The sequence below is a fragment of the Algoriphagus sp. 10J20-15 genome (assembly GCF_055809615.1).
On record NZ_JBVVUG010000048.1, the window covers coordinates 1 to 114,233 of the forward strand.

A 114,233-nucleotide genomic window follows, 5' to 3' on the forward strand; every position below is an offset into this window, starting at 1 on the left:
GCACCTATACCCGAGTGAGTAACCTGCTTTCTTCTTTTACCTGTGGCAAAAAACAGTACATCACCAGGCTTGATCTCATTAGTCCGGATACTCTTACCCATTTTACTTTGATCCGTTGAGATTCTCGGCATCGTAATTCCCACAGAATAAAACGAATGATAAACCAAGGCTGAACAATCTATTCCAGCACGAGTGGTTCCTCCATAACGATAAGGTGTTCCTGTATAACTTCTAGCAGTCTGAATGACAGTATTGAATGGCTCGCTGGCAACTTTCTTTTTGGATGCGCGAGAAGTACCGAGCATCAATCCCAAAACGAGAAAAAAAGCGGTAAAACGGAATTGTTTGAGCAGCATAGTGGTTTTTGTTCTCTCAAGTATAAGACGAAGCCAATCAGGAATCAACCTTTTTTGATCAAAAAGGAATTCATTTTAGTAACTTAACGAGTGCAATTGAAGATTATGAGTAAAGAAGAATTCACCAACCTCCCTTTCCACAAAAAAATAAATACCCTCTACACCGAGGGTACATTTGTGGTCGGTATACGCTATTACAAGCATAAGGTGAATCTTTATCTTCTCGAAAACGAATACATCGAAGTTTTCTATAATCACAAACAGGATAAAATTGATAAAATTGACTTTTTGCCACGAGATCATACTCGAATGAAGTTCTATTTGGATCAGATAAAGTTAGCATGATATTTCCCGCAGATTAAAACCAATTTGCATAGAATAATTTCCCGCAGATTGACGCAGAAAAAACACGCTGAGTTGCGCAAATTTTTGATGTTGTACTATAGATTATCTCGGATTGAATTTGAGGTTATTTTCGGGAAAACAAACTGCATCAAATAAGCCTCTCGATGATTTACAGAGCTTTTTTAGGAGCAGAGATTCTTTTGATAGTTCAAGATCCTCGACAATCTGCGTTAATTATCTGCGTAGATCTGCGGGAAATATCAACAATCATCTCCGGGAAATATGAACTAAATTCGACTGATATTCAGTAAATTAGACACACTTTTTAAATCAGACAAAATGACTGAAAACGATATTTCTTATAGAATACGAGGATGTATTTTTAAAGTATACAACCGCCTAGGGCCAGGATTAATGGAATCTGCTTATGAACTCGCTTTAACTCATGAATTAGAAAAAGACGGGCTAAATGTAAGACGTCAAGTAGGTCTTCCGTTAGTTTATGATACGATTAAGTTAGATGTTGGCTATAGGATTGACTTAATAGTTGAAAATAAGGTCATAGTCGAAATTAAATCAATTGAAAACCTTTTGGAGGTACACCATAAGCAAATCATTACTTATCTAAGACTATCAGGATTAAAACTCGGACTATTGGTTAATTTCAATGTGGAAGATATTACTGAAGGAATTATCAGGAAAGTCAATAACCTTTAGGTTTCCCGCAAATCTACGCAGAAAAAAACGCTGAGTTGCGCAGATTTTTGATTGACATAATTGTTTTTTGTTTTAAAGATCCGCGACAATCTGCGTTAGTTATCTGCGAACATCTGCGGGAAATAGCCCCGAAAGTTAGTAGGATAGGAAGTAGCTTTGCGGGAAATTCCCAAAAATTCGAGTAATTCGTATCATTAATTTTTATACCCATGAAGAGAAAAATTGCCCTGGTTACAGGTGGATATACCGGAGAATCTGTCATTTCTTTAAAAAGTGCTGCTGTGGTAGAAAAAACCATTGACCGCAATCTTTACGACGTTTACAAAATCCTGATTTATCCTGGAGATTGGCATTTTCTGTCTGCCTCAGGAGAAAAAATTCCAGTGGACTTAAACGACTTCAGTATAAGAATCGGTGATGACAAAATCACCTTTGACGGAGTGTTCAACATTCTTCATGGCTCTCCGGGAGAAGATGGAAAGCTTGCGGGCTATTTCGACATGATCGGTATTCCATACACTACTTGTGATCAGCTGAGCTCTGCCATTACAATGAACAAGGGCTATACAAAAGCAATTGTAGACGACATCGAGGAGCTGCACATTGCCAAATCACTTCAGCTTTTTGAAAACTCAGCTAAAAACCTAAAGCGGGTACAAGATGAGCTGACTTTGCCTCTTTTTATCAAACCAAATAATGGAGGAAGCTCTATCGGTATGAGTAAGGTAAAAGCGCTGGGAAGAATTGCCTGAGGCTTTGGATAAGGCTTTTGCGGAAGATAAACAGGTGCTGGTAGAAGAGTTTGTCTCAGGGCGGGAATTTTCTATTGGCTGCTATAAAGGTAAAGGAGAAATCACCGTGCTTCCCGCCACGGAGATCGTGAGCAGCAAAGAATTCTTCGATTATGAAGGCCAAATACGTGGCAGGAGTGACAGAAGAAATCACCCCAGGAAGAATGTCTGATGAAGAAGTTGCCAGTGTAAATCGGATTATTGCAAAGATCTATGAAAAGTTAAACTGCAAAGGCGCGATCCGAGTAGATTACTTCCTTCAACACGAAACAGGCAAATTTTACTTCATCGAAGTAAATACAGTTCCTGGCCAAACTGAAACCAGTTTGATTTCCCAGCAAGTGAAAGCCATCGGCATGGAGGTGAGGGATTTTTATACTGAGTTGATTGAGGAGATGTTTATTATTTAAGACATAAGTATTTAGACATAAGTAGCTAGATTGACACTTCCTCCCATCTCAGAATCTTGTATTGAGAATTCTAAAAAACTTGCTACTAAAAATAAAGGCTTCCGATTTATAACCGGAAGCCTTTATTTTTATAGTCCAAATGCAGATTTAATCTTATCCACGTAATCAAGCTTTTCCCAAGTGAATAACTCCACATCGAGCTTGATCTCATCTCTATATGGAGATACAAACACCTTGGTTACCACTTCATTTTTTCTACCCATGTGGCCATAAGCAGCCGTTTCTTCATAGATAGGATTTCTCAGTTTCAATCGTTGCTCGATAGCATACGGACGCATATCGAAGATTTCTTCAATTTTCTTCGCGATAGCCCCGTCATTCAGATCAACTTTGGCAGTGCCATATGTATTGATATAAATACCCATAGGCTTGGCAACTCCAATCGCATAAGAAACCTGCACCAACACCTCATCAGCAAGACCAGCAGCAACCATGTTTTTTGCAATATGCCTAGTAGCATAAGCTGCAGAACGGTCAACTTTTGAAGGATCCTTGCCAGAGAAAGCCCCTCCACCGTGTGCACCTTTGCCTCCATAAGTATCTACGATGATTTTTCTACCTGTCAAACCTGTGTCACCATGCGGTCCACCTATTACAAACTTACCGGTAGGATTGATGTGATATTTTATTTCTGAAGTGAAAAGCTTTTGTATTTCCGGTTTTAGCTTAGCAATTACTCTTGGTATCAAAATATTGATGATATCGGATTTGATCTTAGCGAGCATTTTCCCTTCCTCATCAAAATCATCATGCTGAGTAGAAACCACTATTGCTTCTATACGCTGAGGCACATTGTCGTCAGAATATTCTATAGTTACCTGAGCTTTGGAGTCAGGGCGGATATAGGTGATATCTTTATTCTCTCTTCTCAAATCTGCCAATTCGCGAAGGATCATGTGTGATAGATCCAAAGCCAAAGGCATGTAGTTTTCAGTTTCATTGGTGGCATAACCAAACATCATTCCCTGATCACCTGCACCTTGCTCTTCCGGACTCTGACGAACTACACCTTGATTTATCTCTGAAGATTGCTCATGAATTGCTGAAAGCACTCCACAAGAGTTTCCTTCAAACATGTACTCACTCTTTGTGTAACCGATTCTGTTAATCACGTCACGGGCTATTTTCTGAACGTCAAGGTAAATGTCAGAATTCACCTCACCAGCTAGGAACACCTGACCTGTCGTCACAAGAGTTTCACAGGCTACTTTGGAATTTGGGTCGAAGGCTAAAAAATTGTCAATTAACGCGTCAGAGATTTGATCTGCGATTTTATCTGGATGCCCCTCAGAAACAGACTCTGAGGTAAATAGATATGCCATAAATATAAGTTGGTAATGCGTATTTTAAAGGAAGCCCAAAAATACAGTAACTGGAGGAAATAAAAAACTTAGGGTTCTAGGGATTAATGAATATTGTTTTCGATGGTTTAGCTCTTCTTTACAAACCCCTCAGTAATCTGATTCATCGCTTTGACTTTGTATTCAAAGTCTCCTTTGAGAGTTTCACGGTAAGCATTTAAATTATTAAGTAAATCATCCAATTCCTCTGGAAGTACATCTTCCAATAATTGGCGAAGTCGCTTTGCTGCCGTTGGGGATTTACCATTGGTGCTAATGGCTATTTTCAAGTTTCCTTTAGTGACAATTCCGCCCAAGTAGAAATCACATAATTCCGGAGTATCAGCTACATTCACCAACAAAAAGCGTTCTTTCGCTTCGTTACGAATCTGTCGATTTACAGATTTATCATCAGTGGCAGCAATCACAATATGCTTTCCGCCAAGATATTTCTCATGATAAACATCCTCTATCAAAGTCACAGAATCGGTAGTCGAAGCTAGATCAAGAAAGGGTTGCGAAAATTCCCTAGAAACAGCAGTCACCTGAGCATTGGGACTAGATTTCAATAAGAACTCCAACTTTTCCGTACCCACATTTCCTCCTCCGATCAGGAGCACGTTGAGTTCGTGAACTTTGAGAAATATGGGGTATAATTGGTTCATGTGATTTAGGATAACCTTTGAGGTGTCATTTCGAGCGAGGGACGAGTGAGAAATCTCCTCGAAGGTTTAATACCTTTAAGACACCGTACACTATTTTATTAACAAAACCTTCGAGGTTTTAAAAACCTCAAAGGTTATACTTCACCGCTTCTCGGTATACTTCAGCTAATTTAATGCTTTCTCGCACTACTTCTCCGATGATAATAATCGCAGGAGCTTCTACTTTGTTTTCAAAAGCTTTTTCCTCTATATCATGAATAAAACCAGCAGTGATTTTTTCATCTATGGTTGTGCCGCTTTGGATGATTGCTATTGGCAAATCTCGTTGGCCAAACTCCCGATAAACCGATACGATGTCAGCCAATTTCTTGGTTCCCATCAGCACCACAACAGTTGCTGTAGATTGCGCTGCGAGTGCCAAATCTTTGGAAAGTTCTCCCGCTGAAGTTGTGCCAGTTACTACCCAGAAGCTTTCTGAAACTCCTCGTTTGGTCACTGGAATTCCCGCCGAAGCTGGAACAGCAATAGCCGAGGTAATCCCGGGAATCATTTCAGTTGGGACGCCAAATGCTTCTATGTATTCAATTTCTTCTGATCCGCGTCCGAAAACAAATGGATCTCCACCTTTCAGACGAACTACATGTCCATGCTTTTTGGCTAAACTGACACATAGTTGATTGGTATCTTGTTGTGGGAAAGAATGTTTCCCAACTCTTTTTCCCACAAATACCTTTAATGCGGAATCAGGTGCATGATCAAGTAATACTGGATCTATCAATGCATCATATAACACCACATCAGCCTTATTCAGTGCCAAAACAGCCTTTAGCGTGATCAATTCAGGATCTCCAGGACCAGCTCCGACCAGCGTTACTTTCGGTTGAATTACGGTGTTCATGCAGTCACCTCTTCCTCACGGTAGCTTTTCAGCAATCCGTAAATTTCCAATGCCTGAGCAGCATAAGCATTTGCAAACTCTTCAGTTGGCTCATTCTGATTGATCTGGTAAACTTTTTCAGAGAATGATCCTCCCAAATCAATTTTACCAGATTCTACAAATACCTCATCAAATTGCTTGATGATATTCGCATAGGAATTAGTACTTACACTTTCGCTGAGCAAGATCGCCTTTGCAGCATTGATCAAGCCTGCGTAATGATGGTAAATACTATCAGACCAGCGTCCTTCTTCCAGGCATTTTTGAGCGATATCGATTTTTTCTTTCGCTTCCAAAAGCAGAGTAGCAACCAAGTCAAGTACCACTCCGGCACATTCACCCACACCCACTGCAATTTTATATTCTTCAGTATTTCCCCAGTCCACATAATCGGCTGGAGTCACCGTAGATGCATCACCTAGTTCCTTCAATAATTCATAGAAATAGATCTGACCTTTCTCGTCATAGTAGCTCAGGAAATCCAGACCATTTGCATTTGCTTCGAAATCATCCAGTAAGATTCTCAATGCCTGAGGACCTCTTTTACTTGGAATTTTCGTCACTTTATCTGCAAAGCGTCCATTTCCATCACCCATATTTCCACCTCCAAGCAGTACTTGAAGCGCAGGAATTACAACTTTTCCGGATTTCATGGACATACCCTGAAAACCAATATGAGCCATATTATGCTGGCCACAGGCATTCATACAGCCTGAGATCTTAATCACTAAATCTTGATTTTTCAGATATTGAGGATATTCAGCAAGTATTACTTTTTCCAATTCTGCTGCAATACCAGTTGAGCTAGCGATGCCAAGGTTACAAGTATCTGTACCTGGGCAAGCGGTAATATCTCCCAAAGAATTATATCCAGCAGATGCCAAACCAATTTCCTTCAACTCTTTGTAGAAATATGGAACCAAATCCTCACGAACATCACGGATCAGGAAGTTTTGACGAAGAGTAAATCGTACCTCAGCACTTGCGTATTTCTCTACCAAATCAGCCAGTTTTCTTGCCTGATCTGTATAGAAATCTCCAAGAGGAACTCTAACGCCGACAGATACAAAGCCTTTTTGCTTTTGCGGCAAAATATTCGTGAGCTTGAAATGCTCAAAGTCCAACCCAAGCTCCTCTTCTACAGTTGCAGAAGGGGCATCAGGAAGAATTTGGGCAGCATCATATGCTTCAAAAGCTATAGGATATGACTTAAATGGAAGTGCTTTTTTCTCATTTTCAACCAGTTCCAAAAATGCTTCCAACCCAATATCCTTGATCAGGAATTTCATTCTGGCTTTCATTCTTTTTGCCCGCTCACCATGGCGATCAAAGATTCTGATCACAGCTTCTGCAAACGGAATAATCTGATCTGCTTCCACAAACTCAGAGAATACATCCGCATGACGAGGCTGAGATCCAAGACCTCCACCGAGCATCACTTTGAACCCTCGAACTTCTTTGCCGTCAATCTCTTTCACTTTTGGGATAAAGCCCAAATCGTGCAGGTAACTCAATCCAGTATCTTCATCAGAAGAGGAAAAAGAAATTTTGAATTTCCTTCCCATTTCCTGAGAAATTGGGTTTCTTAAAAAGTATTTGAAAGTCGCATCAGCATAAGGCGTTACATCAAATGGCTCATTTGGATCGATTCCGGCTGTTTCCGAAGCAGTGACATTTCTGACCGTGTTTCCACATGCCTCACGAATAGTCACATCATCCCGCTCCAATTCAGCCCAAAGCTCAGGAGTCCTATCCAAGCTCACGTAGTGAATCTGGATATCTTGTCGAGTGGTGATGTGTAAACGTCCAGTAGAATATTCATCGGATACTTTGCAGATTCTGCGTAACTGATCGGAAGAAACACGACCATAAGGCAGTTTGATCCGGATCATCTGCACACCTGGCTGTCGCTGGCCGTAGATGCCTCGCGCCAGACGAAGGCTACGGAATTTTTCCTCGTCTATATTACCACCATTGAAAAGCGCAATTTTCTTTTCTAAATCGATGATATCTTGTTCTACTATATTGTTTTCAAGTTCTGTTCTGAAACTCTGCATGGCTTAATAGGTTTTTGAGGTTTGGAGTTGAAAAGTGGTAAGGTTAGAAAGTTGATCAGCTTAATGGCCTACTATCCAAATTTTCATTTTTCAGTCTATTCAATGAATCCAACCGAAACAGTATCGTATTCTGCTTCATCAATCAGAATAAAGCTTCCATTTGATTTATTTGACTTATAGGTATCAAAATGGATCGGCTTATTTAAGCGGAAATGAACCCGCCCGATGTCATTCAACTTAAGCGAATGCGCATCTTCTCCCCCAGAAAAATCCGTGTGAATTCTGGATTCTATCTGATCGACTTTCGCCATCACACGATTCACTCCGTGTTGCAAAATGTATTTTTTACCTACTGTTAGGGCCTTACTATTTACTTGGCAAATCGTAGCTGTAATTTGCTTTTCGCTACGTGGAACTGCTGAGCTTTTCACCAACATATCTCCTCGGCTCAAATCAACTTCATCTTCCAATGTTACTGCAATAGAGCTACCTGGAGCTGCTTCTTGGATTTCCTGATCGAAGTAGTGAATACTTTTGATTTTGGAAGTATTCAATGAAGGCAAAAGCGTTACTTCATCACCTACTTTCAGATTTCCTCCGTAAAGCATTCCTGAGAAACCTCTGAAGTCATGCCAAGCCTCAGTTTTTGGACGGATCACATACTGAACAGGAAATCTAGCTACGGTACTTTCTTCGAGATCTTTGGTCTCCAGCACTTCCAAATGATCTAATAAAGTGTTTCCTACATACCATGGCATTTCTGAAGATTTCCTGGCAATATTCTCTCCTTTCAAAGCAGATACAGGGATGAAGTTAATTTGATCTTCACTGAAATCTGACTTTGCTACCAACACATCAAAATCCGCCTTGATCTTCAAAAACACTTCCTCATCATAATCCACCAGATCCATTTTATTAACCGCTACCACCACATGGCTGATGCGTAATAAATTGGCTATGAAAAAGTGGCGATAAGTCTGCTCAATCACACCTTTTCTTGCATCGATCAAGATGATCGCTACCTGAGAAGTGGAAGCTCCCGTCACCATGTTTCTGGTGTATTCCACGTGGCCTGGAGTATCTGCTACGATAAAGTTGGTCTTAGCTGTATTGAAATAAATATGAGCTACATCAATCGTAATGCCCTGCTCCCGCTCAGCGACCAATCCGTCGGTAGCCAAAGAGAAATCAAGGTAATCGTATCCTCGCTGCTTAGAGCTGCGCTCGATTGCTTCGATTTTATCTGTAGTCAATGATTTAGTATCGTATAGTAATCGTCCGATCAGCGTGCTCTTGCCATCATCCACAGAACCTGCAGTAGCGATTTTTATAAGTTTTCTATTTTCAGACATGTTGTTCAGTTTTTTATTTTGCTGTTGTCCTGCTTCTCCAGAAGCTGGACTCGATTTTAATGCTGCTTTTGGAAAAGTAGCATAACGTGTGAGCCGAGTCTACTTGGTACTTTGTACTTGAGACCTTGTACTTTTTCTAAAAGTATCCGACTTTCTTCCTCGTCTCCATAGCTGCTTCGGATCGCTTATCATCGATTCTGGCACCCCGCTCGGAGATGGAAGAATCTCTGATTTCACCGACAACATCATCCAGCGACACAGCTTCTGAAAGAACTGCGGCAGTACAGGTCATGTCACCTACAGTTCTGAATCGCACCATTTTCACCATCACTTCTTCGTGGTCCTCACGAAACACATGCTCATTGGCAGTCCAGATCAACCCATCACGAAGGAATACCTCACGCTCATGTGCAAAGTAGATCGATGGAATCTCAATATTTTCAGTTTTGATATATTCCCAAACGTCCAGTTCCGTCCAGTTGGAAATCGGGAAACAACGCACGTTCTGCCCATTATGGATTTTACCATTTAGCATGTCAAAAAGCTCTGGACGTTGATTTTTCTCATCCCACTGACCAAAGTCATCTCTTACCGAGAATACTCTTTCTTTTGCCCTGGCTTTTTCCTCATCTCTTCTCGCTCCACCGATACAAGCATCGAATTTGAATTCTTCGATGGCATCCAAAAGCGTGGTAGTCTGAAGGGAATTTCTACTGGAATATCTTCCTCTTTCCTCACGAACTTTCCCCTGATCGATTGCGTCCTGTACATTTCGTACGATAAGCTCCAATCCTAATTCTTCCACTAGCCTATCCCGGAATTCTATAGTCTCAGGAAAATTATGCCCCGTATCTACGTGCAACAAAGGGAAAGGAATTTTAGCTGGATAAAAGGCTTTTTGGGCCAGTCTCACTAGTGTAATAGAGTCCTTTCCTCCGGAAAAAAGCAAAACCGGACGCTCAAATTGCGCTGCCACTTCACGGATGATGTGGATCGATTCTGCTTCTTTCGGATTAGGTATTAATAGGTTGTTCATGATATTTATGATTTATGAATTACGATTTACGAGGTGAAATCGTACCTCAAACTATATCTTCTATTTAGCTTTTCTATTTAATTGTCTTCGACTTCGCTAAGACTGACTACCTCTGCCTAAGTCTTGAATCTTATATCTAAAATCTTGAGTTTTACTTAGCATGCAAGCCACACTCTTTTTTCGAATCTTCCCACCACCAGCGGCCTGCTCGGGCATCTTCACCTTCCATAATCGCGCGAGTACATGGCGCGCAACCTATGCTGATGAAACCTTTGTCGTGCAGCGGATTATAAGGGATATTCTTTTCGCTGATGTAGGCAATCATATCATCAAAAGTCCAATCCAAAAGCGGGTTGAATTTTAGGATTTGGTTTACCTCATCCCACTCGACGCGCTTCATGTCTGATCTATTGGCTGATTGCTCAGCGCGAAGCCCGGTCACCCACACTTCATTTCCAGCAAGAGCTCTTCTTAGTGGCTCCACTTTGCGCACAAAGCAGCAGGATTTTCTATTTTCAACAGAGTCATAAAACCCGTTTATTCCAATCTCACTTACCAAGTTCTCCACAGAGGAAGTAGTTGGATAGTAAACTTTTATATTCTGCTTGTATTTAGCTTCTGTTCTGGAAAGTAGGTCTAGGGTTTCTGGAAAAAGCCTACCAGTATCCAAAGAAAAGATAGAAATAGGCAAATGAGCATCAGCAATCAATTGAGTGATTACCTGATCCTCCTGACCTAGGGAAGTGGAAAAAGTCACTTTACCCGGAAAAAGATCAGCTATCAAAGCCAATCCTTCCTGCGCGCTCAACTGAGACAGCTGAGCTTCCAGTTCATGCATATTTTTTTTCAGTGTCATTCGCTTGTGCTTTTGGAGTGCTTTCCCATGCTCTCTCGTGGAAATAATACAGGATGATCTTGGAGAAGACTTCTACCGAACCGATAGAAATGGCCATTACTAATTCGCCTGTGACGAAATAGGATATGATCATGGTATCAATGGTCCCGACAATTCTCCAAGAAATAGACTTAAGCAAGCTCTTGGCGTTGCTGTCCCTTCCGGACTTGCTAGTGAATAGCTTTTTGAGTGGCTGGTCTAAAATCATACAGGTTTATTACGAGCGTAAAGCACAAAAGTATATAAACCCTATAAAATATATAGGGTTTATGGTAAAAAAATTTTACTCCTCGTTCAAAATATCCTCTAAGGTTTTGTTCTCCAGTATTTTAAGAGTCTCGTCTCTCACTTGAATCATCACCCGATTTATCCCACAAACTGCCTCATTTTTGCACTCATCGCATGGTTCGTAGTAGTTTAAACTCACACAAGGAAGTAAAGCAATTGGGCCATCCAATAAGCGGATCACCCGCGAAAGCGGAATATCTTTGGGTTCCTTGATTAAGTAATAGCCTCCGCCTTTTCCTTTTTTACTTCCGAGCATTCCTGCTTTTTTGAGTTCCAAAAGGATATTCTCCAAAAACTTATGGGAAATCCCATGCTCTTCGGCAATCTCCTGAATAAGAACTGTCTTCTCATCTTTGTGTCTTCCAAGATAAGTCAGGGCATGTAGGGCGTATTTGGTCTTTTTAGAAAGCATAGATCAAAAATACTCTTTTTCGTGGAATACCCTAGTACCGTACTAGGCTTTAATAAATATGGCAAAAAAAACGGGTATGAAACCATACCCGTTTTAATATTTATAAATAATAGCTTGTTCTTAAAGCAATTCCACACTTCTCTTTACAAAAGCAGTAACCATTTTATAAAAATCTCCCTAGGATCAAAGCTAAGAATAAGATAACTAGAGAAATGGAAAGAAATGAAACCTTCTTTTTTTCCTTTTTTCTTTCATACAGCTGAATTGACGAAAGAATCAATCCAATTATAAAAAGTATCAACTTAAAATTTTCCCAATTCATATACTCAATCATAACCAACCCATACAGTCTGAAAAGTCATATACAGCCAAGGTAGTTCCAATAACCCCCAGACTCCTATCAACCACCTTCCGGATTGCCTTTCTGATTGCTGCCTTTTTCATTTTTTTGTTTGCTCCACCTTCCAGAACAGCGAAAACAGCGGATATGCCTACTGCATCAGCTAAGCAACCTCCAATTGTATCTGATTGAGCAAGTGCAGAACTTATTCCAAATAAACTGGAATAGTATATATCAGATTCATCTAAAAAATAAATCAACCTATTTTGAGCCAATTCTTCTTCCAGAAGAACAATTACTTGTGCTGTCAATGAAATATCAGGTGAATCGAGGCTACCAAATTCTTCAATGATCTCTTGGTCAGAAAATCCGTAATAGTACAAAATATTAGTTGCCACAGGTCTGATTTCTCCTTCTAATACCATAGCAAGCTCTTCTTGATTCAAACGGGAAACATTACTTACATTATTTGACGCCATAATTTCATTGTGTGCTACACTAATGCTTCTTTTAAAAGTATCAAACAATTCTAACCTTTTTCTTTCATCCATTGACGACTCAAATTCTACTTCTTCTGAGATCGAACAAGATTGAATAAAAGAAAATGATAGAATGAAGGTCACGTAAATTCCACAAATAACAAATGTTTTTCTTAGTTCGTTTAACATAGACTCATTGATTAAAAATTACAAAGATTGATTAAAAAGTCCTCAGCGCCTTAAACCTGAACTAAACATACCCCCCCATTTATAAAACCAAATTTTAGTTTAAAAATATTTTAGAGTTTTAGTTAACCAGCTGATAATCAGCAATTTTATTTTTAGTTCACAGTATAATGATATTCATAACCTATTATAGTTCAATTAATTAACAAAAACACAAAACCGGTTTTAAACTGCATAGTTTTAAGTTTGAAAAATCAATACAACAAAAAATCCCCGAGCTTCTCGGGGATTTTTAGATAATCAAACTCTCCAAGGGTTCAAAACCTTTGGAGATTTGCCGGTATCTATTATAACAATTCCACACTTCTCTTTACAAAGGCAGTCAGGTCTTTACCTGTAAGCAAGCCTTGGGAAAGCAATGCCAGATCAAATGACTGTTTAGCAATCTTGATCTTTTCTTCTTCGGTTTCTGCTTTCAGGACTTTGTCCACTGCAGGGTGATTTCCGTTGATGGCTACTTTGTAGGCATCAGGAAGGGAACCGTAGAAGCCCATTCCTCCGCCTCCAGTTGCAGCCATGTCTTTCATTCTGCGCATGAATTCTTCCATGGTGATCGTCACTGGAAGTTCCTCAGGACTCAAGCCTTCCACTTCTACTGTATAGGTCTTGTTGTTGATTGCTTTGTCAAAGATTTCCTTCACTTCCTTGCTCTGATCTTCAGTTAGCAAGTTGGCGTAAGTTTCATCCTTCTGGATCAGCTTCTCAGCCACATCAGCATCCACACGCTTGAGTTGCGTTTTCTCCAGTTTGGATTCTAAGTTTTGGATAAAGTGACTGTCAATCGGTGAATCCATCACCAAGACATCGTAGTCTTTCTTATTGGCAGATTGGATAAATCCATCCTGCTTTTCCAAATCAGTTGCATACAAAATGACCGTTTGCTCATTCTTGTCTGTTTGATTTGGCTTTATTTTAGACTGGTATTCTTCGATAGTGAAGAATTCGCCATTTGTATTTTTAAGTAATGCGAAGTCTTTCCCTTTCTCGTAAAATTTCTCCTCAGAGATCATTCCGTATTTCACGAAAAGTCCGATATCCCCCCATTTTTGCTCGTAAGCCGTTCTGTCTTTTTTATAAAGCTCAGCAAGCTTATCCGCTACTTTCTTCGTGATGTACGAGTTGATTTTTTTCACGTTGCTATCCGCCTGCAAGAAGCTTCGGGATACGTTCAGTGGAATATCCGGAGAGTCAATCACCCCATGAAGCAACATCAGGAACTCAGGAACGATGTCTTTCACTTCGTCTGTGATAAACACTTGACGGCTGAATAATTTGATCTTGTTTCGCTGAAGTTCGAATTCGTTTTTCACTTTCGGGAAATACAACACCCCCGTCAAGTTGAATGGATAATCCACATTCAGGTGAATCCAGAAAAGTGGATCCTCGGACATTGGATACAGCTCCTTGTAAAATTTAAGGTAATCCTCATCAGTCAGATCACTTGGAGACTTAGTCCAGATCGGAGCAGTAGTATTAATAAAGTTGTCAACTTCTACTGACTTCCATTTCTTCTCGCCTTTGTCATCCACTCCATCTTCTACAGATTCGGTTTTAGTACCAAATTTGATCGGAACAGGAAGGAACTTCGCGTACTTGTCCAAAATTCCCTGAAGCTTCCATTTGTCCAGGAATTCCTCAGAATCTTTATTGATATGAAGGATAATAGTCGTCCCGCGCTCTTTTCTCTTTCCTTTGGAAATTTCGAAAGAGGTAGAACCATCACAAGTCCACTTAGCAGCTTCTGCTCCTTCTTGGTATGAAAGTGTATCAATTTCTACAGTATCAGCGACCATAAATGCCGAATAGAAACCTAAACCAAACTTACCGATGATCTCATTGGCATCTTTAGCGTCTTTGAATTTCTCGACAAATTCCTCTGCTCCGGAGAATGCCACCTGGTTGATATACTTTTTAATCTCCTCAGCAGTCATCCCAAGACCATGGTCAGAGATGGTAATGGTTTTCTTTTTCTCATCGAAACTTACTTCCACCGTAGTGTCACCAAGTTCGCCTGTGTACTGACCTAATGTCGCTAAACGCTTAATTTTTTGAGTCGCATCGACAGCGTTAGAAACGAGTTCTCTTAGAAAAATCTCGTTATCAGAATAGAGAAACTTCTTGATAATCGGGAAAATGTTCTCGGTATGGATCGAGATCGTGCCTTTTTCCTGCATGGCTATAAATTAGTTTAGTTAAACACAATGTTTGTCGGGCTCAGAATTGCAACTGTTGTTCCAAAGGAGAATTGATGTCAATTTGGCAGAAACGAAAGTCAGAAATCAAAAGTGAAAAATCTGAAATTTCACGATTTTAGATTTCTCACTTCATACTTCTGACTTACCTTTGGGCGATGTGGAAAGAAATCTCAGTTCTGATTAGCAAGGAAGTCACCTTAGAGTGGCGACAGAAATTCGCGCTGAATGGGATTTTGCTTTATGTGGTTTCGGCAGTTTTTATCACGTATTTAAGTGTAGGAGCTAGAGAGGGGAATATTTCAGAACCCACTTGGAATGCCTTGTATTGGATCATTATTCTGTTTTCTGCTGTGAATGCAGTTGCCAAAAGCTTTGTCCAGGAGCATCAAGGTCGCCAACTCTATTACTATATGATTGCTTCTCCTGAATCAATCATCCTTTCTAAAATAATCTATAATACCGGTCTAACTCTCATACTAGCACTTCTGGGCTATGGAGTTTTTTCAGTGATCTTGGGAAATCCAGTTCAGGACCAAGGCTTATTTATCCTGAATTTAGTTTTGGGTGCTTTAGGCTTTTCAGCAAGTTTGACGATGGTTAGTGGAATTGCTTCCAAAGCAGGGAATAATGCAACGCTAATGGCGATTCTTAGTTTTCCAGTAATTATCCCGATTTTGCTTATGGCCATCCGCATTTCCAAAAATGCGATGGACGGATTAGATTGGAGTGTAAGTATGGATTATCTTTTTACACTTTTAGCGATCAATGCGATAGTTGCCGTGACAGGATATATTCTGTTTCCTTATTTGTGGAGATCGTAGTCTTCGCTATTGGAAATTCATCATTCATTATTTAAAATTTCAAAAAATCGACTTCAACCCAAGATAAGCCACAAAAGGCTCAAAGTCTTTGTCGTTGTGTAAGAGTTCAATTTCAGATTTGATGCAAAAGCAGCAATGACAGAATCGATTGTTTTGCGGATTGTAACTCCTCTTTTCCTCAATAGCCTAAAATTCTCAGCGCTTGCAATCGCTATATCTTTTCCTCCTAAATTGAAGAAATGTAAATCTTCAAAAAAGGCTTTTGCTTCCCTAAAGTTTTGTCAGCGGAGAAACCCTGAAGGACTTCCATCATAATCAAATCACCTGTACAGATAATTTCCGTCCCAAGTGACTTATGCAAAAAATCAGTTTGTGCATTCTCTTGCCCGTTGAAGTAATCTATCCAAACAGAAGAATCCACCAAAATCATGAATCGATTCTCATTTTATCCAAATCACCTTCCCACTTCATTTTTCCGCGAAACTCTTTGATTCGTTTCTGCTTTTTCAACCTAAGAATTAACCGCAAACCTTCTTCTACAGTGGCCTTTTTTGTAGTCAAACCAGAAGCCTTCATGGCCTCATCCATTAACTTTTCATCTATTTCAATATTCGTTCTCATAATGTGTACGATTTCACTAAATATACACATAAAAATAATTTTACTGTCAAGCATTAATTCTTTCCAGAGAAAGTCTGAGATAAATAAGAATGCTTGAAGTTCTGTAGATCTCGTAAATCGTAAATCTAATATCCTAAATCCCCTCAAAAGACTTCACAAAAAGCACCGTTTTCAGGAACTTATGACTTATTTTTGCGCTTGAATTAGCAAAAATGCCCTATGCGCCAATCCTGGTGGAAAATTCTTGCAATCGCCCTGCTGCTGTACACGCTAATCGCAGGCTTGCTGATGGAAGCACCTCGACTTCCTATCCTCAACGAAACAATCCGTGCTCTTCACTTCCACGTGACCATGTGGTTTGGAATGATCCTGATGCTGGTGATCTCAGTGTACTACAGCATCAAGTATCTCCGAACTAATGACATTAGAAATGATGATTTGGCTGTAGAATTCACCAACTCAGCAATTCTTTTTGGAGTTTTGGGAATAGTAACCGGAATGCTCTGGGCAAAATTTACCTGGGGAGATTACTGGAGTAGCGATCCCAAGCAAAATGCTGCGGCCATTGGGATACTAATGTATTTCGCATATTTAGTGTTAAGAAATTCTCTTTCTGATTCTCAGCAGAGAGCTAGAATCGGAGCCATCTATAACATTTTCGCATTCGCTGCTTTTATTCCCCTTATCTTCGTATTGCCAAGACTAACAGACAGTTTGCACCCAGGAAATGGTGGAAACCCCGGCTTCAATGCGTATGATTTGGATTCCAAACTTCGTGTAGTGTTTTATCCGGCGATTATTGGTTGGACACTTTTAGGTAGCTGGATCGCAACTGTACGCGTCAGAATGCGTAGGGTGGAAAGGACAATTGAAGACAGAATGATTAATTCCTGATTGATGAAATCGAGCATGATGGCAACAACACAAGAAGGAATGTTAATAAACCATGCGAGATTCCATGTGGCCAATTCAAATCAATAATAAACACATGAAAAAATTATTAACTATAGCTCTTTTGGTTTTCAGTCTTTCTGCTTTGGCACAAGAGAAAATTCCTGTCACAGAAGCTGACTACTCAAATAATTCAGTGGAAATGGCAGACGTCATGCGCTCCAACGGCAAAATTTATGTTCTTGTGGGTGTGATAGTGATCATCTTCGCAGGAATCACTGTTTATCTAATCAGCACTGACCGCAAGATCAGTAAGCTTGAAAAAAATCTTCATTCCTAAAATTCAATAAAGATGAAAACAGGACATATAATAGGATTAGGAATTATTGCAGTTGCCATTGTAATCATCATGACTTCTATAGGTGATGCAAGTAGCTACGAAAGCTTCACCACTGCCAAAGAAATGAAGCAGGACGGAAACGACAAAGCTATCCATGTCGTAGGTCAGCTGAAAAAAGACGCGAGTGGAGAAGTCACTGGATTAAATGTAAGAGAAGACAAGGTTTCTTTCACTTTCATGTTGGTTGACAACGAAGGAGTGGAGCAGGAAGTGTTTTACAATGAGCCAGTACCTGCGGATTTTACCCGTTCAGAATCTGTGGTAGTAATTGGTTCTTATAAGAATGATGAAATCTTTATTGCCGATAAGATCCTAATGAAATGCCCTTCCAAATACCAAGAAACTGAAGTTCAGTCGGCAGGAATGTGAGTTAAGCTCAGTTAGAATAACAAATCCATGATCAATACCTTTATCGGTAATCTTGGCCACTTCATGACCATAGTGGCCTTTGTCAGTGCACTGACTACCGCATACGCTTACATTCAGTATTTCCAAGCTAACGAACTAGAGAAAGCCAGTTGGAGAAGATTCAGCAGAATCAGCTTTGGAGTTCACGGCATCTCTGCTGTGATGATTGCTTTTTCACTTTTTGAGATCATCTACAATCACCGATTTGAGTATTTTTATGCGTATTCCCACAGTTCTGAAGCGCTCCCAGTTCACTACATGATTTCCAGCTTCTGGGAGGGTCAAGAGGGTGCTTTTATTCTTTGGATCTTTTGGAATGTAGTCTTAGGAACCATCCTTATTTTCACTAATAAATTCTGGGAAGCTCCTGTAATGGTGGTTTTTGCACTAGTTCAGGCATTCTTGGTTTCCATGATTTTAGGTGTGGTGATTGGTGATTTGAAAATCGGTAGTTCTCCTTTCATTCTCTTGAGAGATGCTACTCAGGCGCCGATTTTCCAGATGAATCCTGATTTCGTACCAGAAGATGGAACAGGCTTAAATCCGCTTTTACAAAATATCTGGATGGTGATTCACCCGCCAACCTTATTCTTAGGATATGCTTCTACTTTGGTTCCCTTCGCCTTTTTGATGGGTGGATTGGTGACCAAAAAATACTCTGAATGGATTCGTCCAGCGTTGCCTTGGGCGATTTTCTCTGCTATGATCCTTGGTATGGGTATCATCATGGGCGCTTACTGGGCCTATGTGACGCTAAACTTTGGAGGATATTGGAATTGGGATCCTGTAGAAAATGCCGTGTATGTACCATGGCTAATCTTAGTGGCATCCATTCACACGATGATCACCTATAAGAAAAGCGCAACTGCGCTGAAGACTTCCATTGTCTTGGTGATCATGACTTTCATTTTGGTACTTTATGCCACTTTCCTAGTGAGATCAGGTGTATTGGGAGATGCTTCAGTTCACTCATTCACCGACCTTGGGCTTTCTGGTCAGTTACTAATTTATATGCTATTTTTCCTTGTGGTAGCAGTGGTTCTTTGCGTGATTCATTGGAAAAATATTCCTACTTCAGAAAAAGAAGCCTCTGTTTACTCCCGTGAATTCTGGGTGTTTATCGGTGCTACTACTCTGTCCTTGATGGCATTCCAAGTGATCCTTCCTACCTCTATTCCAGCTTGGAATGCGATGGTTGAAAGCTTTGGAGGCATATCCAATATGGCTCCTCCAGCCGATCAGATTGAGTTTTATACCAAATTCCAACTTTGGTTTGCCGTGGCTCTAGCTATGCTTACCGCTGTTGGTCAGTTTTTCTGGTGGCAAAAAATGGATAAAAAAGCACTAAAAGACGCGCTTTTGACTCCTTACATCATTTCGGTTTTACTTTCGGCAGCGATTATAGTCTTGGCGAAAGTTTTTGATTGGCAATACATGATCATCGTACTTGCCGGTACATTTACGATCACCGCCAATTCGGTGATTTTAGCCAAAATCCTAAAGAAATCAACTTTCAAACTAGCAGGTGGTTCTTTGGCACATATTGGTTTGGGTATGATTCTAATAGGTATCATGTTTAGCTCTGGGTATTCAGATACCATTTCCATCAATATGTCCGGCCTCACTTATAGCAATAGCTGGGAAGACGAACTGAACAAGGAGCATGTGTTGCTTTGGATCAATAAACCAACTCAGATGAAGGACTATACGGTGATTTACCGTGGTCGTCAGAAGAAGGTAAAAGGTATCTCAGAATATGTTCCTGCCAAGATTTTGGAACCAACAGGTAAAGTAAATGAAGCCCTCGCTTTGGAGGATTATAAAGATTACTTCAAGAAAGGCGATAAAGTAGATATCGTCTTGGAAGAAAATGACTACTTCCAGATCGAATATTATCAAAACGAAGTACTGAAGTTTTCGCTTAGCCCAATGTCTCAGTTCAATGAAGGCATGGGGGGATTGATTTCTTCTCCAGCGTCTTAGGATCTTTATAGACAAGGATCTTTATACGTATGTGGCTGCCATGAATGATTCTGAGGATCCGGATTGGAAAGAAGATGAGATTTATGAAGTCGCTCCAGGCGAGCAGTTCCACATCGCAGATTATGTTACCTACTTTGACGGAGCTGATGTCCTGAAGGAATTGGATGGCTATGTGCTGCAAGAAGGCGACGTAGCAGTACGAGCGAATCTTCGAATTCTTGATTACGACGTAGAGAAATCGATTCAGCCAACATTCATTATCAGAAACAACCAAGTTGGGAAGCTACCAGTAGTGGATAATGAGCTTGGGATCAAAGTAAGTCTTGAAAACATCTTGCCTGAGGAAAATAAGTTTGTCTTCAAGGTCAATCAATATCAAAAAGACTATGTGGTAATGAAGGCTATAGTGAAGCCTTATATCAATATCCTTTGGATAGGAACAATCATTATGCTTGCTGGATTCACCGTAGCTATCTTCAGAAGATTTGATGAGTTTAAAAAGATGCGGGATAAAGGAATGGAAGTTTAAAGGCTGAAACCATAAAAAAACGAAGCCCGGCGAGATTAATCGTCGGGCTTCGTTGTTCTAGGCTAACTAGAAAAGTACTACTGTGCTTCTGCGCTTTGAATCATTTCCAAAAGCTCGTCAAGGTATTCTCTGGAATTAGACAATCTAGGCACTTTATGTTGACCTCCGAGTTTACCTCGTTTCCGCATCCACTTCTCAAATAAGCCATGTGGAGCATGATGGATGATTGGTTCTATCAATGCCAGGCCTTTATGGCGCTTGGCATCGTAGTCAGAATTTATTTCTCGTAAATGCTCATCTACTAATCTGTTAAACTCATTTGGATCAGCAGGTTCTTTTTGAAATTCCACAACCCATTCATGAGCCCCCTTTGATCCAGAACCATCAAAATAAACTGGAGCAGCTGTGAAATTAGAAATCATAGCATCTGTATGCTCAGCGGCGAATTGGATCGCTTTTTCGGCATTTTCCACAATCACTTCCTCGCCAAATGCATTAATGAAATGACGTGTCCGTCCTGAAATTCTAAATCGATAAGGTGAGGTGGAAGTGAATTTCACCGTATCACCAATTTTATATCGCCAAAGTCCACCGTTAGTAGTTATCACTAAAGCATAATTCTTACCAACTTCTACTTGAGACAAAGGAATCACTTCTGGATTTTCATTATCCCACTCTTCCATGGAAATAAATTCATAGAAAATCCCATAATCCAACAACAGTAATAACTCATCAGAATCTTTCTGATCCTGAATCCCAAAAAAACCTTCCGAAGCATTATAGGTTTCCATATAACGCATCTTTTCTGAAGGAATAAGCTCCTTGAAAAGACTTCTATATGGCCCAAAAGCAACCGCACCGTGGAAGAAAATCTCAAGATTTGGCCAAACTTCTGTAATGTTCTTGGCTTTCTTGAGCTCCAAGACTTTTTGCAAAAGAACAATAGTCCAAGTAGGAACTCCAGCCATGCACGTCACATCTTCATCCATGGTTTCGCGAGCCATTTTTTCAATCTTGGCTTCCCATTCTCCCATCAAAGCAGTTTCCTTGGATGGAGTTCGGACAAAATACGACCAAAATGGTAGGTTCTCCATGATCACCGCAGAGATGTCTCCAGCTCTTGCAGTTCCTTGAGGATTCAGTGGGTTGTTATCAAGAGTTCCACCTATGGTTAATGTCTTTCCGGCAAACATTCTGGAGTCAGGGTAATTGGCCATGTAAAGCGCCACCATGTCCTTTCCTCCTTTATAATGACATTCTTCAGGCTTTCATGTGTCACTGGAATGTACTTGCTACGACTTGCAGTTGTTCCCGAGGACTTAGCAAACCATTCTATTTCCCGATTCCATATCACATTATCCTTTCCTTCCATCGTCTTATCGATGAATGGCTTGAAGCTATCGTAGTTTCTTATAGGTACTCTGCGTGCAAAATCTGCATAGGACTTTATCTCCGAAAATCGATGCTCAACTCCAAAATCTGTATTTTTTCCAGCTTCCAAAAGCTCCTTAAAAATTGCCTCCTGAACAGCAATTGGATTGTGCTTGAAATTTTCGATTTGACCAAGACGACTCCTAAAAATCCAGGTCATAAAGGAATTCAGAACCGCCATTAATTAAAAACTTTTCGTTTCAACTCGAAATTAGATCCTAAATACACTTTTCTCACTTGCTCATCGGCGGCAAGTTCTTCCGCCGTTCCAGCCTTTAGCAACTTACCTTCAAACATTAAGTATGCTCTATCAGTGATGGACAAAGTCTCATTCACATTGTGATCAGTGATCAAAATACCAATATTTTTGGTTTTTAGCTTTGCAACGATAGTCTGGATTTCCTCCACAGCAATGGGATCCACACCTGCAAAAGGCTCATCCAACAGCACAAATTTCGGGTCAACAGCCAATGCTCTCGCAATTTCAGTTCTTCGTCTTTCACCGCCCGAAAGTACCATTCCCAAATTTTTGCGAACGTGTGTTAAGCTGAATTCCTCCAGAAGGCTCTCTACTTTTTCTTTGCGTTGTTGCTTTGGCATTTTGGTCATTTCCAAGACAGCCATGATATTTTCTTCTACCGAAAGTTTACGAAAAACCGATGCTTCCTGAGCCAAATATCCTATTCCCTGCTTTGCTCTGCGGTACATAGGAAGACTGGTGATATCATCATTTTCGAGAAAAATTTTGCCTTCATTCGGCTGAATCAAGCCTACAATCATGTAAAATGAAGTAGTTTTTCCAGCACCATTAGGTCCTAAAAGTCCTACAATTTCACCTTGACTAACTTCCACAGAAATGTCATTCACCACCCGGCGACCTTTATATATTTTTACTAAATGTTCGGCACGAAGAATCATATCAATCAAATTTGATGTCTTTCACGTAGAGTTGCAAACTGCTCTTATCGCGAAATACATTTTCTCTCATTTCAGCAACTATATCAAATCGCATTTTTCCGCGAAGCATATTTACGGTGGTCAAGTCAGGATCTTTGGTCCGATCTGCCATTCCAAATCCCAGACAAACCGGTGTAGTCACCTGCCCATCCTGTACTATTTTGAACCTCAGATGCTTATCCTTTAAGACTGTCACATCTTCCGCGTAAACATTTGAGATTCGGAAAATTGGCTCTGTATTTCCTGGACCAAATGGCGCCATTTGCTTCAAGATATTATAAAACTTGTAATTAATCTGATCTAAAAGCAATTCATCGTCAACTTCTATCACTGGCTTGCGATGAACTTCCTCGATTCTACTCTTCACCACCGCCTCAAATTTCTCCTGAAATGCTGGTACATTTTCCACCGGAAGTGTCAATCCTGCCGCATACATATGCCCTCCAAATTGGTCAAGCAAATCAGCACATTCTTCTATTGCTTCGTAAATATTAAAGTCCACAACCGATCTGGCGCTTCCTGTAGCTTTGCCATTTGACTCCGTCAAAATAATAGTAGGTCGATAATACTTTTCAATACAACGACTAGCTACTATTCCAATTACGCCTTTGTGCCAATCATCTTTGAAGAGTACGGTAGAATTCCATTCTACCAATTCCTCCCGGGAAGCAATCATTTCAAAAGCTTCCTTAGTAATATTTTCGTCAAAATTCCTTCGGGTTGCATTCACTTCATCCACGACTTTGGCTCGCTCCATGGCGCCTTCTAAGTCTGAAGAAATGAGTAATTCCACCGAAGCTTTTGCGTGCTCGAGTCGTCCGGAAGCGTTAATTCTCGGACCGATTTTGAAAACCACATCAGAAATCCCAATGTCCTTTTCCAAATTACTACTAAGCATTAATGCCTTCAATCCTGGACGTGGGGTATTATTCAATCGATCCAGGCCGTAATAGGCAAGAATTCTGTTTTCTCCTGTAATAGGAACGATATCGGCAGCGATACTCACCGCAACCAAATCCAAATAGGCGTCCAACTGGGAACTTTCCATACCACGCTTCATGGCAATAGCTTGAATCAGTTTGAAACCAACGCCTGCACCACTCAATTCCTTATATGGGTAATCACAATCCTTACGCTTGGCATCCAAAACTGCCACTGCCGCGGGAAGCTCCTCGCCAGGCGTATGGTGATCACAAATGATAAAATCAACACCTAATTTAGTAGCCAAAGCCACCTTTTCAATTGCCTTGATCCCGCAATCGAGCGCGATAATCAACTTAATATCATTATCTGCAGCGAAACGAACGCCCTTCTCAGAAATACCGTAACCCTCTTTGTAACGATCTGGAATATAAAATACCACATCAGGGTAGAAGGTTTTCAAAAATCCATACATCAGCGCAACTGCAGTCGTGCCATCTACATCATAGTCACCATAGACCATGATCTTTTGCTCCTTAGCAATAGCTTCCTGAATTCTATCCACAGCCTCCCTCATATCCTTCATCAGAAAAGGATCGTGAAGCATCACTAAGGAAGGGCGGAAGTAACTCTTCGCCTGCTCAAAACTCTCCACCCCTCGGTTTATCAGCATATTGGCCAATGTCGGATTGACATTGATCTCCTTGCTCAGCTGATCTATTGCTGGTTGTGAGGTTTTGGGCTTTTGTTTCCAGAGGTACTCCATGAAGCTAATTTAGTAAACTAAGTTTCTTGTGATTTTATAATTAAAAGTACTGGTTCTATAATCGGCTATGGCAGCCTAAAAGTTTACTTGAAAGCAAAAAATACTAGCTTTTTGCTTTTTTATATTTTCCCCAAAAATATACCGGGAAAATAAGTGCTTTAAGCTTCCAGTCGTTTTTCTCAGTCAAAGTTAAGCTGGAATCCGCATGCACAGCACGATACATTTTTCCTGCAAAAAGACAATGTCCAATTAGCAAGACAAAAACGACGGCGTAAATAATCAGTTCGGTCATTTGGGGAAAAGGGTTGTAAAGTTTTAAAGTGGTAAAGTGTGTCAAATACTAAGGTTAATTAAGACTTTTACCCTTTATTTAAGATTTTAGATTTACGATTTACGGCGGCAAAGAAGAGTTGAAGAATGGGATAATCTAAACCATACAACTCACAAATGTTACAACTTACTTTTTTTACTTCCCACGTCGGTCTGCTGTCTTCAAGCGTTCTTCTGTAAAATCAACGCGGCCCAGTTATCCTTGCTTTGCTGTGAAATTACCTCCAAGCCAAGTGGCTTTGCGCAAGCATCCAAATCATCAATATCCTCTGTGTAAAACCCACTGAGTAACAAAAACCCTTCTGGCTTCAACAAACCAGCATAAATCCCCATTTCATCAAGTAATACATTCTTATTGATGTTAGCTAGAACTATGTCGAATTCACCCTGCGGATTTACTTCTCTGATCGTCCCCAACTCCATTCGGGTGGTTAATCCATTCAAGTCAAAATTCTCATTTCCATTATCCACACACCAATCATCGATATCAAAAGCTTCGATTTCACTAGCTCCGAGTAAATGCGCCATTACGGCAAGGATTCCTGTACCGGAACCTACATCCAATACACGCTTTCCTTGGTGGTCTATCTGACCTTGATGACGAAGCATCTGGAAAGTAGTCGCATGATGACCTGTCCCAAAAGACATTTTGGGATTGATTACAATCTCGTGTTTGAACTCAGGCTTGCTTGGGTGAAAAGACGCTCTCACGTAAACCAGATCATCAACGGCAATGGGATCGTAATTCTTTTCCCATTCCTCATTCCAGTTGACCTTCGGCATCACTCCTTCTTCCAAAGTGATTTCAGCATCCACTTTATATTGGGCGATCACTTCATCGAAAGCTGTCCGATCAAAATCTGACTCTAGTGTATAAGCATCGATTCCCTCCTCAGTTTCGAGGAAGGAATCAAAGCCTATCATGGATAGTTCGGCGATAAGGATTTCCCGGAATTGCTCCAGGCACTTGATTTTAAACTCCAGGTAATCCATTTTTTCTTAGAATGATTTGATAATATCTACGAAGTCACGGGACTTCAACGATGCTCCACCGATCAATCCTCCATCTACATCAGGCTTTGCGAAAAGCTCCTGTGCATTCTTTGGATTACAGCTACCTCCATAAAGGATGGAAGTGTTTTCAGCGATGTCTTTTCCGTATTTAGAAGCGATGTGTCTTCTCAAGGCCGCATGCATGTCCTGAGCTTCCTCAGAGCTTGCTGTTTTGCCCGTACCAATTGCCCAGATCGGCTCATACGCAATAACGATCTTGGAGAAATCCTCAGGGCTCAAGTCAAAAAGACCTTCTGTCAATTGGAATTTCACATTTGGCTCATGGGTACCTGCAGTTCTGATTTCAAGAGATTCCCCACAGCAAAAGATTGGAGTCAAGCCATTGGCAAGCGCAAGCTTTACCTTGGTAGCAAGCATTTCATTGCTTTCTTTGAAATATTCACGGCGCTCGCTATGACCAATGATCACATATTGTGCTCCAAAAGAAGCTAGGATCTTTGCAGAAACTTCACCTGTGAATGCTCCAGCTTCCTTATCAGAACAGTTCTGAGCTCCGATGAAAACACCTTTTGCTTGGCCTATAAGTTTTTTGACTGGGAAAATCTGTGGAAAAGGAGGGTTAAGCACAGCGATAGCTTCGCCGGAATGCTCGTCCTTCATCATGTTTAATATTTCGGAAGTAAGGGTCTGACCTTCTTCGAAAGTCATGTTCATTTTCCAGTTGCCGGCTACGATTTTCTTACGCATAATGAGTTTTGAAAATTTAATAAGGTTTGATAAAAAAGGGATTCGCTATAATTTGGTTTAAAATTACGGAAAATGTCCAGTTGGGGAAAATATAAGCCAAATGAGTCAGGAAAAAACTTCCTGGTCGCAGGAAGAAGCTTTTGAAAAGCTAACAACTTTCTGTGCCTATCAGGAGCGTTGTCCATGGGAGGTTCGGCGGAAACTTGATGAAAAAGGTATCAAAGATGAACCTGCGGAGAAAATAATTGCGGATTTGATAGCAGAAGAATTTGTGAATGAGGAGCGTTATGCGAGATCTTTTGCACGTGGCAAATTCAGGCTGAAAATAATGGGGCAGGAACCGAATTCGTATGGAGTTGAAAATGCGCGAAATCTCAGAAGACCTTATCCGAAAAGGCATGACTGAAATCGATCCTGAAGAGTATTATGACACACTTTTATCCCAGACAGAAAAAAAGTGGGAAACCACACGAGAACCTGAGACTTACAAGAAGAAATTTAAAGTCACCCAGTATTTGATGAGCAAGGGCTTTGAGATGGATTTGGTGAAGGAAGCGATTGAGAGTTTGATTAGTGATCAGTCGCAGTGATCAGTCGCAGTTTTGTTGTCCGCAGGTTTGGCGCAAGTCTATATACCTGCCTGCAGGCAGGCAGGCTTGCGCCTATTTCATTGCAGTCTTCAGACTGCCGCTGATTATCTAAACTGATAGAAGTCTGAAGACTTCATTATTTTAGGTCCAAGTCATGAGACTTGAACCATTGTGAGATTGCCACGTCGTCATACATCCTCCTCGCAATGAAGTAAAAACTATTTACTTCCCCCTGTTCTGTGACTGAGACTGAAAACTGCCTACTACTCTTCTATCATCTCACTGATAATCTTCGCAGAAAGCAAGCAAAGTGGAATACCTCCGCCCGGATGCACAGATCCTCCGCAGAAGTATAAATTTTTTATCGAAGAAGAATAATTCGCATGGCGAAGGAAAGCCGCAAACTTGTTATTGGAGCTATTACCATAAAGTGCACCTTGAGCTGAGGATGTTTTCGATTCAATTGTCCTTGGATCAAGGATTTCCTCCACTTCGAATCAGCGATCTCCACATCAGTTCTCAGGAGTACGATTAAGTTTGTGCAGAATGTTTCTTTTGGCCTCTTCAATCATTTTTTATCCCAATCCTGACCTTGGTTATTAGGAACATTGATCATGGTAAACCAATTCGATGCATCCCGCTGGAGCATCGTCGGTATTATATGCGTAGAAGTGATATTCACATAGATCGTGGGATCGTCGTAGATCGTACCGCGTTTGAAAATATGCTCGAATTCCAAGGAGTAATTATCCGTAAAGAAAATATTATGCAGATCCAACTCAGGAAAATCCCGCTTTATTCCCCAATAGAAAATAAGAGCAGAACTAGATTTTGGTTGCTTGAGTAAAAGCTTAGGTTGCTTCTCTTCTTTCAGAATGGTCTTATAGGCATTGACCATATCCATATTATTCACCACCAGATCCGCGAACTCATCCTTCCCTTTTACCCTAATACCTTTTTGCCTCGCCATTTTCTACCCAGATCTTTTCCACTTTATGGCCAAAATGATATTTCACTCCAAGTTCTAATGAAAGCTTATAAAGACTTTGCGTGATATCATGCATGCCTTTTTTTGGGAAAAATGCCCCAATATTACATTCCAAGTGAGGAATAATATTCAGCGTCGCCGGTGTCTCAAAAGGATTTGACCCGTTATAAGTAGCATATCGATTGAATAGCTGCACCAATTTCGGATGAGAAAATTGCTTTCTATTCGCCTCATTCATAGTAAGAAAATCCCCAACTTTCCCATCTTCATATAGGATTTCAATGCTTGGGGATTAGTCCAGGTATCCAATTTATGAAGCGAGCGGTTCATAAATAGTGGAGCTAAACTGTCGTAAATAAAGGCTGATTGTCTGAGTGAATCACGAATGCTTGATGCTGGCTCTCCAAGCTTGGTTTGCACTTCCTCAGCAAATTGTTCCAGATCAGCATAAGCTTTCAAGCTTGTTCCGTCTTCCCAAAAGTATTGGCAGGTTACATCCAATTTTTCATATGCAAAGTAATCTTCAGGCCGCCTGCCTGCCAACAGAAAGAGCTCATCCACTTGCTCAGGAAGTGTAAAAAGTGAAGGCCCAGCATCGAATCTATAGCCCTCTATTTCAATTTCAGAAAGCTTTCCGCCAGGATACGAGTTAGCTTCAAACACTTCAACGTGGTAGCCTTTTATCGCTAATCTTATTGAAGCTGCAATACCAGCTATTCCCGAACCTATGATGAGTGCTTTCTTAGTCATGAAACTCTATTCAAACCCTAAACTAGGAATTTTTAAAAAAGTTAGGCCGATTGTAGCGGGCGAGCTATCAGTTCCGTATGAATAATATACCTAACTGCTTTTTTATGAAAAACTTACTACTGCTTTCTCTTTTAGGATTAATTTTCTTTTCCTGTGAAAAAATAGACGAGCCGGAGATCTTAGGAACCTATACCTACATTCCTGAAGGATGTAATCCAGCCGATAATCCTGAATTAGGTTGCGCGAGCACCCTGACACTTTCTCCTGATGGAATTGCAGATATCCTTCCAAGTGGGGACATTATCTTTAGAACCACTTTTAAAATAAAGAGGAGAAAAAATCATTGTAGCCAAAGCCGATGAGGTGATAGACCAATTCGTATTTCGATATATAGATAACTCCACACTTAAAAATGAGCGGGATGGTGCTTTGTGGGTAAAGCGAAATATATAAGTTCACCACTCTGCAATTTTCGGAATTTGAATCTCCTTAAAAACGAAGTATAAATCACATTATTAAATTATATTACATCTTTCACTTGTATTTATTGATTTCTGCTCTTATATTTGTTCATAAATTAAAATGGAATGGAAAACAATAAGCCATTACGGATATTTGAAGTATCAAGCAGAATCGGTATTCTAATTCAGGATTTAATTAAGGCTCTTAGAGAATCCGGAGTTGAAGCTTATAATTCGCCAAACTTTATCCTAGATAGTTCACATATCGACATAATATCTGATTTTTATGTAAGATCAGTCAAAGATTCATTTAGCTACACCAAAAAAAATAGACATACCTTCTCCCCTAACCGAGAGGATCTTCATAAAAAATTCTATTCGCGATTCATACCCGAATTCTCACCTTTTAGTCATTTTGACAATGGCTTTGATTATGAGAGTTGGGATAAAGTTATTAATGAAATTACCCTTGAAAGGGTTTTAGAATTTGAATTAGATGAAACTCTAATTAGAAGCCATTTTTATATATCCGTTTATCAGGAATATTCTCCAGTGTATAAGAAATATTTTAATACGAGTAAACTTTTAAGATTAAGACTAAGGTTAAAATCAATAGGCAAAATATTTGATTTGAATAAAAGAGATCAAATTTCTGCATTAATCAACTTTGGAAATTACCACACTTTTTCTTCGGAAGAAGACCATAAACATGAAGCTTTCCCTTTTAACAGCTTCTCATTTATGGTAAAATCTATACGAGAAGCTAAAATTATTTCTGCAATAAATTTTAGTTTCAATTATGAAAAAACATCAAAAATTAATACGAAAAATACAATCCTGTAATTTATCTAAAGAAGATAAAAAACAATTACTAGATATACTTAATGACGAAAATTCAAATTATGACGACTTTTTGAAAGTATTTATATCAATTCTCAAATTAGGACACGAATTCTCAAAATTTCTAGATTTCGGTCCGTAAATCTTAAATATATGAACATCGGGGCTGCTATAAAGCAAGTTAGAAAGGAAAAAGGTCTTGGTCAAAAGGATGTTGCTGAAAAATGTAATATCTCTGTAAACGCCTTAAGTCAGATAGAAACAAATCTATCTTTCCCTCAAAAAGGGACACTTCAGAAAATCAGTGATGTACTTAATGTTCCAGTTTCTTATCTTCTTTTCCTTTCAATAAGTGATGAAGACGTACCAGAGTCTAAAAGAGAGGCTTTTAATTATTTAAATTCTGCAGTAAAATCTATCCTCTTAGACTCACTTGAAGAAAAAGTTTAAAATATAAAAAACCTCTGAGATTACTCTCAGAGGTTTTTTTATGCCTTTTCGATTTTTATAACTTTTCGAATACTCTTCTAAAGCTAGTTGCCTCAGCAATTCTGCCATGAAGCTCAGAAATAGGAACTCGTTCCTGCTCAGTAGTATCTCGGTGACGAATAGTAACCGTATTGTCTTCTAAAGTCTGATGATCCACAGCGATACAGAATGGTGTACCTATCAAATCCTGACGCGCATAGCGCTTACCGATAGAAGCAGCATCTTCATAGATGATATTGAAATCGTATTTCAATAGTTCTACGATTTCTTTTCCTTTTTCTGGCAAGCCGTCTTTCTTCGTAATTGGAAGTACAGCCGCCTTCACTGGTGCGATAGCTGGATGAAGCTTTAAATAAGTTCTGCTTTTCTCTTCTTTATTTTCCTCCGTATAGGCATTACAAAGTGTCAATAAGAATAATCTGTCTGCTCCTATAGAAGTCTCGATCACATAAGGAATGTAATTCTGATTCACCTCAGGATCAAAGTATTGCTGCTTCTTTCTGGAGAACTCCTGGTGTGATTTCAAATCAAAATCAGTTCTGGAGTGAATACCTTCCACTTCTTTGAATCCAAATGGGAAATCAAACTCGATATCCATCGCTGCATTAGCATAGTGAGCCAACTTCTCGTGATCATGCTTTCTCAACTTTTCGGTAGGAGTTCCAAGTGCCAAATGCCACTTCATACGCATATCAGCCCATTTTTGGTACCATTCCAACTCAGTGCCAGGACGGACGAAGAATTGCATCTCCATCTGCTCAAACTCACGCATACGGAAGATAAACTGGCGGGCTACGATTTCATTTCTGAAAGCTTTTCCGATCTGAGCAATTCCAAAAGGAACCTTCATCCTTGCCGTTTTCTGCACATTCAGGAAGTTCACAAAAATACCTTGAGCCGTCTCAGGTCTTAGATAAATCGTAGTAGAATCTTCAGCAACGGAACCAACCTGCGTAGAGAACATCAGGTTGAACTGACGAACATCTGTCCAGTTGGAAGTACCGCTGATGGGGCATTTGATGCCTTCATTGATGATAAGATCTCTTACTCCATCTAAATCCTCAGCCTCAAGTAATCTTGCCAATGCGCCTGTTAATGCATTTGCTTTTTCTATATCGCCAGCTCTTTCGAAAACTGCAGCATGCTCTTCCACCAAAACATCCGCACGGTAGCGCTTCTTGGAGTCCTTGTTGTCAATCATAGGATCGTTGAATGAATCTACGTGACCGGAAGCTTTCCAAGTGGTAGGGTGCATAAAAATCGCTGCATCGATCCCTACGATATTATCCTGAACTCTTGTCATGGTTTCCCACCACAGCCTCTTCAGGTTATTTTTTAATTCAACCCCATAAGCACCATAATCATAAACAGCCTGAAGGCCGTCGTAGATTTCAGAACTAGGGTAAACAAATCCATACTCTTTGGCATGGGAAATAATATCTTTCAATTGCGCGTTTTCCGCAGGAGTTTCTGTTTTTGCCATAGGCGCAAAAATAGGGAAAATGAATGAATTCACGTAGAAAAATGAAAGTCTTGAGGGTTTGGAAGAATATGCTGTAACTAAAAAACTATAGATATCGTGTAACTCTGAAACCTAAACTAAATCCTTTACCAATGAAAAGATTCTTACTTGGCTTACTCGTATTTCAACTCTTCACTTTTGCAGCTAATGCCCAGATCCAAAAAGGAAGTATTATGCTGGGAGGAAGCATGAATTATAGTAGCGGCAATACAGAAGATTATTATTATCAAACTCAAAATACAAATAACAGGAGGTATAAGGAATTTAGAATTGAACCTAAAATAGGTTACTCAATTGCTGAAAACTGGATAGTTGGGGTATCATTTTTGGCAAATACTTATAAGTCAAAAATCGAGATCAATAACTCAAACCCTCTAAGGAGTAGTGAAACTATTAATTATATTTTTGGAGGTTCTGTTTTTGCAAAGAAGTATCTCTCTCTATCGGATAAATTTTCTGCTTTCGGTGGAATTGATTTTGGTCCAAATTGGTCTAAGAATGAGAATTCTCAGACTGATGGTAATTCAGAGCCTACATCTATTACTAATACACAATTTCGTTTTACTGGTAGTCTATCTACTGGTTTAGCATTTTTCCCAAAAAACTGGCTAGCAATTGAGCTATCAACAAATTTCTTTGCATATACTCATATTAGTGCTCTTGAAACAGAGGATTATTCCACTTCAGGACCGACAAATTCTTGGAGATTTAATCTTGATGCAACCACTCTAAACCTTGGCATCTCTTTTTTCCTAAACAATAAGTAATATCCCTTAAAAACTTAAAAAAGGTCAACCCTTCTCGGGCCGACTCTTTTTTTGGTTGGTTGGTGGTTATGTGTGTTATCTAAAGGTATATTTTACTCCTACTCCTCCTCTTAGATAAGTATCGTTATGGTTTGCTATAACCGGAGCTGCTTCTATCAAAAAGCCTAGGTTTTTGGTATTAAACGGTTTGATCAATACGCCTACAGGGATAGCAACATAGATATCATTGTGATCGTCATGATGCTTGTGGTGATGGTCTCCCGGCAATGCACGGCCTGCCCCTACATAGGCATTGACTCCGCTTTTTCGAACGAAGTCATAGCCGCCCATCAATTCCAGTCCGATATCATGGCCGATTCCAAGTCTAGCTTCTTCCGAAGAATTCTTTATCTGGATCGGTACCAACTGTAATAAATGTATCTGAAGTCTGAAAATTAAGACCTACTGAAACTTGGGCTTGTGAAATCGAGATAAATGCAAAAACTGTGAATACTAATAAGAATACTTTTTTCATGGTGTATTAGATTATTTCTATTCCCCTACCCCATAAAAGAGCCAAACTTAATTCCTTACCAATTCCCTTCTTCCTTTGTAATTGTACGTTTATCTCTTTGAGCTTAAAAAAGAGGCCTCAATTATCTTCAAAACGCTGATAGCCTGAGGTATTTTGATAAATAAATCAGAACCTTTCAGAATAGCATCAGCTACATTTTGGTAAAGAATTCTATAATCTCCCGGAATTGTTTCGTAAAGTTTAATTTCCTCACTGAGGAATAATTTCCCCCACTTCTCCTCAGTTTCCACACCCCAGTCAGGCCCTTCCGGTTTTTTACCTAGCTTAAATTCTGCCTCTTGCACGTCCAAACCGAACTTTTGATAGGAACCATTTTTCCCTAAAAGTAAAAACTTAGGAGTCGGCGCATTCACCAAAGCTCCAGCAGTTACTCTCGCTTTGAGCGAACCATAATCCATCGTAATATCAAAGTAATCGTCAGCAACGGCACCTTTTCTTTGCTTTCTTATATCAGCCTGAATCCAGTTTGGCAAACCAAAAAGCAATACAACTTGATCGATCAAATGCGCACCTAAATCATAGGTTATTCCATTTTCAGGAACTTCTTTCTCTCTCCAATTTTCCGAAACATCAGGGCGAAAACGATCAAAATGTGATTCCAAATAGACTAAATCCCCAAGATCTCCTTCTCGAACTAACTTCTGCAAGGTCATGAAGTCTCCATCGTAGCGACGGTTATGAAAGACTGAGCAAATCAACCCTTTTTCGTCTGCCTTCTTATTTAAAGCCTCGGCTTCGTGGGAATAGATTGTCACGGGTTTATCCACCACCACATGCTTTCCAGCATCCAAACATTGCATGGCCATTGGAAAATGAAACTCATTCGGAGTAGTAATCACAGTTAAATCCGCGACGTCAGCATCAAGCAATTCCTCAAGACTTCTATACGTAGTCACACCTGAATACAATTCCTCACATCGATTGGTGCGTCGCTCAACTGATGCTACGAGATCAAGGTCTGGGCACACATCAATAAGTGGTGCATGCATTTTTTCAGCTACAGAGCCGAAGCCAACGATAGCTGTCCTTATAGAATTACTCATAATTAAATATTCATTTCATGTGCCTTATTCACCAGCTCGATTCTCGAGCTAACCTGCAGCTTCAAGTGGATGTTTTTGCGATGGGTCTCTATAGTTTGCTTGCTCAAATTGAGCATTTGAGCAATTTCTTTATTTTGAATACCATCTTTGATCAGATGAATTATTTCTGTTTCGCGACGCGAAAGTTTATAGCGGGAGCGGAATGCATCAAAATATGCACCTTGTAGAGCCTGTTTTTTTACTCGGTCAAAATTCAATACATGGCGACCTTCATAAACTTCACGAATAGTAAAAATTAACTCATCCGGATCAGCATCTTTTAGTATAAAGGCATCAGCCCTCTGATCGATGCATTTTTTGTAAATCTTCTCCTCATCGTACATCGAAAGGACAATCACCTTTAGATGGGGTAAGTTTTCTTTGCAATATTCCAAAACTCCAAAGCCATCCATGATTGGCATATTCAGATCGGTAAGAACCACATCTACCTCATTATCTTGCAGATAATTGCATAGCTCCTTGCCATTGGGGAATATATCGGTAACTAAAAGATCATCCTCTTCTTCGAGAATTCCTTCAATTCCTTTTGCAAATAATTTGTGGTCATCAGCCAGGGCAATCCTGATCATTGGTAGGGGAGATTAGTACTTCAGGGTAATTCAACTTCAAATTATATCCTAAAATCTAATTTGGCAAGGTTAAAGTGATTTCTGTTCCTTTCCCAATAACAGAATTCAGTTCAAATTGCCCCCCAATAGTCTCCATTCTTTTCCTGAGATTGAACATTCCACTGCCCTGCGAGTCTCGGGAAGTATCAAAGCCTTTTCCATCGTCTTTGATTAAGATATGCTTACTATTCCCATTTTCATAGATGCTAACGTGAATTTTATCAGGAGATGCATGTTTGATCGCATTATTGAGAGATTCTTGGATTACTCGAATTAACACAAGTTTGTGGTCTTTGGGTAAATCCAATAGTTCCAAATCAGCCTCTAGAGACGCTTCACAGAAGCCTGTATTTTGAATCCTCTCCAATTGCTGGGCTATGAATTCATTGATACTAAGCGTTTCTACCCAATCAAGATTCAGTTGTTTGGATAATCCACGCACTTCTTGAATAGCCTGACTAAGGATTTCTTTCCCTTCTTCCCGTTTGTTTTCTTTGAGAGAACCAAAGTTCAGCTTAGCAAGAGAAAGTAATTGACCTATGTTGTCATGCAGCTCTCTACCTATATATGTTAAAGTTTCCTGTTGGATTTCATTTTCAATATTTAATAAGGTTTTTTCATGCTCAGATTTGATTTGATCCATTTTTTGACGGTTTTGTACCTGCCGCTGTCTGTGGATAAAAACCATGGAAATAACGAAAGTGGACATGATCCCACCCAGAAATAAGGTGGCAAAAATGATAACGTAAATCTGGTCTTCAGTTGGATTCATAAGATGGTTCTTTTTCAAATTGTATTGGCAAAAAAGGAGAGGCAATAGTCAGTGTCAAAACTCCCAGATTCATTAAGGTCATAAAATTGCCAATATTCTGGAGGAATTTACCTAACACAGGGTTGACAAAATATAGGTATAACAAAGTAACGGAGGAGATATATGACAAAGAAAATGTGAACATAATAAATGTCATCTGGCAAAAGGAGATCAGTTTCAATGGATTGCTTTCCAAATATTGCTCTTGGGTGATAATTCCAATGAAATAAAGGCCACATCCAATTAAAATCATATTTGCACCTAAAGCAAATATGATGGGTTGATGTAGATACAGCAATTCCATGCCTGTAAGCTGAAGAAATAAGGCAACGGCTAAGAAGGCATACATCATCCAGGTAATATATCTCTTTTGGGAAGGAGCCAACCTTATCCTGATCAGTCCTAAAAAAAGCAATGCACCAATCTGCCTTTCTGTAACATTATAAAGCCATAGATTAAACCGTGGAAATTCAATGTTTCCTAAAAAGGCATTAACTGATTTTTTAAACTCAAAGTTATAGTTTGTATAAGCACCTAGGTTCTCATAAAAAACTGTAAACGCCAAAATAATAAATGGAAACCAAAACTTAATGTTGGTTTTCTGACTCTTGGGTAGCTTGATAAAAAAAATCAATCCCACCATCACTAATAGGTTTGAGGAGATGGTGAACCAGTGGTTAAATGCCTCCAACAATCTACTGTCCATAAGTCAATGCTGGATTAAATGGTCTTAAATTTTTGCCAAATACCACTTAAAACAACTCAAGTTTCAACCCTAAAATAATCATGAAATTAAATCGGATTTTCGACTAGGCACATAGAATGGTTCTCTGTCAAATACCTTATTAAGAAATGGAGAAATAATTATCAACAAGAGCATTGCTCTAACAGAAATCCCTAAAACTCTATCAATATTTGCCATGTTAATTGCTAACTCTCTGCTAATGCCAAAAATATAGATCCGAGCCACGGAGTTTATATATATCAAGGAATAAGTGAATAAGAGTATGGTAGTTTGCCAAAAAGAGATTAATCTAAGCGGATGGGAATCTAAATAGTGATCATTGGTGATCATTCCTATAAAATATAATCCACAGCTAACCAAAACTATATTAGCAGCCAAAGCTGCAATAAAAGGCTGATCTAAATACAATGGTTCGACGCCTGTCAGTTGAAAAACTACAGCTGTGATCAAAAATATAGAAATCATCCAATTGATGTATTTTTTCTTGGAAGGTTCAATCCATATTTTAATTAAAAACAGGAACAGAACTGTAGTGATTTGTTTATTGGAAATGTTGTATAACCAAATATTATACATGGGATTTTCGGTGTTTCCTAAGAATTCATTTACAGCTTTTTTAAACTCGAAATTGGAATTGACATATCCTCCTAAGGCCTCATAAATAACAGAAAAGCCCAAAATCACTAAAGGAAGCCAATAGAGACTATTGGCCTTTTTCTCCTTCGGCAGTTTCAAGAAGAAATAGATTCCAATTAAAAGCAGGACATCCACCGTAATTGTATAGTAATTTACATAAGCATGCCAAAATTTACTTTCCATACTTAGGAATCAGTTGGTTCTGGATCACAATATGGAGGGCATAATACACCATTGTTTTGATAATCCTCTTCGGGATTTTCCAAGGTAATTTGATCTTCGTTTAGGTTAGCCGCTCTCATTACTACAGTTAAAGCACCCGTTAATTGTTCCACTTCGTTTGGGTGATATTTAGCTGCTACTTCTTCTGTATATTCAGTGATATAAAACTGAATACCTCCTTTTTTAGGATCTTTATCAGCTTTTGCCAATAAACCCTCTAGAGTTTCTCTGTTGAAAAAAATCCAATTTGTTTGGTCGATTTTATCCTTGCCTTTTTTGTCCTTGGCTGGCTTTCCCTTCTTCACTTCCTTACTATACTTTAACTTCATACTTTCGAAGTCTTCTTTTGAAATTTTCATGTAAAATTACGTTTGTAAAAATTTTAGATAATTAAAAGCTGTAGAAATAATTCCCCAAAAGATAAGGATTTTATCTCCTATAAGACAATAAAAAAGGAGCGAGTACACTACCCGCTCCTTTAAAAAAACGCTGCTATTCTGGAGAATTAAGCAAGCTTTTTAGCTTCTTTTCGAAGCAGTTTCATTTTCGAATTTCTCTTTTCATCAAATCCACTACAATTGGCGTAGCGATGTAGATAGAAGAATAAGTACCTACCAATACACCAATAAATAATGCAAATGAGAATCCTCTCAACACTTCACCACCAAATATCAACAAGACAATCACTACGATCAACGTAGTAAATGAAGTAATCAAGGTACGGCCTAAGGTTTGATTGATTGCGTCATTGAAGAACTTTTACCAATTTATGTGTTCCTCTGCTTTCGATATTCTCACGAATACGGTCAAATACAATCACGGTATCGTTAATAGAATAACCAATCACTGTCAATACCGCTGCAATAAACACCTGATCAATCTCAAATGTAGCTCCAAAAGCACTCGCAATAGCAAAGGCTGCAATCACAAATAAGGTATCGTGAATCAAGGCAATGATAGACGCCAAGGAGAATTGCCACTTACGGAATCTTCAGCAAGATGTATAGGAATATCGCAATCAATGCTACAACCATAGCTTCAACGGAAGATGCTTTAATATCATCCGCTACTGTAGCACCTACTTTGGAAGAACCTGTGATGGCAAATTGACCTGAAGCTAAAGCTTCAGCATCTTCAGTAAATGATAGTCCAGTAACTGAGGCAATTCCTTCTTTCACTTTACTTTCAACTTCTAGGTTAGATTCAGCATCATCTTCGTTTACCAAATAGGAAGTTGTCACTTTCAAGACGTTGTTTGAACCGTAAGTTTTCACTTCTACCGATCCGTCAAACTCCCTATCCAAACCTGATTTTAAATCTGAAGCTGCCATTGGCTCATCAAATGCAACGATATAAGAACGTCCGCCTGTGAAATCAACCCCGAATTTCAAGCCATTCACAGCAGCTATTCCCAATCCAATCACAATGATGGAAGAGGAAATAAGGTAAGCAACTTTTCTTTTACCCAAGAAATCAAGATTCAATGAGCTCAATGAATTTTTTGCAAATGGAGTCGCAAAACTGATGGAGCTCTTATCGCCTTTCTTACTCATCCAAGATACAATCACTCGAGTGATAAATACAGCAGAGAAGAAGGAGGAAGCAATACCAATCATCAATACGATTGCAAAACCTTTTACTGGGCCTTGGCCTAATGCATAAAGAATAGCACCTGTAAGGAAAGTCGTTACGTTTGAATCGAGAATCGCTGAGAAAGCTTTGTTGTAACCTGCATTGATCGCAGCGATCAAGCCAACGCCATTTCGAAGCTCCTCTTTGATACGTTCAAAAATCAATACGTTCGCATCAATGGACATACCTATCGTCAATACGATACCTGCTATACCTGGCAAGGTCAAGGCAGTTCCTAACTAGCAGGATACCTAAGATAAAGAAGATGTTGAACACCAATGCTGCGATAGCTACCAAGCCACCTTTTGAATAATAAGCCATCATGAATAACACCACAATACTTAATCCTGCCACCATGGAGATCAAACCTTGGTTCAATGCTTCTTTACCCAAGGTTGGACCGATGATGCTTTCTTCTACGATTTGCGTAGGAGCTGGAAGAGAACCTGATTTTAGGATGTTTGCCAAATCCTGAGCCTCTTGTAGGGTGAAGTTGCCGGAAATTTCAGATTGTCCTGAAGGAATTTCGCCATTTACTACCGGAGCGGTGTAAACATAGTCATCTAATACCACGGCAATTCGTCTTCCGATATTCTCAGAAGTTAATTTTCTCCATTTTCTAGCACCATCTGCATTCATCTGCATGGACACTGCAGGTCTGGAAGTCTGATCCAAAGCCTGACGAGCATCAGTCACTACATCACCTTCAAGGGGTGCTTCGTCCCAGTTCCTCTTTCAGCTTTAATTGCAAAAAGCTCCAACGTTTCAGTACCATCTTCTGCCTCGAAAGGCTTAACTGCCCACAGGAGCTTAATATCTCTTGGTAATAGGTTTTTGTCATCCGCATTTTTGATGATACGGTTGATTGCCATCGTATCACGAAGCTCATATGCTAGTCCGTAATTAGGCTTAAGTAAGCTGAAGAGAGGAGAAACACTGTTATCACCAGATCTAGACGGATCGATCTCTGCCAATTGCTTTTCTAAGGCATTTCTTAGAGAATCCTCACCCGTCAGATTTTCTGTAGATACAGTGTCTGCAGCTGCAGGTTCTGCTGATTGATTGGCAGCTACCCAGGCACTATTCACAGCTTCTAGCGCTGCACCGATTTCATTTGTTTCAGCTACTTCCCAAAACTGTAGCTTTGCTACGCCTTGAAGCAAGTTTCTTACTCTTTCCTGATTATCAAACACCTGGTAATTCGATCTGGATACGACCAGATCCTTGAATTCTCTGAATGTTTGGTTGAGAAGTACCGAATCTATCAATACGAGTTCTAAGGATGTTGAATGAACGCTCGATTGCGTTTTCAATCTCGTTATCGATGATCTCCAAAATTTCAGAATCAGAAGACTCCAAAGAAATTCGGCCTCCTTATTGGCTGCAGTAGCGAAGATTCCGCTCAATTTTTGACCTGGGCTATCCTTCTGAAAAGCTGCATAGAATAGATCCACATATTTTGCAGTCGAAGTCTTAGCTTCTTCACGAGCTTCTTCTACAGATTTGTTGAAAGCCGCATCCTTAGGATTACCAGCAAGTCCTTTTACGATTTCCACCGGGGAAACTGCCAAAGTAACGTGCATACCGCCTTGAAGGTCAAGACCTAATCCTAGTTCGGTTTCCTTTACTTTCTTCGGAAAGCCTGATCGGCTCCCCTTAAGAAGCTGTAAACCGGAGCTCTCCAGATAGAATCAAGATAGCTTTGTCTTTTAGAAAAATCCACGTTGCCAGATGCGTCAGTCGCATATTCCTGAGCCCCTTTTTGGATATTGTTTGATACAAATGTGAATGACAGATAGTACAAGCATAATGCTGTAACAATCACTGTCAAAAACACAATGACACCTTTGTTTTGCATGAGAAATTGAAATTATTAATTGATTGTAAATACAGATTTATAGCTTAACCTATAAAAAGGTAAGCGTTTGGATGATTCGGGATGTACTTGGAATCAGGGTCCTTTGGTGGATATTATTCGCTCAAAAAGTATTTCTACGAGCTGGTTTGCTTGAAAGACTGAGGTGGACTCGGTGATGAATGTACCTCCATCAAATCTTACGATATCCTGAATTAGGTAAAGTAAGCTGTGAGATACATGAACTACAAATGGGACCACGGCATCCACCGCCACATTTAAAAAAGTTTGCTCCTGATCATTTGAGGAAGCTTTGTCTTGTTTTTCGACTTTGACTACAGCAACATTTTCAGGTACATATTCTACGCTTGAAATAAATAAACAGAACAGCAAAGCCAGCATCACAGTAATGCGCTGTTGGAATAAGTTGCTATTTCGTTTTGTTGCTTTCATGCGGCGCAAATATAGCCAATTATTTAAATTGACCATTTCTCATCTTAGATTTTCTGAATATGGATTACGAATTCAGAACAAAATGATGTAAATCAGGCAATTAACAGTATAATTAAGATGTCCTAACACGCAAGTAGGTGCGGATAACCTCGAGTGCTTTATCAAAATTATGATTATTAGGGACGATCAAATCGGCATCGTTCATAAATGGCTTGATGTATTTCTCGTAAGTAGGCATCACGTGCTGCTCATAGCGATACAGCACATCATCCAAATCGTATCCGCGTTCCACTTTATCACGAATAATTCTTCGCTTCAGCTTAATGTGATCTTTGGCATCTATAAAAACCTTAAGGTCTAGAAGACTAGCCAATTCTGGGTAATACAACACAAAAATCCCTTCCACAACTACCACAGGTGCTGAGGAAAAAGTTAACATTTTTGGCTTTTTAGCTGCGTTATTGAAAGTGTATTCCTCTCTGTAAACCGTTTCTCCAGCCTGAATTTTACGGATATCAGCTGCATACTCTTCAAAATCTATGCTTTCCGGCCGATCAAAATTATGAACTCCATGATCGTCTATCGGCTGCATCTCTCTCGGCTTGTAATAATTATCCTGAGAAATCAGACAAACCTCACCAGCCTCGAATGAACTAAGCAATCGCTCTAAAAAAAGTGTTTTCCCTGAAGCTGATCCTCCTGTGATACCGACGATGAATGGTTTTTGCATGAGGCAAAGTTAAGGTGATTTTCTTCTTTTTACAGAATTATATATGGCTCAAAAAGGAAATAAGCTCAGCGACGGCTTTTCCGCGATGAGAAATTGCGTTCTTTTCGGATAAATTCATCTAGCAAAAGATCTTGAATATCCCGTCGGAAGAAAAACAGGATCATATCCAAATCCTCCTGCTCCAGTTCTGCTTCGCAAAACCTCTCCCTCAGCAACTCCTTCAAATTTGTACTCTTCCTCACCAAGCAAAAGCGCAATGACCGTCTTAAATCGAGCCGTTCTCAATGAAGTATTCTCAAGCTTTTTAAGCAAGAGATCTATATTTCGCTCATCACTTCTAGGCTCACCGGCATAGCGCCCGGAATAAACTCCTGGTTCGCCTTCCAACGCATCTACTTCCAACCCTGTGTCATCTGCAAAGCAGTCCACCCCAAAATGCTCCTTGACATACTTTGCCTTCTGAAAAGCATTATGCTCCAGCGTATCGCCAGTCTCAGGGAGCTCATCCAGACAACCAATATCTTTCAATGATACAATTTCAAAGCTATCACCCAGGGCAGCCTTTACTTCTTCAATTTTCTTCGGGTTGTTTGTAGCAAAGCAAATTTTCATACCTCAAAAATAGTGGATAATGAATACCTGCCATGATACCATTAAATATAATTCCCTTGATTGATGGGCTAGAAGAGCGAAGGCGGACTCAATATGAGTATTTACTATCAATGAAGACGCTTTTCAGGATACTTTTGAAAACTTTTATATTCAATTCTAATCCCAAACACCATTTCATTCAGTACCATTAAGCTTTTGTAAAACCTTCCTTATGCCTGTGAATTAAAAAATAGAAACATGTAATTTCGAATTTCACGTTTGATCAAAATCATGAAGAAAATCACCATTTATTGCGGATCCAGAAAAGGCAAAAGTTCAGTTTATGAAGAAGGAGCAAAAGCACTTGCTCAGGAAATGATCAAACGGGATCACTCACTAGTATATGGAGCGGGAAGAGTAGGTTTGATGGGTGTGATCGCGGATGAAATGCTTGGAGCTGGAAAGGAAGTATTAGGGATCATTCCCCAGAAATTGGTAGATCGAGAGGTAGCACACCGAGGATGTACTGAACTTATCATAGTTGAGACTATGCGGGATCGAAAATGGCTGATGGCAGAGCGAGGTGATGCGTTTATTGCAATGCCGGGCGGGATAGGCACGCTGGAAGAACTTTTTGAAATCATGACGCTAAACCAACTTCATTACATCCAGAAGCCTCTGGCACTCTATAATGTGAATGGGTATTATGATAAACTCCTAGCTTTTTTGAGCCATGCAATGGAAGAAGGGTTCATGTACCCTGAGCAGGATGAGTTACTGATTGTCTCGGACGATCCAGTGGATTTACTAGATCAGATTGAAAAGTATGAAGCGAGGAGACCAGCAGATTGGGGGTGAGATGCTGGGTGCCGGATGCCCGATGTCGGGTGTTGGATGTCTGGTGTCTGCCTGAGCGAAGGCAAAGACAGCCTTAGTAGTTTCTTCTTCTGGAGAAGGTTTTTAATAATAAATGTAAAATGTTGAAGTTCGAATAATGAAGTTTGGAAAAGGCACGGGGCATCGAGCAAAAAGCATAATTTAAAACCATCCTAAAAAGATAATTTCGTATTTTTGCGCAGCATGATCCAAAAACTCTTTCCATTAGACAAAAATTACATCCTTCGTCAGGCACAGTCTGTGCTTGAAGAAGAACTAATTGATCGAATGGTTTTTGAATTGAAGCTATCTTATACGTCCCTGTATAATCCGCTTCAGTTGATGGATGAGACTTATGTTCAGATACTTGATACTTTCGAATTCCCTAGAGATCGGGTTCGCTTAATCTACCGTCAACTTTGTGGTATCTATCGCTATAAGCATGGAGATAATCAATTGGAAATGCTTTTTGATGGAAGAACTCACTTGGAGAAGTTTCAAGAGGATTGGTCGGCTGCTTTGGTAGTTTATGCCCGTGAGCTTGGGATCTATGAGCAGTATGTGAAAACCATGCTTAGAATGACTTTACTTTTTGATACCGAATCCAGAGCGGAATGGGCAGAAAATCATTGCAAAGCTTTTATCAACCAACACTTCGAATTGAAGGTGGTAAAAAGACAAGGGGAACTTCGCTTGAAAGTGGGCTAAACCAAAATTTGCTGTCTCAACGCCATTTTACTTTGATGTATTGATCTATCTTTTGAAATCTTTCTGGGATTGATTTTAGTATACTTGCTCGTAAAACTTCGATCAAAGCTTCCTTGGTAAAGCTACTGTGTACAACGAGACTGATTTCACGAACGGGCTCCGGAGAGTCAAATCTTCGGATTCTTTCATTCCCAAATTCAGACAGGACTGCCATCTCCGGTACAAGTGTGTACCCAACTCCTTTGTCCACCAATCGAATCAAAGATTCAATCGATCCACTTTGATATTCAAAACCAAAGTTATTCCTAGTTCTATCACTTTCGCAGATCGCTAAGGTCTGCTCTCTAAAACAATGTCCTTCATCCAAAACCAGCATTTGATTTGGATCCAAAACTGACGGGGTAATATGCCATTTTTTACAAAGCGGATGATCTTTTGGTAAATAGAGCAAGAATGGCTCATTGAAAAGTGAAATCTCCCGAATGGATTTCTCCTCAACCGGAGTAACCAAAATCCCGATGTCCAGTGTGCCTTTTTGAAGTTCTGAGATGATTTCCACAGTCTGAAGCTCCCGGATCTTCAGTTTTGTCTTTGGATTTGCCCGGACAAATTCTGGCAAAAACAGCGAAAGTAAGTAAGGGGCAATCGTGGGAATCACCCCAATGGTAAAGGTGCCATCTAAAGACTCCTTTTCATCTTGGACAAATTCATTTAAATCGGCCACTTCACTAAGAATTTGGCGGGCTTTTAGAAGGATTTGCTCGCCAGCTGTTGTGGGTTTTACCGGCTTGGCATCGCGATCAAAAATTTTGACTCCAATCTCTTCTTCCAATTTTTTTATCTGCGTAGTCAAGTTTGGCTGGGAGACATGGCAGCTTTCAGCAGCTTTCACAAAATGGCGGTGATTATCTAAGGCGACGATATACTCTAATTGATACAGTGTCATATAACTCAAAGTTATAAAGAGATAACAATTATTAATTTGATTAATGAGAAAATGTGAGACAACTTTGTGTAACAAATTTGAAAACTAAACCTTACAATATTATGACAAGCCGTATGCTTGGTTTGGGAGCTGAATTCCCAGCCTTCGAAAAAACCGCAGTAGTTTCTAGAGAAAAAGGACAAGAATTCAAGACGATCAGCAACGATATTCACACTGCCGATGGCAAGTGGATGGTGATGTTCTGGTGGCCAAAGGATTTTACTTTTGTATGTCCAACTGAAATTGCTGAATTCAACAATAACGCAGGTGAATTTGCAGATAGAGATGCAGTATTGGTAGGAGCTTCTACTGATTCTGAATTTGTTCACCTAGCTTGGAGAAACAACCACGAAGATCTTCGTGATCTTAAGTTCCCAATGCTAGCCGATACTTCTAAGTCTCTTGCAGAAGAGCTAGGTATCCTGGAAGCATCTGAAAAAATCGCTTACAGAGCTACTTTCATCATCGATCCTCAAGGAATCGTTCGTTGGGTATCTGCTTACGATCTTTCTGTAGGAAGAAATGTAGAAGAAGTATTGAGAGTACTTGATGCGCTTCAGACTGACGAGCTTTGCCCATGCAACTGGGAAAAAGGGGAAGCTACCTTGAACCTGAACTAATTCAGATCTCAAACCTAATAGCAGCAAAGGAGGTCTCAAGGTCTCCTTTGCTTGTTTCAAACCTTAATCTGACACCATGGAAGTATTAACTAATAATCAATCAGTAGCCGAACTATTAGAGGTAGTTGGCTTGAATGAAGAATTTACCAATGAATCTTTGAGAAATCTGGGCGATGCTGATTCCAGATATGTGAAAGATTTGAAACTTAACTTCAAGACTATCCTCAAAGGGGATAAGCTAAACCAAAAGGAAGTTGCTTTGATGGGCTTGGCACTTGCAGCTAACGCGGCAAACAATCCCCTTCAGGTATTTTTTAGAAAATTAGCCGAGGAAAACGAAGCTACTATTGCCGAGATCGGTGAAGCAGTAGCTTGTGCTTCATTGCTTAGCAGCAATAACGTATTGTACAGATTCCGCCACTTTGTGGAAAAGGAAAAGTACGGTCAAATCCCTGCCAGACTTCGCATGAACATTATGATGAATCCTGTGTTAGGAAAAGAGTTCTTCGAATTGATCTCTACGGCAGTTTCTGCTGTAAATGGCTGCCAAATGTGCGTGGCTTCTCACGAGAATCACCTAATCGAATTGGGAACTACTGAAGAAAGAATCTTCGAATCCATCCGTATGGCTTCTGTCATCACGAGCATGGTAAAAGTGATCTATTAAGAATTATAGTCCGGTATATAAATGCAAAAACCTCCTGAGCGATCGGGAGGTTTTTTTGCTTTTCAGCAGAGCGGTTTTAACCGCAGAGAACACGGAGGTTTCGCAGAGAGCACAAGGAGATATTTTGTAGCTGTTGTCCTGCTTCTCCAGAAGCAGGACTAGCGACTATGATAACACAAAAGTTCGCCAATACTCCTAGCGAACTTTTGTATTATTGATACTAGTAGTTTTGGAGACTGTGACTGAAAACTGATCTCTAAAATCTGCCAACTCCTATTTCCCCCATTCCGTATGGAAAATTCCCTCACGATCAGTACGCTCGTAGGTATGTGATCCGAAGTGATCTCGCTGAGCCTGGATCAGGTTTAGTGGAAGTTTTGTAGAGGTATAGGCATCAAAATAACTCAATGCTGAAGATAGTCCCGGAACAGGAATTCCGTTTTTCGCAGCAAAAGCAACTACCTCACGAACTGCTGGTAATGCACCTTGTACTTTAGGAACGAAAGAAGGCGAAAGCAAAAGGTTCGGGATGGAATTATCTGCGGTATAAGCTTCCGCGATATCGGCCAACAATCCTGCACGGATGATACAACCTGCTCTCCAAATCTTAGCAATGGTGGACATATCCAAATCATAGCCGTAATCCTTGGAAGCGTACATCAACTGATGCAATCCTTGTGCATAAGCAATGATAAAGGAGAAATATAAGGCCTGTTCTGCCTGTGCGATTAAATCTTCTTTGATATGAGCAACTTCTGGTCGAGTATACAATTCGTCCGCTTGAACTCGCTCGTCTTTCAAGGCAGAAATCTCACGCATACTCACAGCCATATCAATGGTTGGAACAGGAATTCCCAAATCCATCGCATTCTGAGAAGTCCATTTACCTGTGCCTTTTTGCTTGGCTTTATCCAAAATCATATCCACCAAATCAGCTGAAGTCAACTCATCTTTTTGGGTGAAGATCTCTGCTGTGATTTCTACCAAAAATGATTGCAAACGGCCTTTGTTCCACGTGTCGTAAACTTGGTGAAGTTCTTCATTCGATAGATTACAGGACTTTTTCAGCAAATCGTAAATCTCTGAAGTCAGCTGCATCATGGCGTACTCTATGCCATTATGAACCATTTTCACATAGTTACCTGCTGATTTTGGACCTAGGTAAGCCACGCATGGTTCGCCTTTGTATTTTGCAGAAACTGCTTCGAAAATTGGCTTCACATATTCGTAAGCTTCTTTGTCCCCACCTGGCATGATGCTAGGGCCTTTTCTCGCACCCTCAGCTCCACCAGAAACTCCAGATCCAAAGAAGTGAATTCCTTTCTCTTTCAAATAAGCTTCTCTTCTATCTGTGTCCGTGAAAAATGAATTTCCGCCATCTATAATGATATCACCTTTGTCTAAAAGCGGAAGTAGGTTTTCTATCGCACTATCTACGATTTTTCCAGCTGGCACTAGAAGCATGATTTTCCGCGGAGTGGATAAAGCCTGAATAAAAGTCTTGACATCCGTAGTAGCTTTCACATTGTCCATGCCCTCAGCTTCCACTTCCATAGCCTTCACTTGAGCTTCGCTTAAGTCATATCCAAAGGCACTGAAATTATTGTCAGCAACATTCAAAATAAAATTTCGCCCCATCACTCCAAGGCCAACTAATCCAAAATCGTAATTCTTATACTCCATCGTTTCTTTCTGTTGTTTTTCAAATTTGCTTCTAAGCCTACCAGCTTGCAAGGTTAGAAATAAATATGGGTTATTTTTGCGTCTATTGCCTCCAAAATTAATGGATTGAAGGTTGGCTTTCTAGTAAGATTGATAAATTTGTGACCGCCCAAAGCAGGGTTTTGATACAAAAACCATAAAAATACGCCTCAAGAAATGAAAAAAACACAAAACCAGATGCTTATAATTTTTGGTGCGTCAGGTGATTTGACTGCACGAAAACTGGTTCCGGCAATATATAACCTCTATAAGGGAAAGCATCTTCCAGAAAATTTTGTGGTTTTGGGTGCTAGCCGAAGTGCGATGACGGATGAGGAATTCCGTCAGAAAGTAGTTCAGGAAAGCGAGTTTTTGAAGGATAAAATCAGTAAGGAAGAAAAAGACTACATCTCAGCTTTTGCAGAAAAGCTATTTTATGAAGATTTAGGAGACGATTATGATAGCAAATACAATGGTTTAGCTAAACGAATTAAAAAGCTGAACGAAGAAAAAGGCTGTGACCATAATTACATATTTTACCTTTCCACACCTCCAAGTTTGTACGAAGTAATAGCCAAGAATCTTTGCGAAGCGGGTCTTACAACGGAAGAAAATGGATGGAAACGAATCATTGTTGAGAAACCATTTGGATACAGTCTGGCAACTGCCCAGGAGTTGAATGCAGGTTTGCACAAGTATTTTAATGAACCTCAAGTCTATAGAATTGATCATTATTTGGGCAAGGAAACTGTCCAGAACTTATTGGTTACTCGTTTTTCCAATTCCCTCTTCGAACCTACCTGGAACCGCAGATACATTCATCATGTGGAAATCACCAATGCCGAGACCGTAGGCGTAGAAAAGCGTGGAGGCTATTATGATAAGTCTGGCGCACTTCGGGATATGTTCCAAAGCCATTTGCTTCAGGTGGTATCACTGATCGTGATGGAGCCGCCAATCAACTCAAGCGCCGAAGAAATCCGTGATGAAAAAGTCAAGGCGCTGAAATCACTTCGAATAATGACAAGTGATGAAGAGCTCTCAAGGCATACCATGAAGGGCCAATATGTAGCTTCGACTATCAACGGTGAAAAAGTAAAAGGCTATAGAGAAGAGGATGGAGTTGATCCTGATTCTAAAACAGAAACTTTTGCTGCAGTTAAGTTTTTTGTAGACAACTGGCGCTGGAAAGATGTGCCATTCTACGTGCGAACAGCTAAGTATATGCCGACAAAAGTGACTGAAGTGGTAATCCACTTTAAGTCTCCAGCGCATGAGGTTTTCAAAAGCCAAGATGCCTATAAAAAAGACAACAAAATCATCATTCGTATTCAGCCAGACGAGGGAATTCTGATCAAATTTGGAGTGAAAGTCCCTGGCCTAGGCTTCCATGTGGAGCAGGCAAATATGGATTTCTACTATTCCGATCTGGACTCTGCAGAGATTATGGATGCCTACGAAAGATTGCTTCTGGATGCCATGCAAGGAGATGCAACTCTCTATGCTCGTGCTGATGAGGTAGAAGCTGCCTGGAAGTTCGTGGACCCAATTTTGAAATACTGGCAAAATGAGGATGTTCCAACCTATGGCTATGCAGCAGGAACTTGGGGACCAAGAAATTCAGACGATATGTTTGAAGGGCATTTTGGCTGGAGAAATCCTGGAAAACGTCTTACCGACGAAACTGGCTTCTGCATTCTCTAAGTTGAAAGCCTTGAATTAATGTATTTTTAAGAAAACTATCCCAAAATGAATATCATCGTTTCAAGTTCCAAGGAAAGCCTTGCAGAAGAATTTGCATACATGCTCAAAGACATGTCTGATACTGGAGAAAAAATCCATGTGGCTCTTTCAGGCGGAAGCACTCCAAAAGTTATTTTTGATTACATCGCTGAGGAGCTCGGTGAGGAAATCTTTTGGGATAATATCAATTTTTATTGGGGTGATGAGCGCTGTGTTCCTCCTACTGACTCTGAAAGCAATTACAAAATGACAGTGGATCATCTATTGTCCAAAATTGATATGCCGGAGGAAAATATCTTTCGGGTTTTGGGAGAAAATGACCCTGAGGAAGAAGCAATTCGATATAGCGAAGTCTTAGAAAGTGAATTACCCATAGTCAACGGTATTCCACAATTTGACTTGGTCATGTTAGGTATGGGAGATGATGGACATACGGTTTCTATCTTTCCTTACAATATTGAATTATGGGACGCGAAAGAGAATTGCGTGGTCGCAGTTCATCCGGATTCCGGGCAAAAGCGTGTGACGATTACAGGAAAAATTGTGAATAACGCCAAAGCAGTTGCCTTCCTTGTCACTGGAGCGAACAAAGCGGATAAGGTGAAAGAAATTGTCATGTTGGAAGGGGACTATGCCAACTATCCAGCATCCTTGGTTAAACCATCTAGTGAGGAACTCACCTGGTACCTCGATCAAGATTCTGCTAAAAATTTAGAGTTCACTTCAGAGGATTAGCCTGAAAATGGACTAGCTAAAAAGCGACTAAGATTAGATTCCCGGTCGCTTTTTTTTGTTTACGCAGTTTCATTGGTATTAAGCATGCAGGACTAATGACGCCTACGACAGTTGAATGACAAGGTGTGCAGCAAATAAGCACCTTTTCACAGGACACTACCTGATAGCAAAGATAGGTTTTATACTAATCTTGTAAATTGACTATCATTTTCTAGATAACTAATCAAAAAATAAACCCTAAATGCGGACCCTACTTTCGGCATGTTTGTATATGCTATTGTTATTTCAGACTGCCTTTGCTCAACAGCAATCTACTGAATACTGGCCAGATGGAACGCCAATATCTTCATGGTTTCATGACTATTCCAAAGTCAAATTGGAAGACTTAGGCAAGCCATATGTGTTGAGCTGATTTCGGAGTAAAGAATGATAGTAGCATTTTACAAACGCAGCAAATCCAAGCAGTAATAGATCAAGCAGCACAAACTGGTGGAGTGGTGATTGTACCAAAAGGAACGTTTTTAAGCGGTGCTCTATTTTTCAAACCTAATACGCATTTGCATGTAGTAGAAGGTGCGGTATTGAAAGGTTCGGACGATATCGCTCATTATCCTTTGATTCCCTCACGAATGGAAGGTCAAAACTTGGACTATTATGCTGCTCTCGTAAATGCCTACGGAGTCGATGGCTTTACAATTTCTGGACATGGAACAATCAACGGAAATGGGCTAAAATTCTGGGAGGCTTTCTGGCAAAGAAGAAAAGAGGATCCGAACTGTACCAATCTGGAAGTATCAAGACCACGCTTAGTATTCATTTGGAAAAGTAATGATGTTCAAGTTCAGGATGTAAGCCTCATCAATGCAGGTTTTTGGAGCAGTCATTACTATCAATGCAAAAACATCAAATTACTCGATCTCACGATCACTTCGCCTCATGAACCTGTGAAGGCTCCAAGCACCGATGCCATTGATCTAGATATAGTATCAAACGTGTTGATCAAAGGATGCTATCTCGCCGTAAATGATGATGCCATAGCGCTCAAGGGCGGTAAAGGTCCATGGGCAGATGAGGATCCAAACAACGGGGAAAACACGAATATCATCATAGAGGACAGCGAATTTGGATTTTGCCATGGTGCGCTAACTAATGGAAGCGAATCGATTCACAACAAGAATGTGATCATGCGGAATATCAAAGTGCAGGATGCTGTTCGATTACTGTGGCTGAAAATGCGCCCAGACACCCCGCAGCATTATGAATACATAACTCTGGAGAATATTACGGGAAAAGTTCGCAGCTTCATTTATGTTAAGCCGTGGACTCAGTTCTTTGATCTCAAAGGAAAAGAGGAAGTACCGCTTTCCTACTCCGATCATATCACTATGAAAAATATGGACTTGGAATGCGAAATATTTTTTGATGTAGCGATCACAGAGCATGATAGACTTTCAGACTTTACCTTCGAAAATCTGAATATTCGTGCAGCAAAAGCTGATTTCGAACCAGATTTTGTAAAAGGGTTTGAAGTGAAAAATGTGGTAGTAAACGGTAAAAAATTGGACTAACCACCGTATACAAGCAATCGTTAAAATGCGGAAATTCGCGCGGTTATAACTACTCGCAAATGAAGGCCCTCCTCACGATTGTACTGCTTATTCTTTCCAATACCTTCATGACTTTGGCATGGTATGGCCATCTGAAGTTTGCTGAATGGAAATGGTTTAGCAAGCTTGGCTTGGTATCGATCATCTTAATCTCGTGGGGAATTGCGCTCTTGGAGTATTGCTTCCAAGTTCCTGCCAATAAAATTGGTTTTGATGGAAATGGCGGTCCATTTTCATTAGTACAACTGAAAGTGATTCAAGAAGTAGTCACGCTAGTAATCTTTATGTTCTTTTCCCTATCGCATTTAAAACCGAAACCTTCCGCCTGAATCACCTTATTGGCTCTATATTCTTAATTTTAGCAGTTTACTTTTTTTTCAAAAAGTAGCAATACCTGCTCAAAGATTAAAAATGAGCGTATGGATAAATTTCATTTTAGTCACCACAGCAGAGCTTACCACAAACGGATACGCATCTGGTACTCCCATGCTTCTGTTCAGACTATTAATAGCAAATGAGATAGGTGCCCAACTTTGGTAGACTTTTTCAAAGTCTCTTTTTTCATAGGGATCGAAAGTGAATGACCCGCTTAAACTCTTTTCTTCTTTCACGTTTGGATTAACGGATATTCCATAGTAATAAGCAGTCTCGGCCATGTCCATAATGTGTAAATAATGTGCCCATGTCTCAGCCCAATCCTCCCAAGCATGCGAGCTGGCATATTGGCTGATATATCGCTGTTGCCAATTTGCAGGAGCCCCCGTTTGGTAGTAATTCTTTAGCGCTTCCCCATAATCTAAGCGGTCATCACCAAATAGTTCTCTGAATTCTGTGAGTCTTTTTTCATTGGTAGCCACCAATCTATCCCAAAAGTAATGACCTACTTCATGGCGAAAATGCCCGATTAGCGTACGATAAGGTTCAGACATTTGCTTTCTCATCTGCTCTCTATGGACTGAATCCGCCTCAGAAAGCAAGATTGTGATCAATCCATTTGCATGGCCGGTCATGATCTGATTGTTCCTCCCTGCCGGCGAAATAAAATCAAAGGAAAGCCCAATCTCAGGATTTGTCTCCTGAGGTGGGATGGCTAGTTCAAGTTTCAGTAATTGATAGACAAGTCGGTGTTTTGCAACCTCAAGCTTCTGCCATTTGGGAAAATTTTCTGCATCAGATAAATCTGGAATAGTCCGATTGAGCTCACAGGCCGTGCAAAACTCATGGTCTTCCTCTGCTGGAATCAGCCAATTGCATACTCCCAGATCTTTGTTTTCGCAGTATTTATAAGCCTTCCCTTTTCGATCAGAAATAAGAGGGAATTTGCTGGGATCAAAAGTGAGCATTGTAGAGGTAATGCTGGAATAACCAGTAAGATGTCCACATTTTTCACAGTGATCGTTTTCGAAATACAGGGGGTGAGCACAATTCCCACATTCAAAAATTTTCATATTGTTTTACTAGTCTTGGTAAGATAGGTAGGTAGAAGTATTACTCACATTTCGAGCCATCTAAATAGAATGTTGGAACTCAGTCAGCAATTCCACGGAGAAGCCTTATAAAGCTAAAAATAGTAATCAGGAAATAGAGAAACTTAACAGAAAGAAAACCAAACCATAAATCGATAAATAGTATTTTACAAAATTTTAAGCATACATATAAACTATATTACAAATATTATTTTTAAATTATGTACACTAACAATAAACCATATTTTTATGAAAAAACTCGTAGCAGAATTTATCGGGACTCTCTGGCTAGTGCTTGGGGGTTGTGGCAGTGCCGTTTTAGCGGCAGGTTTCCCCGAATTGGGAATTGGGTTTGTCGGCGTCTCATTTGCATTTGGTCTCACTGTATTGACCATGGCCTATGCAATCGGCCATATTTCAGGTTGCCATCTCAATCCAGCTGTGACCGTTGGGCTCTGGATAGGTGGGCGATTCGAGAGTAAGGATGTTCTTGGCTACATCATTGCCCAAGTACTAGGTGGATTGGCAGGTGCATCTATTTTATACCTGATCGCTACCGGCAAAGCAGGAGTTGAACTAGGTGGATTTGCAGCAAATGGCTATGGTGAAGCATCTCCAGTGAGGATATAACTTAACTTCAGCACTCATCACAGAAGTAGTGATGACTTTTATGTTTTTAACGATAATACTCGGGTCAACTTATCCTAAATCACCAGCTGGATTTGCTGGAATTGCTATAGGTTTAGCCTTAGTTTTAATTCATTTAATCAGCATTCCTGTGACAAACACCTCAGTAAATCCTGCTAGAAGTACATCTCAGGCTATTTTCGCAGGAGGCATTTATTTACAGCAATTATGGCTTTTCTGGATAGCTCCAATAGTAGGGGCCGTTTTAGCTGGAATTGTTTATAAATATCTATCCCCAAACGAATAATTAAAGAAAAAAGTGAATATTTGTAAGTAGTATTTTCTATTTATAATATATCCCATATTAAAATGAAGTATTTAAAGATTTTAACTCTGGTATTGTTTTTTGGATTGGGAGCATCTCTTGAAAGTAATGCTCAGGAACTAGGTATCCGTTTTGGTCAATTCGGTGGAAATAACGTGGCTATCGATGGTGTATTTGCACTTGGGGAATTCAGTAGAATTCACGGCGACGTAAGTTTTGGTTCAGGTGTAGGCATTGACCTAATTTGGAACCCCTTGTACAGACCTGTAGGCTCAAGTGAATTCAATTGGTATGCAGGTTTTGGTCCTTCACTCTACATCGATGATCCATTCTCTTTGGGAGTGGCTGGTGAAGTAGGTATTGAATATGCTTTTGATGATGTGCCTATCGTAATTGGAGCTGACTGGAGACCTACACTTCGTATAATTGAGGATACAGATTTTTTCGCAGATGTATTCGGACTCAATATCAGATGGCGATTTGGTAATATAAACTAATAAGTAGAGCAGGTAATACCTGCTCTTTTTTTATGCTACTATTAGTTGAAGGAGATTTTTTTATTGAGCGAATGGAGGGAAAAGGTGGCTGGAGCTATGTGAAATTTCCCCAAGAAATTATGACCTCTTCCAAAGCTTTTGGAATGATGAAGGTCTCAGGCACTATCGATGATTTTTCATTCGAAGGAAAACACCTTATGCCTATGGGAAATGGATATATTTTCCTGCCACTAGCTAAAGTCATTCGATCAAAAATCGGCAAAAATGAGGGGGATACTGTTTTAATACGTTTGTATAAGGAAGAAGTCCCAGAAAAACTTCCTCAAGAACTTATTGCTTGCCTCAAAGATGATCCTGGGAAGTATGACCATTTTTTAAACTTGCCCAAACCGGAGCAAAAGCATTGGATAGAATACATCTACAGCAGCGATAAAATCGAGGTAAGATCCGATCGAATACTAAAATTACTCTACCAACTAGGATTAACTTAAAACTCTACAATTAACCCTACGGTTGGTAAAACAGTACCTGCTGGATTGTTGATGAATTTCAATTGGTATCTACTTGGGTCCGCTGGATCTACTAAAATATTTCCTTCAGCGTCTCGTGTCGGCACTAATAGAGGCGGTTGCTCAGCTTTGAAATTGTACACATTCTGAATATCCACATACCAATTCAAATTCCATTTATTGAAATAATACTTCTTATCCAATCTTAGATCCAACTGATGAAAACCATTCAATCGAATGGCATTGATTTGAGAATAATCCAAAATAGGTTGGTTTCTCAAATCCCAATTGCTAATCAAACTTGATTCATCATAATCATATGGTGTGTAAGGTGTGCCACCTAAAAATCTCCATCGCGCCCCAATTTCCCAATTCTTCCCAAAACGCTTACCGGCTGTCAAACTGACGATGAATCTATTGTCCCAGGAGGAGGGCACATAGCCATCTGTATTAGGATTGGTAAATTCACTGCGAACCAATGTAAGTGCAGCTATTCCATAGAAATTATTGAAAAGACGCTGCTGGGCAAGCATTTCCAATCCATAGGCTCTACCTTCTGAGTTGGACTCCACCGGCTCATTTCCAATTACCCCAAAATCAGCGCCTAGGTTTGCCAGAGAAATTCCATTTCGAAGGGAGGATGGGTAATTACTGTATTTCTTATAAAATACCTCTGCGGTAAAACGACGGTTTTTCTCAGGGACCAGCCACTCTATTCCACCGATCAATTGAGAATTTCTAATAAAAAGCACATCATTGAGCTGATTGACTAGCTGCCCATCATTATCCTGATATCCCAAAACAGTATACGAAGGCTTCTGATAATAAATCCCTGCATTGGCGGTAGCAAAGAGATTAGGCTTCAACTGATAAGAAAAAGAAATCCTAGGGCTGACCTGATTGAGGGGATTTTGGGCGGTTTCTCCAAAATCAGCTCCGTCCACTCTTATTCCTCCCGTGATCAATAAACGCTCGTCATAGAGATTTTTACTGGCTGATAAAAAGCCACCGTACGTGTTGTAGTTGCTAGTAGACTCAACAGAAATCACCTGTCCGCTACCTGCAAGAGTGGCTCGGTCAAAATTATTGATGTAATACCTGGAGTACTCGTAGTTAACTCCATATTTGAACGTATATCCATTTTTGAAAATACTGTTCTCCGCCCGAAATTTATTTTCAGATTCTTGAGACAGGTAGTTATAAAGCAAATTGTCTTCGCTGCTGTTGTCATTGCCGGCATACTTTACCGACTGATTGTTGAGCATATTCCTGCTGAGCACAAACGTCCAGAAACCATTTTCTCTAAATCTCTTCAACCTGACTCCCGTCGCATAGTTCCACTGATTCTGAACAGGTAGCACATTCAAAAGATAAAGGCGGTTTTCCCGCTCCTCCTCCGTTTCATCATCGGGAATATCCTCATTCAACACAAACTTGTCTATTGCTCCCACTCCGATGAAAGTAAGCTCTGTTTTATCGTTGATTTTAGTAGTGGTTTTCAGTTGAAAATCATTGAAAGTTGGGAGAAAGGGTAAACCAATCAGCTTGAACAGACCTTGTAAATAGGAACGTCGAGCTGATAGCAAATACGTTGTTTTTTCTCCAAGTGGACCTTCATTAGACAAAGTCAATTCTGAAGCTCCCACAGTCAACTGAGTAGCCATTTTATCTCTACGTCCTTCTTTAAGTTGAAATTCAAAAAAAGAGCTGAGCGCATTCATACGATTGGCGGGAAATCCACCCGCAATCAAGTCCACATTTTTAATCAGATTGACATTCAATATCCCAACTGGTCCTCCAGATGATCCTTGGGTGGCAAAATGATTGATGACCGGAACTTCTATCTCATCGACAAAAAACTTATTCTCATTTGGCGCACCTCCACGAATCAATATATCATTTCTGAAGCTAGGCGTACTCGCCACCCCAGGCAAAGACTGTATTACTCTTGAAATATCCCTGTTGCCGCCAGGATAGCGTTCTATTTCATTAGAATTAAGCTTTCGGACCGATAGAGGCGTTTCTTCGGATCGGGAAAACTCAGAACTGACAACCACTTCGGAAAGCTCAGAAGCATCCTCCGCAAGATCAAAGTCTAATTGAACCGGGCGGGCCAACGTGACTTGGATTTCGAATTGCGTTTTGGTTTTGAATCCAACAAAACTCGCTCGCACATTATATAAACCGGGAGGAACATTTGAGATTTCATATAAACCATTTTCATCTGAAATGGCTCCTAATTCAGTATTTAATACAAGCACATTTGCAAAAGCAACTGGCTCGTTGTTGACTGGATTAGTGATTTTACCACGAATGATGCCTTGGGAAAGAGCTATCGTTGATATAGAAAAAAGAGATAATACAAGCAGAAATGACCTCATTTAAAATTTTAGATAAGTGATGTGGAACTATCCTTTTTCAATAATTTGAGCCTCTTTTACCCGCCATAGTCTCCACCATGGCGTACCGGGAGAATCATGATGCTCGTAGTGATATCCAAAGAAATAGCAAGTAATAAAAGCCCAGAAGTGATTTTTAGATTGTGTTGTTGAATGATGCTTGTTGTCATTTTCACCTTTATGGGGGAGGTAGGTTCCAAAATAAAAAAGTTGAAATGTAGCAAGCACAGCTGGAAGCATCCAGAATACGATCAAATTCTCGGTAGGAAGATAAAGTTTCAGAATATTGAACGTCACCGCCATCAGGAGAATTTGCCAAATAGTCACGTATTGTTTGATGAAGCTGAAATACCAGGCAAAGAAATTGTCAGAATCATGGTAATCCGGATCTTGGTCAGTAGCTACAAAACGATGATGTTCGTGGTGCTTTGGAAAGAGCCTACTGTAGAAATTATAGGAGAAAAGTAAGGCAGTAAACCAACCTATCGCTTTGTTAAGTTTTTTATGAGAAGATACTAGTCCATGCATCGCATCATGTGCCGTGATAAAAAGCCCAGTGTAGAGGTGCATTTGAATTAAAACCCCAAAATAAACAAGGGGATCGAGCCAGGAAATCTGATAATTCAAAAGAAAAATTAAGCTTGAAAACCACAGGCCTATAATTACTAAAGCAATCAAAACACCTTTGGGGTCAACAGTCTCATCGTTGATTTTTGACTTCATACTGGCAAGTTGGGAATGTTTTCTCAAAAAGTCAGAATTCTTTCCTTCACCTGCTCCATGAGCCACATAGGCGTCGAAGTAGCGCCACAGATTCCAACTTGATCATTTTCGGTGAACCAATCGCTTTCTATTTGATCAGAGTTAGAAACGAAATAGGTATTTGGATTGGTGTCTTTGCAAACGTTGAAAAGCACTTTACCATTGGAAGATTTCGTGCCGCTGACAAATACAATCTTATCAAACTTTGTAGCAAAGTCGCGAAGCTCTTTGTCCCGATTGGACACTTGCCTACAGATGGTATCGTTGGTATTGACAGTGATGCCATTGTCCTTGAGAATACCATTAATCTCGTAAAATTTATCTGTGCTCTTGGTAGTTTGGCTGTACAGCGTGATGTTTTTAGGAAGAGTTTCTAAGTCAAGCTCAGAAATATCCTGAAATACCACCGCCTCATTATTTGTTTGACCTAAAAGCCCTATCACTTCAGCATGAGCGTGCTTGCCATAGATATAAATGGAATCTCCTTTATCAAATGAATTCTTGATTCTATGCTGCAACTTCAACACTACAGGGCAACTTGCATCGATCAGCGTAAGATTATTTTTGATTGCCAACTCATAAGTAGTTGGAGGCTCGCCATGAGCTCGAATCAATACATTTTCATCACGCAAGTCCTTTAAGACTTCATGATCAATAATCTTCAACCCTTTTCTCTTGAGACGGTTTACTTCTTCGTCGTTATGGACAATATCTCCAAGACAATACAAATGTCCTGACTCATCAAGAATATCTTCTGCCATCTCGATAGCATAAACTACCCCAAAGCAGAAGCCTGAATGCATATCAATTTGAACGTGAAGATTCTTCATAATCAAATAACTTAAAGCTTATTGAATTGTTTTTTTCTTTCTGAAAAATTCAAAAAACGAAACATTCATGAGAAGCATTGTCATAGAATAAATCGTATCCTCTATTGGTACTGTCCATATTCGAATTCCCAGATTTTCAGCATTGTTATAAATAACTACAGGTTCCGGGGTAAAACCTCCCGTTAATACACCATTACAAAGGATAAAAGGAATGAGGTGAACTAAATAGGCAAATAAGAATCTACCCATGTACTTATCCTTGAAAATCAACCAGTGAACTGCTAATGCTACTGCACCTAAACTAAAATTAACTGCTGTATACATCTTATCAAAATTCACAAATGCAAGAAGCAGCAAGAACGGTATCATAGTGAAAATGAAGTACTTTCCAACCGGTTTGAAAATATCCTTTGGAAAAAAGTAAATCAATACTTCATAAATGAACATGCAAGCATATGGCACCGTGAAAAAGAACAGCCATTCTTCAATCGGTAGTTCGAATAGATATATCCCAAGAATGTAGCGTGGATTGAATTCCCAAACTCCAATAACTGTAAACCAGTGATCCCAGATCAAAAAAGAAAATAGCAGTGATAAGTATGGCTGGAAACAAGGCGTACCACTTTGTGGCAAACTTGATTCTCGGCTCGAACGATCGAACTAGGGGAAAGGAAATTGCGAAAATGTTTACCGCCAAATAGAGGTATTTTTCCATTGTCAACTTAGTCCTAATTTACTTCCGAAATAAGTGCCAATGAGCAAGCTAAATTTTTGTGAATTCGGTATTCTGATACGCTCATGAGTGATTTTTGCGGCAGATAGCCCCTTGATTTTATCGAAAAGTTTCTGATAATATAAGTACGCTACTTTTACACCTAGTTTGGCTCCATCGGGAAGTTGAGCTATACCTATTAAGGCCTCGTCAAAATCCTTCTGAATATCTTCTTCGATCAGTTCCTTGGCCGATTTATCAAACTGCTCAAAAGCAACTCCAGGGAAATAAACTCTACCTCGTTCTTCAAAATCACTCTTGATATCGCGAAGGAAATTGACTTTTTGAAAAGCAGACCCAAGCATTTGAGCAGGTCTCTTCAATTTTTGGTAAGCTTCTTCGTCCCCATCTACAAATACTTTAAGACACATCAAACCAACTACCTCAGCCGAACCATAAATGTATTCTAAGTAGCGATCGTCATTGTAAGTATTGAAATCCAGATCCATTGCCATGCTTTTAAAGAAGGATTCAATGAGCTCGTGGTCAATATCATATTTATTCACAATTATCTGAAAACCATGCAATACTGGATTCAAAGAAAGCCCAAGTTCAATAGACTTATAGGTTTCATGCCTGAACTCAGCCAACAATTGGGATTTGTCATGAGTGTGAAAAGTATCAACGATCTCGTCCGCAAAACGGACAAAACCATAAATAGCATAGATGGACTGGTGGAATTTTTTGTCTAGGGTTTGAATACCAAGGGTAAAGCTGGTACTGTAGCGCTGCGTGATTAGCTTGCCACACTCCAAACTAGTTTGGTCGAATAATTCCTTTGCGTCCATGAAACTTAATATACTTAATTAATTACGAATTTTCCCGAATGACCTCTTTTGCAACGACATAGCCGGATATTAAAGACGGAGGAACGCCCGGGCCCGGAACAGTAAGCTGACCAGTGTAAAACAGGTTATTTACTTTTTTGTTTTTAAGTGAAGGTTTTAGAATAGCAGTTTGCTTCAAAGTGTTGGCCAATCCATAAGCATTTCCTTTATAGGCATAATAGTCAGCTTTAAAGTCAGAATGTGCATAAGATCGCTTGTAGATTACATGAGAACGTATTTCCTGACCAGAAATTCTTTCAAGTCGGTCCATGATTATGTGGTAGTACTTTTCTCTAGTCTCTTCAGAATCCTCCAAATCAGGTGCTAACGGAACTAGCAGAAACAAATTCTCCATTCCTTCAGGTGCGACTGTAGAATCAGTTATAGAAGGTACGCATGCATAAAACAAAGGGGCTTCTGGCCATCTTGGATTGGTATAGATTGCATCAGCATGAGGTCCAAGGGGCTCATCGAAAAACAGATTATGATGGCGTAGATTATTTAGTCGCTTATCCACCCCTAGGTAGAACAATAAACTGGAAGGCGCCATTACTCGCTTATCCCAGTATGCTTCACTGTAATTACTGTATTTCGGATTGATCAGATGCTTATCCACATGGTGATAATCCGCACCAGCTATCACCACATCTGCAGATACTACTTCTCCAGATTTCAGTCGTACACCACTTGCAAGCCCATCTACAATTTGTATTTCCTCAACTTCAGCGTTATATCTTAATTTCACCCTTTTTTCTTCTGCCAAGGCTACCATCCCCGCGATGATTTCATGCATTCCTCCTTTCGGATACCAAGTTCCCAAAGCAATATCTGCATAGTTCATTAAGCTGTAGAGGGCAGGAATATTCTCAGCAGTTTCTCCAAGGAATAACACAGGAAATTCCATCAAACGAATGATTTTATCAGATTTGAAAAACTTTCGAACGTGGGAGGACATGGATTGAAAAACATCCATACGCATGATATCTTTTAAAAGCGATAAAGATGTAAATTCTAAAAGGGAACGACTTGGCTTTTTCACCAAATCGTGAATTCCAACCTGATATTTATATTTTGCTTGCGCCAAAAACTCGTCAAGTTGAACTGCTGAACCTGGCTATTTCTTCAAGCTTTGCCTTGAACTCGTCCAAGTTTGCAGGAATATCCAAAACATCATCTTGACCATAAATCACTGCATAGGAAGGGTCAAGACGTATTAAATCATAATAATCGGATGGCTTTTTACCAAAATGAGAAAAATAATCTTCGAAAACATCGGGCATCCAATACCAACTTGGCCCCATATCGAAGGTGAACCCATTACTTGAAAATTTCCTTGCTCTACCTCCTGGAGATTCATTTTTCTCCAGAAGAGTAACCGAGTAATTATTGTCAGCAAGATGGGTTGCAGGAGAAAGACCTGCAAAACCAGATCCTATTACCACCGCATGCTTTTGATTCATCTTTTTAATTTACGTGCTTATAAACTGTTAAGTCCTCTTTTAGGTATTTGCGAGCAATATGAATTCGATTTTTAACAGTTCCAATCGGAATATTCAATCTATCCGCAATTTCGTGATACTTAAAACCTCTATAATATAATAAAAAGGGAGTACTGAAAATTTCGTCCAATCTATCTATTGCCTCATAGATATCATCCATGGCAAAATCTCCATACGCAGAATTCTCAATCAATGCGCCACTTGAATTAATGAAGTGCAGATTATCAGTGGTATCTACGAAAGTAGCCCTTCTCACCATTTTCTGATAATTGGTGATGAAGGTGTTTTTCATGATCGTGTAAAGCCATGCTTTTAGGTTAGTACCTTCAGCGAATTTATCCTGATTCGTGTATGCTTTCACCATTGTATCCTGAAGCAAATCATTTGCATCATCGAGATCCCGTGTCAATTTTAGCGCGAATGGCTTTAATACACCTGAAAGCTGATTTAATGAGTAACTGAATTCAATTGAAGTCATGGTCTTGCCCTTTTTGTTTAAACAAACCTAACATTCGTTAAACAAATATCCAAGCCTTTGTTTAATTATTTTTTCCTTTTGTTAAACAAAAATGATTGCCAAGGCCCTGGAAAAGGTCATAAAATCAACATTACAGGCCATTTTAGCAATATTTGGGCATAAAAAAGTATTCACTAGGAATACTTTTGTTTAACAGTTTTGTGATTTATCTAAACAATCTGTTCTTCCAATTGGACTAAAAAGCGCTTTATCTCTTTAGCATAAGCTAGTACAGAAATGTTGGAAGGAAGAGATAAGGGATGCTCTGTGGCATTCAATCCAGCAACGAAAACCTTTGCCTCCGGAAACTGATTCCCCAGCATATCCACATATTCTTGGGCACTCTTTCTCGCCTGATGGAGAAGTGGTAATCACCGTGAGTAAATAGTCAGGTCGCTGCATATTATAGACCGAAACCAAATCTGCATCTGGAGTATTTTGTCCCAAGTAGATGACCTTATGCCCATGTTTTTTGATCAAATACGAACTGAAAAGAAGGGATATTTCGTGTAACTCACCTTCTGGAAGAAAGAGCATAAAGGTTTTACCGGTATTATTTCCCACTTCTCCATCAATAGCGACGATCAACTTTTGTCTGATCAAATTAGAGATGAAATGTTCTTGAGCAGGAGTAATCGCTCCTGTGAGCCAGAGAATTCCAATTTTGGTTAGGAAAGGATAGACTACTTTTAGAATAGTGTCTTCAAATCCCAATTTGATGATACTGGTGGAGAGGACTTTCTCAAATCTATCCTCATCCATTTCTATCATGCAAATGGTGAGTGCTTGGATCTGGTCATTATGATCTAAGGATTGGTCTGTGAGTCTAATGATTTCTTCACTGACCTCATTACAGGTCATCGCGGCGATTTTGCTGATTTTCATACCATGGGCATTCAGCATCGCGACATTTAAGATACGCTTGAGATCTTCATCGTCATAGTAGCGGATATTCGTATCCGTCCTTTTGGGAGTAACCAAATTATAACGTTGCTCCCAGATCCTAAGCGTATGCGCTTTTATTCCTGACAGTTGCTCTAGATCTTTTATCGAGTAGTTGCTCACCTTTCTTATTTCTTAAAATATTTCTTCGGCACCAAAAACAGCCCAAACGAAACTGCTCCGTCCCTTTTTCTACTGTGATGATGAGCTTGGTGTGCTGCAAATATACCTTTTAAAAAGCCGTTGCGAGGTCGATCGAGCCATTTCAATCTACGATGAATAAGCACATCATGTAGAAAGAAATACAACATACCATATATACTTATCCCTATGCCTAACCAAAACCTATAGTCAAACTCTTCAACTCCAAGGAGAATCAGCGCTACAGCAATGCTTCCAAACAAAAGAGAAAATAAATCATTCAGTTCAAAAAATGAATCTGAATGTTCATGGTGTGTTTTATGAATCGACCACAACGGACCATGCATTAGGAATTTATGAATTGCCCAGCCTGACAATTCCATCAAGACAAAACCTAAAATGCTGAACCCTATCGCTTCAATCATCTTTGTAATAACCTTAGTGGTGAATTTTTGTTTAAGGATCTATCAAAATAAACGGCCACTTTGATAGAAAAATTAAACACCTAATGTGAAATTAAGAATTGTAAAAAAAAGTATCATCGCGGTAAGCATCAATGCCGCTAAGGGATTACCTTTTTCAAAATTGCCTTTTCTATAAATCAAATGAATCAAAAAGGCTACTACAAACCAAGTCAGGTAGTTACTTGTAGGAATAACATCCGATTTCCAATACCAAAAATCCAACGCTACCGCTACAGGCTCCATGATATAATCGACCACAGTCATTGCACCTGCGCCGAGGAAGGCAGCAAACACATCATTGTCTGTAACCTTATAGAATACTGCCCCTGTAAGGTAAACTAGTAAAAACCAGTTGATCCCAATCACTATTGGAACCTGCCACAGCATAGGGCCAAGTGTAGGACCATAGACATAATCTCCGAAAATATAACCGGTATGAATTCCTATGAGTTCTGCTCCAAAACCAATCCAAAAAGCAACGGCTGCGAAAATCGGGAAAGCCTCAGCCCACCCTCGATGAAATCCCAAAACCAACAGCAAGGTAACAATCAGCTGCGCTGGAGTAAGCATCAGAAAATATTCGCGGTATTCTGGCAAACTCAATCCTATAGCACCCACTGCATAGAGCGCCACTATTACTACCTTCGCAATAATCACGCTTTTATTTTGTGCCTCTGGAGGTGCCTTGGCTATTTTGTGCATTTATTAGGGTGCTTTGATGGATGATTATTCACTTTTTCGGGTTTGGATTCCTAACTTTGGAATCTCAAATCTGTTTGCAAAAAAACGAAATTCCTTCCAAAATCCCCTGATATGATTCTTTACAACATCACTTTTACTGTAACCAACGACATCGAAGAGGATTTTGTCCAGTGGATGAGAGGCACTCATATCCCTGATATTTTCGCCACAGGTCTATTCTTAGAACATAAATTCTTCAGGCTGCTCAATAGTCCAGATGACAGTGTAACGAATTATGCTGTCCAGTTTTTTGCTGAAAACACCCGCAAGCTCATTGAATACGAAAGCCGCTTTGCCAATGCACTTCGCTACGAAACACAGGCTAGGTATGGGGAGAAAGCAATGCCTTTCCGCACTTTGATGGAATCGGTGGATTAGGGGAATAGTAGAGAGACACTAGTTTCGCCCCATTGGGGCTATCTTACAAGTCCTACCGAAATACCCCCGGCTTTGCCGAGGGTTATGAAAAGTCACAATCCTTCGGATTTTTTTTGAATAAATTGGGTCATCCAAGAAATTATGAGGTTGCAAATCTTTCTGTGGAAACATCATAATCTGTTTATCTTGAAAACATAAGAACTAATCCTCAGCCAGCTCCGAAGGAGCCAAACCATTCATGACCCTGTACGAAGTGCATTGTAGCTTGCAATGAGTTAGTTAAGTAGCCCTGAAGGGGCGGAACTTTTATTTACAAGGCTTCACTTTACTAAAAAAAGAAACTATACGCTGAAGGCAAATTTAAATCACACATACTTATGGTTTCCAGATCATAAATATCACACCCCATTTTATTGCCATATCCCACTAAATTTTTGATTAATTAACATTTGGGGGTCGGTTTTCATTTACAGTTTTTTTAGTTTTATAGCTAACCCTACTGTAAATGAAGCGACTATTTTTTCCATTAGCACTTATTATTTCATTTTCTTCCTGCGAAACCAAGAACAACTCAGAATCCTCCACCACCACGAGCCTACTTGAAAACTTCTCTTTCTCTGTTGACACTGTAATGGTGGACGTCGGAGATGAACTCTTCATGCCGGGGGCTTATTACAAATTTGAGTTGAGTGAGTCCAGCGATCATGTCTTCACCTATTTTGAGCCTGAGTTTGAAGTTCACGAAATCGACCTGAATGCGATGAAACTTGTGAATCGCCACAAATTTGAAAAAGACGGGCCAAATATGATTCCTATGTATTTAAACTACATGCAGAATCTCAATGAAACTGAACTATTTTTCGCAAATTCTAATCAAGCTGGTGTATTCAAAAAGACTGGAGAAAAAGTAAAATCTATCTCTCTAAAACCAGAAGATTACACTGGCCTTGATCCTGAATTTCCTTATGAGCTGGGAAACTCCATACAAATCAGTCCTGACCAAAAAACAGTATTGACCTTACCTAATCAGAATTTGGGAACAGCAGAAGGTCTTGCAATTCTGAATTTGGAGGATATGAGCGGCAAATTCCTCAAGCTTCCAGCCTTAGAATTGACCAAAAATTTTAGGGTGCTTTTCAAACAAGGAAATGGAGCCATTTCCTCAGGTGAAAATCAGAGACTTTATATAATCAACGGGCATTTTATCATAGATAGCGGTGCTACCTCAGATATCTATTTCTATGATCAAGTCAGCGATTCCTTGCGACTAGTGACCTTTCCTCATCAGCTGGTACCAAAGGCAAAGACAGGAGAATTTCCTCCCGAAGTTGATTCAAATGAAAGACGTAGAGAGGTGATGAATGAGATCCGTAAGCAAATCAGTTTTTCTCAATTTTTCTGGAACGAAAAGCATCAGATTTATTTCAGAATGGGTGAAATGAACAGGGAATTGAATGAAGTAACTAAAACATATTCGTCAGACACTTATCTATTTACCTATGATAAAGATTTTAACCTGACTGGAGAAACCGAAGTCCAGGGTTTGGACTTCATGCCTACTTACGGTTTTGCCAGAGACAACAAACTCTATATGGAGTGGGTAGTCGATGAAAACCCTGCATTTATTGTCTACACCTTTAATTTTTAACCAACATGAAGAAACTATTTCCTGTACTATCTATCATTCTCCTCGCTTCCTGCGGAGACAAAGGCAGTTCTGAAAACACTAATCCGGACAATATTCTTGAAGATCTCACTTACTCCGTGGATACGGTGCTAGTAGATAGTGGTGATAACCTTATCAATTTAAGGAATGGCTTAAACCTAGGAACGGTAAATTCTCAGAAAAACAAGCTTTACATTTTTGACAGAACCAATCAAATTCTTCAAACTATTGATCTGGATAGACTTCAATTAGAGGAATCTACTCAATTTGAAAAGGAAGGTCCAAACGGGACAGGGCAATATGTATCAAGCATTCAATCTCTAAGTGATGACCGACTTCTGATCGTTTCTTATCAAAATAATGGCATTTTTAGTCTGAAGGGAGAAAAGGAAGTTTCAATCAAATTAGAATCTTCGAAAATTGACAGTCTAACTGTCGAATTAGAGCCAAATGCAGCCCAAAATCTTCTGGTAACTCAGAATCGAGAAAAAATATTCGCAATTCCTGGCACTTTTTGGGAGGGGGAAAGACGATTTTTGATGGCCAAAACTCCGGATTTATCTGGAAGAGTAATACCGTTGCCAGAATTAAACCAAATTTCAAAATTCACTATTATATACAATTCAAATGAGGGTTCCACAGCTTATTTGCCTGAGATTGGACTTTCAGAGATTGATGGAAATGTAATCTTGTGGAATTCCGTCACTAGTGGGATTTATATTGTTGATCCCCAAACTGAATCGATTTCAGAGAAATCATTTCCTCATAAACTGGTAGCCGCAAAAAAAGAAGGAGCAGTGAAGCAAAAGGTTAATTCAATGGAGGAGTTTCAGACCGAAATGGGAAAGGTATCCAGTCAGATTCATTTTAATGAATTGTTATGGGATGATTCTCGAGGACAATATTTCCGATTTGGTAATGTTCTGCCGCCAGACAATGGCGGAGCATCCAGTAGAGGTTTGGATATTTTTCTCTTTGCTTACGATAGAAACCTTAATCTAATTGGAGAGCAAAAAATGGTGTCATTAAACTATGTGCCGGACTTTCCCTTTTTCAAAGACGGCAAGCTCTATTCCTATGTCAACGTAGAAGACGAGCTAGGCTTTGCTGTATTCACATTTAATTTTTAAAAACCATGAAAAAGCTACTTACGATTTCCTTGCTAATCCTACTTGCATCATGCGGTGGGAAAGAATCCGAATCCACAGAACAGAAAAATATCCTCGAAAACCTGACCTACTCTGTGGATACGGTGGTGGTGGATCCAGGGAGGAGATCATAGACTTATCTGGAGGATTGAGACTTTCAAGCCTTTCAGATAATAAAAGTAAACTATACCTTTTTACCCAGAAGGAACATCAAGTTGCCATCGTCAATTTAGACCAATTGAAATTAGAGGAATTTCTGCCCTTCGAAGTGGAAGGCCCGAATGGCATAGGTCAATACGTGGGAACTATGCAGAAGCTTGACAGAGAAAGGTTTTTGTTTTCAAGCTTTCAAACTTCAGGTATCTACGATAGAAATGGAGTCAAAACCGAAGATCTCAAGCTCAAGCCTACTGATTTCGAGGGAATAGACTTAGAAGGTGAATCTCCCATGAATAATAACCTCACCTCCTCAGCGGATGGTAAGTTATTATTTTCCCTTCCCGGAAATTTCATGGAAGGATCCAGAGACTTAGCTGTGCTAGACCTAGCAAGCCGCTCAGGAAAAATCATTGATATTCCAGCGATGGACAAAGCTTCAGAATTCAGGATTTTGCTCCAAAGTGACAAAATGATGTCTATCTACATAGAGGAAGTGCGTCTTCAGGAAATAGAAGGATACCTTTTTATCAATACTTCTGTTACCTCGGATATATATAGATATGACTACCAAAGAGACTCCTTGCAACTCATCACTTTTCCTCATCAGCTAGTTCCCTCAGCCAAAACAGGTAGTATCAAAAACAAAGTATCCTCGGAAGATGAGTGGAGAAGCGAAATGGAGAAAGCCTCCAGTCAGATAGGATTTGAGAAATTGCTATGGGACGATAATAGCCAAAGATTTTTCAGATTTGGCAGAAAATTACTCCCAAAAGAAAACGAAGAATCTCCAGCAAAAGCGGAAGTGTATCTCTTCGCTTACGATGCTGAGTTGAAGTTGATTGGAGAAAAATTTCTAGAGGATATTGACCTGATTCCTTCCTCTCCCTTCTTCAAAGATGGCAAGCTCTGGTCTTATGTCAATGTAGAAGACGAGCTCGGCTTCGCAGTATTCACCTTTGATTTTTAAATGATCATGAAAAAGCTGTTAACGATTTCCTTGCTAATCCTACTTGCATCATGTGGCGGCAAAGAATCCGATTCCATAGAACAGAAAAATATCCTGGAAAATCTGACTTATTCACTTGACACGGTGGTGGTGGATTCTGGAGAAGACATGTTTAACCTGAAGTGGGGATTGCGGTGGTTTGAGCGATCAACAGATGGAAAATCACTGATTATACACGACTCGGACCGAAGTCTCTTCCAGGAAATTGATTTGGAAGAAATGACTCTAAAGGAAAATTATCCTTTTGATCAAGATGGTCCAAATGGAACTGGAAGAGTCAATTCATTTCAACTACAACCTGATAAATCTATTCTCATTCCTTCTTTTCAGAATCCTGGAATTTTCAACTTACAAGGCGAACAGATTCGTTCTTTTAATCTAAAACCGAACGAACTGAAAGGAGCAGAAGCGATAAATGGCTTTGCTATCCTTAACCAAATGCGAAGGAACACAGCGACTGAAAAGCTCTACTCCTTACCTGGTGATATTACCACTGGTAAATTTGAGTTTGCGATCACAAATCCTAAATCTCAAACTGTCCAGCTACTTCCTTTGGTGGAAATGGAAAAATCTCAAAAGTTCCGCGTCACTCAGATTGAAGGGGATGGTGGAGCTGCTTTTACGGAGATCTATAATCTTTCCCAATTCAAGGATAATTTCATTATTACCTGTAGTGTTGGCAGTGGGATTTATCTCTATGATACTTCCACGGATAGTTTGACCTATATAGATTTTCCACACAAACTGATTCCCAAAGAGAAATCCGGTGAAATCAAAAATGATGTAAGCTCCTCGCAGGAATGGTATGAGGAATACAGAAAAGTTGTAGGGCAGATTACCTATTGGGGAATGAATTGGGATGAAGCTAGCTCCAAGTTTTATCGATTAGCGAGTCGTTCTCTCCTTGGAGAAAATCGAGGCGATCCGACATCGTATGAGGTATATCTCCTTGTTTATGATGAGCAATTAAACCTGATAGGAGAATCCCGCTTAAAGGATTATAATGAATTCCCTAGAAGCTATTTCTTCAAAGACGGCAAACTTTACTCTTATGTCAATGTCGAAGACGAGCTCGGCTTCGCAGTATTCACCTTTAATTTTTAAGCAACTATGAAAAAACTCTTAACAATATCCCTCATCGCCTTACTTGCCGCTTGTGGCGGCAAAGAATCCGATTCCGTAGAAAAGAAAAACATTCTGGAAAACCTCACCTACTCTGTGGATACGGTGGTGGTGGATCCAGGAGAAGAGATCATAGACCTTTCCCATGGTTCACGGTTTTCTTCCATTTCCTTAGACGAACAAAAATATTTCCATTTTGACTATAAAAAAACAGCCATTAACGAGATTGATTTACAAAAATTAGAATTGACAGATACGTATCAATTCTCAAAAGAAGGCCCAAATTCTATCGGTTTCAATCCTCCCACTATCCAACCTTTGAGTGATGACAGGTTTCTATTTGTTTCCTCTAACATCAATGTCGGAATCTACAACATGAATGGAGAAAAGGAGAAAAGTCTGAAATTCAATTTTAGGGAAATAGAGGGCCTTGACATAGATGAAGAAAGCTTGATCACTTATCAAGCCCATATCTCTCATGACGAAAAGCACCTCTTTGCCTTGACAAATCCTTATAAAACAAGTTCGGATGTAAGATTGATTATTATAGATCCAGAAACAAAGACCGGTAAATCAATTTCACTTCCGAATATGATTTCAACGCTCAAATTTAGGGTAAACCTCAGGTCAGAAAAGACTTATATGGGAAGAAGTGAGGGTATATTTGTGAAAACTTTGAACAAGAAACTTTTTATTTCAAGCAGTGCAAATTCAGACACCTATGTGTATGATTATCTAACTGACTCCTTGAGATTATTTAAATTTCCCCACCAGTTAGTTACACCAAGAAAATCAGGCGAAATTAAAAATGAGGTGTCTGATGAAAATGAGTTCCACGCTGAATCCGCCAAATTCAAATATCAAACAAGCTTTGACAAGTTCTTATGGGATAAGAAGCGACAACAATATTTCCGATTAGGCTACAATTTAATACCACAGGAAACGCCTGAATTGGAAAATGAATCTGAAGTTTTCCTTTTCACCTATGACAAAGACTTAAATCTTCTCGGAGAGACACGACTGGATAATATCGAATCCAGACTGGAATCTCCCTTCTTCAAAGACGGCAAGCTCTACTCCTACGTCAACGTAGAAGACGAGCTAGGATTCGCTGTATTCACTTTTGTTTTTTAAGCAATAATGAGAAAACTACTACCATTTCTCACACTTGCTTTTCTTGCCTCCTGTGAAGGGAAAAAAGTAGAAAATACCGAACCAAGTAATCTCCTCGAAAACCTAACTTATTCAATAGATACGGTGATGGTCGATTCCAAAGGAAAACTTTTTGAATTAAGTTGGGGCCCACGCTCTTCTTCGGTTTCAGAGGACGGAAAATATCTTTTTCTATTCAATTCAAAATTCAACCAGATCCAACAGATCAATTTGGATAAATTGGAATGGGAAAAGGACTTCGACTTTGAAGTCGAAGGGCCGAATGGAATTACTGATGTCGTTTCATTTACACAAACACTTGGGGAAGGAAAATTCCTGATTAACTCTTATCGGAAAATGGGGATTTTTGATGAAGAGGGAGTTAGGCTGAAAGATTACTCTATCTCTTCACTTCCCATTACTTCGGAGTTGGAGGAGCTGGACAATAGTGTTATCCTTTCCAAAGATCAAAAAAGCCTCTTTTCACTTCCAGGGCTTCGGTATTATGAACCCCGAACTTTAGCAAGGATTGATTTGCAGACTTATGAAGTTCAAAATTTTCCCATTAAGGATATGGATTGGATTCTTGACTTGAAGATTGGCACATCCACCCGATATTCATTTGATGAATACATGTATCTGAAGGAACTCAACGATCATATTTTAGTTTTGTCACCTTCCAGCAGTGCATTTTATCGCTATGATTTGAAAACTGATTCCCTTGCCTATCATTCGTTTGCTCATCAACTCACTCCAATAGCAAATGTTATCAAGTTGAAAAATATTATAGAAACAAATGAAGAGTATCGGGAAGAGTTAAGTCGGTATGCTATGGGGATAAAATTTGGTTCACCTATGTGGGATAAAACCCGCTCCATCTATATCCGCATTGGGATAAAACCAACCCAATTGGAGGGTCCATTCCAAATAAATTCAAGCCAGGTTTATATGTATGCCTATGATCGAGAATTCAATTTGATCGGAGAGGTACTATTACCAAGCATTTCAAATTCTCCCCAATCCCCCTTCTTCAAAGACGGCAAGCTCTGGTCCTACGTCAATGTCGAAGACGAGCTCGGCTTCGCAGTATTCACTTTTGATTTTTAAGCAAATGAAAAAGCTTCTTACGATTTCAGTTCTTGCTCTATTTTTAGCCTGTGATGAAAAGCCTAAATCTGAGGAAGTTTCTGTCGTAGAGGAGCCCAAGAATATTCTGGAAAACATGACCTATTCGGTCGATACAGTGATGGTGGATACTGGAGATGAAATTTTAGATTTTTCCTTCGGTTTTAATACCTCTTCATCGCCAGACGGCCGCTTTTTCTACTTCTACAAAAACCTTAAAATCCAGAAAATCGATTTGGATCAACTGAGTTTAATAGGTTCCTTTTCTCTAGAGAAAGATGGCCCAAACAGTCCCGGTCATACCTTTAGTTTTTATGCACTTTCTGATGGTGGCTTCTTTTTCCCAACCTTACATCGACCTTCTATTATTTCTGACCAAGGCCTGAAAATCAAGACTTGGAATCTTGATCAAGACAAATTGGTAGAAGGATTTCCTGTCGAGCCTTTCTCCCTTGGAAATAGAGTAATTCTGGACTCAAAGCGTCTCAACTTGTATTCTTTGCCGATGAATTTTGAAACAAGAGACCATTATTTTGCTGTAATAGACTCACTGGAAAACAGGAAAAAGATGGAAGAGCTCAAAGAGTTTAAATGGGCTAATAAATACTTGGTTAGAAGCGATAGCGAGCAAAAAGGTGAATTTCTACACCTACAACAGTTTGATGAGCTTGTGCTTATATCCTGTACTGTGGGAAATGGCACCTACATCTACAATCCAAGTCTAGACAGCCTTTTTTATAGGGAATTTCCACATGAGCTTGTGCCCTTAGAAAAAACAGGAGAGGTAAAAAACAGGGTGGGGAGCAGAGCCGAGTTTGAGGAAGAAATAAAAAAGCTAAACAAAAAAATCAGCTACTGGAGCTTCATCTGGGATGAAAAGTCTCAGCGCTATTTCAGGTTTGCAAGTAGAGCTATTGGGTTTGATCAAGAAGGCTGGGCAAAGGATTATGAAATATTCTTTATGGCTTATTCCAAAGATTTGGAACTAATCGGTGAGACTCGATTGGAAGGATTATCCAAAACCCCATTTGGCTTTTTCAAAGACGGCAAGCTTTACTCCTACGTAAATGTCGAAGACGAATTGGGATTTGCTGTATTCACTTTTGATTTTTAATAAACTATGAAAAAACTCTTACCATTTTTATCTCTAATTATTCTTGCATCCTGCGGTGAAAAAGACAGCTCCGAATCCACCAAATCTTCCAATCTGGACTTGACGATAGAAATAGACACCGTGCAGGTAGATCCCGGAGCTGATCATTTTATTTATTTGGCTAAGTTTTTACGTTCATCTTCCCTCAGCTCAGATAAGAAAACACTCTATAATTTCAACCCAACCGTTCCCGAATTGGAAGTTATTGACCTAAATGAGTTAAGACTCAAAGAAGTGATAAAGCTGGAGAATGAAGGACCAACAGGAGTTAACGCTGCGAATTCATATATACCTATGGTTCATGTCTCTGACTCCGGCGAACTCTTCCTGAATAATTGGTCTCACATGATTAAACTCAATGCAGCGAAGGATAAGAAAAGTAGGTATTGGTTTTCTTCAGACTCATTGAAAGGAGAATCATTGTCAGAGGTTGAAAAGATATACCCTGAGGGATTTATGTCAGAAGATGGAAAATTCTACTTTAGCAACTATGGAAAGCAGGATAATAGCCACAAAAATGGTCTCGCCATAGTGAATCTCAATTCCAAGGAACTAAAAAAAGTGCCACTGGATATTTTTGAAAAAATCGAACAATTTGAAATTGTATTTAGACCTAATGAGGATTCTAAAACGTCTGTCTCAGAGACAGTTTTTTACCTCCCATTTGAGGACAAAATTCTTATTTCAACTACAGCATATAATGAAATCTATCAAGTAAGCATTTCTGATGGCAGCGTAGAAAAAAAATCATTCCACTCTGAACTTACCGACGATGCCAAGCAAGGTAATTTTCAGAAAACTGCTGGTTCTGATAAAGAGCTAATGGATCTCGCAATGGAAAAAGTAAAAGAGATTCATTTCCTCAAGTTTCATTACGATGATCAAAATGAGAAATTCTGGAGATTTAGTACTTCACTCGATCGCATGATTGGCGATTCAGCCACCTACGATGTTGTGCTTACAATTTTTGACAAAGATCTCACGCAACTTCACGAAGAAAAGGTGGACTATTCTGAAAAGGGTTCACTCACATTCTTCAAAGACGGCATGCTCTACTCCTACATTAATCTAGAAGATGAGCTTGGTTTTGTCAGAATCAAACCTACCTATGAATAAACTTAGACTACTTGCCCCGATTATTCTGGCAGTTTTAGCCAGCTGCGGCACTAAAGACGGTGCTGAAAATACGCAGGTAGAATCAATCTCTTTCAGCTATCAAATCGACACGGTATACATCGATGCCAAGGACGAGTTTCTATTCCTGAATATGGGACTTTACATATCCGATTACGATCCCAAAACTGACCTTTTATACAACCTTAATCCACAAACCAGCCGGATGGAAGTGATCGATATGAAAAAGGGGGAGCTACTAGAAATCATCCAGTACGATCAAGACGGCCCAAATTCCGTCAAAGAAATGTTCACTTCTGGTACCAAAATTACTGATTCTGGAGAGAAGTGGTTTACAGATTATAGATCTATTATTCATCTCAATGCGGCGGGTGAAAAAGTGGGTCAGTTCCGGCTCAGCAACGCAAGTTTTTCGGGCGATACCCTTCCAGACAAAATGGAAATTGACGGCATGGGTAAAATCAACCGCTCAGGGAAATACTTCGTCAGTCACTATGGTGATTATCTTTTGGATGGTGAAGGACTTCAAGGCTTAGCTATCTTAGACCTGGAGCAGCTAAGCAAGCGCTTAATCAAGTTGGACGTATTTCAATCGCTCGAGAAGTACGAATTATCTTCACCAGACGGCGAGCGGGCTGGCGCGAGGGCTGGAGAACGGAGTTTTATAACACTTACAGAAACTGAAATTCTACATTCCAATTCAGCACATAATCGACTCTTAAGTCTAAACTTGGAATCTGGAGAGTATCGTGAAATTAAACTTGCCAGTGAATTTTTGCCTGATGAAAAGCCGGGGCTGTATCCTAAAAAGGCAAATTCATTGGAGCAGTTTGATGAATTTCATACCCTGAAGAAGCAGGAAGTGACTTTTGGTCCTTGGAGTCATGATGATGAGCGAGGATACTTCTGGAGAATCAGTCGGGAGAGAAATGGGGGAAGCGTTGCCGACCCTATCTTTTCTTTTTTTATAACTGTACTGGACAGTGACCTGAACCAGATAGCTGAAACTGAATTAGATGAGGGAGATGCATTGCCTTTTGAAGGACTTCCTTCCCTTAGTTTTTTCAGAAAAGGAGATCTATATATGTTTTTAAATTTAGAAGACGAACTGGCCTTTGTGAGGCTCAAACCAAATTTTAAAGATGAATAGGGTTATACTTTTACTGATACTCCTTGCTTCTGCAAGCTGCTCTTCAGAAAAAAAAGCTGATGGGGAAAACAAGAACTTCCAGTTTTCTTATGAGCTGGACACAGTTTACATCGACTCTAAGGGGGAATTTTTGTTTTTGAACAGAGGATTGGCAGGTTCCACCCTCACCAATGAAGACAAGCTCTACACATTCAACCATCCTAAATACCGAATAGATATTATAGACTTGGATACAAGAGAGTTGATCGATACTATCAAGTTTGAGAAAGAAGGCCCCACAGGTATAGGAACCTTCGGGGTAGACATGATCAATATAACCGATTCAGGTGAATTGTTCTTTTCCTCTTTCACAGGTCTGAGACATATAGATGCTAATGGGGTTCTGAAAAGATCCTTGAATTGGGATGGCGATGAGCGTATCCAGGAGCAGTTGGGAACGGGTGAGCTGATTAGTTTTGATGGAATCATTTCATCTGACGGCTCTAAATTCTATGGCACCTATTCCGGTAAAGGCAGGGGAGGATCCAGCATGGCAGATGGGTTGGCAATTATAGATTTGAATACATTCGAATTGAAATTAATCGAAGTTCCCAAACTAGCTGCGCTGGAGGAATTTACCATAACAGCGGAAATAGATGGTATGATGCCAATGACTAAAGGGGACAATTTCAGCCTTTTGCTAAACGATTCTAAAATTATCATTTCTCAGAATTCAATCAATAGTGTATCTGTTTACGATATTGAAAAGGACAGCCTGCTAACCTACGACTTCCAAACTGATCTTTTGCCTGACCAAAAGCCGGGGAAATTTGAAAGAAAAGTAGCCACCATGGAGGGATATGAAGAGTCCGCAAGAGCTCGGGCCAAAGAGCCTGATTTTGGAAAATTCATGGTTGACTTCGAACGTCAATTGTATTACAGGATCAGTTTTCACGATCAAAAAGGTATTCTTTCCATTTTCGATACAGACTTTAATCTGATCCATGAAGAAGCAGGCCTAGGAGATTATCATGGATTCAAATTCATCCGGGACGGTAAAATCTACCGCTTCATCAATAGCAATGACGAAATGGCTTTTGAAGTCTTAACACCAAACATTAACTATGAATAAATTCAACTGTTTAATTCTCGCAATCTTAGTCGCCAGCTGCTCTTCGGAGAAAAAATCTGAACACACGGCAGATGAGGACTTTGATTTCAGCTACACAGTAGACACAGTCATAGTGGATGCCGGGGAGCATTTCTTTTTCCTCAATTGGGAATTGAGTTTATCTGATGTCTCCCCAGACCGGAAATACCTGTATAATCTTAATCCTCAATCGCTCCTGCTTGAGATTGTAAACTTGGACGACCTCAAATTAGAGAAGACAGTCCAATTGGAAAAAGAAGGTCCTGATGGAATTGGGCTCCCTTATTATGGGAAAATTCAGGTATTGGAAAATGGTAACATCGCTTTGTTTGGTCAGTTTAAAATCCACCTCGTCTCTGAGCAAGGGAAACTGGTCAATACCATTGAATTTGATCAAATCAAAATTCAAAATAATGATCAAAAAGAGGAAGAGAAAATTGGCTGGACCAGCGTACTTTCCGATGACGGCAAATTACTCGCGAGCACTTTAGTCAACTTTGATTACAAAACTCCAGCACAAGGAATTGTTGTGATTGATTTAGCTTCGGGCTTGAATAAATATGTTTCAATGGACTTATTCCAAGAGCTAAAGCAATTTGAAATCATGCATCAAGAAGGCAATGCCCCGGGTATTAGTATTGGCGAATATTCATACTTGAGTTTCATTGATCATAATCTGATTATTTCATCTTCGGCGTACAACGAAGTGTATACTTATGATGTCAACATGGACAGCCTTGATCACTTCAGTTTTAGCGCAAGCCTTACAGCCAACGAAAAAAAAGCAAATTACCCTAATGAGGTACACTCAAATAAAGAATGGGCGGATGCTGAGAAAGCAAAAAACGAACAAGTTTCTTTTGAAGAATTTTTGAAATTACCTGAGCAAAATAGTTTCTGGAGACTGAGTATAGACAAAGACCGCATGATTGCGGATTCTGTTGTTTTCAAGCAGGTAGTCACCTTTTTTGATGCTGATTTTAAGATGCTCAAAGAGCAAGAACTTGAAGAGTTTTATAATTTCAGAAAACCATTCTTTAAGGACGGTATGCTCTATAGTTTTCTCAATATCGAAGACGAAATGGCTTTTATCAGACTGAAACCAACTTTTATGGAGAAGTAAGAATAAATGAAACGTACCAATAAATTGGCTTTCTGGATTTTTGACTTTAATTTTTAAGGAATGAAGCAAATCTCTGTTCTGCTACTGTTAATCATGCTTGCCTCCTGCGAGGAAAAACCTGTAGAAGTACAGCTTCCTGTAGCCAATGTTTCTCCTGTGGGTTTAATTATGTCCTCGATACCGTTTTCATAGACGCAGGAGAGGAGCAGATTTATCTGGAAATGGATCTTAGCATGTCGGATTATTCGGCGAGAGAAGGTGTACTATATAACCTAACTCCAGAAAGCGCCAGAGTAGAAGTTATCAACATGGAGACTTTGAAACTCGACAGTATAATCAACTATAAGATCAATGGACCCAACAGTGTCAAGCAATATTTCCCCTTTGGCCTCAAGAAAACCTTATTTGGCAATACATTTTTTAAAGAATACAAAGTAATCCACAAGCTCAATTCGGAGGGTAAGAAGATAGACAGCTACGAACTCATCAACAGAGAACTATCGGGAGATCGCTTGCCTTTTGACACTGAGATCGATGGACTAGGAGAAATCGCTACGGACGGCTCCTATTTAGCAAGCTTCTATGGTAATTTCAAAATTGGGGGGAACGTACTGGGGATAGCTAAAGTCAGTCTTGTGGATAGGTCTTTAAAGCTTATTCCAATTGACTTTTGGGATCAATTGAAGCAATATACCATCACAGTAGATTATGATATCGGTAAGAGAAATAGTTCGCCCGAATTGAAATACTTGCTTCTGAATGGACCGGATATCATTTTGTCCACCTCTGCCAGCATTGAATTATGGTATTATGATGCAGAAAGCGGCACGGTCACCAATAAAACATACCACAGCCAAATCACTTCGGATAAGAAATCTGGTAACTACAGACAAGACATTACCAATCAACGCCTCTTTATGTATTGGGTAAACCGCAAGAATGATGAGGTAACCTTTGGGCCGTTACTCAAGGATCAAAATGCCCAGCGCTTCTATCGCTACAGCCGAGAACTGGACAAGAGCAATCCACAGAGACCTAAGTATATCTACGTGTTGACAGTTTTTGATGAGACTCTAGAGCAAATCCATGAGCAAAAGCTTCAAAATTACATTCCGATTATTGGCAAATACTTCGAAGAAAAAACATTTATTCACAACGGCTCTATCTATTCCTATTTGAAAAAAGAGAATCAGCTGGCCTTTATCCGATTAAAGCCAAGCTTCGAAAATGACTAATGCCGAGCCTCGCCGCCGATGTTCGTGTATTTAAAGATGCCACACCCGTGGTCTGTGTCCTCACAGGCCCGACCTAAAAAAAAATAAAATCAGTAGCTCAAAACCGCCTCTTTTCGTTTCTCCCCCAACATCAATTATCCATTTGTGGGAAACGAACAGATGCAAGGGTAATTCCCAAACAATAAAAGTCAAGTTGTTTGATATTTTTCTGAACCTTCGCCTCAGTTGACTGTTTTCAGAATAATGAGAACGTCCAAGCAACAACTCACCCTATTTCAGCGGATTGAAAGACTTCATCCCTATGAGACCATGCTCTACTTGGGAATGTTTGGTAGCGGACTTATATTTCTGTTTCTGACTTTTGCATTTTTGGTCTCTTCCCGAAATCTCCTCTCTGGAATGAACCAAACAGTGCCGGTAGCCTTTGTTGTTTCTACTTTTTTATTGGTATTGAGTGGGTTTTCGGCTACATCTATACGAATCGCTTATCAGGAAGAAAACACTGAAAAGTTACTCAGCACCCTTAGAAATACGGTATTATTAGGATCCGCCTTTACGATCCTGCAAGTAATCGGTTGGTTTGAGTTGAAAGAAAAAGGCATAGAATTTACAGGAATCCCCAGTGGAAGTTTTCTATATGTGCTCAGTGGCATCCATATTTTCCACCTATTAGGAGCCATGATTTTTGGCTTGATTCTTTATTTTCAACTTGAAAAAAGCAGAACCGATGAAATAAAAAAGTTAATAATTCACACCAATCCCTTCGAGAAAATGCGTGTCCGCCTGTTTACTTTTTATTGGCATTTTATGGATGGAATTTGGTTGATTCTCTTTCTTTTATTCGTCCTTAGCTTCTAACAAATCATGAAAATAAACCTATCCACTCAAGTCAACCAAGACTACCTGTCTGTGAAAAACGGCTTTGACGAGACCCTTTTCTCGAAACTAAGTCCGCCATTTCCACCTGTGAAACTGGCGAGATTCGATGGATCTAAGGTTGGGGATCTGGTGTCACTGGAATTGGACTTTTTACTTTTCAAGCAACAATGGACGAGCGAAATCTCAGAGAGCCAAACTACCGCCACGGAATATTACTTTGTGGATATTGGGACACAACTTCCTTTTTTCCTGAAGAAATGGCGACATAAGCACAGAATAATCAAAGAGGGTAATAATTCGATTATCCGGGATGAAATCGAGTTTTCAGCACCTTTTGGTCTGGCTACTGTGCTTTTATATCCAGCGATTTATTTACAGTTTTTGTACCGCAAACCCATCTACAAAAAGATTTTTGCTTAGATCACCGGAAAGTTTTCACAGTTTTCAATCTCACAATCCCCGTAAAGAACAAGAGAATGCGTTCTGATAGCTGATTTAAAAGTTTTGCCTATTTCCTCTTTGATCTCATTGATTTTAGGATCTGAAAATTCCCGGATTTTACGGCATTGATTACATACATGATGATCATGATGCTTGTAAGTAAGTGCCTGTTCGTAGAGTGCTACTTTGTCTTTGAACTGATGCTTTACAGCGAGTCCACTTTCCACCAATAGATCCAGCGTATTATAAATAGTGGCTCGGCTGATGGTATAGCCTTTGTTTCTCATACTCAAAAAAAGCCCTTCCACGTCCATATGCTCGTCTTCTGGAAGAGAGTACAATTCATCTATTACTGAAAATCTCTCGGGCGTTTTCCTACTTCCTTGCTTGGTTAGAAAATTTTCGAAGATTTTCTTAGCCTTTTCTATGAGGGCCTTGTCTGCCATGGGGTCAAAATAATTTAAATTAAAGATGAGTCATTCTCATTTTTTTGACAAACAGGATTGACTAAAGTCAGTAATTTGGTTTCAGTCTAATTAAAACAATACCGATATAATCCGTATACAGATCCAGTTAAATTGGTTGTTTTTGTAAGTTTCCTTATAATATTCACAAAACAGATTAACTTATTAGAACGATCCGGGTTTTCAATATTCTATGTATAAACGCTTACCCTTACTCCTTATATTTTTGCTAGCTGCGCAGCTTCTGTGTAATGGTCAGGTGCCTGGTTTTTTCATGAAAGAGGATAAACGCAAGGTGACCTTACCTTTCTATTCTTCAAATAGCCTGATCATAATCCCTGTATCAATCAATGGAAATACACCATTAAATTTCTTGGTAGATACTGGGGTACGATCTAATATTCTATTTAGCAAAACCCTTGGAGACGCGCTTAATCTGGAATATACACGTAGGATAAAACTGGTTGGTGCTGACGGGGCTGAAGATTTGATGGCTTCAGTATCTCCAATAAACAACTTTGATTTAGGCCCAATTGAAGGAATTTTTCAAAGTTTACTTGTGCTTGAGCAGGAGTTTTTGGAGCTGGAGTCTGTGATCGGAGTACCGGTTTACGGGATCTTGGGTTACGAGTTTTTCAAGTATAACCCAGTGAAAATTAATTACGACGACGGAAAAATAATTTTTTATGAGCCCGGCGCACTCAAGTGGAGACCGCTTTTCTACCGAAAGCTAAACATGGAAGTTCAAGATAATAAGCCCTACATCAATGTAATGGTAAAACAAAAGGACGGCTCTATACTGGAACCAAAACTACTCATCGATACGGGGGCAAATCACGGTCTTTTGCTAAACCGTGAAACGTCCGAAAACATTACCATGCCTCCGCTTTTTATAGAATCTGCATTGGGGCAAAGTCTCGGGGGAGTACTCTACGGCTTCATTGGTCGGGTAGATTACATGAAGCTGGCAAATTTCAAACTAGACGAAGTGCTCACATCCTATCCAAATGAAACCCCCTACAGCTATGTGATCAAAGAATCTGGACGTTCGGGAAGCTTGGGTGCAGAGGTGCTAGGACGCACCAGACTTATTTTTGATTATCAAAGAAACCGTTTACTCGTTCGGAAGGCAGATAATTTTTACGCTCCATTCCAATTTGATATGAGCGGGATGTCTTTGAAAAAAATAATAGATGATGATAATAGGATTTATATTTCTGAGATACGTGCAGGGTCTCCTGCAGGTCGGGCTGGCTTACAAGCCTATGATGAAATACTTGTTATTAATAAAGTTCCAACGTTCATCTGGGAACTGTCAGAAATTAACAAATTGCTCAGGTCTGTACCTGGGAAGAAAATCGAACTGGAGATTCGTAGATATGAGTCAGATGACCTTACTAAATACAAAGATCTAAAGTTCAGTCTGATTCTCAGGCAGCAGATTTAAGGTCCTAATTGGTTCCATTAAGATAAAAGCGGTAATTTTGAGAGAAGGAAGGTGAAAAAGTCAAACCTCCCAGTCACAATTACGTGAGTATTCTAGTTTTAAAAATCAATATAAACACATGAAAAAATTTCTTATTCCTATTGGTATCCTGTTGGTGCTCGGTATTTTCATTTACACCAAGGCTGTAGGAACCTATAATACTTTTGTGCAAACAGAGGAAGTGATCAACGGCCAATGGGCTGAGGTAGAGACTCAATATCAGCGTCGTTCTGACTTGATTCCTAACCTGGTAAATACGGTAAAAGGCTATGCAGATTTTGAGCAGGAAACCTTGACAGCAGTTATCGAAGCAAGAGCTAAAGCAACTTCTATGAATGTGGATGCTTCTACTCTTACTCCTGAAAAACTTGCTGAATTCCAAGGAGCACAGGACAACCTTTCCGGCGCTTTGGGCAGATTGCTCGTAAGTGTGGAGCGCTATCCTGAATTAAAGGCAAACCAAAATTTCTTAGAGCTTCAGGCTCAGCTGGAAGGCACAGAAAATAGAATTGCTGTCGCCAGACGTAATTTCAATCAGTCCGTTCAGGATTACAATTCAAATCTTCGAACCTTCCCGAACAACATCTTTGCAGGTTGGTACGGGTTTGAGCAGAAAGGTTACTTCGAGGCATCCGCAGGAGCTGAGAATGCACCTTCCGTTCAATTTTAATACAACTCATCATGGCTGAGAAATTATTCTCAACAGCAGATCGGGAAGCGATAGTGAATGCGATCCGGTCTGCTGAAGTTTCCACCTCTGGAGAAATTCAAGTGCATATAGAAAGTCGATGCAAAGGCGAGGTACTCGATCGCGCGGTGAAGGTATTTGACACCCTCAAAATGCACCAGACCAAAGATCGAAACGGCGTGCTATTTTACTTGGCTGTTGTCGATAAGCGCTTTGCCATTCTCGGTGACAAAGGCATCAACGAAGTAGTTCCGGAGGATTTCTGGGAAAAAATAAAAGAACACATGACCGGCTTATTCAAGCAAGGTCAATTTACACAAGGTCTGATCGACGGCATCCACATGGCCGGTGAGCAACTTGGAGCGCATTTCCCCTATCAGGGGGATTCAGACATAAACGAACTTCCTGATGAGATTTCTTTTGGATCATAAGATCCTACCTATCACCTTACTTTATCTTTTATTCTCACTTGGCCTTCAGGCGCAGGACTTCCCTCCTGTACCTAACCCGCCTAGGTTAGTGACCGACTTCACCAACACACTTTCTGCTTCCGAACTAGGACAGTTAGAGAGTAAACTAGTCGCATACAATGACAGCACTTCCACGCAGATAGCCATCGTGATGATGCGATCTGTGGGGCAATACGACATTTCTGATTATGCTTTTCGCCTAGGACAAGCTTGGGGAATTGGCGGAGGAGAAAATGACAATGGGATTTTGATTCTTGCTGCTATGGACGATCGAAAAGTCTTCATAGCTACCGGATATGGAATGGAAGGAGCAGTTCCTGATGCATTGGCAAAGCGAATTGTGGAAAACTTGATCCTTCCCAATTTCCGGAAGGAAGCCTATTATGAAGGTCTCAATGAGGCTACAGATATGATTTTCAAACTCGCCTCAGGAGAATATAAGGCTGAGGATATTGAATCGACTGGAAATGGCGGAGGAGCAATTTTTATGATTTTATTCCTCATTTTCATTTTTGTAATTCTTCCAATGTTGAAAAATCGCAACGACAATAACAATCATATGGGAGGCAGAGGCGGAGGAGTAGACCTGTGGACTACGATTATGCTTGCTAACATGCTAGGCGGTGGTGGTAGATCTTCTGGCGGCTTTGGCGGCGGTGGAGGCTTTGGTGGCGGCGGAGGCGGAGGCTTCGGCGGCTTCGGAGGAGGCGGCTTCGGAGGCGGTGGAGCTGGAGGAAGCTGGTAAGAATAGAAATTGAGATTTTAAAAAACGCTTTGATTAGCGTTTTTTTTTGCGCCAAAAATGGCAGAGCTTCATCGAAGAAAGTGCTTTTGATCATTAAAACACTTAACAAGAGAATAAATTACGTAGTAAAGTAAGTATTAATACGTATTTTTTCATATGTTTAGCCAAGATACCACAGCAAGATGATTTCAGTTTCTGAAGCTTTAGAATTAATCAAAACTCACACTAGCCAGTTGCCTAGTGTAAAAAGGCACCTTAGGGATTCTTATGGCTGCTATTTGGCAGAAAAAATTTTAGCTCCGATCAGTTTGCCTACATTTCGTCAGTCTGCCATGGATGGCTATGCCTTTCGAAGAGGAGAGATAGAAGAGCTACAAGTAGTCGGTGAGTGCAAGGCGGGAGATGCGACCGATTTTGAGATTCTAGCAGATCAAGCCGTGCGCATTTTCACCGGTGCCCGTGTGCCTGACCAAGCGGATACTGTAATCATGCAAGAGCATGTGGTAGTGAATGGACCTAATATAGCCATTCAAATAATGCCTGAAAAATCCACAAATGTGAGAGAAGTAGGCGAACAAATTCAAGCTGGCGAACAAGTATTGCCAGCTGGGACGAGAATCACCGAATCCATCATTGGTTTTTTGACCAGTTTTGGGATCACAGAGGTTTTAGTCACTAACAAACCCAAAATTACGCTGATCGTTACGGGAAACGAGCTTCAGGAGGCAGGAACTCCTCTCAGGCCCGGGGCCATTTACGAGAGCAATGCGATCATGCTTGAAGCTGCACTGAAATCAAGAGGATATGATTCAGTGCAGCTTTTAAAAGTCGTTGATGACCTGGAGGCGACCAAACGAGCCATTAAGTCTGGGCTCGAGAGTGACCTGTTGTTGATCTCAGGAGGTATATCAGTTGGTGATTACGATTTTGTCGAGGAGGCCTTGCAGGCAAATGGAGTTCAGAAAATTTTCTATAAAATCAACCAAAAGCCAGGAAAACCACTATGGTTTGGCCGGTCAGATAAAACATTGGTTTTTGCTTTGCCGGGAAATCCTGCTTCTTCACTGACTTGCTTTTTGATTTATGCTCTTTCGGCGCTGAAAATCATGTCAGGCGACCCTGATTACGACTTAAACTTCCAGTCTGGAGTGCTACAGCATCGTGCATATAACAAGTTTGGAAAGACTCTTTTTATACTTGGAACAGAGAAAAATGGGAATTTGGATATATATCCAAAACAAGCCTCTAGCATGTTGATTTCCTATGCTTTGGGAAATGCGTTGGTACTTGTCCCGGCAGAAAAAGAAATCCTTGAAGCTGGAGAGTCTGTTCTTTACTTACCGATAAACAGACATTAGCAAGGGATTTATAGAGAATCGAGGAATGAAAAATTCAGCAAACATATCGGCTTACGTACTCTGTGGAGGAAAAAGCACAAGAATGCAGTCTGAAAAAGGACTCGTCCTCTACAAAGGGAAACCTTTTATACAATGGATAGTCGAAGCAATCCTGCCGATCACGTCCAATATCATCTTAGTCACGAGTAATGGGGATTATACCTTTATGGGATTGCCGATGATAGAAGATACCTATGCAGACAAAGGCCCTGTTGGAGGGATTTTTACCGCTCTCAATCATACAGATACCGAGCAAAATCTAATTCTCAGCTGTGACGTACCGAAGATTACAACTAGCCTTCTCGCAAAACTAACCACAGAATCAAAACAAAAAGATGCACTGATCACCTTTCTTAGCGATGACAAAAATGATTATCCTTTGATTGGTGTTTATAAAAAAAAGGCCTTAAAAACATTTTCTGATGCTATTTCATCAGAAAAATTGAAGCTCTGTCCGCTGGTGAATTCGATCTCGCATCATAAAATCATAATCAATACTGAAGAAAAGTCACTCGTTCAGAATATCAATAGTAAAGCAGAATTACATGCGCTCAACCTACTAGACCTATGAAAACTATCAATGGCAAATCGCCGAAACTTACTCTAATTGGTGCTGGCCCTGGCGATCCAGAGCTACTTACGTTAAAAGCCGTCAAAGCGCTATGCCATGCAGATGTGGTGCTATATGATTCGCTGGTTAATGAGGAAATCCTACAGCATGCCAATCGGGCATTGTTGGTTTTTGTGGGAAAAAGAAAAGGTAATCACAGCCATACACAGGACGAGATCAATGAGCTCATCGTGAATTATGCAACTGAATTTGGGCATGTAGTCCGGGTAAAAGGTGGAGACCCATTTGTATTTGGAAGAGGAAAAGAGGAAGAAAACTATGCTTTGGCACATGGAATTGAAGTAGAAGTGATTCCAGGAATTTCTTCCAGTGTGGCCGTTCCTGCTTCGGTAGGAATTCCAGTGACCGCGCGTGGAGTGGCCGAAAGCTTCTGGGTGATTACCGGCACCACAAGCACTCGGGAGCTATCACATGATTTGACCCTAGCCGCCCAATCCTCAGCAACAGTGGTGGTACTCATGGGTATGAGCAAACTGAAAGAAATAGCTGCGATTTATGCTTCCTTTGGCAAGCAGGATTTACCTATAGCCATCATACAAAACGGTACCAAATCGGAGCAAAAAGAAGTGGTAGGAACTATTCAAAACATCGTAGAAATCAGCGAGAACCAACGAATAGCAGCGCCTGCCGTTATTGTCATTGGCGAAGTGGTGCATCTGGCACGAGTGAAAAAACAATTGAAAGAAGACTGGGTTTTAGAAGACGAATTTATTTTCCAAAACCTGAATACCTTGCCGTTTAGTAATTAATACGAACGATGTGTATTAAATTGAAGCTATGATTACAGTGAATTATTTTGGAAATATCGCAGAAGCAGCGCAGAGCAGTTCGGAGACTTTGGACCATGACTCTATGAGTTTGGTTGATCTGCTTGAGTTGTTAGACTCTAAATATGCCATAGCCCAATTCCCTTTTCAGGTAGCAATCAATAGAAAAATTGTCTCGAAGCAACAAGCTCTGAATATTTCTGATTCAGACGAAGTAGCACTACTTCCACCATTTGCAGGAGGATAAAATGGAAAGATATCAGCGACAAATCATTCTTCCAGGTATCGGAACTTCCGGTCAGCAAAAGCTTAAGTCAAGTAGCGTTTTGGTGGTGGGAGCAGGTGGTTTGGGCTGTGCGGTTTTACCATATTTAGTTACTGCCGGGGTAGGGAGAATTGGGATTGTGGATGGAGATCGTGTAGAAGAAAGCAACCTTCACAGGCAAGTTTTATATCAAGAGAATTCGATTGGTTCGCTAAAAGTAGAATCGGCTCAGAAGGCTCTATTGGGATTGAATTCTACCACTCAGTTTGAGATAGTTCCTGAGTTTCTGTCTGAAGAGAACGTGGATAGCTTGCTTGAATCCTATGATTTGGTCATCGACGCAACGGATACAATTGAGGTGCGCTATACTTTAGATGCTGCATGTATCCGCCACAGCAAGCCTATGATCTATGGGTCTATATTCAGATTTCAGGGCCAGGTTTCAGTTTTCAATTTTCAAGGAGGTCCTTCTTATATTAGCCTATTTCCACAGGAAGACAAAGTGGTTTTGAACTGTGAAGAAGCTGGTGTGTTAGGAACTACTGTAGGAATGATAGGAATGATTCAGGCAAATGAAGCGCTGAAAATCATACTCGGAATTGGTGAGGTACTTTCAGGGAAAATCTTGGTTTATAACATGCTCACTAATGATCAGCAGATATTCCACTTGGCGGATGAGCCAATTCGAGATGCAAAAAACACTGCATCTGCACAGGTGGTTTTGACTGATCCAGAGCTTATTTTGATACAAGAAGGATTACTGCTTGATGTGAGGGAAGCTGGGGAGCAACCCGAAATCCCTTCCGGTTTTTGCTTAAATATCCCTCTTTCTGAGCTGGAAAGTAGGCTTTCCGAATTAAATAAGGAGAGTGAAATTACGTTATTCTGCCAAGCTGGAGGAAGAGCGATTCAAGCTGGAAGATTGCTTCAAAAAGCAGGATTCAATAAAATTAGAGCCGTCAGAGGTGGAGCAAAAGATATATTGAAATTGATTGAATATGAAAAAAGTATTTCTTGAAGGAGCGATTTCTCCTGAATTTATAGCTGATTCTATTGCGAAGCATCAAGGCAAGCATAGCATTGGTGCACATAACATTTTCCTTGGTCAGGTTCGTGCAGATGAAGTTGGTGATAATAAAGTGGTTGCCATAGAATACACGACTTATGAGGAAATGGCAAATGAAAAGCTGTATGAAATCCGAGAAGCGGCTTTCGAGAAATTCAATTTGACTTGCCTACACATTTATCATAGTCTGGGTGAGGTGAAAGTCGGAGAGATTTGCATTTTTGTTTTCGTTTCCTCTCCACGAAGAAAGCAAGTGTATGAGGCCACAGAATGGCTCGTGAATCAAGTGAAAGAGCATGTTCCGATTTTCGGCAAGGAGATTCTTGATAATGCAGATCATCAGTGGAAGGTAAATAGTTGAACAAAAAAGGTAAATCTGCAACTCCTTCAAGAAAAAGACTAAAGCGACTTATAGTGCGGTGAAAGTTATCATTTAGGCAACTTCGGTCACCGGTCTTCGGTCTTCCAGCAGAGTAAACAATGAAAGTACGCCAAGGGGAATATTGGCAGATAACTAGGTAAACAAATGGTAGATATCACACATAAAGTCACCACACTTCGTACGGCAAAAGCTCAGGCGATTGTACATGTCAGTTCAGCTGAGACCATTGAAGCTGTGGTGGAAAACCGGGTTCCAAAAGGCAATGTGTTCGAAATGGCTAAAGTGGCGGGGCTTTTCGCAGTGAAAAACACCCACATTACTATTCCTGATTGTCATCCACTTCCTGTGGAATATACCGCAGTGGAATACGAGATTGATGGATTGGAAATACGGATTTTTATCACGGTAAAGACTGTATATAAAACAGGAGTAGAGGTAGAAGCCATGCATGGAGCTTCAGTGATTGCGCTTACTATGTATGATATGTTGAAGCCCATTGACAAGGGAATTGTAATTCGGGAAATTGGTTTGGTGGAAAAGACGGGTGGAAAATCAAGTTTCAAAGACAAAAACCCGAAAGAAATCCAAGCTGCTGTCGTGGTTTGCTCTGACTCCATTTCTAAGGGAATCAAGGAAGATAAAGCAGGAAAAGTTATTGTGGATAAGTTGAAGACGCATGGTGTGAACGTGACTTCTTATGAGGTAATTCCTGATGAGTTGGAACTGATCCGGGGCCCGGACTTTTGAACTTACAGAGAGTAATCAATTAGTGATTTTTACTGGGGGAACTGGACTTTCACAAAGAGACGTTACTCCTGAAGCCTTAGAGCCGATTTTGGAGAGAAGAATACCAGGTGTGGAGGAAGCAATTCGTAGCTATGGACAGAAGATTATGCCATTTGCTATGCTATCAAGATCTGTGGCTGGCACTATTGGCGACAGCATAGTCTTGGCTTTACCAGGATCAACCAATGGAGCAAAAGAATCAATGGATGCGGTTTTCCCTCATTTATTGCATGTTTTTAAAATATTAAAAGGAGCTAATCATGACCCAATCGGGTAATATTCAGGAGCTAAAAGACAAATTTGGGAGGATCCACAATTACCTGCGGATCTCCTTAATTGAGAAGTGCAATTTGCGCTGTAGCTACTGCATGCCCGCTGAAGGAATTCCCTTAAGTCCAAAAGCTCACTTGATGAGTGCTGATGAGGTGCTGGAATTTGCCCGGATCTTTGTAGGCTTAGGAGTGAATAAAATTCGACTCACTGGCGGAGAGCCTCTGCTTCGGAAAGATATCGGGGTGATACTCGATGGACTTTCAAAAATGCCCGTGGATCTTTCGATTACAACCAACGGATTATTGATCGATAGACATGTGGATAACTTCCAAAAACTAGGTATTAAAAAGATCAATTTCAGTCTGGATACACTGAAGGAAGAACGCTTTCAAGAACTTACCAGAAGAACAGGTTTCCAAAAAACCCTAGACAACTTTGAACTACTTCATGACAATGGCTTCGATCTGAAAATTAATGCTGTACTGATCAAAGGAACCAATGATGATGAGTTAATTGACTTTGTGGAAATGACCAAGGACTATCAGGTTTCGGTTCGTTTTATAGAATTCATGCCATTTGATGGCAATCAATGGGATCGCTCCAAGATGGTTTCAGAGAAGGAAGTTCTCAGCCAACTAGGTTCCTACTTCGGTGCCGAGAAGATTTCTGCTCTTCCAAATGAGGACAATTTCACCGCTCGTAAATTTAAGATATCCGGCTACCAAGGAGATTTTGGAATCATTTCCTCCGTTACCAACCCATTCTGCGGCACCTGCAATCGAATTCGACTTACGGCGAATGGTCGTATCAAAAACTGTCTTTTTTCAAATCAGGAAACTGACTTATTAGCAGCTATGCGTGCTGGGGAAGATGTGGAAACGCTTATTTTAGAATCCATCCTAAATAAAAAGGCTGTGCGTGCAGGAATGGATAGTATGGAAAAAATCTCCGACCCAACCCTTCATTCTGATAATAGAAGTATGATTGCGATTGGGGGGTGAGGTTGTTAATTTTTTAATAAGAGGATATAAAAAAGGACTAAGATATATTTGACCGAATCGCTTTTATACTCTTTCTCCTTTTCGCCACTAGGTAGATATAAGCCACATCCAAAACAAAAATGACTGAACCTATATAAAGAATTGGTTCATGTACGCCTCCGCCTCTATTAGAACCGATTATTCCAAATAATATGGTTAATGGCAGGGTTCCAATAAATTTTGCAATCGCCAAGGTTAAGGATTGCCCCTGTAAACCAGGTCTTCGGTAATACATTCTAATGAATAGGAAGGACATCAAAATACACTGAAGAAAACCCATGTAAAGTGCTCCAAGTACTATTCCAACCCATTGAAAAACGAAATGCTGTAAGACTAGGCAGCCTATTAGGTATACTATTGCCTGAATATAAAAAGTGCTCTTTTTGGTAGATACTTCCTTAATTCCATACTTAAAATACATGTACAGAATACCACAGTCCAGAAGTAACCAGAAGGCATTGAAAAAGCTAGACACATGGGTCCCAAACTCAAAGAAGCCAGGAACAGTATAGTACAGCTCCCAAGTAAAATTAAGACCAAGTGCTATAAAAGGAATACTATAGGACTTGTCCTTATACCCTACCCTTAAAGCCTCTATATATGTAATAATCCAGCCTATTCCACAGATAGAAAGCAGGATGGTACTAGTTGTCATAAAGAATTATTAATCACGAACATGAAACTCATTCTAGGTAGAAATTGAGGATGAATACCCACAAAATAGTGCCCCAAGCTACTTTTTGACGGGCAAATCTCCTTCTAAAAGGCTGGCAAGTTAAGGAAAAAGAAAATATCTGAGGGTTGATTATGTAAGAAAGTGATTTTTGTCAGGTAGGGCACTTTTTCCTACCGCTGAGCATTATCTAAGTGGATATTCTGGTAGATTTCAGCGTATTTTATAAAATAAAAGCAAAGGTGACGCTAAGCCCTAAACGGCAACTCTTCATTATGAAAAATCAATTAATAAGCTATCTAACCCAACTGCTAGATACCTCAGCTAATCATAAAGGCTTGGATTGGCTCAATAAACAAGTTGAAAAGATCAGCTCCGAAGGAACTCCTTCGAAGTTTTTTCTCGCTTTCAGCCAAGCATCCAGATTCTTCAAAAAGGAAAAACTCACGCTTTCACAGGATAAACTTGTTCAAGCAAACGAGCTTGCCACAGGGTTTCAACCTGAGCATTGGGATGAATTACAAACTGCCAGAACTGTATTGATGTTAAGTTATCCACAGGAAAAAGTAGCTTGGTTTGCAGCAATGAATCAGCTTTTTGAAACGGCTGACATGCATGAGCACCAAGCACTTTTCGCTGCTTTACCACTTATGCCTTTTCAGGAGGATTTAATTCCTAGAGCCATTGATGGCCTTCGTACTAATATTTCCCTTGTTTTTGATGCGATTGCTTTAAACAATCCTTTTCCAGCAAAGTATTTCCCGGAAGCCAATTGGAATCAAATGGTTCTTAAAGCAATATTTATGCAGCGCCCACTTTATAGAATTCAAGGATTAGAGGGGAGAAGAAACCTAGCTTTGGCAGCGATTGCAAGGGATTTTGCTCATGAGCGCTGGGCAGCAGGCAGAGAGGTGATGCCAGAAATATGGAGACTAGTTGCTCCCTTTGTCAATGAAATGTATTTAGAGGATCTGAAAAAAACTTTGGCAACTGGAGATGATCTTCAAGTAAAAGCAGCATTATTGACCTTAAGGGAATCGGCGTTTACAGAGGCAAAGTCTTTGCTCGAATCTTACCCTGACCAAGTTGCCGCTCTTGATATGGATGCCATTGCTTGGGAAAGCATTGGCTCGGAGTTTCAGCGAACTCGCGTTTAATCCCTAATTTTACATTACCCTTTCTAAAATAAATAATCATGTATATAGATCCACATATCCACGTCGTATCCCGTACGACTGACGACTATGAAGCCATGCAAAAGGCTGGAATTGTTGCCGTCATTGAGCCAGCGTTTTGGCTAGGACAGCCAAGAACAGAAGTTGGAAGCTTCAAAGATTACTTCAGCACCCTCGTAGGTTGGGAGCGTTTTCGTGCCAGTCAGTTCGGTATTGTGCATTACTGCACGATGGGGTTGAACTCTAAGGAAGCGAACAATGAACCATTAGCTGAACAAGTAATGGAGCTTTTGCCTTTATATGTGGGCAAAGAAGGTGTGGTGGCAATAGGCGAAATAGGGTACGATGATCAGACTGAAGCTGAGGACAAGTTTTATAGACTTCAGTTGGAACTGGCAAAAGAAGTGGATCTCCCTGTGCTTATCCACACTCCGCACAGAGACAAAAGAAAAGGTACCATTCGCAGTATGGATGTATCCGAAGAGCATGGGTTGGATCCGAAAATGGTGATCGTAGATCATAACAATGAAGAGACAGTAAAGGAAGTGTTGGATCGGGGCTATTACGCTGGATTTACCATTTATCCACATACCAAAATGGGTTCTGAGCGCATGGTAGAAATCGTGAAGCAATACGGGCCAGAAAGAATAATCGTCAATTCCGCTGCAGATTGGGGAATTTCAGACCCTTTGGCTGTGCCAAAAACAGCTGACCTCATGCGTAAATCTGGAATCCCAGAAGAACATATCAAATTGGTAACTTATCAAAATGCATTAACTGCTTTTGGGCAAAGTGGACAAATGGATGAGCAAGATTGGTTGAATGCTGCACCGCTGGACCAAACCAAAAAAATGAGTGGTAATTCTGTTCTTCGTGGTGGACAAACTCCACGAGTGGAAGGTAAATCAAATATTGTAGAAAATTAATAAATGCGAACTACTCGGCTTTTCGCCTATTTACAACTTACCCGCCCAGCAAATGTAGTCACAGCAATAGCTGACATTTGGGCGGGTTTTGCTATCTCAGGCACATGGTTTTATTTATTGGAAGGTGGACAAGGAGGAAACATACTACTTACCAAACTAGCTTGGCTTTCATTAAGTACAATTGGATTGTATGCTGGAGGTGTTGCCTTCAATGATGTATTCGATGCCGAACTTGATGCAATTGAGAGGCCGGAAAGACCCATTCCTAGTGGTAGAGTATCTAAAAGCAGAGCCGCATGGATGTCTTTTACGCTTCTCCTTATTGGAGTACTAGCTGCAGCTCAAGTAAATTTGATTTCCGCTGGAATAGCTTCGGTGGTTGCCCTTCTAGCAGTATTGTATGATTACTGGGGAAAGCACCAGAATCTGATAGGCCCGATAAATATGGGACTTTGCCGTTCTGGTAATTTGCTTTTGGGTGTCAGTGTAACTCCAGAATTACTATCTACTTTTTGGCCTTTAGGTCTGATCCCACTAATATTTGTAGCCGCGATCACCATGATCAGCCGTGGTGAAGTTCATGGAAAAAACAGGAATGCGTTGTATGGTGGGCTGTTAATGTACGTAATTGTCATCGCAGTAATAGGCTCAATTCCGTTCCTACATAATACTAATAGTTGGGGAAGTATTTCCATTCATAGCCTTACTATGCTACATGATTTTCCCGCCTTTGATCAGAGCTATTCGTAGCCAAAACCCAAAACTCATAGGCAAATCCGTGAAAGCTGCCGTTATTTCCCTAATAATTGTCAATGCCTCATTAGCTTCGGCTTTTGCAGGATGGCAGATTGGATTATTTGTGTTATTGTTGTTGCCAATTTCTCTTTGGCTAGCCAAGAAATTCGCAGTTACCTAACAAAGAACTAAAAGGGGCTCGGAATTGTATTTATTCCAGCTAGCAGCTTAAGCCCATACCCTGTTGATTATGAATACGATTATTGAACAATCATTTTCTGTACCCTTCAAATATCAAGTCTGTTTTTCAGAAGAAATTTTCACTCCTGAGAATAAGTTATTTGTCGATATACTTTCTAAAGAAAGAAAGTCCAAAGTCCTTTTCGTAGTGGACAAAGGGGTTAAAAATGCTCACCCAAACCTGTTAGGCCAACTGAAAGCTTATTCACAAGCACATTCGGAATCATTTACACTTGCATCGGACCCTATTGTAGTAGTGGGTGGAGAAGCATCTAAAAATGATGATGCCATTTATAATGAAATTGTTAAAGCAACCCATCTGTATGGAATAGACAGACATTCATACATCGCCGTGATAGGTGGTGGTGCTGTGATAGATATGGTGGGTTTCGTAGCTGCTATATCTCACCGTGGGATTCGCCTAATTCGTATTCCCACTACAGTTCTTTCCCAAAATGACTCAGCAGTCGGGGTGAAAAACTCTGTAAACCTATTTGGGAAAAAGAATTACCTAGGCACTTTTACTCCACCATATGCAGTTCTAAACGATTTCAATTTCCTAAAAACGCTAGATGATAGAGATTGGAGGTCCGGGATTTCCGAAGCGATAAAAGTGGCCTTAATTAAGGATTTAACTTTCTTTTCCTGGATTGAGGATAATTCCTCGGCTCTAGCCGGGAGAGAAATGGCTCCCATGCAGGAGCTGATTATCCGCTGTGCGCAAATGCATTTGGATCATATATCCGGAAAAGATCCTTTTGAGTTTGGCTCATCAAGGCCATTGGATTTTGGCCATTGGGCGGCTCATAAATTGGAGCATTTAAGTGACTTCCGAATTCGTCATGGAGAAGCTGTAGCAATCGGTATTGCCTTGGATTCCACATATTCATTTTTGAAAGGATGGATTACAGAAGACGATCTGGTAAGGATAATCTCCGTATTTAAAACCTTAGGGTTTGACCTTTTTGCTCCTGAGCTAGGCGGAGAAAACCTAATCAAAGGCTTGAAAGAATTCCAAGAGCACTTAGGAGGTCAACTAACCATCATGCTTTTGAAGGCATTGGGCAAAGGAGAAGAAGTGCATGAAATGGATCATCAGCTAATCCATCAGGCTATAGATCTGCTCAAAAGTTACAACCAAACACAAAATTTGGTCACAAGTTAATTCAGAACAAAATCAACTTTATTCATGGAAATCAAAGGATTTCAACTCAGTTACTGCAGCAATATTCACCCCGGAGAGAGCTGGGAAGCAACATTTGAAAACTTAAAAAAATATATTCCTGAAGTAAAGAATCGATTAAGTGTAGATAAGCCCTTTGGTATAGGCCTCAGGCTTTCTAATGAAGCAAGTCTCATTCTAGAAAAACCAGAACAACTGGCTGAATTTAAGAATTGGCTTGAAGCTGAGGACGCATATGTTTTTACATTAAATGGCTTTCCTTACGGTGATTTCCATAGAACAGCTGTAAAAGACCAGGTTCATTTTCCTGATTGGACTACAACTGACCGAAGAGATTACACTGTCAGATCTTTCAAAATTCTTGCGCAATTATTACCAGAAAGCATTGATGGAGGAATCTCAACTTCTCCAGTTTCTTACAGACATTGGTTCAAATCCGAATCAGCATTAAATGCTGGAATGAAAACCGCCACCCAACACTTGTTGGAAGTAGTGGAGGAACTTGTTGAAATCAAAAAACAAACAGGCAAGTCTATGCACTTGGATATAGAGCCAGAACCAGATGGGATTTTGGAAAATTCTGACGAGATGATCTGGCTATTTTCGGACTGGCTTCTGCCAATTGGTAAACCTTGGCTCGCTGAAAAATTAGGAATTTCTGAAGATGAGGCTGAAAATAGAATCAAAGAGCATATCCAAGTTTGCTATGATGTTTGCCACTTTGCAATCGTTTATGAAAAGCCTGCCGATACCTTTGCCAAATTTGAAAAGGCTGGAATCAACATCGGTAAGATCCAAATTTCTGCAGCTTTACGAGTGCTCATCCCTCATGAGCCAGCAGCTAGAGATTTGCTCAAGGTGAACCTACTACCTTTCGAAGAATCGACCTACCTACATCAAGTTGTTGCTAAAAGGAAAGATGGTACGTTGAATTCTTATTCTGATTTGCCTGAGGCTCTCAAAGTCTTGGACACTACAGATGAAGAGGAATGGAGAATCCATTTTCATGTGCCTGTTTTTTTAGATAATTACGGGGCTTTAGCATCCACACAGGATCAAATTTCAATTGTACTCAATGAAATTTTAAAAAACCCTTCAATCGCTAACCATCTTGAAGTGGAAACCTATACTTGGGAAGTATTACCGGAAGATACACGCTTAAACTTAGGCGAATCCATTTCTAGGGAGCTGGCATGGGTAATCGAAAAATTGAATTAAAATGAAAAAGACAGTTGTCTTAGATATAGTTGCACTTTCTCCACGAGTGATTGGAGCGCATACTCCTTTCTTGAAAAGATGGATAGAAAAAGGAAAACGCGCAGTCGTAGAACCTGTATTACCAGCAGTTACTTGCACCGCTCAGTCTGTATATTTGACTGGAAAATGGCCTACTGAAAACGGGATTGTAGGAAATGGCTGGTACTTCCAAGACGAATGTGAAATCAAATTTTGGCGCCAATCTAATAAGCTGGTACAATCACCGAAAGTGTGGGAAACACTCAAGGAAGAAAACTCCGAATTTACTGTAGCCAATATGTTTTGGTGGTACAACATGTACTCCAGTGTGGATTATGCAGTCACCCCAAGACCACTCTATCTTGCTGATGGCAGAAAAGAACCCGATTGTCATTCCCAGCCTATGGGATTACGTGATCGACTTCAAAAAGAACTGGGTCAATTTCCTCTTTTCTCTTTTTGGGGACCAAATGCAAACATTGCCTCAAGTAAATGGATAGCCGAGGCTTCCAAAAAGGTAGATGAATGGCACAACCCGACTTTAAATCTGATTTATATACCGCATTTGGATTACTCTCTTCAGAAGTACGGGATAGATTTTGACAAAATCGGAAAATACTTGAAAGAAGTAGATGAGCTTGCAGAGGATCTGATTACCTACTTCGAAAAGCAAGGGACTCAGGTGATTTTGTTGTCAGAATATGCGATTACCACTGTGAGTAAGCCAATTCATTTAAATAGGATTTTTAGAGAACAAGGCTGGATTCAGGTAAAAGATGAGCAGGGATTGGAAACCTTAGACGCCGGAACTTCCAAAGCTTTTGCCGTGGCAGATCATCAAGTTGCCCATATTCATGTAAACGACTTAAGCATTTTGCCTCAGGTCAAAAAGCTTCTTGAGGCTACTCCTGGAGTAGAACTGGTCCTTGATAAAGAAGGGAAAGGAGCATCATATAGACCACGAGCGATCTGGAGATTTGGTGGTAATGGCAGATAAGGAGTCATGGTTTACTTATTACTTCTGGCTAGACGATGCTAAAGCTCCAGATTATGCACGATGTGTAGATATCCACAAAAAGCCCGGCTATGATCCAGTGGAGTTAATACTTGATCCAGCTATTAAGATACCTTTGCTCACAGTAGGTTCCAAAGTCCTGAAGAAAAAGCTTGGTTTCCGCTACTTGATGGACGTCATTCCATTGGATGCCACTCTGGTAAAAGGTGCGCATGGGAGATTAAGCGAAGATGACTTGGATAAGCCTCTCCTTGTGTCTCAGGATAAAAACTTGGTGAAGGCGGACACCATACAGCCTACTGATGTCTATGAAGTAATCCTGAAAGCAGTGAGGGGAAAATAGTCTGTCAAGTATTTCGTTGATTCTGTTACCGTTTCAATTCCTATTTTTGAAAAAAATTCATTCATGCGTATTTCCAGCTATCGACAAATAACCCTTTCTCTTTTTTTGATTTTAGCTTTCGCTTGCGGCAAAAAAGAAAATGAAGGCTGTGAGCTTTCACCTGAAATTTTAGACCAAGATCTGACGGTCAATATTATACGATTAGAAAAGGATTTTTTCGAAGCCAAATCCATTGAGGAATTCAAATATCTATTTGAAGAAAACCCGGAATTTACTGCTGAATACTTGCAAATGGACCTTTATCGAAGTCCTGATACGCTGGCAGCTGAGCTGTTGGCTATTCACCAAGATTCTTCCATGCGAGTACTATATGATTCAGTGCAGGTGATATTCAGCGATTTCTCTGATGTGGAAAAAGATCTTGAAAATGCGTTTAAAGCAATCAAATATTACTTTCCTCAATTTAAAATCCCAAAGGTTTACACGTTCACTTCTGGGTTTAATTCTGACCTGATTGTCACAGATGATGTGATTGTAATTGGACTAGACTACTTTTTGCCACCCACGCATTCTTTTCAGCCAGAATTACCACGCTATATGGCTGAGCGCTACGATAAACCGTACATCGTACCGATGATCGTCATGGCAATTTCTGCTCGGTATAACGTAACTAATCCTCAGGATAATAGATTGCTAGCCGAAATGATTTATTACGGTAAAACTTACCATTTCACTAAAGCAATTTTGCCTTGTACCTCAGATCAATACATCATCGGGTATACACCGGAGGCTATTTCTGAGAGTTTTGATAATGAGGAATTGATTTGGTCCCACTTTGTGGAAAATGAATTACTATACGAAACAAATCCTTTTGAAATCAGAAAATACATAGGAGAAGCGCCATTCACTGATGCCATTAGTACCAAAGCTCCTGGCAGATTAGGAAGATGGTTGGGATGGAATATTGTGGATGATTACCAGTTCAATCAGGATGTACCTCTGGATATCTTGATGGCAGAACCTGATGCTGAGAAAATTTTTAGAGAATCAGCATACAGGCCCAGGAAGCCAACTGAATAAGGATTCATTGCCTCTAGGACAAAAAAAACGAGTCTAAATCTAGACTCGTTTTTCACCAATAAACCCTATCCTATAAAATTGTGGTACTCAATTTCATTGTTACTCCGGTACGATGACCTGGTCAATTACATGAATAACTCCATTAGTTGCATGAATGTTTAACATAGAAGGAATTAATCCACTTTCATTTATACTCAAACCTGCAAGATCAACAGATAAATTATTTCCTTCCAATAAGGTAGGCAAGCTCGCACCATCTCTTAAATCCTGAGAGAATGCTCTTGCAGGCACTACATGGTATAGAAGTACATCTGTCAATAAATCAACATCAATTTCATCGACTCCACTCACACCTAGAGCATCATATAAATCTTCAAAAGCAGCATCGGTAGGTGCAAAAACGGTCAAATTATCATTTGAACCACCACTTACCGCATCTACTAGTCCTGCACGTGAAAGGGCTGCAACTAATTGAGTAAATTCTGGGGAAGAAGCAGTGGAAGTTTCAACTGCTATTTCAGCGATGCTTTTTGTAGGCGGAGTGATTACATAATCTAATGTATGGATCACGCCATTGCTAGCCATTTTATCTACAGCTGTAATCATGGTGTTGCCATTAATCCAGACGCCTCCATTGGGATCGACACTAACGTAGAAAATCTCACCATTCAGTGCCGTTACTGGTCCAGCAGTTACATTAGCAGAGGTTATATTGCCAGAAACTACATGATAGCTTAAAATATTCGCTAAGTCTGAATTACCCAGAAGATCTGCTGCTGAAATATTGTTTTCGGTAATGAAGTCTCCAAATGCTGCATCCGTCGGAGCAAAGATTGTAAAAGGGCCAGTAGCACTAAGATCGTCATCTAATCCTGCAGTAACTACTGCTGTCTCTAAGATTGAAAAATTGTCGTCAGCTACTACTACTTCAACAACATTCTGTGAAGTTGGCATTTGATCATCGTCATCGTCATCGCAGGAAGAAAATCCAGCAAACATTGAGATTGAAAGTGCTACAGTTAGTAGCCGCTTTGTGTTTAATTGCAAGTTTTTCATTTTTATTTAGTTAGTTATAAGTTGGAAATCAGTTCAACGTAAACAACTAACCCATGCCTATATTGTTTTTGAAGTTCTTGCTTTTCCTATACTGCCCAATTATCCAACCTTGAATTACAAACCCCTCCAAGACTAAATATTCACGATATTGGTAAAATGATGCAGGTAGATATTGCAAACTTTAGAAACCTAAGTTTTATATAAAAAAGCGCATACTGAAGCCTCTCAACTAGTCAATCTTATGAATTCCTCGTTGGATGATGAGAGATCCTTATTTGTACTTATTACCTGCTTCAAATGAGCAATCGCTAGCTCTTTAGTAAAATGTAGCTCAGCCAACCTGCGCGAATTTTTTCGCATTTTTATCAGTTGTTCAGGATTACTTTCTAAAATTTCAAGGCGAATAAAGGCCGACTCAATCTTAGATGGAAGACAGGTAATACCCAGCTGATGGGTTTTCACCAAGTCATAAACCCAGCCCTTATGATTCACCAAAATCACTTTACCAGCTGCCAAGGCATCAAAAAATTTATTTGGGCTATTCGTTTTAAGAACGGGTAAATGCGCGAAGGAAATCCAGGCAAAATCTGCCAAACTCAGAACTTCGTTCACCTTTTCTTTAGAACCAAAGGAAATAAACCGAACCTGTTCAAGAGATTTTTCCGAGGCTATTTTTCTCAATTGAGCTTCATGGCTACCCTCTCCCATAATCAAAAATTGCCAGTTTTTACCTCGGTTTTGAGCCATTTCAGCAAGCTCTAAAAGCTCCTCTACTGCGTTTACTTTTCCCAAAGCTCCAGTATAGGCAATGGTCAGACTATTGGTCAACTCATACTTATCAAGGATCTCTTTTCGTTTCTCCATCAGATAAAATCTGTCTAAATCTGAGAAATTCGGAATCAAGTGAATCTTTTGTGCAGGAGTAATTTTTCTAAGATGAGATGCGATTTCCTGGAGAAAGCGCAACCAAACTCATAGCGTGTAGGTAAATCTTTTTCTCCAACCTCTTCAAACTGCTTTTCAACACAGGATTCTTTATCGCTCCAACTTCAATCGGTGCCTGCGGCCAGAGATCGCGAACTTCAAAAATATAAGGAATTGCCAAGGCCTTTTTTGCCCAAAGCCCAAGCAATCCGGTGGTAAGAGGAGTGGAAGTAACATACAGTAAGTCTGGCCTAGGTAGTTTCCTAATCAGTTTTTTAGCTTGGCGCACATAGCTTATGAAAGCCATAACACGTTTAAAAAATCCAAATTTCTGCTCGTACTTAACTGGCAAATAATGCACCTTAATTCCCTCAATCCATCGCTGATCATAGCCGGAATTAGACCCGCCAGTAATCATTTCTACCTCATGACCTGCATCCACTAATCCTTTAGCCAAATGAAAAGAACGCACGGCCCCGCCATCAGAGGGGGTTTTAAAGTATTGATGGATATAAATAATTCTCATAGCCTGTGCAATTTCACCCATTCTGCAAGAAGGAACAGGTTATAAAGAATTAAAAAATGTTGCTTCACGAAATGCTCAGGTCTGGAGGCAATTTCCCGCATTCTATCTGGAAAAAGCTCTCCGTGAGAATTTTCGAACATTTTAATTGAATTGAAAACTCTCATAGAAAATTCTCCATTTTCAGAAAACCACTCTTGTAAAGGCAACCCAAATCCAAATTTCTTCCGGTTAGAAATCCAGTTAAGCCCCAACTCAGTTAAATACTGCTTGATCCATGGCTTGCCTTTTAGCGATTTCTCATGGTTAACGTTCCTCCACAATGTCAGCAGTGAAGCATCTAAATAAGGACTCCTTCCTTCAAGGCTATGCGCCATCAAGGCATTATCCTGAATCTTCAACACATCTTGCACAAGATAGACTTGCCTGTCAAAATCGAGCATTTGAGAATATAGAGGCAGATTTTTGTCAAAAACCCTATCGTAATCCTCTCCTAATTCGTCAGGAATATTTTCTAAGCCAGAGAAATTTAGAAAGGTCTTCTGTGGACTTGTATCAATTCCTAATATGAATTTTTGGTAAGTTCTTCCTACAGGCATTTTTTTTAAAATCTCCTGAAATCTTAAAAGCAAATCTTTCCTCTTCTGATAAATATCAAACGCATTATGTCGCTGATATCCACCAAAAAGCTCATCGGCCCCAGCACCTGAGATCAATACTTTAACAGATTTCCTTGCTTCCTTGCCAATCATCCACGTGAGAAATCCTGCAGAATCTCCAATAGGCTGATCAACACTTTTTAGGTATGCTTCCCAATTATCCCAGAATACTTTCTGATTGATTTCTATCAAATGAGGATTGCCCGGAAACTGGATTGCAAAGCGAGTTGCAGCATCTCCATCCGCATATTTCTTTCGGTATTTTTTCTCAACTTGAATGGTAAAAGTAGGTAATGGAATTCCTGTTTGCTTATACCAAATCGAGTAAAGTAATGAACTATCCGCTCCGCCGCTAAGCTGCATGCCTACAGGGACATCGGCATGAAATTGATTCAGAACGGCTTCATTTAGCGTAGTTTTAAATGAGTCGAAAGTTGGTTCAATAGATGATTTAGCCTTGCTTGAGATTTGATCCCAACGAAATGCGGTGTGACTTAATATCTTGGTGTAGCGCTCAGGCTTCCATTCATGGATCCCGTGGAAAAAAGTACTTCCCAAATGAGGTGCTCTCAGGTAGAAATAGTTTTCAAATTGCTTAGTATTTAGCTCAGAAGACTTTAAGCTTTGGATGCTTCTGCATTCGGAAGAAAGAATAAGAGTATCTGGGTTCTGAGCATAATAAAGAGGCTTTTCACCAGTTTGATCCCGGGCAACGAGGACAGATTTCTCAATCAAATCCACATAAATCAACGCAAACATACCATTGAGTTTTGCTCAGGGCTTCCGCGCCAAAAGCTCGCAACAAATGCAAAACTACCTCCGTATCCGACTGCGTGATGAAGATGACACCCATCTGCTACAATAGCTTCCTAAGCTCCTTATAATTGTAAATCTCTCCATTCCAAATCAATAAGGATCTTCCATCAGGAGACCAAAAAGGTTGGTCTGCTTCATATCCCTTGTGAAGAATTTTCAGGCGATTCACTCCTATCCATAGCCCTGGCCAAGGGCTGAAACTCCCTTGCTGATCTGGACCACGATGCTGACTTACCTGAAGCATAGCATTGATAGCTGCTTCATTTGCGCCTTTTCCCCAGATCAGATGGATTCCGCACATTATTTTTCTGTTTCTAGTTTTGTGATTTTCCCTTGATTTTTCTCAAAATACTTACACAAATGTGTCAGCGTACATTCTTCACACTTTGGTCTACGTGCCAAACAAACATATCGACCATGCAAAATCAGCCAGTGATGTGCGATGTGCACATATTCTTTGGGGATATGTCGGATAAGTTGCTTTTCTACTTCCAGTGGAGTTTTGGCAGTTTGGGAGACTAAGCCGAGTCTTTTTGAAACTCGGAAAACATGCGTATCCACAGCCATATTGGGCTGATTCCAAACAACTGAAGTGATCACATTGGCAGTTTTTCGACCCACTCCAGGTAGCTTGATCAACTCAGGAACGGTGGAAGGCACCTCTCCTCCAAAGTCCTCCACCAACATTTTTCCCAAACCTAAAAGGTGCTTAGTCTTATTGTTCGGATAAGACACCGTCTTGATGTAAGGAAAAAGCTCATCAAAATTGGAAGCTGCCAAAAACTCCGGCCCTGGGAATTTCTCAAATAAGGCAGGCGTCACCATATTGATCCGCTTGTCTGTGCATTGCGCTGAAAGAACCACAGCACATAAAAGCTGAAAAGGATTTTCATACTGTAGTTCAGTTTCAGCAATGGGCATATTCTCACGGAAGTGATTGATGATGGCTTCGAATCGTTCTTTTTTCAGCATTTTTATTCTTTTTTTAACCGCAGAGGAACACTGAGATTTACGCGGAGAGCACTATAATAAAGTGTTATTTTAAAGTAAATTGACGCAACACTAGTGAATTTCAGATCACATTATAAGTCAGACAAAGCGAAGTCTAACTCTCAACTATCCTCTGAGCGGAATGCTAATTTATAAGATGCGCAGACCAATCCCATTTTTGTCAAGAAATAGGTTTAATAATATTCTTAAATAATGAGAATACGCTATAAAACGCTGTTTTAGTCAGATTGATAGCCATGGTAATTTTTTGGTGAAGACATAAAGTTTAAATTCGGGAAACCACCAGCTATGCGACACCTCAAAACCTTATTTGTACTTTTCTTTTTATCGACTTCTACTGCTTTTCCACAAGAGAGACCACGGGAAAAAGGGATCATATTTGGAGTACTTCCAACGGGAACATTGAATGCCATCACCGACGTGCCGGGTGTAAAAGTCGGGCATTTCACTAAAATCGAAGGCGACAATATCCGTACAGGAGTTACTGCTATTTTACCTCATGGCGGTAATATTTTTCAGCAAAAAGTCCCCGCAGCCATTTACGTGGGTAACGGATTTGGCAAGCTGGCTGGAGTGACCCAAGTGCAGGAACTTGGGAATATTGAGACTCCTATTATTCTCACTAACACACTAAGTGTGGCTGCTGGAATCGAGGGAACAGTTCGATATTCTCTGGAGCAAAATGAAAATGCCCAATCGGTAAATGCTGTAGTAGGCGAAACGAATGATGGCTACCTGAATGATATTCGTGGGATGCATATTTCTCCTGAAGAAGTCATCCAAACTATCAAATCTGCTAAATCTGGCAAAGTCGAGGAAGGAAATGTAGGTGCTGGTACGGGTACTGTTTGCTTTGGGTGGAAAGGAGGAATTGGAACTGCTTCGAGAAAACTACCTGAAAGCCTAGGGGGCTATACTGTCGGCATCCTAGTCCAAACCAATTTCGGAGGTAACCTGCAAATAGATGGAGTTGCCGTGGGCGAAAAAATGGGTAAGTATCCGTTTCGGGACGCGATGGAAAAATCGGATGGAAGCTGCATGATAGTTGTGGCTACTGACGCTCCTGTGCTGGAAAGAAATCTGGAACGAATGGCAAAACGCGCCATGATGGGCCTGGCAAAAACAGGAGGCATAGCTTCCAATGGATCTGGAGATTATGTGGTCGGTTTTAGCACAGCTGAGAAACTTCGGATTCCCTATTCAGCTAAATCGGGAACATTGGAAAATGCCGAATTCATTCGAAATGACGATATGAGTTCCTTATTTATGGCAGTGATCGAAGCTACAGAAGAGGCAATTATAAACTCTTTATTTGCTGCTGAATCTCTGGAAGGAAAGGACGGGCATCGCGTGGAGCAATTACCAATCGATCAGGTGATGAAGCTGATGAAAGAAAATTAAACCAAAAAAATGGGGAGTATTGATCAGAAAAACCAATTGGAAACAACTCACAAAGATTGCTGCGGCGTGGATGAACAAGTAAATCATGTGCATTCCCAAGAAGATGGGCATGATCACGATCACGCTGCGCCTGCGGGAGAGAGCATGCTGAGATTCTTTGCCCCTGCGATTTTTTCTTTCGTGGTCATGATGCTAGGTCTAGGTTTTGACTATGTTTATCCACAGGATTGGTTCCAAGGGTGGGTACGATTTGGTTGGTATTTAGTAGCCTATTTACCAGTTGGTTTACCAGTATTAAAAGAAGCCTGGGGAAGTATTTTGAAAGGAGATATTTTCTCAGAATTCCTGCTGATGGGAATTGCCACGGTGGGTGCATTCGCAATCGGAGAATACCCAGAAGGCGTGGCAGTAATGCTTTTTTATTCTGTTGGGGAGGTATTTCAGGCCATGGCAGTTACGAAGGCTAAGACCAATATTAAGGCTTTGCTAGATCAGCGACCTGATGAAGTGACGGTTTTAGATGGCAATACAACCAAAACAATCAAAGCTGCCAATGCCAAGATTGGCGATATAATTCAATTGAAAGCTGGAGAAAAGTTAGGATTGGACGGAGAGCTGCTATCTGAAAAAGCTTCCTTCAATACCTCCGCTTTGACAGGAGAAAGCAAGCCAGATGCCAAAGAAAAAGGAGCCGAAGTCCTAGCCGGAATGGTTAATTTGAATACTGTTTCGCAGGTCAAAGTGACTACAGCGTACACCGATAGCAAGCTTTCAAGGATCCTAGAATTGGTGCAAAATGCAACTGCCCAAAAAGCTCCCACAGAACTTTTCATCCGGAAATTCGCAAAAATCTATACGCCAATTGTAGTTTTTCTGGCGATTGGAATTTGCTTTCTTCCCTTCCTATTTGTGGACAATTATGAATTCAGTGATTGGCTCTATCGTGCACTGATTTTCTTGGTGATTTCCTGCCCTTGTGGATTAGTGATCAGTATTCCCCTAGGATACTTTGGGGGAATCGGTGCAGCGAGTAAAAACGGTATTCTGTTCAAAGGAAGTAATTTCCTGGACAGTATTGCTCAGATCAGTCAGGTAGTGATGGACAAAACCGGAACGATGACTGAAGGTGTTTTTGATGTGCAAGAAGTCCATCTTCAGCCTGATTTCCTTGATTCTAGAATTCTTGATTTTGCCAATGCCTTAGAAAGCAAAAGTACCCACCCAATTGCTACAGCCATTAAAAAACACGTAGGCGAGATTGATTCCAGCATTGTTTTGGAAAATGTAGAAGAGATTGCTGGACATGGATTGAAAGCTCAGGTAGAAGGCAAGGAATTACTAGTCGGGAATTTCAAGTTGATGGACAAGTATTCGATTCCTTATTCTATCGATCCTTCCGGCATAGTTTACACCTTGGTGGCAATTGCCTATGAAGGGAAATTTGCTGGCTATTTGACCATTGCGGATAGGATAAAGGCCGACGCTCTGCTCACGATAACTCAATTGAAATCTATGGGAGTCGGAATCACGATGCTTAGTGGGGATAAAAGCAATGTGGTCAAGTTTGTAGCGGACAAATTAGGCATTCCGAATTCATTTGGAGATTTACTTCCTGAAGATAAAGTAAACAAAGTCAAAGAGATCAAAGCTCAAAAAGGAACAGTTGCATTCATTGGAGATGGAGTAAATGACGCTCCCGTTGTTGCCATTTCTGATGTAGGAATAGCAATGGGAGGTTTGGGAAGCGATGCTACAATTGAGACTGCGGATGTGGTGATTCAGGATGATAAGCCAAGTAAAATTCCGATGGCGATTTCTATTGGGAAAAAGACCAAGAGAATTGTCTGGCAGAATATAGGGTTCGCTTTTGGGATAAAAGTCGTGGTGTTAGTGCTCGGTGCATTGGGAATGGCTACCATGTGGGCAGCAGTTTTTGCAGATGTGGGCGTGGCATTGCTTGCAATTTTGAATGCGATAAGAATACAGAAAATGAAGTTTGATTGAAAAAGTAGGATGTAGTGTGCCGGATGACCGGTGAAAATTAACTTAACAATGAACTCCTCCAAAAACAAAGAGAACGCGATCACTTTTTATAAGACTGCCTATGAAGGTAATCCGCGTAAAGCTGTAGAGTTATTCACAGGCGCTGAGTACATTCAACACAATCCTGCAGTGGGTGATGGAAAAGAAGAATTCATCGCATACTTCGAGCGCATGCAAAGGGAATATCCAGACAAGTCAATTAAATTCGTCAGAGCTATTTCAGAAGGGGATTTGGTGGCATTGCATACGCACCAAATTTGGCCCGGAAATGATCAGTATGTCACCATGGACTTTTTCAGATTTGATGAGAATGGAAAGATCGTAGAGCATTGGGATGCTATTCAGCAAATCCCAGCAACTTCTGCGAATGGAAATACGATGTATTAATAAGATGATAAAAAAGGTAAATATTAACGAGAAATTTGGCTTGATCAAGGAGCTTTGGACTCCCAAAATAATCGGAGAGCTAAACGGTCAGGACGTAAAGTTGGCCAAGGTTAAAGGTGAATTCGTTTGGCATAATCACACAGATGAAGACGAGCTTTTTCTGATTGTGAAGGGATCTCTAAAAATTGATTTTGAGGGAGAAAGTGTCACTCTGAACGAAGGGGAAATGGTAGTCGTACCGCGGGGAGTAGAACACAGACCAATAGCTGAAAAGGAAACCTGGGTCTTACTTTTTGAACCACAAAGCACCAAACACACTGGTGATGTCAAATCAGATTTGACTGTGGATAAGTTTGAAAAAATATAGGGTTAAGTATTAATTTGAAAACCAGTAAGGTTAGCGATAGTTTTCATTTTTCCTCAATAAAATAATTAATTATTACCCTATTAAATTACTAGGATTTACCGTAAAATTGCAGCTTAATTAGCCCTATTGAAAGCAGTTGCATTTTCCTCCCTCTTCCTATTTCTAAGTTTTTGGCCAAAATTAACCTTTGCTCAGAAGGATGTTACCCACCAGCAACTCATCTGGTACGGCTACTTTCTCACGCTGCCGATTGATGAAAATTGGTCAATAATGGCGGAAGTTCAAGAGAGGCATTTTGTAAATCCATTTGCGCAGCATCAACTCTCTGTAAGAGCTCATTTGAATCGTAAACTTGGTAAAAGCGGGTGGACCGCCACAACTGGTTTCGCTTCATTTTTTCAAAGCCCAAATAATCCTCGTTCAGAGCTGGATCTGATAGAGCCAGAACTTAGAGCGCATGTAGAAATGGCGTTTAAACAAAAGCTCAACAAACTCACTCTTGATCATAGATACAGAACAGAGGCCCGCTTTTTTCATAATCTAAACTTAGATGAAACAGAATTAGCAGATGGCTATTTTTTCGGGAGTTTTAGATTTCGTTATCGTATTATGGCCTCTTATCCCATTTGGAAAATCAAGGAAAATCAACTTCTAAAAGTAATAGCAGGTGATGAGCTGATGGTCCAAGCTGGGGAAAAAGTGAAATATACATTTGATCAAAACCGATTGATAACAGGGCTAAACTTTACTTTTTCGCAAGCATTAAACGTGGAGCTTGCCTATCAAAAATGGATCAATCAACGTCAGACGGGTGGCTATTACAATCGGGATATTGTCAGATTTACAGTGAATCACCGTCTGGGGGTTAAATAATAAGGGAGCTAATCTAATAACTTCCATTTTTTCCACTTATCAGAACTCTTACCAATGATCTGGTATTTTCTCTTATTTTTACTCAAACCACACTTTACCAACCTTAATACTCAATGAAAACTAACTTTATTCAAAAGGTAGCGATAGGCTGCTCAGTCCTTCTTCTGTTTTTCGTCAGTACCACCAAGCTCAGACTTATGCTGAAAATGGAATGGTCGTTTCCGACAATGTGATAGCTTCTCAAGTTGGAGTAGATATTCTCAAAAAAGGTGGTAATGCCATCGATGCTGCTGTCGCTACCGCTTTTGCTTTGGAAGTAACTCATCCGGAAGCTGGAAATATCGGCGGTGGAGGGTTTATCGTTTATTTAAACTCAGAAGGCGAGGTTACCACATTTGATTTTCGTGAGAAAGCTCCTTTGGCAGCAAGCCCAACCATGTTTTTGGATGAAAATGGAAAAATCAAAAATAACTCCAACCACCAAGGTTTATTGGCTGTAGGAGTTCCTGGGACAGTCGCTGGCCTGTATCAAGCCCATCAAAAATACGGAAAATTACCTTGGGCTGATTTGGTAAAACCATCCGTAGAATTAGCCAAAGAAGGCTTTACCATGAGCTATGGCTTGTATAATGCGGCAGTAAGAATGACTGACCGTGATCCTTCGGAGGACATTATGAAAAATTACTTCAGAGGGGAAAATGGACGAATCGTTAACGCCTGGGGAAAACCTGGAAGCAACCTGCTTTGGCGAAAACCCTGAAAGAAATCCAAAAACACGGAAGAGACGGTTTCTACAAAGGCTGGGTAGCTCAGGAAATCGAAGATTATATGAAAGCCAATGGAGGAATTATCACTAAGGAAGATTTGGAGAAATATGAAGCCGTAGAGCGCGAGCCAGTGAAAGGAACTTTCAATGGCTATGATATTTATTCCATGCCGCCTCCGAGTTCAGGCGGGGTTGCTTTGATCGAAATGATGAATCTCATGGAGGAAGCCAATATCTCTGAAGTGGAATTCAACTCTACTGCTTATGTGCATTTGGTAGCTGAAGCAATGAGAAGAGCTTTCGCAGATAGAGCTGAATTTTTAGGAGACCCAGATTTCAATTTGGATATGCCTTTGGATAGATTGCTTTCAAAGGATTTTGCAAAAACTCGCTTTGAGAATCTAGATATGACCAAGGCCTCTATCTCTGATCCAGCACAATTTGGTCACCCATATGGAGGAGATAATACCACTCATTTTTCGGTAGTTGATAAAGACGGCAACGCCATTTCTCTGACATACACCCTGGAAAATTCTTATGGCGTAAAAATGGGTTCTTCCAAACTTGGTTTCATTTTCAATAATGAAATGGGGGATTTCAATCCAGTTCCCGGGGAAACGACAGCTACTGGACAAATCGGGTCTGATCCCAATTTGGTAGCACCTGAAAAAAGAATGTTGTCAAGCATGACTCCCACGATTGTGGCAAAGGATGGAAAACCTTATTTAGTCATTGGTAGTCCTGGAGGAAGGACGATTATTAACACCGTTTTTCAGACGGTTTTGAATGTGCTAGCTTACGATATGCGAATTGATCGGGCTATCGAGGCGATGAAAATCCACCATCAATGGCTTCCAGATCGCATTTTGTATGAAGTAAATTTACTTTCCCCAGATACAAGAGAAGCGCTTGAAAAAATGGGGCATTCACTTACGCCAACAACTAATATTGGTGTACTGATGGGAATCACTTACGATGCTTCCAAAAAATTATATACCGGAGCTTCTGATTCTTCCAGCGAAGATGGTGGAGCGAGAGGTTATTAAGGTGTATTTTGTAAGTGGTAAAAGGGTAAATGTGAAAAGTGTATGGCTTTAAGGATAAGATGTAAGAAGTAACATCATGGTGTAACAAGCCTCGATATCAACAGAATTTTCAATTCAATAATGATTTAGTCTCTTTAGTAGAAGAATTACAGATAAAATATAATTGTGGAAAAAGATACAGGCTTACTAAGAGAAATTGGTGTATGGGGTCTCTCTGCCAATATTGTTAATATTATTGTCGGCGCGGGCATCTTTGTCTTGCCAGCGATTGTTGCTGAGATCATGGGTTCCGCAGGCATATTTGTTTACCTGTTTTGTGGATTTCTGATTGCTTTGGTCATGCTGTGTTTTGCAGAGGCAGGGAGTAAAGTCACTCGATCCGGAGGAGCTTATGCCTATGTTGAAACTGCTTTTGGTCCATATACAGGATTCTTAGCTGCTGTTTTTATGGTGATGGGCAGCGCATTTTCAGATGCCGCTGTAGCTAATGCATTGATAGAATTAATTGGTCTGGCTTTTCCGGTTTTCGCTAATCAATACATCCGTGTGTTATTATTGTTTTTGATTTTTGGGGGTTTGTGCTTTCTAAACGTGATAGGCGTCAAGCAAGGAATTGGTTTGGTGAAAATCAATACGGTTGCAAAATTGACTCCTCTACTCTTACTGATTCTATTCAGCTGGAAAGATGTTACTTTTTCCAATCTGATGATAGAAAATGCCTCCTCATTCAAGAATTTTGGAGCGGCTTCCCTGATTTTATTTTTTGCATTTCAAGGTGGAGATGCAGGATTAACCGTCGGTGGTGAGATCAAAAACCCTCAAAAGACTGTTCCAAAAGCTATTTTCATAGGAATCACGTTTGTACTGATTCTTTATGTTCTAATTCAAACTATTTCTCAGGGAGTTTTAGGAGATCAATTGCCAGAATTCAAAGAAGCTCCTTTAGCATCTGTGGCAAATGTTGTTTTTGGTCCCTTTGGTTACACGCTACTGTTAATTACAGCGGGAGTTTCTATGTTTGGAATGCTGAGTGGGGAAATTCTAAATTTGCCACGAGTGCTATTTGGTTTGGCTAGTGATCGGGTGATTCCTATGGATAAATTGGCTGCCATCCATCCTAGATTCAAGACTCCTTATATTTCGATCTTGCTTTATGGGGGAATTGGATTTACCCTTGCAGCTATTGGCGGATTTCGACAGCTAGCTGTAATTGCATCAGCGAGTATGC

At 40.1% G+C, this 114,233-nt stretch carries 119 protein-coding genes and 9 pseudogenes (1 of these 128 running past the window's edge); 71 read left to right on the top strand and 57 right to left on the bottom strand.

Features of this window, described 5'->3' with window-relative positions:
• A partial coding sequence (locus tag AC0L6R_RS22590) for a C40 family peptidase (RefSeq protein WP_473273254.1) occupies positions 1-356 on the bottom strand: 356 nt, incomplete at its 3' end.
• 105 nt (positions 357-461) lie between these two features.
• On the opposite strand from AC0L6R_RS22590, the gene AC0L6R_RS22595 reads away from it, so the two are divergent.
• From AC0L6R_RS22595 to AC0L6R_RS22605, 3 genes and pseudogenes are all read left to right on the top strand, one after another.
• Positions 462-701, top strand: a complete 240-nt coding sequence (locus AC0L6R_RS22595; protein ID WP_283412210.1) for a hypothetical protein — start codon at positions 462-464, stop codon at positions 699-701.
• Positions 702-1,040: 339 nt separating this feature from the next.
• On the top strand, positions 1,041-1,418 hold the full coding sequence (locus AC0L6R_RS22600) for a GxxExxY protein (RefSeq protein ID WP_473273255.1): 378 nt from the start codon (positions 1,041-1,043) through the stop codon (positions 1,416-1,418).
• Positions 1,419-1,627: 209 nt separating this feature from the next.
• Positions 1,628-2,619, top strand: a pseudogene (locus tag AC0L6R_RS22605) (D-alanine--D-alanine ligase).
• A gap of 128 nt (positions 2,620-2,747) precedes the next feature.
• Here AC0L6R_RS22605 and metK read toward each other — a convergent pair.
• From metK to htpG, 11 genes are all read right to left on the bottom strand, one after another.
• Positions 2,748-4,001 carry a methionine adenosyltransferase gene (metK, locus tag AC0L6R_RS22610; protein WP_473273256.1) on the bottom strand — a complete coding sequence of 418 codons (1,254 nt, stop codon included), beginning with the start codon at positions 3,999-4,001 and terminating at the stop codon, positions 2,748-2,750.
• 107 nt (positions 4,002-4,108) lie between these two features.
• Complete coding sequence (locus tag AC0L6R_RS22615; RefSeq protein ID WP_473273257.1) at positions 4,109-4,684, bottom strand: precorrin-2 dehydrogenase/sirohydrochlorin ferrochelatase family protein; 576 nt, start codon at positions 4,682-4,684, stop codon at positions 4,109-4,111.
• A gap of 127 nt (positions 4,685-4,811) precedes the next feature.
• On the bottom strand, positions 4,812-5,582 hold the full coding sequence (gene cobA, locus AC0L6R_RS22620) for a uroporphyrinogen-III C-methyltransferase (RefSeq protein ID WP_283412206.1): 771 nt from the start codon (positions 5,580-5,582) through the stop codon (positions 4,812-4,814).
• Entirely contained in the window at positions 5,579-7,678 is a 2,100-nt protein-coding gene (locus tag AC0L6R_RS22625; protein ID WP_473273258.1) for a nitrite reductase, read from the bottom strand. The genes cobA (AC0L6R_RS22620) and AC0L6R_RS22625 overlap by 4 nt, the downstream gene beginning before the upstream one ends.
• 95 nt (positions 7,679-7,773) lie before the next feature.
• Positions 7,774-9,030, bottom strand: a complete 1,257-nt coding sequence (locus AC0L6R_RS22630; RefSeq protein WP_283412204.1) for a sulfate adenylyltransferase subunit 1 — start codon at positions 9,028-9,030, stop codon at positions 7,774-7,776.
• 136 nt (positions 9,031-9,166) lie between these two features.
• Positions 9,167-10,066 (bottom strand): sulfate adenylyltransferase subunit CysD, encoded by a 900-nt coding sequence (gene cysD, locus AC0L6R_RS22635; RefSeq protein ID WP_283412203.1) that lies wholly within the window; start codon positions 10,064-10,066, stop codon positions 9,167-9,169.
• Between the two features lie 151 nt (positions 10,067-10,217).
• The gene (locus tag AC0L6R_RS22640; protein ID WP_473273259.1) at positions 10,218-10,922 is read right to left on the bottom strand and encodes a phosphoadenylyl-sulfate reductase; all 705 of its coding nucleotides are present in this window, start codon (positions 10,920-10,922) and stop codon (positions 10,218-10,220) included.
• Positions 10,897-11,169: a DUF2061 domain-containing protein gene (locus tag AC0L6R_RS22645; protein WP_283412201.1), complete on the bottom strand. Its 273-nt coding sequence runs from the start codon at positions 11,167-11,169 to the stop codon at positions 10,897-10,899. Before AC0L6R_RS22645 ends, AC0L6R_RS22640 begins: the two co-directional genes overlap by 26 nt.
• A gap of 75 nt (positions 11,170-11,244) precedes the next feature.
• The gene (locus AC0L6R_RS22650) at positions 11,245-11,661 is read right to left on the bottom strand and encodes an RrF2 family transcriptional regulator (protein ID WP_283412200.1); all 417 of its coding nucleotides are present in this window, start codon (positions 11,659-11,661) and stop codon (positions 11,245-11,247) included.
• A gap of 330 nt (positions 11,662-11,991) precedes the next feature.
• A complete protein-coding gene (locus tag AC0L6R_RS22655; RefSeq protein WP_473273260.1) occupies positions 11,992-12,669 on the bottom strand; it encodes a hypothetical protein in 678 nt (225 codons plus the stop codon).
• A gap of 344 nt (positions 12,670-13,013) precedes the next feature.
• Entirely contained in the window at positions 13,014-14,900 is a 1,887-nt protein-coding gene (htpG, locus tag AC0L6R_RS22660) for a molecular chaperone HtpG (protein ID WP_473273261.1), read from the bottom strand.
• Between the two features lie 176 nt (positions 14,901-15,076).
• Here htpG and AC0L6R_RS22665 point away from each other — a divergent pair, with 176 nt between their 5' ends.
• The gene (locus AC0L6R_RS22665; protein WP_283412197.1) at positions 15,077-15,742 is read left to right on the top strand and encodes a heme exporter protein CcmB; all 666 of its coding nucleotides are present in this window, start codon (positions 15,077-15,079) and stop codon (positions 15,740-15,742) included.
• Between the two features lie 226 nt (positions 15,743-15,968).
• Here AC0L6R_RS22665 and AC0L6R_RS22670 read toward each other — a convergent pair whose 3' ends face one another.
• Positions 15,969-16,172 (bottom strand): PIN domain-containing protein, encoded by a 204-nt coding sequence (locus AC0L6R_RS22670; protein WP_473273262.1) that lies wholly within the window; start codon positions 16,170-16,172, stop codon positions 15,969-15,971.
• A complete protein-coding gene (locus tag AC0L6R_RS22675; protein ID WP_283412195.1) occupies positions 16,169-16,363 on the bottom strand; it encodes a type II toxin-antitoxin system VapB family antitoxin in 195 nt (64 codons plus the stop codon). The genes AC0L6R_RS22670 and AC0L6R_RS22675 overlap by 4 nt, the downstream gene beginning before the upstream one ends.
• A gap of 219 nt (positions 16,364-16,582) precedes the next feature.
• On the opposite strand from AC0L6R_RS22675, the gene ccsA (AC0L6R_RS22680) reads away from it, so the two are divergent.
• The 4 genes and pseudogenes from ccsA (AC0L6R_RS22680) to ccsA (AC0L6R_RS22695) all read left to right on the top strand — a co-directional run bounded on the left by ccsA (AC0L6R_RS22680) (position 16,583) and on the right by ccsA (AC0L6R_RS22695) (position 20,574).
• Positions 16,583-17,257 carry a cytochrome c biogenesis protein CcsA gene (gene ccsA, locus AC0L6R_RS22680; protein ID WP_473273263.1) on the top strand — a complete coding sequence of 225 codons (675 nt, stop codon included), beginning with the start codon at positions 16,583-16,585 and terminating at the stop codon, positions 17,255-17,257.
• 94 nt (positions 17,258-17,351) lie between these two features.
• Positions 17,352-17,594, top strand: coding sequence for a CcmD family protein (locus tag AC0L6R_RS22685; RefSeq protein WP_283412193.1), 243 nt, complete (start codon positions 17,352-17,354; stop codon positions 17,592-17,594).
• 12 nt (positions 17,595-17,606) lie between these two features.
• On the top strand, positions 17,607-18,023 hold the full coding sequence (locus tag AC0L6R_RS22690) for a cytochrome c maturation protein CcmE domain-containing protein (RefSeq protein WP_283412192.1): 417 nt from the start codon (positions 17,607-17,609) through the stop codon (positions 18,021-18,023).
• A gap of 27 nt (positions 18,024-18,050) precedes the next feature.
• Positions 18,051-20,574: pseudogene (gene ccsA, locus AC0L6R_RS22695) on the top strand (cytochrome c biogenesis protein CcsA).
• A gap of 77 nt (positions 20,575-20,651) precedes the next feature.
• Here ccsA (AC0L6R_RS22695) and AC0L6R_RS22700 read toward each other — a convergent pair.
• The 6 genes and pseudogenes from AC0L6R_RS22700 to tpiA form a co-directional block, all read right to left on the bottom strand.
• Positions 20,652-22,186 (bottom strand): annotated as a pseudogene (locus tag AC0L6R_RS22700) (GH3 auxin-responsive promoter family protein).
• Positions 22,186-22,923: an LPS export ABC transporter ATP-binding protein gene (lptB, locus tag AC0L6R_RS22705; RefSeq protein ID WP_283412189.1), complete on the bottom strand. Its 738-nt coding sequence runs from the start codon at positions 22,921-22,923 to the stop codon at positions 22,186-22,188. Before lptB ends, AC0L6R_RS22700 begins: the two are co-directional and overlap by 1 nt.
• 1 nt (position 22,924) lies before the next feature.
• The gene (gene recJ / locus AC0L6R_RS22710; RefSeq protein WP_283412188.1) at positions 22,925-24,649 is read right to left on the bottom strand and encodes a single-stranded-DNA-specific exonuclease RecJ; all 1,725 of its coding nucleotides are present in this window, start codon (positions 24,647-24,649) and stop codon (positions 22,925-22,927) included.
• Between the two features lie 103 nt (positions 24,650-24,752).
• The gene (locus tag AC0L6R_RS22715; RefSeq protein WP_473273264.1) at positions 24,753-24,941 is read right to left on the bottom strand and encodes a hypothetical protein; all 189 of its coding nucleotides are present in this window, start codon (positions 24,939-24,941) and stop codon (positions 24,753-24,755) included.
• A gap of 200 nt (positions 24,942-25,141) precedes the next feature.
• Positions 25,142-25,972, bottom strand: a complete 831-nt coding sequence (gene prmA / locus AC0L6R_RS22720; RefSeq protein WP_473273265.1) for a 50S ribosomal protein L11 methyltransferase — start codon at positions 25,970-25,972, stop codon at positions 25,142-25,144.
• A gap of 6 nt (positions 25,973-25,978) precedes the next feature.
• The gene (gene tpiA, locus AC0L6R_RS22725) at positions 25,979-26,740 is read right to left on the bottom strand and encodes a triose-phosphate isomerase (RefSeq protein ID WP_473273266.1); all 762 of its coding nucleotides are present in this window, start codon (positions 26,738-26,740) and stop codon (positions 25,979-25,981) included.
• Positions 26,741-26,840: 100 nt separating this feature from the next.
• Between tpiA and AC0L6R_RS22730 the strand changes: the two genes are divergently transcribed.
• Together AC0L6R_RS22730 and AC0L6R_RS22735 are read left to right on the top strand one after the other, a co-directional pair.
• Positions 26,841-27,146 carry a regulatory protein RecX gene (locus tag AC0L6R_RS22730; RefSeq protein ID WP_473273267.1) on the top strand — a complete coding sequence of 102 codons (306 nt, stop codon included), beginning with the start codon at positions 26,841-26,843 and terminating at the stop codon, positions 27,144-27,146.
• Complete coding sequence (locus AC0L6R_RS22735) at positions 27,139-27,330, top strand: hypothetical protein (RefSeq protein WP_473273268.1); 192 nt, start codon at positions 27,139-27,141, stop codon at positions 27,328-27,330. The genes AC0L6R_RS22730 and AC0L6R_RS22735 overlap by 8 nt, the downstream gene beginning before the upstream one ends.
• Positions 27,331-27,593: 263 nt before the next feature.
• Here AC0L6R_RS22735 and AC0L6R_RS22740 read toward each other — a convergent pair whose 3' ends face one another.
• From AC0L6R_RS22740 to AC0L6R_RS22755, 4 genes are all read right to left on the bottom strand, one after another.
• Complete coding sequence (locus tag AC0L6R_RS22740; protein WP_473273269.1) at positions 27,594-27,821, bottom strand: hypothetical protein; 228 nt, start codon at positions 27,819-27,821, stop codon at positions 27,594-27,596.
• A gap of 77 nt (positions 27,822-27,898) precedes the next feature.
• Complete coding sequence (locus AC0L6R_RS22745) at positions 27,899-28,300, bottom strand: phytoene desaturase family protein (protein ID WP_473273270.1); 402 nt, start codon at positions 28,298-28,300, stop codon at positions 27,899-27,901.
• Positions 28,278-28,556 (bottom strand): phytoene desaturase family protein, encoded by a 279-nt coding sequence (locus tag AC0L6R_RS22750; protein WP_473273271.1) that lies wholly within the window; start codon positions 28,554-28,556, stop codon positions 28,278-28,280. Before AC0L6R_RS22750 ends, AC0L6R_RS22745 begins: the two co-directional genes overlap by 23 nt.
• Positions 28,553-29,068 carry a phytoene desaturase family protein gene (locus AC0L6R_RS22755; protein ID WP_473273272.1) on the bottom strand — a complete coding sequence of 172 codons (516 nt, stop codon included), beginning with the start codon at positions 29,066-29,068 and terminating at the stop codon, positions 28,553-28,555. Before AC0L6R_RS22755 ends, AC0L6R_RS22750 begins: the two co-directional genes overlap by 4 nt.
• A gap of 104 nt (positions 29,069-29,172) precedes the next feature.
• On the opposite strand from AC0L6R_RS22755, the gene AC0L6R_RS22760 reads away from it, so the two are divergent.
• From AC0L6R_RS22760 to AC0L6R_RS22770, 3 genes are all read left to right on the top strand, one after another.
• Positions 29,173-29,430, top strand: a complete 258-nt coding sequence (locus AC0L6R_RS22760) for a hypothetical protein (RefSeq protein ID WP_473273273.1) — start codon at positions 29,173-29,175, stop codon at positions 29,428-29,430.
• Between the two features lie 225 nt (positions 29,431-29,655).
• Positions 29,656-30,372, top strand: coding sequence for a hypothetical protein (locus AC0L6R_RS22765; RefSeq protein WP_473273274.1), 717 nt, complete (start codon positions 29,656-29,658; stop codon positions 30,370-30,372).
• 150 nt (positions 30,373-30,522) lie between these two features.
• Positions 30,523-30,819 carry a helix-turn-helix domain-containing protein gene (locus AC0L6R_RS22770; protein ID WP_339874889.1) on the top strand — a complete coding sequence of 99 codons (297 nt, stop codon included), beginning with the start codon at positions 30,523-30,525 and terminating at the stop codon, positions 30,817-30,819.
• 55 nt (positions 30,820-30,874) lie between these two features.
• On the opposite strand, the gene AC0L6R_RS22775 is transcribed toward AC0L6R_RS22770, so the two are convergent.
• Entirely contained in the window at positions 30,875-32,341 is a 1,467-nt protein-coding gene (locus AC0L6R_RS22775; RefSeq protein WP_473273275.1) for a glycine--tRNA ligase, read from the bottom strand.
• A 131-nt stretch (positions 32,342-32,472) separates the two neighbouring features.
• Between AC0L6R_RS22775 and AC0L6R_RS22780 the strand changes: the two genes are divergently transcribed.
• Positions 32,473-33,147, top strand: coding sequence for a hypothetical protein (locus tag AC0L6R_RS22780; protein WP_473273276.1), 675 nt, complete (start codon positions 32,473-32,475; stop codon positions 33,145-33,147).
• A gap of 75 nt (positions 33,148-33,222) precedes the next feature.
• Here the strand turns inward: AC0L6R_RS22780 and AC0L6R_RS22785 are convergent, their stop codons facing one another.
• The 11 genes and pseudogenes from AC0L6R_RS22785 to AC0L6R_RS22835 all read right to left on the bottom strand — a co-directional run bounded on the left by AC0L6R_RS22785 (position 33,223) and on the right by AC0L6R_RS22835 (position 43,128).
• Positions 33,223-33,552 (bottom strand): hypothetical protein, encoded by a 330-nt coding sequence (locus AC0L6R_RS22785; RefSeq protein ID WP_473273277.1) that lies wholly within the window; start codon positions 33,550-33,552, stop codon positions 33,223-33,225.
• 198 nt (positions 33,553-33,750) lie between these two features.
• The gene (locus AC0L6R_RS22790) at positions 33,751-34,764 is read right to left on the bottom strand and encodes a Gfo/Idh/MocA family oxidoreductase (RefSeq protein ID WP_473273278.1); all 1,014 of its coding nucleotides are present in this window, start codon (positions 34,762-34,764) and stop codon (positions 33,751-33,753) included.
• 2 nt (positions 34,765-34,766) lie between these two features.
• Positions 34,767-35,393, bottom strand: coding sequence for a response regulator (locus AC0L6R_RS22795; RefSeq protein ID WP_473273279.1), 627 nt, complete (start codon positions 35,391-35,393; stop codon positions 34,767-34,769).
• 55 nt (positions 35,394-35,448) lie between these two features.
• Complete coding sequence (locus AC0L6R_RS22800) at positions 35,449-36,204, bottom strand: sensor histidine kinase (protein WP_473273280.1); 756 nt, start codon at positions 36,202-36,204, stop codon at positions 35,449-35,451.
• Complete coding sequence (locus tag AC0L6R_RS22805) at positions 36,191-36,949, bottom strand: histidine kinase (protein ID WP_473273281.1); 759 nt, start codon at positions 36,947-36,949, stop codon at positions 36,191-36,193. Before AC0L6R_RS22805 ends, AC0L6R_RS22800 begins: the two co-directional genes overlap by 14 nt.
• A gap of 78 nt (positions 36,950-37,027) precedes the next feature.
• The gene (locus AC0L6R_RS22810) at positions 37,028-37,807 is read right to left on the bottom strand and encodes a histidine kinase (RefSeq protein ID WP_283412173.1); all 780 of its coding nucleotides are present in this window, start codon (positions 37,805-37,807) and stop codon (positions 37,028-37,030) included.
• A 2-nt stretch (positions 37,808-37,809) separates the two neighbouring features.
• Entirely contained in the window at positions 37,810-38,205 is a 396-nt protein-coding gene (locus AC0L6R_RS22815) for a molecular chaperone DnaK (RefSeq protein ID WP_283412172.1), read from the bottom strand.
• Positions 38,206-38,386: 181 nt separating this feature from the next.
• A pseudogene (gene secDF, locus AC0L6R_RS22820) lies at positions 38,387-41,336 on the bottom strand (protein translocase subunit SecDF).
• A gap of 93 nt (positions 41,337-41,429) precedes the next feature.
• On the bottom strand, positions 41,430-41,786 hold the full coding sequence (locus AC0L6R_RS22825; RefSeq protein ID WP_473273282.1) for a hypothetical protein: 357 nt from the start codon (positions 41,784-41,786) through the stop codon (positions 41,430-41,432).
• A gap of 112 nt (positions 41,787-41,898) precedes the next feature.
• Positions 41,899-42,516: a uridine kinase family protein gene (locus tag AC0L6R_RS22830; protein WP_283412169.1), complete on the bottom strand. Its 618-nt coding sequence runs from the start codon at positions 42,514-42,516 to the stop codon at positions 41,899-41,901.
• Between the two features lie 37 nt (positions 42,517-42,553).
• A pseudogene (locus AC0L6R_RS22835) lies at positions 42,554-43,128 on the bottom strand (non-canonical purine NTP diphosphatase).
• Between the two features lie 270 nt (positions 43,129-43,398).
• Between AC0L6R_RS22835 and AC0L6R_RS22840 the strand changes: the two are divergent.
• On the top strand, positions 43,399-43,965 hold the full coding sequence (locus tag AC0L6R_RS22840) for an LOG family protein (protein WP_473273283.1): 567 nt from the start codon (positions 43,399-43,401) through the stop codon (positions 43,963-43,965).
• A gap of 222 nt (positions 43,966-44,187) precedes the next feature.
• The gene (locus tag AC0L6R_RS22845; RefSeq protein WP_283412166.1) at positions 44,188-44,691 is read left to right on the top strand and encodes a hypothetical protein; all 504 of its coding nucleotides are present in this window, start codon (positions 44,188-44,190) and stop codon (positions 44,689-44,691) included.
• A gap of 16 nt (positions 44,692-44,707) precedes the next feature.
• On the opposite strand, the gene AC0L6R_RS22850 is transcribed toward AC0L6R_RS22845, so the two are convergent.
• Positions 44,708-45,637 carry a hydrogen peroxide-inducible genes activator gene (locus tag AC0L6R_RS22850; protein ID WP_473273284.1) on the bottom strand — a complete coding sequence of 310 codons (930 nt, stop codon included), beginning with the start codon at positions 45,635-45,637 and terminating at the stop codon, positions 44,708-44,710.
• 101 nt (positions 45,638-45,738) lie between these two features.
• Between AC0L6R_RS22850 and AC0L6R_RS22855 the strand changes: the two genes are divergently transcribed.
• Positions 45,739-46,296 (top strand): peroxiredoxin, encoded by a 558-nt coding sequence (locus AC0L6R_RS22855; RefSeq protein WP_473273285.1) that lies wholly within the window; start codon positions 45,739-45,741, stop codon positions 46,294-46,296.
• A gap of 76 nt (positions 46,297-46,372) precedes the next feature.
• Entirely contained in the window at positions 46,373-46,963 is a 591-nt protein-coding gene (locus AC0L6R_RS22860; protein ID WP_473273286.1) for a carboxymuconolactone decarboxylase family protein, read from the top strand.
• Positions 46,964-47,236: 273 nt separating this feature from the next.
• On the opposite strand, the gene gndA is transcribed toward AC0L6R_RS22860, so the two are convergent.
• Entirely contained in the window at positions 47,237-48,646 is a 1,410-nt protein-coding gene (gndA, locus tag AC0L6R_RS22865; protein WP_473273287.1) for an NADP-dependent phosphogluconate dehydrogenase, read from the bottom strand.
• Between the two features lie 195 nt (positions 48,647-48,841).
• On the opposite strand from gndA, the gene zwf reads away from it, so the two are divergent.
• The 5 genes and pseudogenes from zwf (at position 48,842) to AC0L6R_RS22890 (ending at position 53,137) form a co-directional block, all read left to right on the top strand.
• Positions 48,842-50,368 (top strand): glucose-6-phosphate dehydrogenase, encoded by a 1,527-nt coding sequence (gene zwf / locus AC0L6R_RS22870; protein ID WP_473273288.1) that lies wholly within the window; start codon positions 48,842-48,844, stop codon positions 50,366-50,368.
• A gap of 45 nt (positions 50,369-50,413) precedes the next feature.
• Positions 50,414-51,142 (top strand): 6-phosphogluconolactonase, encoded by a 729-nt coding sequence (pgl, locus tag AC0L6R_RS22875; protein ID WP_473273289.1) that lies wholly within the window; start codon positions 50,414-50,416, stop codon positions 51,140-51,142.
• Between the two features lie 241 nt (positions 51,143-51,383).
• Complete coding sequence (locus AC0L6R_RS22880; protein ID WP_473273290.1) at positions 51,384-51,554, top strand: hypothetical protein; 171 nt, start codon at positions 51,384-51,386, stop codon at positions 51,552-51,554.
• 55 nt (positions 51,555-51,609) lie between these two features.
• Positions 51,610-52,710 (top strand): rhamnogalacturonidase, encoded by a 1,101-nt coding sequence (locus tag AC0L6R_RS22885; RefSeq protein ID WP_473273409.1) that lies wholly within the window; start codon positions 51,610-51,612, stop codon positions 52,708-52,710.
• A 59-nt stretch (positions 52,711-52,769) separates the two neighbouring features.
• A pseudogene (locus tag AC0L6R_RS22890) lies at positions 52,770-53,137 on the top strand (DMT family protein).
• A gap of 10 nt (positions 53,138-53,147) precedes the next feature.
• Here the strand turns inward: AC0L6R_RS22890 and AC0L6R_RS22895 are convergent.
• A complete protein-coding gene (locus AC0L6R_RS22895) occupies positions 53,148-54,197 on the bottom strand; it encodes a zinc-binding metallopeptidase family protein (RefSeq protein WP_473273291.1) in 1,050 nt (349 codons plus the stop codon).
• 267 nt (positions 54,198-54,464) lie between these two features.
• Here AC0L6R_RS22895 and AC0L6R_RS22900 point away from each other — a divergent pair, with 267 nt between their 5' ends.
• The 4 genes from AC0L6R_RS22900 to AC0L6R_RS22915 all read left to right on the top strand — a co-directional run bounded on the left by AC0L6R_RS22900 (position 54,465) and on the right by AC0L6R_RS22915 (position 56,155).
• The gene (locus AC0L6R_RS22900; RefSeq protein WP_473273292.1) at positions 54,465-54,845 is read left to right on the top strand and encodes an aquaporin; all 381 of its coding nucleotides are present in this window, start codon (positions 54,465-54,467) and stop codon (positions 54,843-54,845) included.
• A 40-nt stretch (positions 54,846-54,885) separates the two neighbouring features.
• Complete coding sequence (locus AC0L6R_RS22905; RefSeq protein WP_473273293.1) at positions 54,886-55,149, top strand: aquaporin; 264 nt, start codon at positions 54,886-54,888, stop codon at positions 55,147-55,149.
• A gap of 62 nt (positions 55,150-55,211) precedes the next feature.
• Positions 55,212-55,664 carry an outer membrane insertion C- signal gene (locus AC0L6R_RS22910; protein WP_283412155.1) on the top strand — a complete coding sequence of 151 codons (453 nt, stop codon included), beginning with the start codon at positions 55,212-55,214 and terminating at the stop codon, positions 55,662-55,664.
• A gap of 32 nt (positions 55,665-55,696) precedes the next feature.
• Complete coding sequence (locus AC0L6R_RS22915; protein WP_473273294.1) at positions 55,697-56,155, top strand: DUF1905 domain-containing protein; 459 nt, start codon at positions 55,697-55,699, stop codon at positions 56,153-56,155.
• Here the strand turns inward: AC0L6R_RS22915 and AC0L6R_RS22920 are convergent.
• From AC0L6R_RS22920 to AC0L6R_RS22965, 10 genes and pseudogenes are all read right to left on the bottom strand, one after another.
• Positions 56,152-58,554, bottom strand: coding sequence for a TonB-dependent receptor (locus AC0L6R_RS22920; RefSeq protein WP_473273295.1), 2,403 nt, complete (start codon positions 58,552-58,554; stop codon positions 56,152-56,154). The genes AC0L6R_RS22915 and AC0L6R_RS22920 overlap by 4 nt on opposite strands.
• Positions 58,555-58,581: 27 nt before the next feature.
• The gene (locus AC0L6R_RS22925; RefSeq protein WP_473273296.1) at positions 58,582-59,295 is read right to left on the bottom strand and encodes a fatty acid desaturase; all 714 of its coding nucleotides are present in this window, start codon (positions 59,293-59,295) and stop codon (positions 58,582-58,584) included.
• Positions 59,296-59,318: 23 nt separating this feature from the next.
• Entirely contained in the window at positions 59,319-60,164 is an 846-nt protein-coding gene (locus AC0L6R_RS22930; RefSeq protein ID WP_283412151.1) for a 4-hydroxy-3-methylbut-2-enyl diphosphate reductase, read from the bottom strand.
• Between the two features lie 18 nt (positions 60,165-60,182).
• Complete coding sequence (locus tag AC0L6R_RS22935) at positions 60,183-60,740, bottom strand: lycopene cyclase domain-containing protein (protein ID WP_473273297.1); 558 nt, start codon at positions 60,738-60,740, stop codon at positions 60,183-60,185.
• Positions 60,741-60,881: 141 nt separating this feature from the next.
• Complete coding sequence (locus tag AC0L6R_RS22940; protein ID WP_473273298.1) at positions 60,882-61,724, bottom strand: phytoene/squalene synthase family protein; 843 nt, start codon at positions 61,722-61,724, stop codon at positions 60,882-60,884.
• A gap of 22 nt (positions 61,725-61,746) precedes the next feature.
• Positions 61,747-63,223 (bottom strand): annotated as a pseudogene (locus AC0L6R_RS22945) (phytoene desaturase family protein).
• 4 nt (positions 63,224-63,227) lie between these two features.
• Positions 63,228-63,740 carry an RNA polymerase sigma factor gene (locus AC0L6R_RS22950; RefSeq protein WP_283412147.1) on the bottom strand — a complete coding sequence of 171 codons (513 nt, stop codon included), beginning with the start codon at positions 63,738-63,740 and terminating at the stop codon, positions 63,228-63,230.
• Between the two features lie 209 nt (positions 63,741-63,949).
• Positions 63,950-64,844 (bottom strand): annotated as a pseudogene (locus AC0L6R_RS22955) (MerR family transcriptional regulator).
• 5 nt (positions 64,845-64,849) lie between these two features.
• Positions 64,850-65,287, bottom strand: coding sequence for a sterol desaturase family protein (locus AC0L6R_RS22960; protein ID WP_283412145.1), 438 nt, complete (start codon positions 65,285-65,287; stop codon positions 64,850-64,852).
• Between the two features lie 72 nt (positions 65,288-65,359).
• Positions 65,360-66,028 carry a carotenoid biosynthesis protein gene (locus AC0L6R_RS22965; RefSeq protein ID WP_283412144.1) on the bottom strand — a complete coding sequence of 223 codons (669 nt, stop codon included), beginning with the start codon at positions 66,026-66,028 and terminating at the stop codon, positions 65,360-65,362.
• A 111-nt stretch (positions 66,029-66,139) separates the two neighbouring features.
• Between AC0L6R_RS22965 and AC0L6R_RS22970 the strand changes: the two genes are divergently transcribed.
• The 15 genes from AC0L6R_RS22970 (at position 66,140) to AC0L6R_RS23040 (ending at position 82,046) form a co-directional block, all read left to right on the top strand.
• Entirely contained in the window at positions 66,140-66,445 is a 306-nt protein-coding gene (locus AC0L6R_RS22970) for a DUF4286 family protein (RefSeq protein WP_283412143.1), read from the top strand.
• 505 nt (positions 66,446-66,950) lie between these two features.
• Positions 66,951-68,093, top strand: a complete 1,143-nt coding sequence (locus AC0L6R_RS22975) for a DUF4221 family protein (protein ID WP_473273299.1) — start codon at positions 66,951-66,953, stop codon at positions 68,091-68,093.
• A 5-nt stretch (positions 68,094-68,098) separates the two neighbouring features.
• Positions 68,099-69,241: a DUF4221 family protein gene (locus AC0L6R_RS22980; RefSeq protein WP_473273300.1), complete on the top strand. Its 1,143-nt coding sequence runs from the start codon at positions 68,099-68,101 to the stop codon at positions 69,239-69,241.
• A gap of 49 nt (positions 69,242-69,290) precedes the next feature.
• Complete coding sequence (locus AC0L6R_RS22985; RefSeq protein WP_473273301.1) at positions 69,291-70,385, top strand: DUF4221 family protein; 1,095 nt, start codon at positions 69,291-69,293, stop codon at positions 70,383-70,385.
• A gap of 6 nt (positions 70,386-70,391) precedes the next feature.
• Entirely contained in the window at positions 70,392-71,528 is a 1,137-nt protein-coding gene (locus AC0L6R_RS22990) for a DUF4221 family protein (RefSeq protein ID WP_473273302.1), read from the top strand.
• Positions 71,529-71,534: 6 nt separating this feature from the next.
• Complete coding sequence (locus AC0L6R_RS22995) at positions 71,535-72,680, top strand: DUF4221 family protein (RefSeq protein ID WP_473273303.1); 1,146 nt, start codon at positions 71,535-71,537, stop codon at positions 72,678-72,680.
• Between the two features lie 6 nt (positions 72,681-72,686).
• Positions 72,687-73,805, top strand: coding sequence for a DUF4221 family protein (locus AC0L6R_RS23000; RefSeq protein WP_473273304.1), 1,119 nt, complete (start codon positions 72,687-72,689; stop codon positions 73,803-73,805).
• Positions 73,806-73,809: 4 nt separating this feature from the next.
• Positions 73,810-74,937, top strand: a complete 1,128-nt coding sequence (locus tag AC0L6R_RS23005) for a DUF4221 family protein (RefSeq protein WP_473273305.1) — start codon at positions 73,810-73,812, stop codon at positions 74,935-74,937.
• 6 nt (positions 74,938-74,943) lie between these two features.
• On the top strand, positions 74,944-76,092 hold the full coding sequence (locus AC0L6R_RS23010; RefSeq protein WP_473273306.1) for a DUF4221 family protein: 1,149 nt from the start codon (positions 74,944-74,946) through the stop codon (positions 76,090-76,092).
• Positions 76,085-77,260: a DUF4221 family protein gene (locus tag AC0L6R_RS23015; protein ID WP_473273307.1), complete on the top strand. Its 1,176-nt coding sequence runs from the start codon at positions 76,085-76,087 to the stop codon at positions 77,258-77,260. Before AC0L6R_RS23010 ends, AC0L6R_RS23015 begins: the two co-directional genes overlap by 8 nt.
• On the top strand, positions 77,253-78,371 hold the full coding sequence (locus tag AC0L6R_RS23020) for a DUF4221 family protein (protein ID WP_473273308.1): 1,119 nt from the start codon (positions 77,253-77,255) through the stop codon (positions 78,369-78,371). The genes AC0L6R_RS23015 and AC0L6R_RS23020 overlap by 8 nt, the downstream gene beginning before the upstream one ends.
• Positions 78,364-79,512 (top strand): DUF4221 family protein, encoded by a 1,149-nt coding sequence (locus tag AC0L6R_RS23025; protein ID WP_473273309.1) that lies wholly within the window; start codon positions 78,364-78,366, stop codon positions 79,510-79,512. Before AC0L6R_RS23020 ends, AC0L6R_RS23025 begins: the two co-directional genes overlap by 8 nt.
• Before the next feature lie 104 nt (positions 79,513-79,616).
• The gene (locus AC0L6R_RS23030; protein ID WP_473273410.1) at positions 79,617-80,747 is read left to right on the top strand and encodes a DUF4221 family protein; all 1,131 of its coding nucleotides are present in this window, start codon (positions 79,617-79,619) and stop codon (positions 80,745-80,747) included.
• A 243-nt stretch (positions 80,748-80,990) separates the two neighbouring features.
• Positions 80,991-81,605 carry a cytochrome c oxidase subunit 3 gene (locus tag AC0L6R_RS23035; protein WP_283412132.1) on the top strand — a complete coding sequence of 205 codons (615 nt, stop codon included), beginning with the start codon at positions 80,991-80,993 and terminating at the stop codon, positions 81,603-81,605.
• A gap of 6 nt (positions 81,606-81,611) precedes the next feature.
• Complete coding sequence (locus AC0L6R_RS23040; RefSeq protein ID WP_283412131.1) at positions 81,612-82,046, top strand: SRPBCC family protein; 435 nt, start codon at positions 81,612-81,614, stop codon at positions 82,044-82,046.
• On the opposite strand, the gene AC0L6R_RS23045 is transcribed toward AC0L6R_RS23040, so the two are convergent.
• Positions 82,043-82,513: a Fur family transcriptional regulator gene (locus tag AC0L6R_RS23045; protein ID WP_473273310.1), complete on the bottom strand. Its 471-nt coding sequence runs from the start codon at positions 82,511-82,513 to the stop codon at positions 82,043-82,045. The two genes, AC0L6R_RS23040 and AC0L6R_RS23045, sit on opposite strands and share 4 nt — an antisense overlap.
• 244 nt (positions 82,514-82,757) lie before the next feature.
• Between AC0L6R_RS23045 and AC0L6R_RS23050 the strand changes: the two genes are divergently transcribed.
• The 13 genes from AC0L6R_RS23050 (at position 82,758) to moaA (ending at position 92,488) form a co-directional block, all read left to right on the top strand.
• Positions 82,758-83,978, top strand: coding sequence for an aspartyl protease family protein (locus AC0L6R_RS23050; protein WP_473273311.1), 1,221 nt, complete (start codon positions 82,758-82,760; stop codon positions 83,976-83,978).
• A gap of 118 nt (positions 83,979-84,096) precedes the next feature.
• Positions 84,097-84,687, top strand: coding sequence for a LemA family protein (locus tag AC0L6R_RS23055; RefSeq protein WP_283412128.1), 591 nt, complete (start codon positions 84,097-84,099; stop codon positions 84,685-84,687).
• Between the two features lie 11 nt (positions 84,688-84,698).
• The gene (locus tag AC0L6R_RS23060) at positions 84,699-85,136 is read left to right on the top strand and encodes a TPM domain-containing protein (protein ID WP_283412127.1); all 438 of its coding nucleotides are present in this window, start codon (positions 84,699-84,701) and stop codon (positions 85,134-85,136) included.
• Complete coding sequence (locus AC0L6R_RS23065; protein ID WP_283412126.1) at positions 85,114-85,920, top strand: TPM domain-containing protein; 807 nt, start codon at positions 85,114-85,116, stop codon at positions 85,918-85,920. The genes AC0L6R_RS23060 and AC0L6R_RS23065 overlap by 23 nt, the downstream gene beginning before the upstream one ends.
• A gap of 182 nt (positions 85,921-86,102) precedes the next feature.
• A complete protein-coding gene (locus AC0L6R_RS23070; protein WP_473273312.1) occupies positions 86,103-87,278 on the top strand; it encodes a molybdopterin molybdotransferase MoeA in 1,176 nt (391 codons plus the stop codon).
• A gap of 25 nt (positions 87,279-87,303) precedes the next feature.
• Positions 87,304-87,888: a molybdenum cofactor guanylyltransferase gene (locus tag AC0L6R_RS23075; RefSeq protein WP_473273313.1), complete on the top strand. Its 585-nt coding sequence runs from the start codon at positions 87,304-87,306 to the stop codon at positions 87,886-87,888.
• A complete protein-coding gene (gene cobA / locus AC0L6R_RS23080) occupies positions 87,885-88,697 on the top strand; it encodes a uroporphyrinogen-III C-methyltransferase (protein WP_473273314.1) in 813 nt (270 codons plus the stop codon). Before AC0L6R_RS23075 ends, cobA (AC0L6R_RS23080) begins: the two co-directional genes overlap by 4 nt.
• A 28-nt stretch (positions 88,698-88,725) precedes the next feature.
• Positions 88,726-88,962 carry a MoaD/ThiS family protein gene (locus tag AC0L6R_RS23085; RefSeq protein ID WP_473273315.1) on the top strand — a complete coding sequence of 79 codons (237 nt, stop codon included), beginning with the start codon at positions 88,726-88,728 and terminating at the stop codon, positions 88,960-88,962.
• A gap of 1 nt (position 88,963) precedes the next feature.
• A complete protein-coding gene (gene moeB, locus AC0L6R_RS23090) occupies positions 88,964-89,998 on the top strand; it encodes a HesA/MoeB/ThiF family protein (RefSeq protein ID WP_283412121.1) in 1,035 nt (344 codons plus the stop codon).
• Complete coding sequence (locus AC0L6R_RS23095) at positions 89,979-90,407, top strand: molybdenum cofactor biosynthesis protein MoaE (protein WP_473273316.1); 429 nt, start codon at positions 89,979-89,981, stop codon at positions 90,405-90,407. The genes moeB and AC0L6R_RS23095 overlap by 20 nt, the downstream gene beginning before the upstream one ends.
• Before the next feature lie 165 nt (positions 90,408-90,572).
• Entirely contained in the window at positions 90,573-91,175 is a 603-nt protein-coding gene (moaC, locus tag AC0L6R_RS23100; RefSeq protein WP_473273317.1) for a cyclic pyranopterin monophosphate synthase MoaC, read from the top strand.
• A 22-nt stretch (positions 91,176-91,197) separates the two neighbouring features.
• Entirely contained in the window at positions 91,198-91,491 is a 294-nt protein-coding gene (locus AC0L6R_RS23105; RefSeq protein ID WP_473273318.1) for a molybdopterin-binding protein, read from the top strand.
• On the top strand, positions 91,475-92,488 hold the full coding sequence (gene moaA / locus AC0L6R_RS23110) for a GTP 3',8-cyclase MoaA (protein ID WP_473273319.1): 1,014 nt from the start codon (positions 91,475-91,477) through the stop codon (positions 92,486-92,488). The genes AC0L6R_RS23105 and moaA overlap by 17 nt, the downstream gene beginning before the upstream one ends.
• 37 nt (positions 92,489-92,525) lie before the next feature.
• Here the strand turns inward: moaA and AC0L6R_RS23115 are convergent, their stop codons facing one another.
• Positions 92,526-93,182: a transmembrane-type terpene cyclase gene (locus AC0L6R_RS23115; protein ID WP_473273320.1), complete on the bottom strand. Its 657-nt coding sequence runs from the start codon at positions 93,180-93,182 to the stop codon at positions 92,526-92,528.
• A gap of 293 nt (positions 93,183-93,475) precedes the next feature.
• Here AC0L6R_RS23115 and AC0L6R_RS23120 point away from each other — a divergent pair, with 293 nt between their 5' ends.
• From AC0L6R_RS23120 to gldB, 8 genes and pseudogenes are all read left to right on the top strand, one after another.
• The gene (locus tag AC0L6R_RS23120) at positions 93,476-94,357 is read left to right on the top strand and encodes an EboA domain-containing protein (protein WP_473273321.1); all 882 of its coding nucleotides are present in this window, start codon (positions 93,476-93,478) and stop codon (positions 94,355-94,357) included.
• A gap of 38 nt (positions 94,358-94,395) precedes the next feature.
• Positions 94,396-95,301 (top strand): TatD family hydrolase, encoded by a 906-nt coding sequence (locus AC0L6R_RS23125; protein WP_283412111.1) that lies wholly within the window; start codon positions 94,396-94,398, stop codon positions 95,299-95,301.
• 3 nt (positions 95,302-95,304) lie between these two features.
• Positions 95,305-96,051: a UbiA-like protein EboC gene (gene eboC, locus AC0L6R_RS23130; protein ID WP_473273322.1), complete on the top strand. Its 747-nt coding sequence runs from the start codon at positions 95,305-95,307 to the stop codon at positions 96,049-96,051.
• On the top strand, positions 96,017-96,217 hold the full coding sequence (locus AC0L6R_RS23135; protein WP_473273323.1) for a hypothetical protein: 201 nt from the start codon (positions 96,017-96,019) through the stop codon (positions 96,215-96,217). Before eboC ends, AC0L6R_RS23135 begins: the two co-directional genes overlap by 35 nt.
• 69 nt (positions 96,218-96,286) lie before the next feature.
• Positions 96,287-97,441, top strand: coding sequence for a 3-dehydroquinate synthase (locus AC0L6R_RS23140; protein ID WP_473273324.1), 1,155 nt, complete (start codon positions 96,287-96,289; stop codon positions 97,439-97,441).
• Between the two features lie 24 nt (positions 97,442-97,465).
• Entirely contained in the window at positions 97,466-98,677 is a 1,212-nt protein-coding gene (gene eboE, locus AC0L6R_RS23145) for a metabolite traffic protein EboE (RefSeq protein ID WP_473273325.1), read from the top strand.
• A gap of 1 nt (position 98,678) precedes the next feature.
• Positions 98,679-100,053 (top strand): annotated as a pseudogene (locus tag AC0L6R_RS23150) (alkaline phosphatase family protein).
• A gap of 63 nt (positions 100,054-100,116) precedes the next feature.
• Positions 100,117-101,133 carry a gliding motility lipoprotein GldB gene (gene gldB, locus AC0L6R_RS23155; protein WP_473273326.1) on the top strand — a complete coding sequence of 339 codons (1,017 nt, stop codon included), beginning with the start codon at positions 100,117-100,119 and terminating at the stop codon, positions 101,131-101,133.
• A gap of 99 nt (positions 101,134-101,232) precedes the next feature.
• On the opposite strand, the gene AC0L6R_RS23160 is transcribed toward gldB, so the two are convergent.
• The 6 genes from AC0L6R_RS23160 to nth all read right to left on the bottom strand — a co-directional run bounded on the left by AC0L6R_RS23160 (position 101,233) and on the right by nth (position 106,083).
• The gene (locus AC0L6R_RS23160; protein WP_473273327.1) at positions 101,233-102,189 is read right to left on the bottom strand and encodes a fasciclin domain-containing protein; all 957 of its coding nucleotides are present in this window, start codon (positions 102,187-102,189) and stop codon (positions 101,233-101,235) included.
• 225 nt (positions 102,190-102,414) lie between these two features.
• Positions 102,415-103,053, bottom strand: a complete 639-nt coding sequence (locus AC0L6R_RS23165; RefSeq protein ID WP_473273328.1) for a glycosyltransferase — start codon at positions 103,051-103,053, stop codon at positions 102,415-102,417.
• 67 nt (positions 103,054-103,120) lie between these two features.
• Positions 103,121-103,639: a glycosyltransferase gene (locus AC0L6R_RS23170; RefSeq protein ID WP_473273329.1), complete on the bottom strand. Its 519-nt coding sequence runs from the start codon at positions 103,637-103,639 to the stop codon at positions 103,121-103,123.
• Positions 103,636-105,054, bottom strand: a complete 1,419-nt coding sequence (locus tag AC0L6R_RS23175) for an asparagine synthetase B family protein (protein ID WP_473273330.1) — start codon at positions 105,052-105,054, stop codon at positions 103,636-103,638. The genes AC0L6R_RS23170 and AC0L6R_RS23175 overlap by 4 nt, the downstream gene beginning before the upstream one ends.
• A 97-nt stretch (positions 105,055-105,151) precedes the next feature.
• Complete coding sequence (locus tag AC0L6R_RS23180; protein WP_473273331.1) at positions 105,152-105,412, bottom strand: hypothetical protein; 261 nt, start codon at positions 105,410-105,412, stop codon at positions 105,152-105,154.
• Entirely contained in the window at positions 105,412-106,083 is a 672-nt protein-coding gene (nth, locus tag AC0L6R_RS23185; RefSeq protein ID WP_473273332.1) for an endonuclease III, read from the bottom strand. The genes AC0L6R_RS23180 and nth overlap by 1 nt, the downstream gene beginning before the upstream one ends.
• A 327-nt stretch (positions 106,084-106,410) precedes the next feature.
• On the opposite strand from nth, the gene AC0L6R_RS23190 reads away from it, so the two are divergent.
• The 8 genes from AC0L6R_RS23190 to AC0L6R_RS23225 form a co-directional block, all read left to right on the top strand.
• Positions 106,411-107,523 carry a DmpA family aminopeptidase gene (locus AC0L6R_RS23190; RefSeq protein ID WP_473273333.1) on the top strand — a complete coding sequence of 371 codons (1,113 nt, stop codon included), beginning with the start codon at positions 106,411-106,413 and terminating at the stop codon, positions 107,521-107,523.
• Between the two features lie 9 nt (positions 107,524-107,532).
• The gene (locus AC0L6R_RS23195) at positions 107,533-109,527 is read left to right on the top strand and encodes a heavy metal translocating P-type ATPase (protein ID WP_473273334.1); all 1,995 of its coding nucleotides are present in this window, start codon (positions 107,533-107,535) and stop codon (positions 109,525-109,527) included.
• A 48-nt stretch (positions 109,528-109,575) separates the two neighbouring features.
• Positions 109,576-109,953: a nuclear transport factor 2 family protein gene (locus AC0L6R_RS23200; protein ID WP_473273335.1), complete on the top strand. Its 378-nt coding sequence runs from the start codon at positions 109,576-109,578 to the stop codon at positions 109,951-109,953.
• A gap of 4 nt (positions 109,954-109,957) precedes the next feature.
• Positions 109,958-110,320 (top strand): cupin domain-containing protein, encoded by a 363-nt coding sequence (locus AC0L6R_RS23205; RefSeq protein WP_473273336.1) that lies wholly within the window; start codon positions 109,958-109,960, stop codon positions 110,318-110,320.
• Positions 110,321-110,446: 126 nt separating this feature from the next.
• Positions 110,447-111,193 carry a DUF2490 domain-containing protein gene (locus AC0L6R_RS23210; RefSeq protein ID WP_473273337.1) on the top strand — a complete coding sequence of 249 codons (747 nt, stop codon included), beginning with the start codon at positions 110,447-110,449 and terminating at the stop codon, positions 111,191-111,193.
• A gap of 211 nt (positions 111,194-111,404) precedes the next feature.
• Positions 111,405-111,953 (top strand): gamma-glutamyltransferase, encoded by a 549-nt coding sequence (locus tag AC0L6R_RS23215; protein ID WP_473273338.1) that lies wholly within the window; start codon positions 111,405-111,407, stop codon positions 111,951-111,953.
• Positions 111,938-113,005, top strand: coding sequence for a gamma-glutamyltransferase family protein (locus tag AC0L6R_RS23220; RefSeq protein ID WP_473273339.1), 1,068 nt, complete (start codon positions 111,938-111,940; stop codon positions 113,003-113,005). Before AC0L6R_RS23215 ends, AC0L6R_RS23220 begins: the two co-directional genes overlap by 16 nt.
• A gap of 165 nt (positions 113,006-113,170) precedes the next feature.
• A protein-coding gene (locus AC0L6R_RS23225; protein ID WP_473273340.1) for an APC family permease crosses the window boundary here: on the top strand, positions 113,171-114,233 show its 5' portion. Its footprint extends 245 nt past the window's final position; 1,063 of the gene's 1,308 nt are visible here — the first part of the coding sequence; the start codon lies at positions 113,171-113,173; its stop codon lies beyond the right edge, outside the window.

Coding starts and splice junctions, on each gene's coding strand:
- AC0L6R_RS23115 (WP_473273320.1), bottom strand. CDS start 93,182: ATGACAACTAGTACCATCCTGCTTTCTATCTGTGGAATAGGCTGGATT.
- AC0L6R_RS23020 (WP_473273308.1), top strand. CDS start 77,253: ATGAATAGGGTTATACTTTTACTGATACTCCTTGCTTCTGCAAGCTGC.
- AC0L6R_RS22675 (WP_283412195.1), bottom strand. CDS start 16,363: ATGAGAACGAATATTGAAATAGATGAAAAGTTAATGGATGAGGCCATG.
- eboE (WP_473273325.1), top strand. CDS start 97,466: ATGGAAATCAAAGGATTTCAACTCAGTTACTGCAGCAATATTCACCCC.
- AC0L6R_RS22765 (WP_473273274.1), top strand. CDS start 29,656: ATGGAAAACAATAAGCCATTACGGATATTTGAAGTATCAAGCAGAATC.
- AC0L6R_RS22905 (WP_473273293.1), top strand. CDS start 54,886: ATGTTTTTAACGATAATACTCGGGTCAACTTATCCTAAATCACCAGCT.
- AC0L6R_RS23125 (WP_283412111.1), top strand. CDS start 94,396: ATGTATATAGATCCACATATCCACGTCGTATCCCGTACGACTGACGAC.
- AC0L6R_RS22970 (WP_283412143.1), top strand. CDS start 66,140: ATGATTCTTTACAACATCACTTTTACTGTAACCAACGACATCGAAGAG.
- AC0L6R_RS23045 (WP_473273310.1), bottom strand. CDS start 82,513: ATGGCAGACAAGGCCCTCATAGAAAAGGCTAAGAAAATCTTCGAAAAT.
- AC0L6R_RS22860 (WP_473273286.1), top strand. CDS start 46,373: ATGGAAGTATTAACTAATAATCAATCAGTAGCCGAACTATTAGAGGTA.
- recJ (WP_283412188.1), bottom strand. CDS start 24,649: ATGGAGTACCTCTGGAAACAAAAGCCCAAAACCTCACAACCAGCAATA.
- AC0L6R_RS23175 (WP_473273330.1), bottom strand. CDS start 105,054: ATGTTTGCGTTGATTTATGTGGATTTGATTGAGAAATCTGTCCTCGTT.
- AC0L6R_RS22995 (WP_473273303.1), top strand. CDS start 71,535: ATGAAAAAACTCTTAACAATATCCCTCATCGCCTTACTTGCCGCTTGT.
- AC0L6R_RS22985 (WP_473273301.1), top strand. CDS start 69,291: ATGCGGTGGGAAAGAATCCGAATCCACAGAACAGAAAAATATCCTCGA.
- AC0L6R_RS22980 (WP_473273300.1), top strand. CDS start 68,099: ATGAAGAAACTATTTCCTGTACTATCTATCATTCTCCTCGCTTCCTGC.
- AC0L6R_RS22795 (WP_473273279.1), bottom strand. CDS start 35,393: ATGATCAGGATTGCCCTGGCTGATGACCACAAATTATTTGCAAAAGGA.
- AC0L6R_RS22930 (WP_283412151.1), bottom strand. CDS start 60,164: ATGAAGAATCTTCACGTTCAAATTGATATGCATTCAGGCTTCTGCTTT.
- AC0L6R_RS23060 (WP_283412127.1), top strand. CDS start 84,699: ATGGCTGAGAAATTATTCTCAACAGCAGATCGGGAAGCGATAGTGAAT.
- AC0L6R_RS22975 (WP_473273299.1), top strand. CDS start 66,951: ATGAAGCGACTATTTTTTCCATTAGCACTTATTATTTCATTTTCTTCC.
- AC0L6R_RS22810 (WP_283412173.1), bottom strand. CDS start 37,807: ATGGAAAGTAAATTTTGGCATGCTTATGTAAATTACTATACAATTACG.
- nth (WP_473273332.1), bottom strand. CDS start 106,083: ATGCTGAAAAAAGAACGATTCGAAGCCATCATCAATCACTTCCGTGAG.
- AC0L6R_RS22805 (WP_473273281.1), bottom strand. CDS start 36,949: ATGGACAGTAGATTGTTGGAGGCATTTAACCACTGGTTCACCATCTCC.
- AC0L6R_RS23120 (WP_473273321.1), top strand. CDS start 93,476: ATGAAAAATCAATTAATAAGCTATCTAACCCAACTGCTAGATACCTCA.
- ccsA (WP_473273263.1), top strand. CDS start 16,583: ATGCGCCAATCCTGGTGGAAAATTCTTGCAATCGCCCTGCTGCTGTAC.
- AC0L6R_RS22800 (WP_473273280.1), bottom strand. CDS start 36,204: ATGAATCCAACTGAAGACCAGATTTACGTTATCATTTTTGCCACCTTA.
- AC0L6R_RS22910 (WP_283412155.1), top strand. CDS start 55,212: ATGAAGTATTTAAAGATTTTAACTCTGGTATTGTTTTTTGGATTGGGA.
- AC0L6R_RS22830 (WP_283412169.1), bottom strand. CDS start 42,516: ATGCAAAAACCATTCATCGTCGGTATCACAGGAGGATCAGCTTCAGGG.
- lptB (WP_283412189.1), bottom strand. CDS start 22,923: ATGATTCTTCGTGCCGAACATTTAGTAAAAATATATAAAGGTCGCCGG.
- AC0L6R_RS23055 (WP_283412128.1), top strand. CDS start 84,097: ATGAAAAAATTTCTTATTCCTATTGGTATCCTGTTGGTGCTCGGTATT.
- AC0L6R_RS22685 (WP_283412193.1), top strand. CDS start 17,352: ATGAAAAAATTATTAACTATAGCTCTTTTGGTTTTCAGTCTTTCTGCT.
- AC0L6R_RS22960 (WP_283412145.1), bottom strand. CDS start 65,287: ATGATTGAAGCGATAGGGTTCAGCATTTTAGGTTTTGTCTTGATGGAA.
- AC0L6R_RS22780 (WP_473273276.1), top strand. CDS start 32,473: ATGAAAAGATTCTTACTTGGCTTACTCGTATTTCAACTCTTCACTTTT.
- metK (WP_473273256.1), bottom strand. CDS start 4,001: ATGGCATATCTATTTACCTCAGAGTCTGTTTCTGAGGGGCATCCAGAT.
- zwf (WP_473273288.1), top strand. CDS start 48,842: ATGAAAAAAACACAAAACCAGATGCTTATAATTTTTGGTGCGTCAGGT.
- AC0L6R_RS22670 (WP_473273262.1), bottom strand. CDS start 16,172: ATGATTTTGGTGGATTCTTCTGTTTGGATAGATTACTTCAACGGGCAA.
- AC0L6R_RS22630 (WP_283412204.1), bottom strand. CDS start 9,030: ATGTCTGAAAATAGAAAACTTATAAAAATCGCTACTGCAGGTTCTGTG.
- AC0L6R_RS22730 (WP_473273267.1), top strand. CDS start 26,841: ATGAGTCAGGAAAAAACTTCCTGGTCGCAGGAAGAAGCTTTTGAAAAG.
- AC0L6R_RS23075 (WP_473273313.1), top strand. CDS start 87,304: ATGAAAAATTCAGCAAACATATCGGCTTACGTACTCTGTGGAGGAAAA.
- AC0L6R_RS22770 (WP_339874889.1), top strand. CDS start 30,523: ATGAACATCGGGGCTGCTATAAAGCAAGTTAGAAAGGAAAAAGGTCTT.
- AC0L6R_RS22715 (WP_473273264.1), bottom strand. CDS start 24,941: ATGACCGAACTGATTATTTACGCCGTCGTTTTTGTCTTGCTAATTGGA.
- AC0L6R_RS22645 (WP_283412201.1), bottom strand. CDS start 11,169: ATGATTTTAGACCAGCCACTCAAAAAGCTATTCACTAGCAAGTCCGGA.
- eboC (WP_473273322.1), top strand. CDS start 95,305: ATGCGAACTACTCGGCTTTTCGCCTATTTACAACTTACCCGCCCAGCA.
- moaA (WP_473273319.1), top strand. CDS start 91,475: ATGACCCAATCGGGTAATATTCAGGAGCTAAAAGACAAATTTGGGAGG.
- AC0L6R_RS23015 (WP_473273307.1), top strand. CDS start 76,085: ATGAATAAACTTAGACTACTTGCCCCGATTATTCTGGCAGTTTTAGCC.
- cysD (WP_283412203.1), bottom strand. CDS start 10,066: ATGAACAACCTATTAATACCTAATCCGAAAGAAGCAGAATCGATCCAC.
- AC0L6R_RS22600 (WP_473273255.1), top strand. CDS start 1,041: ATGACTGAAAACGATATTTCTTATAGAATACGAGGATGTATTTTTAAA.
- AC0L6R_RS23085 (WP_473273315.1), top strand. CDS start 88,726: ATGATTACAGTGAATTATTTTGGAAATATCGCAGAAGCAGCGCAGAGC.
- gndA (WP_473273287.1), bottom strand. CDS start 48,646: ATGGAGTATAAGAATTACGATTTTGGATTAGTTGGCCTTGGAGTGATG.
- AC0L6R_RS22855 (WP_473273285.1), top strand. CDS start 45,739: ATGACAAGCCGTATGCTTGGTTTGGGAGCTGAATTCCCAGCCTTCGAA.
- AC0L6R_RS22965 (WP_283412144.1), bottom strand. CDS start 66,028: ATGCACAAAATAGCCAAGGCACCTCCAGAGGCACAAAATAAAAGCGTG.
- AC0L6R_RS22665 (WP_283412197.1), top strand. CDS start 15,077: ATGTGGAAAGAAATCTCAGTTCTGATTAGCAAGGAAGTCACCTTAGAG.
- AC0L6R_RS22880 (WP_473273290.1), top strand. CDS start 51,384: ATGCGGACCCTACTTTCGGCATGTTTGTATATGCTATTGTTATTTCAG.
- AC0L6R_RS22750 (WP_473273271.1), bottom strand. CDS start 28,556: ATGAATGAGGCGAATAGAAAGCAATTTTCTCATCCGAAATTGGTGCAG.
- AC0L6R_RS22655 (WP_473273260.1), bottom strand. CDS start 12,669: ATGTTAAACGAACTAAGAAAAACATTTGTTATTTGTGGAATTTACGTG.
- AC0L6R_RS22925 (WP_473273296.1), bottom strand. CDS start 59,295: ATGAAGTCAAAAATCAACGATGAGACTGTTGACCCCAAAGGTGTTTTG.
- cobA (WP_473273314.1), top strand. CDS start 87,885: ATGAAAACTATCAATGGCAAATCGCCGAAACTTACTCTAATTGGTGCT.
- AC0L6R_RS22755 (WP_473273272.1), bottom strand. CDS start 29,068: ATGACTAAGAAAGCACTCATCATAGGTTCGGGAATAGCTGGTATTGCA.
- AC0L6R_RS22920 (WP_473273295.1), bottom strand. CDS start 58,554: ATGAGGTCATTTCTGCTTGTATTATCTCTTTTTTCTATATCAACGATA.
- AC0L6R_RS23200 (WP_473273335.1), top strand. CDS start 109,576: ATGAACTCCTCCAAAAACAAAGAGAACGCGATCACTTTTTATAAGACT.
- AC0L6R_RS22850 (WP_473273284.1), bottom strand. CDS start 45,637: ATGACACTGTATCAATTAGAGTATATCGTCGCCTTAGATAATCACCGC.
- AC0L6R_RS22615 (WP_473273257.1), bottom strand. CDS start 4,684: ATGAACCAATTATACCCCATATTTCTCAAAGTTCACGAACTCAACGTG.
- AC0L6R_RS22745 (WP_473273270.1), bottom strand. CDS start 28,300: ATGGCGAGGCAAAAAGGTATTAGGGTAAAAGGGAAGGATGAGTTCGCG.
- AC0L6R_RS23170 (WP_473273329.1), bottom strand. CDS start 103,639: ATGAGAATTATTTATATCCATCAATACTTTAAAACCCCCTCTGATGGC.
- AC0L6R_RS22790 (WP_473273278.1), bottom strand. CDS start 34,764: ATGAGTAATTCTATAAGGACAGCTATCGTTGGCTTCGGCTCTGTAGCT.
- prmA (WP_473273265.1), bottom strand. CDS start 25,972: ATGGATTACCTGGAGTTTAAAATCAAGTGCCTGGAGCAATTCCGGGAA.
- AC0L6R_RS23205 (WP_473273336.1), top strand. CDS start 109,958: ATGATAAAAAAGGTAAATATTAACGAGAAATTTGGCTTGATCAAGGAG.
- AC0L6R_RS23195 (WP_473273334.1), top strand. CDS start 107,533: ATGGGGAGTATTGATCAGAAAAACCAATTGGAAACAACTCACAAAGAT.
- AC0L6R_RS22625 (WP_473273258.1), bottom strand. CDS start 7,678: ATGCAGAGTTTCAGAACAGAACTTGAAAACAATATAGTAGAACAAGAT.
- AC0L6R_RS23180 (WP_473273331.1), bottom strand. CDS start 105,412: ATGTGCGGAATCCATCTGATCTGGGGAAAAGGCGCAAATGAAGCAGCT.
- moeB (WP_283412121.1), top strand. CDS start 88,964: ATGGAAAGATATCAGCGACAAATCATTCTTCCAGGTATCGGAACTTCC.
- AC0L6R_RS23010 (WP_473273306.1), top strand. CDS start 74,944: ATGAAAAAACTCTTACCATTTTTATCTCTAATTATTCTTGCATCCTGC.
- AC0L6R_RS22690 (WP_283412192.1), top strand. CDS start 17,607: ATGAAAACAGGACATATAATAGGATTAGGAATTATTGCAGTTGCCATT.
- AC0L6R_RS22940 (WP_473273298.1), bottom strand. CDS start 61,724: ATGGACGCAAAGGAATTATTCGACCAAACTAGTTTGGAGTGTGGCAAG.
- AC0L6R_RS23140 (WP_473273324.1), top strand. CDS start 96,287: ATGAATACGATTATTGAACAATCATTTTCTGTACCCTTCAAATATCAA.
- cobA (WP_283412206.1), bottom strand. CDS start 5,582: ATGAACACCGTAATTCAACCGAAAGTAACGCTGGTCGGAGCTGGTCCT.
- AC0L6R_RS22640 (WP_473273259.1), bottom strand. CDS start 10,922: ATGACACTGAAAAAAAATATGCATGAACTGGAAGCTCAGCTGTCTCAG.
- pgl (WP_473273289.1), top strand. CDS start 50,414: ATGAATATCATCGTTTCAAGTTCCAAGGAAAGCCTTGCAGAAGAATTT.
- AC0L6R_RS22900 (WP_473273292.1), top strand. CDS start 54,465: ATGAAAAAACTCGTAGCAGAATTTATCGGGACTCTCTGGCTAGTGCTT.
- AC0L6R_RS22840 (WP_473273283.1), top strand. CDS start 43,399: ATGAAGAAAATCACCATTTATTGCGGATCCAGAAAAGGCAAAAGTTCA.
- AC0L6R_RS23065 (WP_283412126.1), top strand. CDS start 85,114: ATGAGATTTCTTTTGGATCATAAGATCCTACCTATCACCTTACTTTAT.
- htpG (WP_473273261.1), bottom strand. CDS start 14,900: ATGCAGGAAAAAGGCACGATCTCGATCCATACCGAGAACATTTTCCCG.
- AC0L6R_RS22895 (WP_473273291.1), bottom strand. CDS start 54,197: ATGAAAATTTTTGAATGTGGGAATTGTGCTCACCCCCTGTATTTCGAA.
- AC0L6R_RS23070 (WP_473273312.1), top strand. CDS start 86,103: ATGATTTCAGTTTCTGAAGCTTTAGAATTAATCAAAACTCACACTAGC.
- tpiA (WP_473273266.1), bottom strand. CDS start 26,740: ATGCGTAAGAAAATCGTAGCCGGCAACTGGAAAATGAACATGACTTTC.
- AC0L6R_RS22845 (WP_283412166.1), top strand. CDS start 44,188: ATGATCCAAAAACTCTTTCCATTAGACAAAAATTACATCCTTCGTCAG.
- AC0L6R_RS23215 (WP_473273338.1), top strand. CDS start 111,405: ATGGTCGTTTCCGACAATGTGATAGCTTCTCAAGTTGGAGTAGATATT.
- AC0L6R_RS22915 (WP_473273294.1), top strand. CDS start 55,697: ATGCTACTATTAGTTGAAGGAGATTTTTTTATTGAGCGAATGGAGGGA.
- AC0L6R_RS23035 (WP_283412132.1), top strand. CDS start 80,991: ATGAGAACGTCCAAGCAACAACTCACCCTATTTCAGCGGATTGAAAGA.
- AC0L6R_RS23135 (WP_473273323.1), top strand. CDS start 96,017: ATGATTTTCCCGCCTTTGATCAGAGCTATTCGTAGCCAAAACCCAAAA.
- AC0L6R_RS22815 (WP_283412172.1), bottom strand. CDS start 38,205: ATGAAAATTTCAAAAGAAGACTTCGAAAGTATGAAGTTAAAGTATAGT.
- AC0L6R_RS22950 (WP_283412147.1), bottom strand. CDS start 63,740: ATGACTTCAATTGAATTCAGTTACTCATTAAATCAGCTTTCAGGTGTA.
- moaC (WP_473273317.1), top strand. CDS start 90,573: ATGGTAGATATCACACATAAAGTCACCACACTTCGTACGGCAAAAGCT.
- AC0L6R_RS22825 (WP_473273282.1), bottom strand. CDS start 41,786: ATGAAAGCAACAAAACGAAATAGCAACTTATTCCAACAGCGCATTACT.
- AC0L6R_RS22650 (WP_283412200.1), bottom strand. CDS start 11,661: ATGCTTTCTAAAAAGACCAAATACGCCCTACATGCCCTGACTTATCTT.
- AC0L6R_RS22760 (WP_473273273.1), top strand. CDS start 29,173: ATGAAAAACTTACTACTGCTTTCTCTTTTAGGATTAATTTTCTTTTCC.
- AC0L6R_RS23005 (WP_473273305.1), top strand. CDS start 73,810: ATGAAAAAGCTTCTTACGATTTCAGTTCTTGCTCTATTTTTAGCCTGT.
- AC0L6R_RS22775 (WP_473273275.1), bottom strand. CDS start 32,341: ATGGCAAAAACAGAAACTCCTGCGGAAAACGCGCAATTGAAAGATATT.
- AC0L6R_RS22990 (WP_473273302.1), top strand. CDS start 70,392: ATGAAAAAGCTGTTAACGATTTCCTTGCTAATCCTACTTGCATCATGT.
- AC0L6R_RS22735 (WP_473273268.1), top strand. CDS start 27,139: ATGACTGAAATCGATCCTGAAGAGTATTATGACACACTTTTATCCCAG.
- AC0L6R_RS23190 (WP_473273333.1), top strand. CDS start 106,411: ATGCGACACCTCAAAACCTTATTTGTACTTTTCTTTTTATCGACTTCT.
- AC0L6R_RS23165 (WP_473273328.1), bottom strand. CDS start 103,053: ATGGAGAAACGAAAAGAGATCCTTGATAAGTATGAGTTGACCAATAGT.
- AC0L6R_RS23095 (WP_473273316.1), top strand. CDS start 89,979: ATGAAAAAAGTATTTCTTGAAGGAGCGATTTCTCCTGAATTTATAGCT.
- AC0L6R_RS23000 (WP_473273304.1), top strand. CDS start 72,687: ATGAGAAAACTACTACCATTTCTCACACTTGCTTTTCTTGCCTCCTGT.
- AC0L6R_RS23040 (WP_283412131.1), top strand. CDS start 81,612: ATGAAAATAAACCTATCCACTCAAGTCAACCAAGACTACCTGTCTGTG.
- AC0L6R_RS23160 (WP_473273327.1), bottom strand. CDS start 102,189: ATGAAAAACTTGCAATTAAACACAAAGCGGCTACTAACTGTAGCACTT.
- AC0L6R_RS23025 (WP_473273309.1), top strand. CDS start 78,364: ATGAATAAATTCAACTGTTTAATTCTCGCAATCTTAGTCGCCAGCTGC.
- gldB (WP_473273326.1), top strand. CDS start 100,117: ATGCGTATTTCCAGCTATCGACAAATAACCCTTTCTCTTTTTTTGATT.
- AC0L6R_RS22595 (WP_283412210.1), top strand. CDS start 462: ATGAGTAAAGAAGAATTCACCAACCTCCCTTTCCACAAAAAAATAAAT.